This window comes from Gottfriedia acidiceleris, assembly GCF_050457485.1.
GTDB lineage: Bacteria > Bacillota > Bacilli > Bacillales > Bacillaceae_G > Gottfriedia > Gottfriedia acidiceleris_D.
Window position 1 is genome coordinate 403,700 of the sequence record NZ_JBCMJM010000001.1, and the last position, 113,742, is coordinate 517,441.

110 protein-coding genes, 3 pseudogenes and 2 riboswitches (1 of these 115 running past the window's edge) are annotated in these 113,742 nt (G+C 33.8%); of the genes and pseudogenes, 83 read left to right on the plus strand and 30 right to left on the minus strand.

Translation table 11 applies throughout. The annotated features are described in order from the left end of the window. The 7 genes and pseudogenes from ABEY15_RS01875 to ABEY15_RS01905 form a co-directional block, all read left to right on the plus strand. On the plus strand, nt 1-215 hold the 3' portion of the coding sequence (locus ABEY15_RS01875; protein ID WP_056470089.1) for a MerR family transcriptional regulator. It extends 187 nt beyond the left edge of the window; 215 of the gene's 402 nt are visible here — the last part of the coding sequence; the start codon falls outside the window, past its left edge; the stop codon is at nt 213-215. A 57-nt stretch (nt 216-272) separates the two neighbouring features. Further along, nucleotides 273-1,574 carry a glutamine synthetase family protein gene (locus ABEY15_RS01880; RefSeq protein ID WP_429888068.1) on the plus strand — a complete coding sequence of 434 codons (1,302 nt, stop codon included), beginning with the start codon at nt 273-275 and terminating at the stop codon, nt 1,572-1,574. A gap of 114 nt (nt 1,575-1,688) precedes the next feature. Further along, on the plus strand, nt 1,689-3,023 hold the full coding sequence (gene glnA, locus ABEY15_RS01885) for a type I glutamate--ammonia ligase (protein ID WP_429888070.1): 1,335 nt from the start codon (nt 1,689-1,691) through the stop codon (nt 3,021-3,023). A 162-nt stretch (nt 3,024-3,185) separates the two neighbouring features. After that, a pseudogene (locus ABEY15_RS01890) lies at nt 3,186-3,875 on the plus strand (SpoVR family protein); the annotation flags it as partial. A 258-nt stretch (nt 3,876-4,133) separates the two neighbouring features. Next, nucleotides 4,134-4,556: a universal stress protein gene (locus tag ABEY15_RS01895; RefSeq protein WP_429888071.1), complete on the plus strand. Its 423-nt coding sequence runs from the start codon at nt 4,134-4,136 to the stop codon at nt 4,554-4,556. Nucleotides 4,557-4,883: 327 nt separating this feature from the next. Beyond that, complete coding sequence (locus ABEY15_RS01900; protein WP_429888073.1) at nt 4,884-5,321, plus strand: universal stress protein; 438 nt, start codon at nt 4,884-4,886, stop codon at nt 5,319-5,321. A 305-nt stretch (nt 5,322-5,626) separates the two neighbouring features. After that, nucleotides 5,627-6,220 (plus strand): DoxX family membrane protein, encoded by a 594-nt coding sequence (locus ABEY15_RS01905; RefSeq protein ID WP_429888075.1) that lies wholly within the window; start codon nt 5,627-5,629, stop codon nt 6,218-6,220. A gap of 928 nt (nt 6,221-7,148) precedes the next feature. Here the strand turns inward: ABEY15_RS01905 and ABEY15_RS01910 are convergent. Together ABEY15_RS01910 and ABEY15_RS01915 are read right to left on the minus strand one after the other, a co-directional pair. Next, the gene (locus tag ABEY15_RS01910; protein ID WP_429888076.1) at nt 7,149-7,532 is read right to left on the minus strand and encodes a VOC family protein; all 384 of its coding nucleotides are present in this window, start codon (nt 7,530-7,532) and stop codon (nt 7,149-7,151) included. 412 nt (nt 7,533-7,944) lie between these two features. Continuing rightward, on the minus strand, nt 7,945-9,219 hold the full coding sequence (locus ABEY15_RS01915; protein ID WP_429888078.1) for an MFS transporter: 1,275 nt from the start codon (nt 9,217-9,219) through the stop codon (nt 7,945-7,947). A gap of 254 nt (nt 9,220-9,473) precedes the next feature. Here ABEY15_RS01915 and ABEY15_RS01920 point away from each other — a divergent pair, with 254 nt between their 5' ends. Then, on the plus strand, nt 9,474-10,640 hold the full coding sequence (locus ABEY15_RS01920) for a sulfite reductase subunit alpha (protein ID WP_429888079.1): 1,167 nt from the start codon (nt 9,474-9,476) through the stop codon (nt 10,638-10,640). 179 nt (nt 10,641-10,819) lie between these two features. Here the strand turns inward: ABEY15_RS01920 and iadA are convergent, their stop codons facing one another. Next, nucleotides 10,820-11,992 carry a beta-aspartyl-peptidase gene (iadA, locus tag ABEY15_RS01925; protein WP_429888080.1) on the minus strand — a complete coding sequence of 391 codons (1,173 nt, stop codon included), beginning with the start codon at nt 11,990-11,992 and terminating at the stop codon, nt 10,820-10,822. A gap of 32 nt (nt 11,993-12,024) precedes the next feature. Continuing rightward, on the minus strand, nt 12,025-13,446 hold the full coding sequence (locus tag ABEY15_RS01930; RefSeq protein ID WP_429888081.1) for a YfcC family protein: 1,422 nt from the start codon (nt 13,444-13,446) through the stop codon (nt 12,025-12,027). A gap of 260 nt (nt 13,447-13,706) precedes the next feature. Between ABEY15_RS01930 and ABEY15_RS01935 the strand changes: the two genes are divergently transcribed. After that, nucleotides 13,707-15,773, plus strand: a complete 2,067-nt coding sequence (locus ABEY15_RS01935) for a sigma-54 interaction domain-containing protein (protein ID WP_429888083.1) — start codon at nt 13,707-13,709, stop codon at nt 15,771-15,773. Between the two features lie 513 nt (nt 15,774-16,286). Here the strand turns inward: ABEY15_RS01935 and ABEY15_RS01940 are convergent. Next, nucleotides 16,287-16,649 (minus strand): YciI family protein, encoded by a 363-nt coding sequence (locus tag ABEY15_RS01940; RefSeq protein ID WP_429888085.1) that lies wholly within the window; start codon nt 16,647-16,649, stop codon nt 16,287-16,289. Between the two features lie 220 nt (nt 16,650-16,869). Beyond that, nucleotides 16,870-17,337: an NUDIX hydrolase gene (locus ABEY15_RS01945; protein ID WP_429888086.1), complete on the minus strand. Its 468-nt coding sequence runs from the start codon at nt 17,335-17,337 to the stop codon at nt 16,870-16,872. A 371-nt stretch (nt 17,338-17,708) separates the two neighbouring features. Here ABEY15_RS01945 and ABEY15_RS01950 point away from each other — a divergent pair, with 371 nt between their 5' ends. The 4 genes from ABEY15_RS01950 (at nt 17,709) to ABEY15_RS01965 (ending at nt 22,107) form a co-directional block, all read left to right on the plus strand. After that, the gene (locus tag ABEY15_RS01950; RefSeq protein WP_429888088.1) at nt 17,709-18,374 is read left to right on the plus strand and encodes a DUF2642 domain-containing protein; all 666 of its coding nucleotides are present in this window, start codon (nt 17,709-17,711) and stop codon (nt 18,372-18,374) included. A 415-nt stretch (nt 18,375-18,789) separates the two neighbouring features. After that, nucleotides 18,790-20,145 carry an arsenic transporter gene (locus ABEY15_RS01955; RefSeq protein WP_056476513.1) on the plus strand — a complete coding sequence of 452 codons (1,356 nt, stop codon included), beginning with the start codon at nt 18,790-18,792 and terminating at the stop codon, nt 20,143-20,145. 36 nt (nt 20,146-20,181) lie between these two features. Further along, entirely contained in the window at nt 20,182-20,844 is a 663-nt protein-coding gene (locus ABEY15_RS01960) for a DUF2642 domain-containing protein (protein WP_429888090.1), read from the plus strand. A 324-nt stretch (nt 20,845-21,168) separates the two neighbouring features. Continuing rightward, on the plus strand, nt 21,169-22,107 hold the full coding sequence (locus ABEY15_RS01965; protein ID WP_429888091.1) for a hypothetical protein: 939 nt from the start codon (nt 21,169-21,171) through the stop codon (nt 22,105-22,107). A 436-nt stretch (nt 22,108-22,543) separates the two neighbouring features. Here ABEY15_RS01965 and ABEY15_RS01970 read toward each other — a convergent pair whose 3' ends face one another. The 4 genes from ABEY15_RS01970 to ABEY15_RS01985 all read right to left on the minus strand — a co-directional run bounded on the left by ABEY15_RS01970 (nt 22,544) and on the right by ABEY15_RS01985 (nt 25,861). Next, on the minus strand, nt 22,544-23,407 hold the full coding sequence (locus ABEY15_RS01970) for an N-acetylmuramoyl-L-alanine amidase (RefSeq protein ID WP_429888093.1): 864 nt from the start codon (nt 23,405-23,407) through the stop codon (nt 22,544-22,546). Continuing rightward, nucleotides 23,404-24,450, minus strand: coding sequence for a YARHG domain-containing protein (locus ABEY15_RS01975; protein ID WP_429888094.1), 1,047 nt, complete (start codon nt 24,448-24,450; stop codon nt 23,404-23,406). Before ABEY15_RS01975 ends, ABEY15_RS01970 begins: the two co-directional genes overlap by 4 nt. Before the next feature lie 441 nt (nt 24,451-24,891). Further along, nucleotides 24,892-25,455 (minus strand): VanZ family protein, encoded by a 564-nt coding sequence (locus ABEY15_RS01980; RefSeq protein ID WP_429888096.1) that lies wholly within the window; start codon nt 25,453-25,455, stop codon nt 24,892-24,894. Between the two features lie 211 nt (nt 25,456-25,666). After that, the gene (locus ABEY15_RS01985) at nt 25,667-25,861 is read right to left on the minus strand and encodes a hypothetical protein (protein ID WP_429888098.1); all 195 of its coding nucleotides are present in this window, start codon (nt 25,859-25,861) and stop codon (nt 25,667-25,669) included. A gap of 504 nt (nt 25,862-26,365) precedes the next feature. Between ABEY15_RS01985 and ABEY15_RS01990 the strand changes: the two genes are divergently transcribed. From ABEY15_RS01990 to ABEY15_RS02000, 3 genes are all read left to right on the plus strand, one after another. Beyond that, nucleotides 26,366-27,622, plus strand: coding sequence for an alkaline phosphatase (locus ABEY15_RS01990; protein ID WP_429888100.1), 1,257 nt, complete (start codon nt 26,366-26,368; stop codon nt 27,620-27,622). Nucleotides 27,623-27,856: 234 nt separating this feature from the next. Next, complete coding sequence (locus tag ABEY15_RS01995; protein ID WP_429888101.1) at nt 27,857-28,735, plus strand: alkaline phosphatase family protein; 879 nt, start codon at nt 27,857-27,859, stop codon at nt 28,733-28,735. Between the two features lie 280 nt (nt 28,736-29,015). Next, nucleotides 29,016-29,699: a DUF975 family protein gene (locus ABEY15_RS02000; protein ID WP_429888102.1), complete on the plus strand. Its 684-nt coding sequence runs from the start codon at nt 29,016-29,018 to the stop codon at nt 29,697-29,699. 59 nt (nt 29,700-29,758) lie between these two features. Here the strand turns inward: ABEY15_RS02000 and ABEY15_RS02005 are convergent, their stop codons facing one another. Then, nucleotides 29,759-30,109, minus strand: a complete 351-nt coding sequence (locus ABEY15_RS02005; RefSeq protein ID WP_429888104.1) for a hypothetical protein — start codon at nt 30,107-30,109, stop codon at nt 29,759-29,761. A gap of 124 nt (nt 30,110-30,233) precedes the next feature. Between ABEY15_RS02005 and ABEY15_RS02010 the strand changes: the two genes are divergently transcribed. From ABEY15_RS02010 to ABEY15_RS02030, 5 genes are all read left to right on the plus strand, one after another. Beyond that, the gene (locus ABEY15_RS02010) at nt 30,234-30,920 is read left to right on the plus strand and encodes a hypothetical protein (protein ID WP_429888105.1); all 687 of its coding nucleotides are present in this window, start codon (nt 30,234-30,236) and stop codon (nt 30,918-30,920) included. 102 nt (nt 30,921-31,022) lie between these two features. Beyond that, entirely contained in the window at nt 31,023-31,886 is an 864-nt protein-coding gene (locus ABEY15_RS02015) for a M48 family metallopeptidase (RefSeq protein WP_429888107.1), read from the plus strand. A gap of 11 nt (nt 31,887-31,897) precedes the next feature. After that, a complete protein-coding gene (locus tag ABEY15_RS02020; RefSeq protein ID WP_429888108.1) occupies nt 31,898-32,197 on the plus strand; it encodes a hypothetical protein in 300 nt (99 codons plus the stop codon). A 66-nt stretch (nt 32,198-32,263) separates the two neighbouring features. Beyond that, nucleotides 32,264-32,719: a GNAT family N-acetyltransferase gene (locus ABEY15_RS02025; RefSeq protein WP_429888110.1), complete on the plus strand. Its 456-nt coding sequence runs from the start codon at nt 32,264-32,266 to the stop codon at nt 32,717-32,719. Nucleotides 32,720-33,094: 375 nt separating this feature from the next. Beyond that, a complete protein-coding gene (locus ABEY15_RS02030; RefSeq protein ID WP_429888112.1) occupies nt 33,095-33,814 on the plus strand; it encodes a metallophosphoesterase family protein in 720 nt (239 codons plus the stop codon). 49 nt (nt 33,815-33,863) lie between these two features. Here ABEY15_RS02030 and ABEY15_RS02035 read toward each other — a convergent pair whose 3' ends face one another. Then, on the minus strand, nt 33,864-34,760 hold the full coding sequence (locus ABEY15_RS02035) for a DMT family transporter (RefSeq protein ID WP_429888113.1): 897 nt from the start codon (nt 34,758-34,760) through the stop codon (nt 33,864-33,866). A gap of 272 nt (nt 34,761-35,032) precedes the next feature. Here ABEY15_RS02035 and ABEY15_RS02040 point away from each other — a divergent pair, with 272 nt between their 5' ends. Then, nucleotides 35,033-35,560 carry a dihydrofolate reductase family protein gene (locus tag ABEY15_RS02040; RefSeq protein ID WP_429888115.1) on the plus strand — a complete coding sequence of 176 codons (528 nt, stop codon included), beginning with the start codon at nt 35,033-35,035 and terminating at the stop codon, nt 35,558-35,560. A gap of 142 nt (nt 35,561-35,702) precedes the next feature. Here ABEY15_RS02040 and ABEY15_RS02045 read toward each other — a convergent pair whose 3' ends face one another. Next, nucleotides 35,703-35,930 carry a hypothetical protein gene (locus ABEY15_RS02045; protein ID WP_429888117.1) on the minus strand — a complete coding sequence of 76 codons (228 nt, stop codon included), beginning with the start codon at nt 35,928-35,930 and terminating at the stop codon, nt 35,703-35,705. Nucleotides 35,931-36,042: 112 nt separating this feature from the next. On the opposite strand from ABEY15_RS02045, the gene ABEY15_RS02050 reads away from it, so the two are divergent. From ABEY15_RS02050 to ABEY15_RS02075, 6 genes are all read left to right on the plus strand, one after another. Beyond that, nucleotides 36,043-36,729, plus strand: a complete 687-nt coding sequence (locus ABEY15_RS02050; protein ID WP_429888119.1) for a diphthine--ammonia ligase — start codon at nt 36,043-36,045, stop codon at nt 36,727-36,729. An 88-nt stretch (nt 36,730-36,817) separates the two neighbouring features. Next, nucleotides 36,818-37,231, plus strand: a complete 414-nt coding sequence (locus tag ABEY15_RS02055) for a hypothetical protein (RefSeq protein WP_429888121.1) — start codon at nt 36,818-36,820, stop codon at nt 37,229-37,231. Nucleotides 37,232-37,384: 153 nt separating this feature from the next. Next, nucleotides 37,385-37,621, plus strand: a complete 237-nt coding sequence (locus ABEY15_RS02060; RefSeq protein WP_429888122.1) for a hypothetical protein — start codon at nt 37,385-37,387, stop codon at nt 37,619-37,621. 415 nt (nt 37,622-38,036) lie between these two features. Further along, complete coding sequence (locus ABEY15_RS02065; RefSeq protein WP_254664535.1) at nt 38,037-38,312, plus strand: DUF4190 domain-containing protein; 276 nt, start codon at nt 38,037-38,039, stop codon at nt 38,310-38,312. A 160-nt stretch (nt 38,313-38,472) separates the two neighbouring features. Beyond that, nucleotides 38,473-38,844, plus strand: a complete 372-nt coding sequence (locus tag ABEY15_RS02070) for an iron chaperone (protein ID WP_429888124.1) — start codon at nt 38,473-38,475, stop codon at nt 38,842-38,844. Between the two features lie 184 nt (nt 38,845-39,028). Then, complete coding sequence (locus ABEY15_RS02075; protein WP_429888126.1) at nt 39,029-39,580, plus strand: AAA family ATPase; 552 nt, start codon at nt 39,029-39,031, stop codon at nt 39,578-39,580. Between the two features lie 29 nt (nt 39,581-39,609). Here ABEY15_RS02075 and ABEY15_RS02080 read toward each other — a convergent pair whose 3' ends face one another. Beyond that, nucleotides 39,610-40,377: a divergent polysaccharide deacetylase family protein gene (locus ABEY15_RS02080; RefSeq protein ID WP_429888128.1), complete on the minus strand. Its 768-nt coding sequence runs from the start codon at nt 40,375-40,377 to the stop codon at nt 39,610-39,612. A gap of 294 nt (nt 40,378-40,671) precedes the next feature. On the opposite strand from ABEY15_RS02080, the gene ABEY15_RS02085 reads away from it, so the two are divergent. The 4 genes from ABEY15_RS02085 (at nt 40,672) to ABEY15_RS02100 (ending at nt 42,215) form a co-directional block, all read left to right on the plus strand. Continuing rightward, nucleotides 40,672-40,851 carry a hypothetical protein gene (locus ABEY15_RS02085; RefSeq protein WP_429888130.1) on the plus strand — a complete coding sequence of 60 codons (180 nt, stop codon included), beginning with the start codon at nt 40,672-40,674 and terminating at the stop codon, nt 40,849-40,851. 27 nt (nt 40,852-40,878) lie between these two features. Beyond that, the gene (locus ABEY15_RS02090; protein ID WP_429888132.1) at nt 40,879-41,160 is read left to right on the plus strand and encodes a PspC domain-containing protein; all 282 of its coding nucleotides are present in this window, start codon (nt 40,879-40,881) and stop codon (nt 41,158-41,160) included. 91 nt (nt 41,161-41,251) lie between these two features. After that, nucleotides 41,252-41,782, plus strand: a complete 531-nt coding sequence (locus ABEY15_RS02095) for a nucleotidyltransferase domain-containing protein (RefSeq protein WP_429888134.1) — start codon at nt 41,252-41,254, stop codon at nt 41,780-41,782. Between the two features lie 49 nt (nt 41,783-41,831). Beyond that, complete coding sequence (locus ABEY15_RS02100) at nt 41,832-42,215, plus strand: glyoxalase superfamily protein (protein WP_429888135.1); 384 nt, start codon at nt 41,832-41,834, stop codon at nt 42,213-42,215. Between the two features lie 109 nt (nt 42,216-42,324). On the opposite strand, the gene ABEY15_RS02105 is transcribed toward ABEY15_RS02100, so the two are convergent. Then, a complete protein-coding gene (locus ABEY15_RS02105; protein WP_429888137.1) occupies nt 42,325-42,816 on the minus strand; it encodes an FUSC family protein in 492 nt (163 codons plus the stop codon). 151 nt (nt 42,817-42,967) lie between these two features. Between ABEY15_RS02105 and ABEY15_RS02110 the strand changes: the two genes are divergently transcribed. After that, nucleotides 42,968-43,279: a hypothetical protein gene (locus ABEY15_RS02110; protein ID WP_429888138.1), complete on the plus strand. Its 312-nt coding sequence runs from the start codon at nt 42,968-42,970 to the stop codon at nt 43,277-43,279. A gap of 107 nt (nt 43,280-43,386) precedes the next feature. Here ABEY15_RS02110 and ABEY15_RS02115 read toward each other — a convergent pair whose 3' ends face one another. After that, complete coding sequence (locus ABEY15_RS02115; RefSeq protein WP_429888139.1) at nt 43,387-44,205, minus strand: metallophosphoesterase; 819 nt, start codon at nt 44,203-44,205, stop codon at nt 43,387-43,389. Nucleotides 44,206-44,431: 226 nt separating this feature from the next. Between ABEY15_RS02115 and ABEY15_RS02120 the strand changes: the two genes are divergently transcribed. Both ABEY15_RS02120 and ABEY15_RS02125 read left to right on the plus strand, forming a co-directional pair. Next, nucleotides 44,432-45,076 (plus strand): response regulator transcription factor, encoded by a 645-nt coding sequence (locus tag ABEY15_RS02120; protein ID WP_429888251.1) that lies wholly within the window; start codon nt 44,432-44,434, stop codon nt 45,074-45,076. Next, nucleotides 45,073-46,458, plus strand: a complete 1,386-nt coding sequence (locus ABEY15_RS02125) for a sensor histidine kinase (protein WP_429888141.1) — start codon at nt 45,073-45,075, stop codon at nt 46,456-46,458. Before ABEY15_RS02120 ends, ABEY15_RS02125 begins: the two co-directional genes overlap by 4 nt. A gap of 127 nt (nt 46,459-46,585) precedes the next feature. On the opposite strand, the gene ABEY15_RS02130 is transcribed toward ABEY15_RS02125, so the two are convergent. Then, nucleotides 46,586-46,921 (minus strand): L,D-transpeptidase, encoded by a 336-nt coding sequence (locus ABEY15_RS02130; protein WP_429888142.1) that lies wholly within the window; start codon nt 46,919-46,921, stop codon nt 46,586-46,588. A gap of 195 nt (nt 46,922-47,116) precedes the next feature. Between ABEY15_RS02130 and ABEY15_RS02135 the strand changes: the two genes are divergently transcribed. From ABEY15_RS02135 to ABEY15_RS02145, 3 genes are all read left to right on the plus strand, one after another. Continuing rightward, nucleotides 47,117-47,758: a glucosaminidase domain-containing protein gene (locus tag ABEY15_RS02135; protein WP_429888143.1), complete on the plus strand. Its 642-nt coding sequence runs from the start codon at nt 47,117-47,119 to the stop codon at nt 47,756-47,758. A 134-nt stretch (nt 47,759-47,892) separates the two neighbouring features. Beyond that, entirely contained in the window at nt 47,893-48,309 is a 417-nt protein-coding gene (locus tag ABEY15_RS02140; protein ID WP_429888144.1) for an N-acetyltransferase family protein, read from the plus strand. Between the two features lie 357 nt (nt 48,310-48,666). After that, nucleotides 48,667-49,107: a hypothetical protein gene (locus ABEY15_RS02145; RefSeq protein WP_429888146.1), complete on the plus strand. Its 441-nt coding sequence runs from the start codon at nt 48,667-48,669 to the stop codon at nt 49,105-49,107. 84 nt (nt 49,108-49,191) lie between these two features. On the opposite strand, the gene ABEY15_RS02150 is transcribed toward ABEY15_RS02145, so the two are convergent. Together ABEY15_RS02150 and lexA are read right to left on the minus strand one after the other, a co-directional pair. Further along, on the minus strand, nt 49,192-49,818 hold the full coding sequence (locus tag ABEY15_RS02150; RefSeq protein ID WP_429888147.1) for a GyrI-like domain-containing protein: 627 nt from the start codon (nt 49,816-49,818) through the stop codon (nt 49,192-49,194). Between the two features lie 105 nt (nt 49,819-49,923). Beyond that, a complete protein-coding gene (gene lexA / locus ABEY15_RS02155) occupies nt 49,924-50,571 on the minus strand; it encodes a transcriptional repressor LexA (RefSeq protein WP_429888148.1) in 648 nt (215 codons plus the stop codon). A gap of 748 nt (nt 50,572-51,319) precedes the next feature. Here lexA and ABEY15_RS02160 point away from each other — a divergent pair. The 33 genes and pseudogenes from ABEY15_RS02160 (at nt 51,320) to ABEY15_RS02320 (ending at nt 94,552) form a co-directional block, all read left to right on the plus strand. Next, nucleotides 51,320-51,979, plus strand: coding sequence for a YneB family resolvase-like protein (locus ABEY15_RS02160; protein WP_429888149.1), 660 nt, complete (start codon nt 51,320-51,322; stop codon nt 51,977-51,979). A 1,125-nt stretch (nt 51,980-53,104) separates the two neighbouring features. After that, nucleotides 53,105-57,538, plus strand: coding sequence for a discoidin domain-containing protein (locus tag ABEY15_RS02165; protein ID WP_429888150.1), 4,434 nt, complete (start codon nt 53,105-53,107; stop codon nt 57,536-57,538). A 779-nt stretch (nt 57,539-58,317) separates the two neighbouring features. Next, nucleotides 58,318-59,049 carry a GntR family transcriptional regulator gene (locus ABEY15_RS02170; RefSeq protein WP_088011497.1) on the plus strand — a complete coding sequence of 244 codons (732 nt, stop codon included), beginning with the start codon at nt 58,318-58,320 and terminating at the stop codon, nt 59,047-59,049. A 564-nt stretch (nt 59,050-59,613) separates the two neighbouring features. Next, nucleotides 59,614-59,800, plus strand: a riboswitch (cobalamin riboswitch). A gap of 177 nt (nt 59,801-59,977) precedes the next feature. Further along, nucleotides 59,978-60,161, plus strand: a riboswitch (cobalamin riboswitch). A 127-nt stretch (nt 60,162-60,288) separates the two neighbouring features. Further along, nucleotides 60,289-60,672, plus strand: coding sequence for a (2Fe-2S) ferredoxin domain-containing protein (locus ABEY15_RS02175; RefSeq protein WP_429888151.1), 384 nt, complete (start codon nt 60,289-60,291; stop codon nt 60,670-60,672). A 53-nt stretch (nt 60,673-60,725) separates the two neighbouring features. Beyond that, nucleotides 60,726-62,351 carry a precorrin-3B C(17)-methyltransferase gene (gene cobJ, locus ABEY15_RS02180; protein ID WP_429888152.1) on the plus strand — a complete coding sequence of 542 codons (1,626 nt, stop codon included), beginning with the start codon at nt 60,726-60,728 and terminating at the stop codon, nt 62,349-62,351. Nucleotides 62,352-62,413: 62 nt separating this feature from the next. Further along, complete coding sequence (locus ABEY15_RS02185) at nt 62,414-63,337, plus strand: sirohydrochlorin chelatase (RefSeq protein WP_429888153.1); 924 nt, start codon at nt 62,414-62,416, stop codon at nt 63,335-63,337. Continuing rightward, the gene (gene cobK, locus ABEY15_RS02190; RefSeq protein ID WP_429888154.1) at nt 63,334-64,128 is read left to right on the plus strand and encodes a precorrin-6A reductase; all 795 of its coding nucleotides are present in this window, start codon (nt 63,334-63,336) and stop codon (nt 64,126-64,128) included. Before ABEY15_RS02185 ends, cobK begins: the two co-directional genes overlap by 4 nt. A gap of 17 nt (nt 64,129-64,145) precedes the next feature. Next, nucleotides 64,146-64,793, plus strand: a complete 648-nt coding sequence (locus ABEY15_RS02195; protein WP_429888155.1) for a precorrin-8X methylmutase — start codon at nt 64,146-64,148, stop codon at nt 64,791-64,793. Nucleotides 64,794-64,796: 3 nt separating this feature from the next. Then, entirely contained in the window at nt 64,797-65,900 is a 1,104-nt protein-coding gene (locus ABEY15_RS02200; protein ID WP_429888156.1) for a cobalt-precorrin-5B (C(1))-methyltransferase, read from the plus strand. Between the two features lies 1 nt (nt 65,901). Further along, on the plus strand, nt 65,902-67,092 hold the full coding sequence (gene cbiE / locus ABEY15_RS02205; RefSeq protein WP_429888253.1) for a precorrin-6y C5,15-methyltransferase (decarboxylating) subunit CbiE: 1,191 nt from the start codon (nt 65,902-65,904) through the stop codon (nt 67,090-67,092). Nucleotides 67,093-67,094: 2 nt separating this feature from the next. After that, nucleotides 67,095-67,796 (plus strand): precorrin-2 C(20)-methyltransferase, encoded by a 702-nt coding sequence (cobI, locus tag ABEY15_RS02210; protein WP_429888157.1) that lies wholly within the window; start codon nt 67,095-67,097, stop codon nt 67,794-67,796. Next, nucleotides 67,793-68,566 carry a precorrin-4 C(11)-methyltransferase gene (gene cobM, locus ABEY15_RS02215; RefSeq protein WP_429888158.1) on the plus strand — a complete coding sequence of 258 codons (774 nt, stop codon included), beginning with the start codon at nt 67,793-67,795 and terminating at the stop codon, nt 68,564-68,566. Before cobI ends, cobM begins: the two co-directional genes overlap by 4 nt. After that, nucleotides 68,566-69,687: a cobalt-precorrin 5A hydrolase gene (locus tag ABEY15_RS02220; protein WP_429888159.1), complete on the plus strand. Its 1,122-nt coding sequence runs from the start codon at nt 68,566-68,568 to the stop codon at nt 69,685-69,687. Before cobM ends, ABEY15_RS02220 begins: the two co-directional genes overlap by 1 nt. Before the next feature lie 17 nt (nt 69,688-69,704). Beyond that, the gene (locus ABEY15_RS02225; protein ID WP_429888160.1) at nt 69,705-71,075 is read left to right on the plus strand and encodes a cobyrinate a,c-diamide synthase; all 1,371 of its coding nucleotides are present in this window, start codon (nt 69,705-69,707) and stop codon (nt 71,073-71,075) included. After that, nucleotides 71,068-72,588 carry a cobyric acid synthase gene (locus ABEY15_RS02230; RefSeq protein WP_429888161.1) on the plus strand — a complete coding sequence of 507 codons (1,521 nt, stop codon included), beginning with the start codon at nt 71,068-71,070 and terminating at the stop codon, nt 72,586-72,588. The genes ABEY15_RS02225 and ABEY15_RS02230 overlap by 8 nt, the downstream gene beginning before the upstream one ends. Further along, nucleotides 72,581-73,621, plus strand: a complete 1,041-nt coding sequence (gene cobT / locus ABEY15_RS02235; protein ID WP_429888162.1) for a nicotinate-nucleotide--dimethylbenzimidazole phosphoribosyltransferase — start codon at nt 72,581-72,583, stop codon at nt 73,619-73,621. The genes ABEY15_RS02230 and cobT overlap by 8 nt, the downstream gene beginning before the upstream one ends. 19 nt (nt 73,622-73,640) lie before the next feature. Beyond that, nucleotides 73,641-74,426 (plus strand): uroporphyrinogen-III C-methyltransferase, encoded by a 786-nt coding sequence (gene cobA, locus ABEY15_RS02240; RefSeq protein WP_429888163.1) that lies wholly within the window; start codon nt 73,641-73,643, stop codon nt 74,424-74,426. A 1-nt stretch (nt 74,427) separates the two neighbouring features. Beyond that, entirely contained in the window at nt 74,428-74,997 is a 570-nt protein-coding gene (locus ABEY15_RS02245; protein ID WP_429888165.1) for a nitroreductase family protein, read from the plus strand. 15 nt (nt 74,998-75,012) lie between these two features. Then, nucleotides 75,013-75,570: a cob(I)yrinic acid a,c-diamide adenosyltransferase gene (gene cobO, locus ABEY15_RS02250; protein ID WP_429888166.1), complete on the plus strand. Its 558-nt coding sequence runs from the start codon at nt 75,013-75,015 to the stop codon at nt 75,568-75,570. Then, nucleotides 75,570-76,679, plus strand: coding sequence for a threonine-phosphate decarboxylase CobD (gene cobD, locus ABEY15_RS02255; protein WP_429888168.1), 1,110 nt, complete (start codon nt 75,570-75,572; stop codon nt 76,677-76,679). The genes cobO and cobD overlap by 1 nt, the downstream gene beginning before the upstream one ends. Further along, a complete protein-coding gene (cobU, locus tag ABEY15_RS02260) occupies nt 76,670-77,206 on the plus strand; it encodes a bifunctional adenosylcobinamide kinase/adenosylcobinamide-phosphate guanylyltransferase (RefSeq protein ID WP_429888170.1) in 537 nt (178 codons plus the stop codon). The genes cobD and cobU overlap by 10 nt, the downstream gene beginning before the upstream one ends. Nucleotides 77,207-77,387: 181 nt before the next feature. Then, nucleotides 77,388-78,356, plus strand: a complete 969-nt coding sequence (gene cbiB, locus ABEY15_RS02265; protein WP_429888171.1) for an adenosylcobinamide-phosphate synthase CbiB — start codon at nt 77,388-77,390, stop codon at nt 78,354-78,356. 19 nt (nt 78,357-78,375) lie between these two features. Further along, entirely contained in the window at nt 78,376-79,239 is an 864-nt protein-coding gene (locus ABEY15_RS02270; RefSeq protein ID WP_429888173.1) for a kinase, read from the plus strand. A 212-nt stretch (nt 79,240-79,451) separates the two neighbouring features. Continuing rightward, nucleotides 79,452-80,252, plus strand: a complete 801-nt coding sequence (locus ABEY15_RS02275) for a sodium:proton antiporter (RefSeq protein ID WP_429888174.1) — start codon at nt 79,452-79,454, stop codon at nt 80,250-80,252. A gap of 447 nt (nt 80,253-80,699) precedes the next feature. Further along, nucleotides 80,700-80,957 (plus strand): annotated as a pseudogene (locus ABEY15_RS02280) (YneB family resolvase-like protein); the annotation flags it as partial. Between the two features lie 225 nt (nt 80,958-81,182). Continuing rightward, on the plus strand, nt 81,183-81,422 hold the full coding sequence (locus tag ABEY15_RS02285) for a DUF896 domain-containing protein (RefSeq protein WP_429888175.1): 240 nt from the start codon (nt 81,183-81,185) through the stop codon (nt 81,420-81,422). Between the two features lie 186 nt (nt 81,423-81,608). Then, nucleotides 81,609-83,612, plus strand: coding sequence for a transketolase (gene tkt / locus ABEY15_RS02290; RefSeq protein ID WP_429888176.1), 2,004 nt, complete (start codon nt 81,609-81,611; stop codon nt 83,610-83,612). 192 nt (nt 83,613-83,804) lie between these two features. Further along, nucleotides 83,805-84,242 (plus strand): sporulation inhibitor of replication protein SirA, encoded by a 438-nt coding sequence (gene sirA, locus ABEY15_RS02295; protein ID WP_056476717.1) that lies wholly within the window; start codon nt 83,805-83,807, stop codon nt 84,240-84,242. A gap of 85 nt (nt 84,243-84,327) precedes the next feature. Further along, complete coding sequence (locus ABEY15_RS02300) at nt 84,328-84,540, plus strand: YneF family protein (protein WP_056476721.1); 213 nt, start codon at nt 84,328-84,330, stop codon at nt 84,538-84,540. Between the two features lie 925 nt (nt 84,541-85,465). Continuing rightward, nucleotides 85,466-87,757 carry an FIMAH domain-containing protein gene (locus ABEY15_RS02305; protein ID WP_429888178.1) on the plus strand — a complete coding sequence of 764 codons (2,292 nt, stop codon included), beginning with the start codon at nt 85,466-85,468 and terminating at the stop codon, nt 87,755-87,757. Between the two features lie 662 nt (nt 87,758-88,419). Continuing rightward, nucleotides 88,420-90,171 carry an ABC transporter transmembrane domain-containing protein gene (locus ABEY15_RS02310; protein WP_429888179.1) on the plus strand — a complete coding sequence of 584 codons (1,752 nt, stop codon included), beginning with the start codon at nt 88,420-88,422 and terminating at the stop codon, nt 90,169-90,171. Nucleotide 90,172: 1 nt separating this feature from the next. After that, nucleotides 90,173-91,957, plus strand: coding sequence for an ABC transporter ATP-binding protein (locus tag ABEY15_RS02315; protein WP_429888181.1), 1,785 nt, complete (start codon nt 90,173-90,175; stop codon nt 91,955-91,957). Nucleotides 91,958-92,662: 705 nt separating this feature from the next. Continuing rightward, the gene (locus ABEY15_RS02320) at nt 92,663-94,552 is read left to right on the plus strand and encodes a S53 family peptidase (protein ID WP_429888182.1); all 1,890 of its coding nucleotides are present in this window, start codon (nt 92,663-92,665) and stop codon (nt 94,550-94,552) included. A 563-nt stretch (nt 94,553-95,115) separates the two neighbouring features. Here ABEY15_RS02320 and ABEY15_RS02325 read toward each other — a convergent pair. Then, nucleotides 95,116-95,421, minus strand: coding sequence for an AzlD domain-containing protein (locus tag ABEY15_RS02325; RefSeq protein WP_331220227.1), 306 nt, complete (start codon nt 95,419-95,421; stop codon nt 95,116-95,118). Next, entirely contained in the window at nt 95,418-96,158 is a 741-nt protein-coding gene (locus ABEY15_RS02330) for an AzlC family ABC transporter permease (protein ID WP_429888183.1), read from the minus strand. Before ABEY15_RS02330 ends, ABEY15_RS02325 begins: the two co-directional genes overlap by 4 nt. Before the next feature lie 622 nt (nt 96,159-96,780). Between ABEY15_RS02330 and ABEY15_RS02335 the strand changes: the two genes are divergently transcribed. Both ABEY15_RS02335 and ABEY15_RS02340 read left to right on the plus strand, forming a co-directional pair. Further along, a complete protein-coding gene (locus ABEY15_RS02335; RefSeq protein ID WP_429888185.1) occupies nt 96,781-97,488 on the plus strand; it encodes a cytochrome c biogenesis CcdA family protein in 708 nt (235 codons plus the stop codon). 215 nt (nt 97,489-97,703) lie between these two features. Then, entirely contained in the window at nt 97,704-98,183 is a 480-nt protein-coding gene (locus ABEY15_RS02340; RefSeq protein ID WP_429888255.1) for a CcdC family protein, read from the plus strand. Nucleotides 98,184-98,212: 29 nt separating this feature from the next. Here ABEY15_RS02340 and ABEY15_RS02345 read toward each other — a convergent pair whose 3' ends face one another. Continuing rightward, complete coding sequence (locus ABEY15_RS02345) at nt 98,213-98,644, minus strand: DUF2621 family protein (RefSeq protein WP_429888186.1); 432 nt, start codon at nt 98,642-98,644, stop codon at nt 98,213-98,215. Between the two features lie 186 nt (nt 98,645-98,830). On the opposite strand from ABEY15_RS02345, the gene ABEY15_RS02350 reads away from it, so the two are divergent. After that, a complete protein-coding gene (locus tag ABEY15_RS02350; RefSeq protein WP_429888188.1) occupies nt 98,831-99,301 on the plus strand; it encodes a hypothetical protein in 471 nt (156 codons plus the stop codon). A 413-nt stretch (nt 99,302-99,714) separates the two neighbouring features. Continuing rightward, nucleotides 99,715-99,864: a hypothetical protein gene (locus ABEY15_RS02355; RefSeq protein ID WP_429888189.1), complete on the plus strand. Its 150-nt coding sequence runs from the start codon at nt 99,715-99,717 to the stop codon at nt 99,862-99,864. Nucleotides 99,865-100,078: 214 nt separating this feature from the next. Here ABEY15_RS02355 and ABEY15_RS02360 read toward each other — a convergent pair whose 3' ends face one another. Continuing rightward, on the minus strand, nt 100,079-100,594 hold the full coding sequence (locus tag ABEY15_RS02360) for a hypothetical protein (protein WP_429888190.1): 516 nt from the start codon (nt 100,592-100,594) through the stop codon (nt 100,079-100,081). A gap of 409 nt (nt 100,595-101,003) precedes the next feature. On the opposite strand from ABEY15_RS02360, the gene ABEY15_RS02365 reads away from it, so the two are divergent. Then, nucleotides 101,004-101,708: a DsbA family protein gene (locus ABEY15_RS02365; RefSeq protein WP_098427415.1), complete on the plus strand. Its 705-nt coding sequence runs from the start codon at nt 101,004-101,006 to the stop codon at nt 101,706-101,708. 55 nt (nt 101,709-101,763) lie between these two features. On the opposite strand, the gene ABEY15_RS02370 is transcribed toward ABEY15_RS02365, so the two are convergent. The 3 genes from ABEY15_RS02370 to sspO all read right to left on the minus strand — a co-directional run bounded on the left by ABEY15_RS02370 (nt 101,764) and on the right by sspO (nt 102,907). Further along, entirely contained in the window at nt 101,764-101,919 is a 156-nt protein-coding gene (locus ABEY15_RS02370; protein WP_429888192.1) for a YfhD family protein, read from the minus strand. Between the two features lie 38 nt (nt 101,920-101,957). Further along, entirely contained in the window at nt 101,958-102,092 is a 135-nt protein-coding gene (locus tag ABEY15_RS02375) for a small acid-soluble spore protein P (RefSeq protein WP_082459649.1), read from the minus strand. Between the two features lie 668 nt (nt 102,093-102,760). Next, on the minus strand, nt 102,761-102,907 hold the full coding sequence (gene sspO / locus ABEY15_RS02380; protein ID WP_069032362.1) for a small acid-soluble spore protein O: 147 nt from the start codon (nt 102,905-102,907) through the stop codon (nt 102,761-102,763). Nucleotides 102,908-103,443: 536 nt separating this feature from the next. On the opposite strand from sspO, the gene ABEY15_RS02385 reads away from it, so the two are divergent. Then, entirely contained in the window at nt 103,444-104,484 is a 1,041-nt protein-coding gene (locus ABEY15_RS02385) for an acyltransferase family protein (protein WP_429888193.1), read from the plus strand. A 31-nt stretch (nt 104,485-104,515) separates the two neighbouring features. Here the strand turns inward: ABEY15_RS02385 and ABEY15_RS02390 are convergent, their stop codons facing one another. From ABEY15_RS02390 to ABEY15_RS02400, 3 genes and pseudogenes are all read right to left on the minus strand, one after another. Further along, on the minus strand, nt 104,516-104,764 hold the full coding sequence (locus tag ABEY15_RS02390; RefSeq protein WP_429888195.1) for a hypothetical protein: 249 nt from the start codon (nt 104,762-104,764) through the stop codon (nt 104,516-104,518). Then, nucleotides 104,760-104,866 (minus strand): annotated as a pseudogene (locus ABEY15_RS02395) (Arm DNA-binding domain-containing protein); the annotation flags it as partial. The gene ABEY15_RS02390 and the pseudogene ABEY15_RS02395, both read right to left, overlap by 5 nt. A gap of 93 nt (nt 104,867-104,959) precedes the next feature. Continuing rightward, nucleotides 104,960-105,130, minus strand: a complete 171-nt coding sequence (locus ABEY15_RS02400) for a hypothetical protein (protein WP_429888197.1) — start codon at nt 105,128-105,130, stop codon at nt 104,960-104,962. Nucleotides 105,131-105,516: 386 nt separating this feature from the next. On the opposite strand from ABEY15_RS02400, the gene ABEY15_RS02405 reads away from it, so the two are divergent. From ABEY15_RS02405 to tlp, 6 genes are all read left to right on the plus strand, one after another. Further along, nucleotides 105,517-106,620, plus strand: a complete 1,104-nt coding sequence (locus ABEY15_RS02405) for a GerAB/ArcD/ProY family transporter (RefSeq protein ID WP_429888199.1) — start codon at nt 105,517-105,519, stop codon at nt 106,618-106,620. 1,152 nt (nt 106,621-107,772) lie between these two features. Continuing rightward, complete coding sequence (acnA, locus tag ABEY15_RS02410; RefSeq protein WP_429888201.1) at nt 107,773-110,499, plus strand: aconitate hydratase AcnA; 2,727 nt, start codon at nt 107,773-107,775, stop codon at nt 110,497-110,499. 413 nt (nt 110,500-110,912) lie between these two features. Beyond that, a complete protein-coding gene (locus ABEY15_RS02415; protein ID WP_429888203.1) occupies nt 110,913-111,464 on the plus strand; it encodes a TlpA family protein disulfide reductase in 552 nt (183 codons plus the stop codon). Nucleotides 111,465-111,536: 72 nt separating this feature from the next. Further along, nucleotides 111,537-111,674: an FbpB family small basic protein gene (locus ABEY15_RS02420; protein ID WP_082459651.1), complete on the plus strand. Its 138-nt coding sequence runs from the start codon at nt 111,537-111,539 to the stop codon at nt 111,672-111,674. Between the two features lie 144 nt (nt 111,675-111,818). Next, nucleotides 111,819-111,959, plus strand: a complete 141-nt coding sequence (locus ABEY15_RS02425) for an acid-soluble spore protein N (protein ID WP_069032371.1) — start codon at nt 111,819-111,821, stop codon at nt 111,957-111,959. Between the two features lie 44 nt (nt 111,960-112,003). Further along, nucleotides 112,004-112,237, plus strand: a complete 234-nt coding sequence (gene tlp / locus ABEY15_RS02430) for a small acid-soluble spore protein Tlp (RefSeq protein ID WP_429888205.1) — start codon at nt 112,004-112,006, stop codon at nt 112,235-112,237. A gap of 55 nt (nt 112,238-112,292) precedes the next feature. Here tlp and ABEY15_RS02435 read toward each other — a convergent pair whose 3' ends face one another. Beyond that, on the minus strand, nt 112,293-113,579 hold the full coding sequence (locus ABEY15_RS02435; protein ID WP_429888207.1) for a glycosyl hydrolase family 18 protein: 1,287 nt from the start codon (nt 113,577-113,579) through the stop codon (nt 112,293-112,295). Between the last annotated feature and the right edge of the window lie 163 nt (nt 113,580-113,742).

Consider the following 113,742-nt stretch of genomic DNA (forward strand, 5'->3'; position numbering starts at 1 on the left):
TTATAGAACAAGGCTTAAATTTAGCAGGAATTAAAGAAGTACTCAATTTAAAATCGTCAGAAAAATCCAAAGAAACAGTGGTTCAACAAGTCATTGTTGAAAAATCAATATCAGATGAACAACTTCGAAAAATGCTTCGTCAAGAGTTATATCAAAATGGTAAATTAGGTAGAACTTCTTTACGACAAGGAGATATGTCTCGATTCTTTCATTAAGTTATTGATTAAGTCCGGATTATTCTAGCTTTTATATTTATATGGGGGGAAATATAAATGAAAAAGGAAACGATTTTAAATAGTGTTGAAGAATACAGTCTTGAATTTGTACAGTTATTTTTTACAGATGTAGAAGGAGTATTCAAACATTTAGAACTACCAATCACGCAAATTGAAAAAATACTTAATAACGAAACTATGTTTGATGGCTCTAGTATTAACGGATTCACAAAAATTGAAGCAAGTGATATGATGCTTTTCCCAGATTTGAATACTTGGAAAGTCGACACTAACGAAAAAGTTGGACTCTTCATTTGCGATGTTTATTACCCGAATGGTACACCTTTTGAAGGTGATCCAAGAAATGTGCTTAAACGAGCAATTGAAAAAGCGACCGAAAAGGGATTTACTTCTTTTAATGTAGGACCTGAACCTGAATTCTTCCTATTTACTAAGGAAGGAAATCAATTAGTTCCAAATGACAATGGTGGATATTTTGATGTAGCCCCCCTAGATAAAACAGTTAAAATACGACGTGAAATTACGAAAGCACTTCAGGCTTTAGGGTTAGAAGTTGAGGCTTTACATCACGAAGTTGCAATCGGTCAACATGAGATCGATTGGAAATACGCACCAGGATTACAAACAGCTGATAATATTCAATTATTTAAATATACAGTTAAAACAATTGCTGAAAAAAATGGTTTAGTTGCTACATTCATGCCAAAACCAATTTTTGGAGAAAATGGCTCAGGTATGCATTGTCATATGAGTCTAGGAAATGATAATGGTAATGCCTTTTATGATCAGCATGATTCAATTGGATTATCTGAAACGGCACGACAATTTATTGCAGGTGTATTAACACATGCTCGTGCAAATGCTTCAGTTACAAATCCAACAGTTAATTCATATAAACGTTTAGTTCCAGGTTATGAAGCACCAGTTTACGTAGCTTGGTCACAAAGTAATCGTACATGTACAATTCGTATACCGGCTGCAAGAGGTGCGGGTACTAGAATCGAAGTACGAAATCCAGACCCATCTGCAAATCCTTATTTAGCTTTAGCTGTTTTATTATCTGCAGGCTTGGATGGTATTGAAAGAAATTTAACACCTCCAGTCGAACGAAGTGAAAACCTGTATATGATGGATGACGTAACTAGAAAAGCAGAAGGTATTGAAACATTGCCTGGAAGTTTACTTGAAGCAGTTACAGAACTTGAAAACAGTGAATTCCTACAGCAAGTTTTAGGGAAACATGTATATTATTCATTCCTTCAAAACAAGAAAGAAGAATGGGATGCATATCGATTACGTGTATCAGAATGGGAAAAAGAAACATATTTAAACTGCTAATCACTAAACTTAAAATAAAAAAATAGAAAAGTGGAAGTAGCATATCTCTACTTTTCTATTTTAAAGTGTGTTAGACTAATTTTGTTTGTTGCATACGAAAGGGGAACTTTTATAATGGCTAAGTTTACAAAAGAAGATATTTTCCGTATTTCAAAAGAACAAAACGTAAAGTACATACGTCTACAATTTACGGATTTACTAGGGATTATCAAAAACGTTGAAATTCCAGTAAGTCAGCTTGAAAAAGCTTTAGACAATAAAATGATGTTTGACGGTTCTTCAATTGAAGGATTCGTTCGTATCGAAGAATCAGATATGTATTTATTCCCTGATTTAGACACTTGGGTAGTATTCCCATGGACTGCTGAAAAAGGTAAAGTAGCTCGTTTAATCTGTGATATTTACAATGCAGATGGCACTCCATTTGAAGGAGATCCTCGTAATAACTTAAAACGTATGTTAAAAGAAATGGAAGCTCTAGGCTTCACAGATTTCAACTTAGGACCTGAGCCAGAATTCTTCTTATTTAAATTAGATGAAAAAGGCGAACCAACTCTTGAGTTAAATGATAAAGGTGGTTACTTCGACTTAGCACCAACAGATTTAGGTGAAAACTGCCGTCGTGATATCGTTCTTGAACTTGAAGAAATGGGCTTTGAAATCGAAGCATCTCACCACGAAGTAGCTCCAGGACAACATGAAATTGATTTCAAATATGCTGGTGCAATCAAAGCTTGTGATGACATTCAAACATTTAAATTAGTTGTAAAAACAATTGCTCGTAAACACGGTTTACACGCTACATTCATGCCAAAACCACTATTTGGTGTAAATGGTTCAGGTATGCACTGTAACTTATCATTATTTACAAATGGTAAAAACGCATTCTACGATGAGACTGGTGAATTAGGTTTAAGTGAAACTGCACGTTACTTCATCGCAGGGATCTTAAAGCATGCTCCAAACTTTACAGCTGTTACAAACCCAACTGTAAACTCATACAAACGTTTAGTACCTGGCTATGAAGCTCCATGTTACGTTGCTTGGTCTGCAAGAAACCGTAGTCCACTAATTCGTATTCCTGCATCTCGTGGCTTAAGCACACGTGTAGAAGTACGTTCAGTTGACCCAGCTGCAAACCCATACTTAGCATTATCAGTATTATTAGCAGCAGGTTTAGACGGAATCAAAAATAAATTAGAAGCTCCAGCTCCAGTAGACCGTAACATCTACGTTATGTCTAAAGAAGAGCGCGAAGAAGTTGGAATCATCGATTTACCAGCAACTTTAGCAGCTGCACTAGATCTATTAAAAACTGACGAAGTAATCGTTGGTGCTCTAGGATCACACTTATTCGAACACTTTGTAGAAGCAAAAGAAATCGAATGGGATATCTTCCGTACTCAAGTTCACCCTTGGGAAAGAGATCAATACATGTCAGTATATTAATCAAATCAACCCTTGGCACAGTATGTGTCGAGGGTTTTTTATATTTTGGTCAAGAAGAAAAAGAGATACGGGAAAAAATGACAAAATAAGTTTAAAATGTTTGAAGATATTCTTTACATTGTTTATTGGTATCCATATGAATTTTTTAGTTATAAAAATTTCATGTTACGAGAAGAAATGGTCTGTTTTTGGTGGCAACTTGAAACGAAGATTATGAATGAAGGCTGGGCAAGTTATTGGCATATAAGAATTATGCGTGAACTAAATCTTGATTCAAATGAAGCGATTGAGTACGCAAAGCTTAATGCAGGAATAGTTCAACCATCAAAAACAAGCATTAACCCGTATTATTTAGGACTAAGAATGTTTGAAGATATTGAATATCGATATAATAATCCAACAAAAGAAATGAAAGAATTAGGCGTTAAATCAGGTAGCGGCCGAGAAAAAATGTTTGAAGTTCGTGAATTAGAGTCTGATAGTTCGTTTATCAGAAATTACTTAACGAAAGAACTAGTCATGCGTGAAGATATGTATTTATTCCAAAGACAAGGTAAGGAATATAAAGTTACCGATAAGGCATGGGAAAATGTTCGAGATCAGTTAGTTGTCAGCAGGGTAAATGGAGGATTTCCATATATCGTTGTTCAAGAAGGAGACTACTTAAAAAATGGGGAGCTTTATTTGAAGCATTCCTATGAACATATGGAACTGGATGTGAAGTATGTTGAGAAGGTAATGCCTTATATTCATCAATTGTGGGGTAGAGGGGTTCATTTAGAGACGAATATTGAGAATAAGTCTGTTTTGTTTAGTTATGATGGGAAGAATATTCATCGGAAGTATATTTGATTCTTGACTAAAGAAAAGGAAATAAAAGTGCGCTAAAAGAATAAAAATCTTTAAGTTTCACTAATAAGATTAATCCAAAAACATCATTCGATTAGAATGGTGTTTTTCATTTTTTACTTTCTCATTAAATTAAAATCTAAGGACAATCTAATGTAAATTTTCACTTAATAAAATTATGAAATTCCATTTGTATTAATAATTACAAAGTGATATTAAATTAAAAGCGAGAATAAGATTTATTGGAAGGAGGTGAACTATATGTTATCTGTATGCTCGAAAATGATAGTTGCATATGATCATTCTGAATTAGGCAAAAAGGCATTAGAAATGGCAATGAATATAGCAAAACAGGATAAAGGGATAGAATTGGTTGTTATTATGGTTATTAATATACCATATACCGTTTCTTACTATCGTATGATGCGTAACGCAGAACTCTTAGCAGCCAAGGAAATACTTAATGAAATTGAGAAAAAGTTAGATTCACTGCCAAACAATTCAAAAACATATGTATTGGAAGGAAACCCTACTGAAACGATTGTGGATTTTGTTAAGCAAGAAGACGGTGATCTTGTTGTGATGGGAAGTCGTGGTTTGAGTGGATTAAAGGAAATTTTCCTAGGCAGTGTCAGTCATTATGTATTGCAAAAAGCTACTTGCCCAGTATTAATTGTTAGATAATTGAGTGTTATTTATTTACTCATGTATTTTCAAAGATTTTGAAATTACTAGAAAGATCATTCTAATTGAAGATGATGATTTTCACATTACATATTAGGATTTTTAAACAGTTTTGCTACTAACTTTTCCCTAAAAAAATTATTTCTATTTAGGTCAATTTAATACCTATTAAAACTGTTCTTTAGAATTTAAGTATATTAAGAATCGAACTACTTTTATAAATTTAATGTAGTTCAATGAATACATCTAAATTATATGATCCTATTAGGACTATATCGAGGTGTTTAAATAAAAAATAATCGAAATTAGTATAGGAGGAAGAAAAGGATGTTAAATGTATGTTCAAGAATAGTAGTTCCATATGATAATTCTGAATTAAGCAAAAAAGCATTGGACAGGGCTATCACATTAGCAAAACAAAATAAAAGTATCGAATTGAATGTAATCACAGTATTTCATGTACCTGTTGATGTTACTTATTTCGATACGTTGAATATAGACGAGATACGCCAAACAGAATATGAGATAGCGAAAATAGCACTTAATGAAGTAAATAAAAAGTTGGAAGAACTTCCTAATCATACAGAAACATTCGTTTTGGAAGGTATTCCTTCGTGTACTATTGTGGATTTTATTAATAGTATTAATGCCGACCTCGTTGTGATGGGTAGTCGTGGTCTAAGTAATTTAAAAGAGTTGTTTTTAGGTAGTGTCAGTCATTATGTAGTACAAAAGGTGACTTGCCCAGTATTTATCATTAAATAATAATCTTTTTAAATTTTGTCGAACTTGATGTGCATTTTTTCTATGCCTAAATTATACAGATTTTGTAAATGACATTGTACCTATTTCTTATATTAGATTCAGTAGAGATTGTGATCAGTGAAGATGGTCAAATAGAAAATTTAAATAATTAGAAGAGCAAATAAAATCGAGAATTCATTTAAGCAATGTTTGAAGATAAAATAGAAATGAAAAAATTATAAATTAAAGAATAATATTTCACAAAGTACATATTTTTAACTGTTAATAAATTTATAATAAGAAAACGCTCAGGAGGGCGAGAATCAATGGGAAATAAAAATGTTGGAAGCTATGAAGTTGTTGTTTCGGATAATCCTGTTTCTAATTTTTTATTTAACAGTAGCAAATCTGCTTGGATTTGGTTAGTTATACGTATTTACTTAGGGTACGAATGGTTTTCAGCTGGATGGGATAAAATAAATTCAGACCTTTGGACTGGATCAAAGGCTGGAGTTGTGGTAAAAGGCTTTACTCAAGGTGCTTTAGCTAAAGCTAATTCTAATGTTCCTCATCCAGATGTAATGGATTGGTATGCAAGTTTTTTAAAGCACACGGTATTACCAAATGCTAAATTCTTTTCATATTTAGTAGCTTATGGTGAGGTTCTTGTAGGTCTAGGTCTAATTTTAGGTTTACTAACAGGAATTGCTGCTTTTTTTGGTAGTTTAATGAGTGTAAGCTATTTATTTGCAGGAACGCTTAGTACTAATCCCCTTTTATTTATTCTAGCTACTTTGTTAGTATTAGGATGGAAAGTTGCGGGGTGGTATGGATTAGATAGATGGGCACTACCGTTTTTAGGAACGCCTTGGGAAAAAATGTATATAAAAGAAACAAAACAAGTTACTAATAAAGTGTAATTAATTAGATAAAAGAAAAGCACTATACTTTGTATATTTAAAACCACCTGTAAAGGTGGTTTTTTAAATTGGGACTCTAAGGTTGATTATTTTTTTTATAAGTGCTACTTGAAAATGTAAGTATAAAAAAGGTCGTTTTTTTCATTTACTATTTGTAGTAATCAGATTATTTCTTTATAGGAGGAATAGGAGGCAAAAAGTAAGAATAGGTCTGGGGAAAAATAGTTTATCTAGCTTATTGATAGAGAAAGCTCATAATGAATTACATCACTTAAAAGTGATTTTTACTCTTTCCAGGCTGCTCTTCAATCTAGTAGAATTAATTAAAATTCAAAAAGATTAAGTAACTTAAATCTTAGAATATTTATTACTAATACATTTTGTTAAACGATGCAATCGTCTTTGTTATGGCGGTAATGACAGAAGCTGAAAAATCTATAAATAAATTTAATAAATAATTTAGACATATAAAACCTCTTTGTAATAGAAAGTAAAACAATAATTTTACTCATTATTATGAAAGAGTTTTTTTATTGACTTTTATTCCGTTAATAGATCAGTAAAGCCTCTCTGTTAATTGTACCCTTATATTTGTACTCAGCTTATCTAGTAATGTCTATATTTATAGTGAAAATTTTAGCTCTTTAGAAGACGGAAGGCTGGGCAAGTTATTGGCATATAGTTAGAAAGAGCCACGTTATGTGACTCAAATTATTCAACTACTTCGGAAGTGCGATTTAATGATAAAATTTTTCAAATCCGATTATTCATTCTACCAATCTAGTTTGAGTGGTTATCAATTCATAAATCAACTCATTGACTTTTAAATTTGTTTCTTTGTAAGGTCCTTTTACAATGAGATAACCTCTAATGTAAAACACCTAAAAGTTATACATTTAGGAAATCTTCCTGACACCAATTTACATTATTAAGACTGAAATAATTCAATCCACTCTCCGTCTGGTCCATAAAAGAAGATATATTTTGATCCATTTGGCAATGTTGTGACTGACTCGTCTACAAATGTTACATGATGGTCTTTAACACGTGTGATCTCGGTTTCAATGTCATCTACTGCAAATGCGAGGTGATGAACTTTCCCCTCTGCTGGTAAATCTGGGTTATAACCAGAAATTAATTCTACAATCGGTTCCTTTGAATCCTCAAATCCCAAGAACGCTAATTTAATTTTTGGATCGATATGGTCCTGTTTTTCCAAAAACACTAACCCCACGACTCTAGTATAAAATTCAATCGATGTATCTATATCTCTTACTTGTATCCCTATATGTTCGAGTTTTTTTACAGCCATAATGTCTACCTCCTATAAAAATTGATTCTTCGAAATATTATAACATATATAATAAAAAACGGAGTCAAGGACCAGAAACATTAGAAGGGTACCCTTTTGATATGTATCCTTTGTAAAGGACATTGAAAAGGGTTATGCAGTTTTAAGAAGTTGTTTTCTGGCAGTGGTCGAGAAAAAATGATTGAAGTTTTTGTTTACTCTTTTACCTTCAAAATATGACAACATTTATTGTTTGCTTTTAGTAAACAATAGTAGGTGCAATTGTTTTAAGGAACGATTGACTATATTCCCTGGAAACTTCAAAGAATTCTCTTTATCTATTTTTAAATGATCGGCATAAAAATTTAAACAGCCAAAAAATAAAGAGGGTACCCTTAAAAGTTAAACTTTTAGGACACCCACCTATCACTTTTTAGTAATTTGTAGTTTTCGCTACTTCTTTATTATTAGGTTCAGAAACACGGGTTAAAAAGAAAATACCAATAACAAATAGAATAATTAGACTAAATACACCCATATTAGAATGACCTGTAAGTTGAGCTGTTAAGCCGACTATTAATGGTCCCATGATTGATGCAAATTTACCGAAAATATTATAGAAGCCAAAAAACTCATTTGATTTTTCTTTAGGGACAAGTTTTGCGTAATATGAACGACTTAAAGCTTGAATTCCACCTTGAGATGTGGCGACAAGCATAGCCAAAATCCAAAAGTCTAAAGTAGAATTTAAAAAGTAAGCATATATACAAACAATCATATAAATAATGATTCCAACATAAAGCATAAATTTACCTGAAAACTTATCTGCAAGTTTTCCGTAAATAATTGCAAATGGAGCAGCGACAACCTGTGTGACAAACAAAATAATTAATAGATTTGTTGAACTGATTCCAAGGTCAGTTCCATAAGCTGTTGACATTGTAATGATCGTTCCAACGCCATCGATATAAAAGAAATATGCAAGTAGAAATATAAATAAAGCACGATATTGTCGGATATTTTTAAAGGTTTTTCCTAGCCTCTTAAAGCTACTTAATACAGGATTTTGTTCAGGTTCAATAAAATAATTTTGACGAACGTTTCGTAACAAAGGAATTGTAAAAATGCCCCACCAAACGGCAGTAATGAGAAAAGCGATTTGACTTGCGAGAGTTGTTGAAATTGAAAGTATTTCTTTCTGAGCTAATACGATTATAGCAATACTAATGATAAATGGAATTGTACTACCTATATATCCAAAACCAAAGCCTCGAGCGGATACCTTATTCATACGTTCTTCTGAAGTTACATCTATTAAAAAAGCGTCATAAAATACATTCGCACCAGCAAAGCCAATAGCTGTAATCGTATAACAAATCAAAAGTAAAAGCCAGTTATCATTAGGGATAAATGTAAGTAGTGCTGTAAAAGAAACACCGAGAGTAAAAAAGAAAGAAAAGAGCTTCTTTTTAAATCCTCTATAGTCGGCAATTGTTCCAAGAATTGGACCTAACATTGCTAAAATGAATGTAGAAATTGCGATCGTATAACCTAAATAAGCAGTAGAATCAGAAGCACTTATTCCGGCTTTTGAAGCAGAAGCTTTATAAAAAAGAGGGAATACGGCAGTGCTAATAATAATAGAATAAGCTGAATTGGCCCAATCGTAGAAAATCCAACTATTTTCTTGCTTCGTAAAACTCTTCATGAGTTTTTTCCTCCCAATGATTAATAACTGCTATAGATTAGATACTACTAATATTTTATTTATCCTCTACAGTTTTCAGTATATTATCTAAAAATTCCCTATATAAGCAGTGGACATGAGGAGAATCCTTAACATTTTTGGACACGTGGCTAAAGAAAAACACGAAAAAGGTAAAAAAGTAGCAGATGTTAATACATAATTTCCCACTTCTATGTTATCTTAGTTATATACACAATTCTTGGAGGTTACGAGTAATGAAATCTACTTTAAACGATACTACAAATGACAAACTACCATATTCAAGGACCAATCCATTTCAAGCGAAGGTTCTCAAAAATATTAATTTAAATGGAACAGACTCAAACAAGGAAACAAGGCATATTGAATTGTCATTGAAAGGGTCAGAACTTACTTATGTCCCGGGTGCTGCACTTGGAGTGATTCCTTCGAATGATCCAGAGCTAGTTACTGCTCTTATAAATGAAATGAAATGGGATGAAGAAGCAGTTGTTACTGTTGGTAAGCAGGGTGAAACACTAACTTTAAAAGAAGCGCTTACATCCTACTGTGAAATTACACTGTTGACGAAGAAGATATTACAACAGGCAGCTGTATTTACAGAAAACGAAGATTTGAAAAACCTTGTGTTGGTTGAAAATGCAACTCAACTAAAGGAATATTGCTATGGGCGAGATTTACTTGATATGTTACGTGATTTTGGTCCATGGAGTGCATCTGCTCAAGAGATCGTTTCATTATTAAGAAAAATGACTCCGCGACTTTATTCAATCGCAAGCAGTATTGCTGCAAATCCAGATGAAGTTCATCTAACAATCGGTGCTGTACGCTACACTACACACGGACGCGAGCGAAAAGGTGTTTGTTCTGTTTTATGTTCAGAACGTATTAAAGAAGGAGATACTCTTCCAGTCTTTGTTCAAGTAAATAAACACTTCTATTTGCCAGAGTCTGGGGACAAAGATATTATTATGGTTGGACCTGGGACGGGTATTGCACCATTCCGTTCGTTTATCCAGGAAAGAGCAGTCAATAAAGTTACTGGCCGTTCATGGTTGTTTTTTGGAGACCAACATGAAGCGTCAGATTTCCTTTATAAAAGCGAATTAGAAAAATATCAACAAGATGGAGTATTGACGAAAATTGATACTGCATTCTCCCGTGATACAGATCAAAAAGTTTATGTGCAGCATAAAATGCTTGAAAATAGCAAAGAAATGTATGAATGGATCGAAAAAGGAGCTTATTTCTACGTTTGTGGAGATAAGGAATATATGGCGAAAGACGTCAACGAAGCGCTTATTACGATTCTTGAAAAAGAAGGTGCGATGGAACGTGATGCAGCTGAAGCACATCTTAAAGATATGCAGAAGCAAGGGCGTTATCAACGTGATGTGTATTAAGATTTAAAGGTATTAACAATATAGGTATTTTATAACAAAAAGTAACCCTTCGTTCCAGTTGGTACAAAGGGTTACTTTTTTTATTGTTTTTAAAGTCAATTTTTTGCTCTAAAGCCTAATTTAATGCGACTTTTCTTTATTTGAAATATACCTTTTCTAAAGAGACATTAGTTAAATTCTTATTCAAAAGTGCCTTTTACAATTGGAGTACCATTTTCAACCATCTTTCTTCCAAGTGCAAATACTGTTTCAATTTCTAAAGTTTCTTGATTTAATAAAACAATATCTGCGTCGTTACCGGATGTTATGTTACCTTTATGTGATAGTTTTAGCACTTTTGCAGGATTTGAAGTAATTACTTGTATTGCTATTTCTAAAGGGATCCCTTCATTAATTACTGCATCTCTTACTTCTTGATATAAAGATGAAATTTTGCCAATTTGAAGTCCTAAATAGTCTCCATTTGTATCAAAAAAGGGAAGACTTGCCTGAGCATCTGAAGAAAAAGTTATGTTCTCGATCTGAACCCCTTCTTCAAGCATTACTCTTAGTCCTTTACTACACTTTACCTCGCCATCTTCTAAAAACTGAGGTATTGTACTTGTAGTAAAATCTACATATCCACCTTTAAGTGCAAAATCAATACCGGCTTTAAACAATTCTTCATTCCGATTAATATGAGTTGGGTGAAACTGACGAATTGGAATATTTGTATGATCCACTAGTTGATGAAGAAGGGAAAGTTTTTCTTTTCCATCACCTACATGAATTTCTAATATGCCAGCCTTTCCAGATAAAATACCTCCATTACGCGCAGCAGATGCGATCTTTGAAAGTTCTTCAATCGTTGGTTCCGAGGAGCGGTGATCTGCTATAGCGATTTCACCAACACCAATAATCTTATCAATCAGAATAATATCTCTCTGGATCGATTCTGTTAGTGTCTTTACAGGGATTTGATAGGAACCAGTATGAATATAACAAGTAATGCCTTCTTCTTCTAATCCACGTGCTTTTGCAAGTAAATTCTCCGTAGTTCTTGTTGTACCGTCTGTACCTAGTACACCGACTACTGTAGTAACGCCAGCGATTGTAACATTCGTAAGCATTAGTTCAGGAGTGCGTGTTTTAAATCCACCTTCTCCACCACCTCCAATGATATGTACATGTGAATCAATAAAACCTGGTACAACTAATGAGTTGGAGGCATCTATGACATCGTATGAAAGAAAGTCTGGTGGAATGGTGATATGATCTGCAATCATTTCAATTTTTCCTCCTGCTAAAAGTAAATCTTTTCTGCCAATAGAGTGTGGTGTGTATACTTGACCGTTTTTTATTAAGGTTAACAACTTTTTTTCCTCCTAATACCTTTGTTAATTGTTTAAAAAGGACCGTAATTTATTAAGTGTGCGATTACAACAGCAATTAAACCGATTAAATATTGAATGACTACTAATGGGAAAATCCATCGAGCCCATTTTGTCCAAGGTATTCCTGCAATTGCTAATCCTGCCATTAAAGTTCCAGCTGTTGGGAAAATAATGTTCCCAATTCCATCAGCAAAAGAAAATGATAGGACAGCAGTTTGTCGAGTAATTCCTAGTAGGTCGGCAAGTGGAGCCATTATTGGCATTGTTAACATTGCATGACCGCTACCAGAAGCTAAAATAAAGTGTATAGCTGCTTGGAAATTATATATTCCAATTACACTTAAAGACGCAGGAATATGTTTAATGACTTCAGTTACTCCATGAAGCATTGGATCAACAATATGTCCTTGATTTAAAACGACTAGAATTGCACGGGAAACACCTATAATAAGGGCGCCACTAATTAAAGTAGCAGATCCTTGAGTAAATGATTTAACAACTTCATCGATTGATAATCTTCCAATTATTCCAATAGCAATCGTTAAGATAATAAACAAAGAAGCAATTTCGCTAATATACCATTGATATTTAATAACACCATAAGCTAAAACAATATAGTTAATAAGAAAAGCAAAGAATATCCATTTATGTCTAGAAGTTAATTGAGCTTTAGAAGATAATAGATCATTAGATTGCTCAACTGAATATTTACCGTAAAATCCCATTTGTGGATTTTTTTTAACTTTCATGGCATATCGATAAATAAAAATAACTGATATTAAATAAACAATTACAAACAATACAAGTCGAAATCCCATTCCAGAAAAAGTAGGTAGTTCTGCAATTCCCTGAGCAATACCAACTGTAAACGGATTCATTATTGCCGTTGTAAAACCTGCTGATGCGCCAACTAATACGATTGCAGTACCGGTCATTGTGTCGAAACCTAAAGCAAGGGCTAATGGAATCAGCAGTGGGATATAAGCTAAAGATTCTTCAGCCATTCCCATTAAAGAACCTGCAATTGCAAAGAAAAGCATCATAATTGGAATTAATAACTTTTCTCTATTAGCTAGTTTTTTAGCCAAAGTAGAGATTAATGCTTCAATTGTGCCAGTTGCACTTAAAACACCGAAAAAACCTCCGATTATTAGAACAAAGAATATAATATTTGCTGCATCTACCATGCCCAAATGAATGGCTTTTATCATTTCAAAGAATCCAACTGGTGTTGCTACGATTGATTTAAATGAATTCGGATCAACTGTTGAATGTCCATTGATGTCTATACGTGCATATTCACCTGTTGGTAAAACATAGGTAAGAATTGTTGCAATAAGTAAAATTACTAATAAGAGTGCAAAGATATTAATTTTACGTTCTTTCATAACATTTCTTTGTTGTGCTATTTTATTAGCCTGAATTTGTGACATCAATTCATCTCCTTTTAAATTAGGGTGCTAGAATGATTTAATATTCTAGAATTAGTAGTAAAAAATTATAAAACGCTATCCTAAATTCCCTCCTATCTTTTTGAATCTTAATAACTATTAAAATGACTACAATCTACTATAAGCAAATAGCGTGCCAAGTTTTAAAGTCTATTTTTAAAGGAAATTTATGTGTTTTCTGGATTTGTTGGTTCTTTTGGGTGATATAATAGAACCAAAAAGAACTGTTTGGAGGGAATTAGATGAAGAAAAACTCACTTACTTTGATTACAGGGAGTAAAAAAACAAGACAAGCTCTGTCTAATCAGTTAATTCAATTACTAGAAGATTATATAAATATTAAATCCTATGCAATTGAGGACTGTGAGTTATTAGAGTTTAAAGACGATATTATTCTTTTTTCTTCTGAAGAAGCAAAAAATGAAACTGAAAAAATAGCAACAGTGAGTGGTAAACATGTCATGGTAGGAAAGAGAACACTTAATCATGAGAATGTTGAAAAACTATTAAGGATTGAGGAGGGGACAAATGTATTAGTTGTTAATGATGATTTTCATTCTACGGTTGAATTAATACAGTCCCTTTACCAATTAGGAATCGACCATGTAGAATATTTCCCATTTAAAAATGATCAATTATATTATCCAAATATAAGCATTGCAGTATCTCCTGGTGAAATTCACTTAAGTCCTTCATATATTAAAGAAGTAATTGATATTGGAGTTCGTCTTTTTGATATCTCCGCTATCCTTCAAATTGTTGAAATCTGTAATCTTAATAAAAACATTTCATCATTAATTTCGGAAAAATATATTAAAAATATTATAGAATTGCAAAGAGAAATTTTACTTGCAGAGCAAAATGAGAAAAAAGTAAATAGGCATTTACAAAATGTTGTAGATACGGTTGATGATGGTATTTTAGCGTTAGATCGTAATGGAAACATAACGGTATTTAATGAAAAACTTTCTTTGCTTTTTCAAGTACCTATTGAGAATGCGTTAGGGAAACACTTAGACAATGTTATGGAACTGCAAAATGTTAAGGAGTTTATTTTAAATGGATTTGAAGAATTTAAATTTTTTTCCATCAATGACATTGATTTAGTCATCTATCGATTCTATATAAAAGATGATGAAAGAGTTGTGGCTACCTTTAAAAGTGTAAACCGAGCTTCTGAAATTGAAAAAACTGCTCAAAGAGAGCTTAGAAATCAAGGTTTTTTTGCTAGATACGATTTTAAAGATATTATTGGTGAGCATCAATCCATTACAGAGTGTAAAAATATTGCCAAAAAACTTGCGATCACAGAGCACCCGATATTAATCCAAGGTGAGACGGGTACAGGTAAAGAACTCTTTGCTCATGCTATGCATCAACAATCCGATCGGAAAAATGGCCCTTTTTTAGCAGTTAATTGTAGTGCTTTTACGGAGAGTTTATTAGAGAGTGAACTATTTGGTTATGACGAAGGTACCTTTACAGGAGCTAAAAAAGGTGGGAAAAAAGGGTTGTTTGAAATTGCAAGTGGAGGGACATTATTCTTAGATGAAATTGGTGATATTAGCCTAAACGTACAGTCACATTTATTGCGTGTACTTCAGGAACAAGAGATTCGCAGAATTGGAGGTAGGAAAATTATTCCAATTAATGTACGGATAATTGCTGCAACTAATAAAGATCTTCAACTTAAAATTGCTGAAGGTTCATTCCGATCAGATTTATTTTACAGATTAAACGTTTTAAATCTATTAATTCCACCGTTACGATCTCGGAAATTGGATATACTTTTGTTAGTAAAACATTTTGTTACAAAAAGTGGTAAAAAAGTGATGATCGATAAAGACGTTTTAGAAAAATTATATCATCATGAATGGAACGGAAATATTAGGGAACTAAAAGGGGTACTTGATTACATGCTCACTGTCTGTGAAGGCGGGATTATTACTCTAAATGATTTACCTAATCATATTCAAACAAAAACTAATCGATTAAAGACTATCGAAAAAACTGACTATGAATTACCAACTAGTGTCCTTGAGGTACAAGAATCCATCACAATACTAGAATCAATTAAAAATTTTAATGACATAGGAAAGATAGCAAGTAGAGAGGCCATTTCAGCTAGAAGTGAGGAGATTGGTAGATACTTAACCTCACAACAAATTAGACTTCGATTAAATACAATGGAACTAAAAGGATTTGTTATTAAAGGTAAAGGAAGAGCAGGCACAAAAATTACTTCCTTAGGTACTGATTATTTATATTTCTTAAAGGATAAATCAAAATTATTATCGAGTGAACATTGATAGTATTCTGGTTTATTAACCATCTTCCTATATTTTATTACTAACTTGGAGCTGCATTGATTCTTTGGCCATATTTAATTTGAGGTTAAATTGCTAACCAAAGTTGATGTGTAAATTTAGCTATATATAGCGTTTAACTGCTCGATAACTGCATGTTTAGAACCCAATCTCACCATTGGGAAAGAGAACAATACATGTCAGTATATTACCCAATACAATCCTTGGCGCTATTGGCGTTGAGGTTTTTTCTATTTATGGACAATTTTCTTTTTAGTAATAGTTTCAAAAGTTGCCTGATAAACGCAAGAAAATTATATAAAAAAATGGATTTGCTAAAATAAAATGTTGATTTTTGAACTTAAAAAGAGGTTGTCTAATTAGACAACCTTTAGGACCTCTAATGCAACTAACACACGTCGTTAGTTGAACAATAAGTGAACAGAAATAAATGATTTGGAATGATTAGAATCACTTCTTTTGAAACATTGTTAATCCAATGTTTAGCCTACTAGTCTATTCGAATACTTGACGTAGCTCAATCTGTCCTTCTCCTAGACCATGTGGATCTGGCGCGCGCATCGCCCACTCGATTGCTTCCTCGCGAGATTTCACATCTATGAACCAATAACCTGCAATCAACTCATTGACTTCAGCGAAAGGCCCCTCTGTAATGGTCGGTGGTTCTCCGGGAACAGGGTAAGTAATTCGAATACCATTGGAGCTTGGATGCAGTCCACCGACTGACACCAGAACTCCAGCTTTCTTCAGTTCTTCATTATATTTCTTCATCGCAGCAAACATAAGATCCATCTGCTCTTTTGGCATAGTCCCTGCTTCAGAATCCTTAGAAGCCTTTACAACCATCATAAATTTCATTAGTAACTCCTCCTCTGGGTTATGGCTTTCTAATGTTAAACCCTAATACATTGGGAACATTCTTACTGAAATTCACATCATCTTCAACATAATCATAAAGTTCTTCATGTTAATTATATTGCCAGTAGAAGCTTTGTCCTTTTTAAATTATTTGACATCTGAGTTGAAAAAGCAATTCTTGTTATTCAACTAAAGCATGCTTTAGTTGAATAAGAGATTATCACTTTATAATAGGAATTTGTTCTTTATTCAACCAATCTTCAATAAATGGAGCTTGATGAGAGTTTAAGTTTTTAGGTATTTCTTTTTTATTTAGAAAACATAATTCAATACTTTCATTATTAGCTTCTAAAGTTCCTACATAATCAGTTACATGAAAAATAATCTGAACACTAAATACTTTATCTCCATTCGCATATTGAGCAAATCCATTTTCTCCCGAATAAATACCAAATAATTTTACATTACTAATAGTTAGATTAGTTTCTTCAAATACTTCTCTTTTAACTGTATCTTCAAAGGTTTCTCCTAATTCTAATAGACCCCCAGGAATCCCCCAAACATCATAATCGGTTCTACGTTGTAGAAGAATTCGTCCAGAACTATCTTCTATAATTGCACCACAGCCAACCGTTAATATAGTCTCATTTCCAACCATTTTTCTTATTGTTTTAATGTAATCATTCATAAGAATAACCTCGAATATTTTTTATTTATTATTTCGACAAAAAATTTAAAACGTCCTGCTTTTTAATTAGATCATCAGCCAATTAATAATTTTTCTTATTAAACTGCCAATTAGTTGAATAAGACAATCAACAATTTACATTAACTCAGCAAAAAAATTAAAGTAAGATTGAGCGATCCCATTCCAAGTAAAAATTAAATGTTTTCCACATATTTAATCAACTAATTACATTTTTAAAATGCATATCTTTATTAATAAAAGAATAAAAGTAAAACTGTAGAAATAAATAAATGTACGATTTAGGTAGAACATTATTTACTTTTTATAAGAAGACAATATTTTTATTTTAAAATATGAAGGGGGGAGTAAAGTTGAGTTATATAGACTCATTACTAGATCAACAAGTATTTGTGCTTCTATCTGGAGATATAGGTTTTGAAGGTATTTTAACTGATGCAGGACAAGACATACTTGTATTATATAATGGTCAAAAATATTATTACATCCCTTGGATTCATGTGCATCGAGTACATTTATGTCAGCATATTAAAGATAAGATAAATACTCCTAACGAGCCTTCAATTGCAAATGAAATCGAATCAATTTCTTACAGAAAAGTATTAACAAATGCGAGAGGAATCTTCTCGGAAATATATGTTACGGGTAATTTGACGTTTCATGGCTATATAACAAGTGTTCTAAGTGACTACATCGTTTTTTATTCACCCGTTTTTAAAATGATGTATATCTCTTTATCCCATCTAAAGTGGCTCTCACCTTATCATCAAAATGTAACACCTTATTCAATTGATAATGCAAACTTTCCAATTAATCCATCGAATATCTCCCCAGTGCGCTCGTTTGAATCTCAATTAAAAAAAGAAGAAGGAAAACTAGTTATTTTTGATGGTGGGAATGATCCGATGAAAATTGGGTTGCTGAATACGATTGAAAATAGTGTAATTGAATTATCGGTCGCAAGTGGAGAAGTAGTTTATTTAAGGCTTAATCATATTAAGTCTGTTCATTTGCCTTAAATGAATTTATGTTTTTTATAAAATAGTCCGACAGATTTTGTTAATTGGGAAGCTCTTATTCTAGAGCTTCCCTTTTTTATCGGTTTCTTATAGTGGAAAATATTTTAATTTAATTAATCTTAATGAAAAATATTTTCTAGTCTATATAATTAGAAAAAATATAAATCTGAATAGATCATTTCAAATGAAAGTTGAATACCAACTAAATCTGCTATTCATTGTGATTTTTCAAAAGGAACTTTTAGTCAATTGTAAATATAGTTATGTATCTTTAGGGGACATTTGCATTAGATAGGTAAAACAACCATCTTCTATAAAATAATGAATTCATCTAAAACATCATTGTTATATTTGAATAATAATATAACAAATGGACAAGTTTCATTGGAAAATATTTTATAAGAAGGTGAGTTTTATGAATTTCGAAATTCTAATGAGTGCTTCAGTTTTTCTATTAACGATGGCGGTCATTTTTTGGAGACCAAAAGGTATAAATGAAGCATGGCCTGCTGCATTTGGTGCAGTAATCATTTTAGTGACCGGGATCGTAACAAAAAGTAATTTAATCGATATTGTACACAAAATAGGTGAGGCTTCTATTACAATTATCGCAACGATTGTAATGGCGATTATTTTAGAAAGTTTTGGATTTTTCCATTGGTCTGCTGCTAGACTTGCAAGTTTAGCAAAAGGTTCAGGGCGCAGATTATATTGGTATATCCAGCTTTTATGCTTTTTAATGACATTACTCTTTAATAATGATGGCAGTATTTTAATTACAACTCCGATTTTAATTCTCCTATTAAAAAATTTACGTTTAAAACCACATCAACAAATTCCATATCTTCTTAGCGGAGCATTAATTGCCACAGCTTCAAGTGCACCAATCGGTGTAAGTAATATCGTAAACTTAATCGCATTAAAAATTGTTCATATGACACTTTATATGCACACAGCTATGATGTTTGTCCCTGCTAGTACAGGATTGCTATTTATGTCATGGCTAATGTATATGGTATTAAGAAATAAATTACCAAAACAATTGCCGGTGTCAACCGATGACATAGAAGAGTCATTTTTTATGAAAAATTTTCATCCTTTAAAAGGGAAAATGTCAGTAGAAACAAAACAAAAGAGAACAAAATTTATGTTAAAGGTATTGGGATTTGTTTTCTTAATGCGCTGCTTATTATTCGTCGCTTCATTTCTTGGGATACCGATTCAATATGTAGCAGTTTTAGGTTCACTAGTCTTATTAACTTGGAGATGGTATCACTTACGGACAAGCCCTGTTGATATCTTAAAAAAGACACCTTGGCATATTCTAGTCTTTGCATTTTCGATGTATGTGATTATTTATGGTCTCCATAATGCTGGTTTAACTGCAGCTTTAGTTAAATTCTGTGAGCCAATCGTAAATCAAGGCTTATTTCAAGCAAGCTTTATCATGGGTGGATTAGTTTCAATCCTATCTAATCTGTTTAATAATCATCCAGCTTTAATGGTTGGAACTATTACACTGACAGAAATGGGGCTGGATCCAATTACATTAAAGACGATTTATCTAGCTAATATTATCGGTAGTGACATTGGATCGTTATTACTTCCAGTAGGTACATTAGCATCCCTAATTTGGATGCACATCTTAAAACAAAATAAAATTAAGGTGAAATGGAAGGATTATCTAAATGTATCATTAATTGTCATTCCGTTAACAACAATCGTAACGTTGTTTCTACTATATTATTGGGTGCAATTAGTTTTCGCATAATAAACAATTTGAATCTACTAGAAAGAGGAGATGCAAGTGAGTGATGTACAATCATTAGTTGGAGAAAAAATTTATGTGCAATTATCAGGTGGTAGTTATTTTGAAGGAATACTAACAGATTATGGTAGAGACGTCCTTGTATTATACAACGGACAAAAATACTATTATATTCCATGGCTTCACGTTCATAGGGTTAGTCTTAGTAACAACTATAAAGACAAAATAGATAAACCTACAGGACCTTCAATTGCAGAAGATATTGGAACGATCTCTTATCGTAAAATATTATCAAATGCAAAAGGGATCTTTACAGAGATTTATGTTACAGGTAATATCACATTTCATGGAAATATTATAAACGTATTAAGTGACTATATCGTGTTTTATTCACCAGTATTTAAAATATTATATATCCCTTTATCACATTTAAAATGGCTAACACCATACAATTATAATGCCAACCCCTATAACTCAGAATTCAATTTATTACCTGTAAATGCAAATATGTCATTTTCACGCTTGTTTGATACACAATTAAAAAAAGAAGAAGGAAAATTTGTCGTATTTGATGGGGGAATTGACCCAATGAAAATTGGAATACTCAAGAGCGTGGAGGAAGGTGTCATTGAATTGATTGTAGCAAGTGGTGAGGTCACTTTATTGAGGCTTAATCATATTAAATCGTATCACTTACCATAGCTAATAATGTTCTAAAAATAGGTTCACCATTGGGAGCGTGTGCAATCCATGTGAGCATATAAATTAAATCGACCCTTAACGTTGTATGCGTTGAGGGTTTATTTATTTATTTATTTATTTATTCCAAAGACAAAGTAAAGAGTATAAGGTTACTAATAAAATCCTTAATATCTAAAATCCTCATTTACAGTTTATTTGTAATTTTATTATTTATTTTCAGAATTTTTACCCAATATTAAAATATAAATTTAAAAGTATCTTAAATTCGTCTAATAAATTAATAAGGTATCTAATCTTTAGTTGAATTAAAAAGGAGGAAAAGTTATGTTTTGTAAAATATGTGGAAATTCATTAGTAGAAAATGACCGTTTTTGTGGAAATTGCGGAACAAAAGTTATTTCTTTGAAAAATGAAGCGGTAATCTCAACAATTCAAGATGAAATTAATGAAGATATGACCTTAGGTGAATCGATTTCAAAAGTAGCTACATCGAGGACTGAGCGATCGAAACAAGAATCTGCTAGAAACTTACATAACGGGCTCTTTTCACAAACAGTAACTGAACCTGGTGCTAATAGCCAAGTTATGAATCAAATTAATTCAGACCAACTTAATCAATTTAAATCATCAATGTTAGATTTTTGGAGCTTCTTTAAATTAGCTATTAAAAACCCTTATGGTGTTGCACAAGGAGTTAATGAAAAATATTTTTTAAAAGGAATTATTATTTTAATTTTATATTCGCTATTAATTCCAGCAACTTTCTATAATGTATTAAAAATTGGTATTAAATCAACAGAAAGTGTTCTAGGAGATTATACTAACTTCAGTAGCCAATTAAGCTTTAGTGCTTTGGTTATTAGCCCATTTGTGATGATTTTAATTGTTCATTTGGTAACTGTTATTACATCTTACATTTTTTTAAAAGGTAAAAAAACAAATCTTCAATTAAAAGAAGTTATTGCGAGATATGGAACTTTATATTCTGTTAGTTTAGCTTTAGTTTTATGTGCATTTATTTTAAGTTATGTCTCAATAACACTTTGTTTAATATTTATCTTAGTATCGATATTTATGAGTATAAGCGTTGTGCCATTAGTAATATGTTCGTTTCAAAATACTAAAACAAAAGGAATCGATAGTTTATATATCATTTCAGTAGTTTACGTTGTAATGGTAATTACACAAATGATTTTGTTACGATCCATGATAATAAATACGATTGATAGATTTAGTGACTTACTGTTAGGAAAATTATTTTAATTAATAAATATCCAATAAAGTTTAATAAAACCTGCAAGTATTATTAGCCAAAACTCAATAGGTAAACAAAAACTAAGATACTATACCTAAGCTTTATAATATTATCCCATTTAAGTAGAAAGTGAAAACATAAAACATTCAATTTTTGGATGTTACTCTTTTACTTGGAGGGGACCTTTTTCTGGATATAATTGGACAAGCATTCCAATCTCTGTTCAGAGAGGAATATGAATAAAAGACAATTTATGCTTTAAAAATGGGGTGCGGAGTTGAAATACTCTTTCTAAAAGATTATCAATTCATATTTAACTCTATAAAAATCTAACGTTATAAGTTTCAGATATCTATAAAAAAACGTGCAAGGTATGTAGGGATACCTATACACGTTAGAAATATAAAAAAATAGAGAAGTTCAGGTTAATAGAATTTAAATATGTTATTTACCTACATGTACATTAGACCCATCACCAATAACATCGGAACTATATCGATCAATTCCGTCTGCAATCTTCATCAACAAATTTGTTAAATATTGTTGATCTGATAGCTTTCGATCTTCTTCGGGATTTGTCATAAATCCTAGCTCAATTAAAGTAACAGGAACCTTTGACCAATTAAATCCAGAGAGATCATCTCGATAGGATATTCCTTTTACTTTTGTAGATTGCTCTTTTTTTACTTCCTCAACAATATTCTGTGAAATTAGTAAACTATCCTTATAAAGTGAAGGAATAAATGGATTTTCTTTAGATGGAGTTAATACAGAAAATCCTTTTGTAGAATGATCAATCGACCCGTCGGCATGGATTCTTATAAATAAATCAGCATTGTTTTTGTTCGCTATATCCGCTCTTTCTTTATTGCTTAAATTTACATTATTTGTTGTACGAGTAAAAATGACATTGTAACCCCTCTTTTTAAGGATATCACCTAATTTTAGTGATGCCTCTAAACTTAAAATATACTCGGGCTTCCTTGTCACTACTCCAGTTGTACCACCAGCAACTTTTATTTTCATTACACTAGAGCCAGGTCCTAATGGTTCAAGCGCTGTATTTGCTTTACTTTGATGACCCGGATCAATACATATCACAAGTGGTTTAATGATGTTCTTCTTTTCATTTGTTTGAATGACTTTATTAGGTTTTTCTTTTACGTTATCTATATTAAGCTGCTGACTGTGTGATGATTTGTTCGGTTTAATATCAGATTTATCTTTTTGATAATATAAAAAACTTAAAATACAGATTGTAATGATAATAAAAAAAATAAGGATCTTTATATTAACTACCAACTTCAATTAATGTACTCCTCCCTAGCTTTGATTAGGTTTACATTATAAGTTTCAATCTCACTTAATTTACCATCATATGTCACATCTGGACTATACCATGATTTAGATAAAAAATAGTTGCGAAGATCATCTGACTTAAAAATGTATCCATGACGTGCATATATTTCGTTCCTAGCAATGCGCAATTCATCTTTGGCCAAATAATCTATTTCAACTTGAGTTAGTTTTCTTACGCTACTCGTTGGCAATAAAAATTCATTTGTAGTAGATACCTCATCATATACCAATGTATGGATCACTATGGCTAAATCATCTTTCGAATTTCCTTCCAATACAGGTATTGATAAACCGCAAGAGCCTGAATAATACATTAAATCTTCATTAGATAATGTGTGCGGATATTGTGCAACACACTCATTACCTACTAGAATATACCAAGATGTATTTTTAGCCATTGCTACTTCATCTGCAATATTTGCTACTTTAATTGCCCAGTCCCTTATTGGAGAAATATCTCCACTATCATATAAATTAAATATTAATTGAAGATTTTGTGGAGAAATATTATTAGCTGTTAAATTAATGACACCATCACTTTGTGTTATGTCCCAACTACCAACAGATAGACTTCTACTCCCATCGTAAATTTTTAATTGTTCTAATCGATTTATATAAGAAGGGATCGTTTGAGTATTAGTTGGATTTTTTTTAGATACTTTTACATTCTTTCCAGGAACTTTTATATTCTCTTGCATTTTATTTTTTTTATCTACATCATTCGATACATGTTGTGAGTGTTGATTTTTATTTGTTATTTTTGGATAAATTAAATAAATTGCTACAGCCAATATGATTAATACGGCAATTGAAATCAATATACCTTTGATTCTATTATACTTATTTTTATAATTACTTTCCTGCAAATTCCTATTTTCCGAACGAGTTTCGACTTGATTAGTCACTTCGGAATTATTAGATCTTTCTCCGCAATTTGTACAAAATTTTGACCCTTGCTCTAAGTTTCCACCACATTTAGTACAGTAAGCCAAATCTTCTCACTCCCTTTTTAATATTTAAAATTATTCTAATGTTGCCTTTAAGAAAAAATGCAATTTATTTTTTGTAGGAAAGAATGAGATAGGGTGGCTGAGTTGCAATGTAGGAAAGTTCGTTGGATTGCCTAGAGTTATTAAAAAAACGACTAAGAGGATTCTCTTTAGTCGCTTTGTAATTATTTGCTTAGTTTCAATAAAAGTATTGTGAAGATTAATGAAATTTACACAATAATATATATGATTAATCTCTATTTCAAAGCACAAAAATTTGATTTCCTTCCTATAATACATACAGGAAATCTATAAAAATATCCTAAAAAAAGGTGAATTCCCCCAATTATAAAATTCAACTAATTAAATATAATTATTAGAGTGATTTTTCTATTTATAAAAATTAAGTGGGGGGGGGAAGTTGGTTTTAAACTGAGGTTTTTTCTATTTAGTGTTAATTACTTGTTTTAAATACCAAAACGAGTATACTCTCGAAGTAATCCAACCTATAAATATACCACTAACGTTTAAGATTACATCATCGATATCCATCACTTTATTAGGATATCCTGTTACATAATTGATTCCAAGCTGAATTATCTCAATTGATAAAGACAGCAAAAAACCAATTAAAAAAATGTTATGAAACCTCAAATTTTTTCTTTTTAATACTACATAGAGAACTGGTATTGGAAGCAACAAAAAAATGTTACCAATTACTTGTATCCATAGATCATGTTCAATTGATTTAAGAATTGTGTTGAATGGTGAAAATTGATAATAGAGCTTACTAGTTATTTCAGGATTTTTTTTATAGAAATACGTAATTGGAAAGAAAACAACTTTTACTAAAGATAAGAAGTAAAAAAACCATATTGTAAAATGATAGAATCTTTGTTTTGTCAGTGTTTTACTAATCCATTTTATTTTCACAAAATATGCAATTAAACCTAGCAAAAATACAAATAAAAATTCAATAGGATCTAATGTTACTGAAAAGCCGATCATTAGTATTTCCAAGATATAGATGTATTACCTTCCATTTGAAGGCCTGTGTAGTTTCGGTAATAAATGTAATAACTCCCCTTTGTATTATTTGTAAGTTTTTTGATTCCACCAGTTACTGAAGGTACAGTAGTTAAGTCTTTAATAGGGTCTAGTCCAAAAACATCCATTTTTAACTGTAGTTCAATATTTGCCTGTTTTGTTTTTTTAGCATCTATCCAAATACCTTTTTTGGATTAACAGTAACAGTAAAGGTAGGATTACTACCTACATCAAGTCTTTTACTTTCCACTCCACCTGTCATGCTATATGAAGTAGAGTATTTACCACTTGCTGCAAAAGCAGTTCCACACATTAGTAAAGTTGAAGATATTGAACTCATAGCTAAAATTTTTTTAATTCGATTCATTGTAGATCCTCCTTGATTTTATAATGGGAAGTCCTTCAACAATTAAATCGGAAGAATATAAAAGAAATTTAGTATCATATGTGAACAAATATGGAAAATCGAAATAAAGGTAAAAAGTAGTACTGTAGCGAAACATTTAAAAACACTACTACCTGAAAGGCTGGTCTAAGATGCTAAATTTCGTTTTTCCAGGTTTAGTCTTAATTATTCTAGTTGCAGTTTTTGTACTATTTAATAGAATCGTTAAGAAATCTAAAAGATCATAGTTTGATAGAGAAAAGAATCTACAATTTGATTCTTTTTTTATTTGGCTCTGTTAAAAAATGATATTTAATTCAATTCAAATATTAAACAAAGATCAATTTTAAAAATCGAAAGAACCACTTTAACAAAGATTACAAAATGTTCATACAAATTTATACCTTATTTACAGTAACTATACAGTTCCTAAATACTCTTCCGTTATATTGAAAGTAAGAAAAAATACAATAGGGAGTGTTATTCATGGGGAACAAGAAAACGATTATTAGTGCTGCTTTAACAATTGCAACTGCAACAACATTAGGATTTAATCATTTCGTAGATGCAAAAGAATCCGATAATAGTCACAAACAAGGAAAAGCTAAAAATGTGATTGTTTTTGTTGGAGACGGAATGGGGGCTGCACACCGTGAGGCGATCCGACTGGCTACTGTTGGACAAACTGGTAAACTAGCAATGGATGATATGCCTTATGCTGGATTAGTACATACTAGCTCAACTACTGCTATTACAGATTCGGCTGCTGCGGCTACTGCTATGGCGTCAGGCGTAAAAACGTATAATGGGGCAATTGGTGTTGATGCAAACAAGAAGTCAGTAAAAACAGTCTTGGAAATGGCAAAAGAAGCTGGGAAATCGACTGGTTTAGTTACAACAAGCCAGATTACAGATGCAACTCCAGCAGCATTCGGTGCTCATGTGACTGATCGTTCAAAACAAAGTGATATTGCAAAACAGTATCTTGAAAACAGTAAAGTCGATGTATTACTAGGTGGAGGAGAGGACTTTTGGTATCCTGCTGGAAATGCTGGAAGCTACGAAGACCATCCAGCAAAGGACACTTCTGAACAAAGTAAAGGAACACAAGGAAATCTTGTTGAAGAAGCGAAAAAGCTTGGCTACAATTATGTAACGAATGCAAATGAGCTACAAAAAGCGAAAAATGGTAAGTTGTTAGGTCTTTTTGCAAATGAAGAAATGTTCGAACAAAGAGAAGAGGGAAAAGGTGATCTTTATGATCCAGTAGTATCTCTTCCTGACATGACAAAAAAAGCGATCGATACTTTATCGGATAATAAAAAAGGTTTCTTCTTAATGGTAGAGGAAGAAGGCACAGACGAAATGTCTCATGAGAACAATGCTGAAAAAATGATCAAAGCTGGTCAAGAACTAGATAAATCAGTATCTGTAGCTAAGGAATACGCAAAGAACCACCCTGACACTCTTGTTCTAGTAGTAGCAGACCATGAATGTGGTGGCTTATCAATTGAAGATGTGGACAGCAAAGATGAGTCAGGCGATGGAATTTCTAAAGAAGACGGACCATTTAATGTGGCAAACAGTAGTAATCAATTCATGATTGACTGGACAACAAGTAGTCACGGTGGCGTATCTGTTCCTTTAACAGCAATTGGTGCTGGAGCAGAGCTATTATCAGGAACATATGAAAACACTTATATCTATGAGGCTATTAAACAAGCAATGGGTTTGAAAAAATAATTTTTGTTGAAAAACATTCCATTTATCTAATGGGATGTTTTTTATTTAGTGCCCGGCAAACTTAGCAACAAAAAGAAGATCATCATTATTTACTAAATGAAAGAGATAAATCCAAGAAGGGAAATTACATATACAGAGAGAATTAATGTTTTAAGGAAAAACGGAAGAAATATTTATGCTAAAGATACTTTAATTACATTGAAACAATAAAATAATGAAGAAAAAGGTAGTGTTATGTTGAGAAAATGGGTTATAGTACTTTTTTTAATCTGTTTTTTATTAATTGCTTTTATACAGATTAATACAAAAAAACAAAATACGTTTAAATTATTTAATTTCAATTCGCTAACAAAATCGGAAATTCCAAAAATCGATCACATTGTAATAGTAATTGAGGAGAATCATGCGAAACAGCAGATTATGGGGAATCATTCTGCACCTTATATTAATTCACTAATGAACCAAGGTGCCAACTTAATTAACTATCATGCAATTGAACATCCTAGTCAGCCGAATTATTTGGACTTGTTCTCTGGTTCAAATCAAGGTGTCACTGACGATTCCTTACCAAAAACAAAATTCTCAACAGATAATTTAGCAAGTGAGCTTAATGAAAAAAAACTAACATTTGCCGGTTATTCTGAAGATTTGCCTTCAATTGGTTTTAATGGAGAATCCAACAAAAATTATGCACGGAAACACAATCCCTGGGCTAATTTTACAAATATCTCAAAAAAAGCAAATCAACCATTAGAAAAATTCCCAACAAATTTTAGTAAACTGCCAACTGTTTCGTTTATAATCCCTAATCTTCAAAATGACATGCACGATGGAACAATTAAACAAGGAGATCAGTGGTTAAAAAAACAAATTGATGCTTATGTCAAATGGGCAAAAACGAATAATAGTTTGTTAATTGTAACGTGGGACGAAGATGACTTTTCACATAATAATAAAATTCCCACCTTTTTTGTCGGACCCATGGTAAAACAAGGACAATTTAACGATAATTTAAACCATTTTAATCTTTTACATACTATAGAGGATATTTACGGATTAAAACATGCAGGGACAAATAAATCTGTTAAAACTATTAAAAATATATGGAAATAATTAGTGGCTTTTTAATAGTTGAGGTAGACAACAAAGATGATTCTAGCGATGTGATTTCTAAGGAAGACAGCCTATTTAATGTGAAACAGTAGTAATCAATTTAGGATTGACTGGACAACAAGTGGTGATTTTAAGAAACATTCCATTTTTTATGGTATGTTTTTTTGCGCTAAAGATTGAGTTGATCAATTAATTGTAAAAAAGTTGACAAAATTATAAAAAAGGGATTTGTAGAAAAATGTAGAATTTTATATTCATAAATCAGAAAGGAGGTGTTTTCATGTACTTAGAAGAAATACGCTCAAGAGCAAGGGATACCTTGAGAGGGAATTGGAAAAAATTTATTGGATATACGATCGTAGTGCATCTATTAACTACATTAGTTGAAAATAGACTTTCATTTTACTTCCCAAATCCCATTAAAAATGAATTGACGAAATACATATCTTTTGTAATTAACTGGGATGACTACCTAACGTTTATTTATAGTTTATTTATTACGGCAATTATTACGATTGGGAGTACACGGTTATTTACTTTTGCCACAAAGGAAGATGAGCAACCGTATTCCTTACAAACAATATTTTATTATTTTACAAACTTAAACCTATATTTAAATGCATTTTTACTAAATTTCTTAACTTATTTATATTCTACGCTTTGGACATTGCTCTTGATTGTTCCTGGCATTATAAAATCATATTCATATCGAATGGCTCCATACATATTTATTGAAGAACCACATTTGACTCCTAATGATGCCATTACAAAGAGTAGAAGAATGATGGATGGATATAAGTGGAAATTGTTTTGTTTAGATATTTCTTTTATTGGTTGGATTATTTTATGCATTTTAACGGTTGGTATTGGATTTTTATGGTTGTTTCCATATATGAATGCAAGTGAGGCACATTTTTATCATGAATTAAAAAATAAAGAAAATGATTCTAATATTAGAGTATAAGGTGATTTATATACAAAATACGGCTGACCTATTTGAAACGATTTAGGACAGCCGTTTTTTTACTTATTAACAATCTGATTTGAAGTACGAACCGTTAAAACAAAATAACCGAGATAAATAACAACATAGGCAAAGATCGAAGTGAAAATCGGAATAATGATCTTGTTATCTGTAGAACTAGATAAAGTACCTATTGCTCGTAAAATGACGAGACTATGACAAATTCCTACTATTAGTGGTAATCCAAATATAAACAAAGTTAGCGGTTTTAAGTGTTTTGAAAGTTGATCAAAAATCTGGTCACATACAATCACATAAAATTCAGGATAGTTCCAACGTAAAATTCTACCTTCTTTCATAGCTACAAATTTAAGGTTCATTTTACCTTTAGGTAGATTCAAATTAATCATTTGACGGAATTACCCCAAATTACAAAATACGATATGAACTATATAATTAAGAGATAACGATATGGAAACATTGATCAAAGATGCTTACCTTTTATTTTGGGTAGAGAGAATAGGAGGAGTAATTATGAAAGTATGGAAAATATGGTTAACTTTCGTTTTGATTATTGTTACGTTTATCGGTTCGATTTTTTGTTTTTTTTATTTTATTATTACTGGAACACCACCATGGGGTAAGGTTTATCAAAAAATATCGATGCGTTCTTATTTAGAAAAAAAGTACAATACTGAGTTTACAATTCATGAGGTAGGTTTTAACCCTCTTAATGAGGTAGGGTATTACGCGACGGCATCACCAAAAGCAAATCCAGACATTTTGTTTGATTTGTCTGTTTCAGTAGATGAATTATCAGGTTATGCTGACCTTTACCCTGTTGAATTTTGGCAAACGAAAGATGCCGAACCTATAAAAGACTATATTTCAAACTTATTTCCTCAAAACGAGCTTATGAGTTTCGGAATTTATCGAAAAGTAGACGAAGAAGTAAGTCCAAATATTCCCACTTTAAACACTCTTCATTATGATATGGGCTATTCTGGTGTATTATCGATTAATTTAAAAGGTGACTGGTTTAAAAAAACAGATGAAGAACGAAAAATACAGCTTGATAAAATAAACCAATTATCTTCATACATACAAAAGAAAAATTTACCCGTACTTGTATGGATTTATTATGCCACTGATGACTACTATGATCGAAAAGTTATTTACATCACACAGGAAGGGAAAGTTGTTGATTATCCGAATAACTAATAAAACAGAAAAATTTTCACAGCTAAATAAATCTAGTTTTTATAAGTAATGTATTTAAAGGTAGATAGTATTTATGAACTTTTCAAAAAAGGAAGTGATCTGTTGTCAGAAAATAGTATGGAATGTGAACCAAATGTATCAAAAAAGAAAATCTTTGCATCTCTTTTATTTGTTCCAGGTTTTTATCTGATGGTTTTATTTACAACCGGATTAATCGTATTTGTAGGTAGCGGATTAATCTTTATCATTCATTATTTTATAGGTAAGTTTTTAGGTGAATTAGGATTTTTATATTTTGGATTAATTTTACTCGATGCTTTACCTTTTTTTGGAATGATATTTGGAGTAGTGAGTTGTTTTATTGCAATTATTTCTATGTTTTTTAAAAATAAACAATTTGAGCCGGCTATATTAATTAATCCTCATGATCATCCAAAACTTCGTGAATTAATTTCTGAACTTTCTGGAAAAATGGATGCACAAATGCCAAACTCGATCATTTTGCATGTAAAATCAGAATTTTTTGTGTCTGAAGGTAAAATTAATGTCTTTAATGGAATTGCAAAAGGTAGAATAATATCGATCAGTTATCCCTTACTTCACGTATTATCGGTTAATGAACTACGTGCCATTCTTGCCCATGAACTTTCTCATTTTACGGGTAGAGATTTAGTTTTTAATAGGTTCGTTTCCCCTGTCTATAAAGGTGCAAATAAGTATTTAGACTATATTACATCCTTATTTAATCACAATGGTCGTTGTCGTCCAATATTTATAGCGATTCCAATGATTTTACCAAAAGTGCTTATGGAGAATTATCTTAGAATTTTTCACAAATATAATATGAAAATTTCTAGAGAAATGGAGTACAGAGCCGATTATATCGCATCAAAAATGTGTGGAAACGAAAATTATAAAGAGGCTTTGTCCAAGTTAATAAGTCATGGTAATGTTTTTATCGATTAATAGATGAACAAATGACCGAGAAACTTGTTCATGGCTTTCAATTTGAAAATTACTTTAGCTATTACCGTGAAAATGTTGAAAGTTACAAGAAGCAAATTGAAGAGTCATTAGGTAAAGCTTTAAGTGATCATGAAGCAGAATACGCTTCACATCCTACATTGAAAAATAGAATAGTAAATTTACCGAATGTTGATACAAAATATGATGACAATGAAAAAGCATTAGAGTTAATAAATTCGTTTGATTATTTAGAAGTGAGTATGACAAAGCATTATAATTATTTTTTAAATAACAATGCTATTCATTTCTAATGATTTATAGGTTTATATTTTAGATTTTAAGAATTTAATAAGTATAATTTAAAGGGGGGCTTACGTATGTATCAATATTTCCAAGGATTAGTTATTAGGGAAGGTACTGAGGGAATTCATGTCGATGATATTGAGGCCCTTTTTAAAGATGCTGGTTGGATTAGAAATACGCCGACCTGGCAGAAGGAAAAGTTTTCGTTAATTTTTAAAAACTCTACTTGGGCATATACCGTTTGGGATAACAACAAAATAATAGCTATGGTGAGAGTTATTTCAGATAAAATAATGTATGCTAACATATTAGATTTGATCGTAATGTCAGAATATCGTGGTAAAGGAATCGGAAAAAAACTAGTTGAACTATGTGTTCAAAAACTCCCTCACGGCGATTGGTTTGCGCATACATCTTCTAACAATTTCGATTTCTACAGAAAAAGTGGCTTTGAGGTCAAAGACTTATCTACAAATGGTACATGTGTGTATTATGGTTATACACAGGCCAGATTAGATGGACATCGGTAGACATTTGTAATTAAAAATTGCTTACATGAACCATTTAATAGATTTGTTTGTATGTGATGATTCCGAGTCGAATTTGAAAAAAATTATTATGATTTTATTAAATGAATAAAGTTTAGTAGTATTTGATATAATTGATATATTTAAATTAAACAAAAAAAATAGACAAGGAGCTAAAAATCAGCTCCTTTTTTCTTTTATGGTAACATAATAAGGAAGGATTAATATTCTTTTAAATTGAATATTTTAATGACTAACAAATATGAGAAGTTCCCTTTAACAATTTCAATACAAATAAATGTTTGCTAGTTTATAAGGCATTGTTAGATTCGGTCTTTCATGTAAAAATGCAAATGTTTGAGAACAGGAGGAAGCATCATGACAAAAATAGCAATTATTTCAGATATCCACGGAAATAAAACTGCATTAGAAGCAGTTTTAAAAGACATTCGCTCTAGAGAAATAGAGAGGATTTTTTGCTTAGGTGATTTAATTGGTAAGGGGCCTCAAGGCTCAGCGTGTATAGAGCTCGTTCAAAAAAATTGTGAAAAAGTAGTCCGTGGGAATTGGGATGTATTTATTCAGTCACCTGCTGAAAATGATTTTATTCAATGGTTTAGAGAGCGATTAAAAGAAGAAGACTATCAATTTCTAGCTTCTTTACCTTTTCATATTGACCTTGAATTAAATGGACAATTAATCAGGTTCTTTCACGCTTCACCAAGGAGTGAATTTGAGAGGATTTTACCTTTCCATCCAATTGAAAAACGGTTAAGTATGTTTGAAAATAGTGAGATAACAAATTCAAATAAAAACGATAAGACTCCTGATATCATCTTTTATGGAGATATACATACTACCTTTTTGGAAACTTTCAAAAACGGAATTTTATGCAATGTAGGAAGTATTGGAAATTCCCTTGATTTAACTTCGGCGTCTTATGCGATTCTTGATGGTTCTTATTCAACTAATTCAATCCAATTTGTAAGGGTGGAATATGATAGAGAAGCTGAACTTAAAATTGCCGAAGAGTTAAAATTGCCGGATCTAGATAAATATCATGACGAAATAATGTTTGCTAAGTACAGAAATTCATAATCTAAAATTAAAAACAGTGGGAAACTGTACCTTCCCACTGTTTATTTTATTATTTAGCAGTTTTTTTCAAAAATGGTTTTGACAGTTTCAATGAATGATTTTCACTTACAAATGTGGAACTTAATAGCAAAGCCCCACCAATCATTTGAACAATTGTCATTTTCTCTTGTAAGAAAACAGTTGAAATTAATAAAGAGGTGATTGGATCAACATAACTTAATGCTGCAATGCTTTGCCCGTTTAATTTCTGCATCCCTGAAAAGAATAATAAGAATCCAATGCCCGTGTGTACCACTCCTAAGATTATTATAAATGGAATTGAAGAAACTGACATTTCCAAAATCCCGAATCCTTCAGTAATGAATACATATGGTATGAGAAGTAATGATGCTGTTCCAAGCTGGATAAGTGTAATTTCTAAGCCAGCCATGTTTTTAATAAATTTATTGAGTAGCATTAGAGAAGCATAAAACACAGCTGCTAATAGTCCATAACCAATCCCAATAAAATCTTCTAATCTAGCCGTGCCGAGCCCACCACTAGCAACAACTAATAACATACCGAATATGGCTATGACAATGCAAATTAATTTCTTAGATGATAATTTTTCTTTCAGTACAAATGGAGATAAAATCAGGACAAAGACTGGTGCAAAATAATAACTTAGTGCCGCGTTTGATACAGTCGTATATTTGTAAGCTTGAAAAAGAAATATCCAATTTCCACCCAATGTAATGCTAGAAAGTAACAAAATATAAGCATTATTTTTTACTGATGTCCATGATATTTTTTTCTTACCGATAAGCATGTATGTTATTAAAAATAAACTACCAATTAAACCACGCAATAAAGCTATTTCACTCGAAGCTAAATCAATGTATCTTATAAATATGCCAATCGTACCAAAGATCACCATTGATAGTAGGAATTGAATTTTAGATTTCATCGTCTACTCCTTCGAATCTACGAAACAGCTTATATTTCGCAGATTCTTAATCTATTTTTAATATAAGCTCATATAGTGTTGTTTGAACAGCAGGAGTAAACGGTGGTGGCGGTGAAGTTGAAAATGGTTTCCAAATATATAAATTAATAGTAGATAAAGGCATTTCGATTCCCCCTATTTCAAAAGCATATTATTGTTACATTCAATTATACTAGATTAATGAATAGGTAATGAACAAAACAAACTTCAAAAATAAAGATAGGAGATTTAATATGGAAAAACAACGTAAAATTATTTTATACATTGGTACTTCTATTGATGGATATATAGCAAATAATGATGGAACGTTAGAATGGTTAGAAACAACAGAAGTAGAAGGAGACTCTGGCTATCATACACTTTTAGAAAGAATTGACACTGTTGTAATGGGAAAAGCAACATATGATGTCGTCCGTGGATTTGATATGGAGTATCCTTATAGTACATATAAAAACTATGTGTTTTCAAAATCTGCAAATGGAACAGATGAATATGCTACTTTTATAGATGAAGATATTAAAACTTTTATACAAGATTTAAAACAACAACCTGGTAAGGATATTTGGTTAGTTGGTGGAGGAAATCTAGCTCGAGAATTTTTTAAAGAAAATTTGATTGATGAATTCCAACTAGCGATCGCTCCGATCGTTTTGGGAAAAGGAATTTCTCTTTACACTGGTGATGACATTACCCAAAAATACACTTTAACGAAAGTAGAAAAATTAGGTCAACTTGCTATGCTTCATTATGTAAAGAAATAATATAAAGATATCAGTAAAACAATTAAATTAAAGTTAAATATCAGCACAATTAGCAGTAAATTCACACACTAAATTGTACAGAAAAGAGCATTGAAATAAATCAATGCTCTTTTTACTATTCCTTTAATCTGATAATAGGGTATTAGTCGTGAAACTCGATGCATACTGCAATTGAACTTTCATCAGATAGTGCTTTATAGGCTTTTGCATATGATATTACAGTACTTGCTACTAAGTAAATAGTCGAACTGATTGCTAGATCATTATGATCAAATCCATCTAATTCATAAATTTCCCCGTAATCTTCTAAGCTTGGACCTTCAAATTCTTCGGACCAATCACTAGCCCAATCATCATCTACTATTAACATACGGTTTTCCAACAATGAAAGTAGTATTGCAAGAACATTAGAAAAATTTTAATATTAAATTGTTCTTATAATTTTAGGGGAAAAGTCTTTAGTATAAAGGAGTAAGTTGTGAATGGTAGAAACAATAAACTGGAAAAATAATGCGATTGGACGTAAATTTATAACTTCTTTTAGCGGAGGGAAAGATAGTGTACTAGCTTTATATAAAGCTATGAAAGTAGGGGAAGCGGTTGGATTAATCGTTATGTTAGAGGAAGAAGGGAAACGTTCTAGATCCCACGGAATGCCTCCTGAAATAATACACGCTCAAGCTGAATCAATAGGTTTACCTGTTTTTACTGGGGTGGCAAGTTGGCAGGAATATGAAAAAGTATTTACGCTGCTATTAGAAAATGCAAAAAATCAAGGAGCGGATGTATTAGTAACGGGTGACATAGATATGCCTACTCAAGATTGTTGGCATGATAAGGTTACAAAAAATGTTGGATTAAAGCTTGATATGCCATTATGGGAAATGAATCACCGTGAAGCTGTCGATGAGTTTATAAATAGAGGATTTCAAACGATTGTTGTAACAGTCAACTTAACGTTAGGAATGCGGGAAGAAGATTTAGGACGAACGTTAACTCACGAATATGTAAAGGAGCTTGAAACTCGAGGCATTGATCCATGTGGAGAAAGTGGTGAGTTCCATACTACTGTGATAGATGGACCAATTTTTAATAATCCGATTTTAGTTAAAAAGTGTGAGATTATTAGGGACGGAGAATATGTTTATTTGCCTTTAGAGCTTGCATAATAGAATTAGAAATTAAGAATGTATATAAAATACTGAATTAATTATGGTAAAATTCAGATTACAAAAAAACATCCTGGGAGAACTTCCTATGCATTCTTTATTTCAAAAAGGAAAACAAAGATATATGAAAATTGGAATAAAACCTATAGTTTTCATTGCAATAATATCTACCGTTTTAATCGTAAGTGGATTTGATATGAATATTAAAGAGGTGTTGATTTATCTTGTACTTTATCAAATCGGTAAGAGCATTATCTATTACTTTGAATCAAAAAAAGTAAATTGGAAGGAAAGTATTAAAGGAATTATTATTTGTCTATTATTTGTATGTGTTTATCACATTTTATTTCAACTCTTGATCTCAGTTGGTTTTAAGTCAATAAAGATTATAAAAGTTATAATCGGCTTACTAGTTGCTACTTTGGGAATATTATCATTTTTGGATATTACTTTTATTATTCCTTTTAAGATTCTTAAGCAAAAAAGAAATAGAAAAAAATAGTACTTAGGTTTTTATAAATCAAATTAAAGCTATATTAATTATTATTTCAGTTTCAGGAATATAGTAATTTCATTGGGATAGTTTGTAATTTGTCTATCTAAATACTAGAAAATAAAAAAATTGGCAGAAAAAAACTAGGGAAGGTGAAATCCTATGAAATTGTTATTATCAATCGTTTTAGCAACCATTTTAGCTATATTTCTTTTGATGTTAGGAGAAGTTGGTATAATTATAGGTTTCGGAATTTTAGCAGGTACTTTGTTTAGAGGAGTATATCTTTTAAACGATTTAAGCAAAAGACTTTCAAAAGTAGCTCCAATTGTACCGAAATCTGATAAGGTAAAAGAAGCTTATGAAAATTATTTAAAAGAAAAAGAAATAAGCAGTTGAGGATGGAAATTATTCCGATCCTTTTGTTGTTGTATACTCTTTAAATGGCTCTTGACTTGAGTTACATCTTTGAAGAAATCTTCGTCATTATTTTCCGGTTTTCCCAGAGTATGGACTCAATCCAAATATTTCCTTCTTGATTTTATTAAAAATAATTTCACTTTTTAAATTGATTCCAATCCGTCATGATCCCTTATAAAACAATACCTCATTGTTTGTATCTTAAATTTTTATTAAAATTTATTAATACTTTTTATAAAGAAACGTCCGAATTAACCCAAATTACAAAAAGAAGTTGTTAGTGTAATATTATAATAAAATTATAAATAATAGGATAGTAATTTTATATTATTTTAGAATTAAAATTTTATTATTTAATTTAAATTTTATTTTTAAATTCATGGGGGAAATAGTAGTGGTAACAACAAATAGTAAATCTATATCTTCATTAACTTTAGGCGTTTTATCGATCATCATTCCTTATATTGGCTTTATACTTGGTATAATAGGTCTATTTATTTCTAGAAAAAGTATTGCCGAAATTAATCGCACGAATGAAAAAGGGAAAGGTTTAGCAATTTCCGGAAGGGTTTGCAGTATTGTTGGAATATGCATACAGTCAATTTTGATTATCATTTTAGTTTTAGGAATTATTACTTTTTTTTCAATGAATGATAATATGACTTTTTAATGAAAACATAATAGAACAAAGGTTTTCGAATAAAAAGTAGAGAAATAGCTTTTATTAATGATAAAACTTTGAAACGACTTTGACTGTTTGGATTTAAATGTATATAGTTTATATTAAAGTCTTACGTATCTACATAATTTTTGATTGAGGAGGGACGGACATGGAAGTTTTTGCAGAATATTTAGCAGGTATTGATCATCCAGACTACCGTGAGCGAACTGCTGAAATTTTGGATTGGATTTCGAATAAATTTCCTAGCCTAGAGCCACAAATTAAGTGGAATACGCCGATGTTTTCCAATCATGGCACATTCATCATTGGCATATCGACTGCGAAGCAACATATGAGCGTATCACCTGAAGAAAAAGGTATTGTTCAATTTGCCGATGAAATTGCAAATGCTGGCTATAGTGCTACAAAAGGATTATTTCGTATTCCTTGGAAAGTCTCAGTCAATTATGAATTACTTGAGAAAATGATTGAGTTCAATATTCAAGATAAAGCAGAATATACGTCTTTTTGGCGTAAATAATGTTACATATTTTATAAAATAGTTGGTAAAGATTAAATTTAATAGCAGAACGTTTAAATAAAAATAGGAGCTGACTAAAACAGCTCCTATTTTTTATTCAGAAAGATTTAAAAAGTAACCAGGTCATTTTAAGGACTTAATCGAATAATATAGAATCAATGTTTAAAGATAAGTGGTGATTTAAGTGAAAAATAGCCTACCAAAAAAAATACATATCATTGGTTCAGTTGGAAGTGGTAAGACGACTTTAGCAAGGCAGATGTCCAATAAGCTAAATATACCTTTTTATGAGTTAGATAATGTTGTATGGAAAAGGCAAAAGGGCAATAAAGATATCAGGCGTTCCGAACAAGAAAGAGAATGCTATTTAGATACACTCATTCGTTCAGATACATGGATTATTGAAGGCGTTCATAATGAAGAATGGGTAGGTAAAAGTTTTCGAAATGCAGAGTTGATTATTTTTTTAGATACTAGCTATTCAGTTAGAACTTACAGAATTATTAAAAGATTTTTCTTACAAAAACTTAAATTAGAGAAGTCAAATTATAAACCGACACTTCAAATATTCTTCAAAATGTTTAAATGGAATAAGTATTTTGAAGAAGTGGGGAAACCAACATTTTTTAAAAAGTATAAAGATTACAATGATAAAATATTGGTTGCTAATAATATAAATGAGGTTGAAGATTATTTTACCGTAAATAGATCAAAAAATATAGGAATCGCAAAATAGCGGTTCCTAATTTTTTTATTGCAGCCATCTTAATGTAATGGGATTGGAAGGTTTTCTACTAATTCTGATAAAAATACAAATTTAGCTTCTTCTTTTATTTTAGGTATATATTCCTTTATTACATTTGAGGTAATTTCACCTGGTTCTCCTACATGTCCAATCGCAATCATAGTTGGTTCGACTCTTACTTTTTCTAATAGTAATCGAGTTTGCTTTTCTATATGTTTATAGGTGTATAAATCATCGAAAAATAATTTGTTTTCAATGACCGGGACGCCTATCTCATCCGCAATTTTAGTAACTACGCTCCGATAATTCGTCTTACTATCGAAAAAAAATAGGCCCCTTTCTTTACAAGCAGTTAAAACAATGCGCATTACTCTCTCATCGGAAGTTGCTTTTGAACCCATATGATTATTTATTCCTATTGCGTATGGGACGTCATAAATAGCGGCTAGAACTCTTCTTCGAATTTCGTCATCACTTAAGTTGGTCTTAATCGCATTTGGACCTAACCAACTTGCTTTCCCTTTCCTCGGTTCCATTGGTAAATGAACAATTACTTCATATCCTTTAGAATGAGCAACAGTTGCATCCTTTTTAGTAGAAGGTAAAAAAGGCATCACTGCAATTGTTAATGGGATCGGTAGCGAAAGCATTTGGTCCGTTCCTTTCATGTTATTACCAAAATCATCAATCACTATAGCAAGCTTATGATTAGGCTCAGCAAATACTGAAGAGCAGGTAGTAGATAGAGCTACAAATATAGAGAAAATAGAAGTAATCCAAAGCTTCATCGGTAAATCTCCTTTTCCATTAATTACTATGCTCTACTATTTTCTGTGATTATAAAGAAAATAACCGTAAAAATTGAAAAGAAACTAAAATGTTTAAATACAACAGCAAATGTGATTTAATGCTCAATTTAATAAATAAAAATTCAATTAAAATTAAAAGTTGAAAGTAGTATGAGTAGTCTATTGCTGCTCACTTTTTTATTTTAATTCCAATTTTACTTTATAAAAAAGGAACTTTAATTCTGTTGGAGAATGTAATTAAGTTAAAGTTTTGTTTTCATCTTAGGAGGATATATGAAAGATTTCCATTGCTGTGCAACGTGCCAGCATTTTAAAGCAGAGAAACAAGTAAAAGGTATGAAATATTATTGTAGTAGGTTGGGATTTGAAACAATGACGAACTATAAGTTTAATTGCTGGAGTCCAAATGAGAATGTGAAGAAGTTGATAAATAAGTGGAACATGGGCCGATAGACTTATAAACAAAAAGAGGAAGATAAAATGAATAGAAATAGATTATATAAATCGAATACAGATTATGTATTTTTAGGTGTATGTGGAGGAATTGCAGAAGCTTTATCAATCTCATCAATTCTTGTAAGATTGGTATTCGTATTTTTGCCAGTATCACTTCTAGTCTATCTAGTTTTGGGAGCACTGATGGGAAATGATGATTTTTATTACGTTGAAAATGTAAGAAAGAAGAGTAGGTTTAAAACGATGATACTTGCTTTTGTATTTGCTGTAATCGTAATAGTAATTTTATCAAACTTGGGTCTTTAGTAGCGACTTCAATTAATTAGATAACAGAAAAGTTGTAGAAGGTCCAAAATCGTTTGAGATAGAAACTTATCATAATAAGTGAAAAGGTGTGGTGAAATTGGACAACAACGAAGCCGTTTTAGTAGAGAATCAATTAAAGATCATCAATGAAATAAATACAATTTGTTTAAATCTAACAATTCAACTCTGGCTTCGAGGAGGGTGGGCAATTGATTTTCTTCTTGGTAAAGTGACCCGTGAACACTCGGATATTGATTTAGTCACTTTCATTCAATATCGGGAAGAGTTAGAAGAGGCAATGGTTATTGCTGGTTTTAAGAAAATACCGGTCAGTATGCTTCAAACAGATTTCATAAAAGATGAAGTCGATGTGAGTTTTGTATTTGTTAGAATATCAGAAGAAGGTAAAATCATAGCGAATGGTTTTCCAGATTGGGAATGGAGAAAAGATGCTTTGCCAATTCAACAATATAATTTAAAAGGTATATCAATTAATGTCCTAAACCCATACCAGTTACTTGAAGAAAAAAAGGTTTATGAAAAAGGTACGGGACGCAAGCTTCGTCCAAAGGATATTGAGAGTATGAGAGTAATTCAAGGAATGATTGATTCAATAAGCTAATTGAACTTGTTAATAGGCAGTAGGTTTAAAAGAAAAGGAGAGAAAAGAAATGAGTACATCTAAAATTTCTATGAAAAGTCCAACACCTATACTACGTATGTTTGATGAAGATAAGGCAAAAGAATTTTACATAACATTTTTAGAATTCGAGATTGATTGGGAGCACCGATTTGAAGTTGAATTTCCTTTATATATGCAAATTTCTTATAACAATTGTGTAATTCATCTTTCTGAACATCATGGTGATTGTAGTCCAGGTGCGGCTATTCGAATTGAGGTAAAAAATTTAGAGTTACTTCATTCAAAGTTGCTGTCAAAGAAATATAAGTATGCTCGTCCTGGCATTGAAGAAACTCCTTGGAAAACACGAGAGGTCCGGGTTGGAGATCCATTTGGTAATAGAATTGTCTTTTATGAAAACATGAAAGACTAAAAGAATTATTGCCAATAATGTGAAGAACAACTAGAGGATTTACTTTGGGAGCATTCTAATTAATCCTCTTAAAAATTGAAAAAATGATTAAAACGGGCTATGTTTTGTACTATTTCAATACTTTTTTTCTTGATATAAATGAAGACCAAACGAACTGTATTAAACCAGCAATCAAGATGCCTACAAGCGTATCCCTCATTCGATCCATCGCATAATCCTTTGATTGATGCTCAAATGCAAAGACAAATAGAATTGTGAGAGCGACCTGGTGAAGTACTTTTTTGTCTAATTTTAAATATTTAGCAATATATGTACCAATTAAAATTAAAAGTCCTAAGGTCCATCCATTGACTTTTAGATAACTCGCAATTATTACTGTAACTACAATTCCTATCATTGTTCCAATTACTCGCTTGATCGATAAACTAATGGTTTTGTCCATTGTCGATTGAATTGTGAGTATAAGAGAAACTGGACCTAGGTAGGGATGTGAGGAACCAAAAAGTTTTGAGATTTCCCATGCTAATGTAGAACCAATTGATAATTTCCAAATCAGACTAGTTATATTTTCAGTTGAGCTCAGTGATTGTGTTTCTTCCATAAGCACCTCTTGTAGAACTTTTCCATTTTTTTTATTATCAACTCAAATTAAATCCATTATGTATGATTTGTTATTAAGAATAAATAAGAAATTGAATACTTATAATAGTGTTTAACTATTAGACAACTAATAATTGAAAAGAGTTGAAACAATGATCACCGTCTTATTTGAATATAAGTTTGAAAAGAAGTTTTTAGAGGATTTTAAATCGAGGTTAAAAAAGTCAGCACATCCAAAATTTCATTCAGAGCCCTCAAATATTGGAATGAATTTTATGCAAAGGGAAGATGAGCAATATTATTACATTAATTTATTTATTAAATATAGAAGTAAAGAAGAATATGAAGAAAGAACGAGGTTTGAAAGAAGTCAGGTTGAATGGAATGAAACTTGGTTTAGTAAAGACATTACCCATGAACTATTATCAGTAACAATCTGGAAGGATTTTAGTCCAATGTCCTAACAACTTCATTGGAACGTGATTCTTATACTTTACGAAAATTTTGTGAACTTGGTTATATAGGATAATTTTTATGTACCCGCAAGGAATTCATATCCTTGCGGGTTTAATCATTTATTCGTTAAAGTAAAAACTGAAATTTCTGGAACACTAAAAAATCGAAACGGAAGCCGTGTTGTTCCTATCCCCCGATTAACATATAAGTTCAAAGGTTTTATATGATGATTTATTTTATATAACCCTTCAGTATAAATAGTTGCTAATGGCGGAGTATAAATCGCTTCGTGAAATGGAAGTTTTACTTGTCCACCATGACTATGGCCAGAGAGTTGTAAGTCAATGGGATACCCTTTAAGTCGTTCTGCCACATCGGGTTCATGGACTAGTAAGAGATTAAAGGCGCTTTTTTGTATATTTTTAAATGCTTCTGCCGGATTTGGTCTTCCTAAAAGATAGTCATCCAAACCAATAATATTTAGTTTACTGTGATCTTTTAAGACGATTTCTTTCTGTTCATTTTCTAAAACTGTAAAACCAGATTTTATGAAAACAGATGATGAGATTTTCTTCCCTGCACCACCAACGTCATGATTTCCATAAATAGCATATTTACCATATTTTGCTTTTAATTGATTAAGTACAGCAGGGATTTGATCTAATTTATTGTATAAAGCACTATTATCAATTAAATCACCAGTAAAGACAATTAAATCAGGGTTTTGTTTATTAATTTGATCGACAACATTATTTAATTGCTTTAATGTATAGTGAGCACTTAGATGACTATCACTAAATTGAACAATTTTCATTCCTTCCATCTGCTTTGAAACGGAATTTGATGAGATTGTTATTTGATTTACATCTAACATTTTTGGTTCAATACTTTTTGAATAACTATATAAACTAATAGGGAAAATTAATAATATCAACGTAAAAACTATTAATCTTCTAAGGAACCTCCGAAATATGGTATATTTCATATCTATAACCTGCCTTTTATGAATGAATTGATACAATTAAGATTGTAAATAAAATAAATAGAGCACTGACTAAAATTTCAATTATCCTCATATGATCACTCCCCCTAGAAAACAGTTTAAGCTCCTTTTGTTACATGAACGTGACAAAATAACAGAATGAACGGAGGAATTAAAAATCAATATTCTAATCGCTGATGATGAAAAAGATATGTTAAAAATCTTAGAGGCATATTTCAAAAAGGAAGGATACAATGTTTTCTTAGCAGAAGACGGAGAACAAGCTATCGAAATCTTTTATAGTGAAAAAATTGATTTAGCTATTTTAGATTGGATGATGCCTTTTAATAGTGGAATTAATGTGTGTAAAGAAATAAAGAAAAATGGTGAAACAAAAGTATTAATGCTAACAGCTAAAAGTGAAGATGAGGACGAATTACTAGCTCTTAAACAAGGAGCTGACGATTATGTACGAAAGCCATTCCATCCAGGTGTCTTGATTACTAGAGCTAAAAAATTACTAAAAGAAGAGCATCATATTGTAATTGGTAATATAAAAGTAGATTTTAAAGGTAAAATAGCATTTAAAAACGAGGGGAATTTAAGTTTAACGAAAAAGGAAATTGATTTATTAAGCTGTTTTGTTCGTAATCGTGGAAATATCTTATCACGTGAGGATTTATTAGTGAATGTATGGGGGATTGATTACGAAGGAGATGATCGAACAGTGGATACCCATATAAGAAGATTAAGAGAAAAAATAGGAGAAGATCTTATTCAAACACATCGAGGTTTAGGATACAGTCTTATAAAAGAAAAATGAATCGATTAGGAAGAAAAATATCGATCACAATTACCGTATGTATTCTTTTTGTTTTTATTTTTTATTTAATTATCAATTCGTATTTATTACCTAAATATTACTTATTTCAGATGAAAAATAGAGTACATGACCTTTCAACAGCAATAAACAAGATGCCAATGGCTGAGTTTAAACAGTCAATTAATCATTTGGAACAAAAAAATAATGTAACAATCGTTTATGAACCAATTCAAACAAATTTAGACCAGTTTAATGGATTATTAAGAGATAATCTATATAAAAAAAGAGTAACCTTAAATAAATTTTGGGTTACAGAACAAACATTAAGCCAAGTTAAAAGTGGTAAAAGAATTAGTAAAATCTACGACCAAGGTAAGTTGAAATCTAGTTTTTTAGTCGATTTTATTCAAAAGGATAATGTATTCATTGTAGTCGGTGTCTCGATTGTTTATTTAAGTGATGCGGTTCAAATCGTTAATAAATTTACTATTTATATAATGATTTTTTTGATTTTAATATTGATTTTAATGGTTTGGGTTTGGTCAAAAAAAATAACAGATCCATTAAAAGAGTTAAAAGATATTTCTAAAGAAATCGCTCAATTAGATTTTAAAAAGGCAAAAATTTCAACAAATGATGAAATCGAAGAACTTGCTAAAAGTATTAACGAAATGAGTGACAATTTGAGGATTGCCCATGATGATTTAAATCAACGGAATGCAAATTTAAAAACGTTCATTTCAGATATTTCTCATGAACTTAAAACACCATTGGCTTTAATCAAAGCTTATTCTTCAGGCATTAAAGACGGAATAGATGATGGAACTTATATTGATACAATCATTAAACAAACAGATCAAATAAACCGATTAATCGATAAATTATTAGAGTTATCAAGAATTGAACGAGAAATATTACATATCGAACAATTTGACTTAATTAAGTTTTTTGAATCTAGTTTGGAAAACTTTGAAATCGAATTGAATCAAAATAATATCACTTTAACAAAAGAATATAGTAGTACGAACCAACTAAATATTGAAGTAGATCGTGACCAAATTGAGAAAGTATTTAATAATTTAATTAGTAATGCAATTAAATATACAAAAAATCCGGGAATTAATATTAAGATTTACGAGGAAAATGGGGAAATTGTATTCATGATTAAAAATGAAACAAATCTTAAAAATTCTACTCAAATTAAGCAAATCTGGGAACCATTTTATGTTATGGAGGCTTCACGTAATAAACATTTAACTGGGACAGGCTTAGGTCTAGCGATCGTAAAATCGATTTTAATCCGTCATCAGTTAAAACATGTTGTGAAAATAATAGATGGAAACATACAATTTTCAATTTATTTTCCAAAACCCTTACAGTAAAGTAAGGGTTTTTAAATTTTCTTCTTAGTTCTACTATTCAAGCCATAAAGCAGCATTATATGAAAGTAAATTTATTTACATAGAAGTACCTATTATTCTATGTAAATCCATCTCTTAGGTTTTACATTTATTGATGAATAACCACACCTGTACCAATTGAAACCATTGAGGATAACTCAAGTACATCCTTATTGTACATTCGAATACAACCATGTGAAACAAAGTGACCAATAGTCGCAGGATTATCAGTTCCATGAATTCCGTAATGTGGAGCTGATAGTCCCATCCATAGTACTCCAAAAGGTCCACCTGGATTTGGATCTTTATTAATAATTGTATAGGTTCCTGTAGGAGTAGGAGTAAGCATTTTTCCAACACCGATTGGGTAAGTTTTAAGCAGATTGTTGCCATCGAAAAGTTTTAGTTGGCGGTTTGATGTAGAAATGTAGATCCAATTAGTCATTTTATCAGCTCCAGTTTTTAACCATAGTATGAAGAAAGTTAAATAGTTGTTAAATACAAGAGGAGTAATAGAAATATGAAATATAAATAGAAAAAATAGTATGTTCCATTACTTTTCTACTATTTCCTTAGTACCATGATTGGAGCAAATGAATACTCTATAGGACAAGCACTTTAAGGAGAGGATTAGTCTATAGTGTCTAATACTATTAAATATTTTCAATCTGCCCAAGAGGTTTCAAAAAAGATTGGCTGGTTAACAGAAGTAATTTATACTCAATGGCAAGTAGAAACAGCACATTTTACGTCTAAAAATTTTAAGAAAAATAACAATATCGCAGGTCAAACTTGGTATCCAGGTTTACCACTTAGTAGTAGAGGAACAGCTAGACCTAAAAATGAAGGTGGTTATTATATAAAATATAATGATCCAGTTCAGGGCTTTGTTGATTTTATTTTAAATAATCCGAGGTACAGTAAAGTTAGAACATACAAAACTGCTGATGAACAATTTAAAGCGATTGCTGAGGCAGGTTGGGCAGTAGCTCCAAATTATGCAGATGTGCTCATCTCGGTTAATAATGCAAATATTAAAAATGGATTATATAAAAGGATTATTCAAATTGAATTACATCCTTATAAGGGAATCTTAAAAAAAGGATCAAGGGGAGTACAAGTAAAGAAAATTCAAGAAAAAATAGGCGTTAAAGTGGATGGGATTTTCGGGATTTTAACCGAAAAAGCAGTGAAAGAATTTCAAAGAAAAAATGATTTAGTAATTGATGGAATTGTTGGGGTAAAAACATGGGGGAAACTTTTCAATCCAACAAATCTATAAGTTATTTAATCATTTATAAAATGACCTGTATGATAATAAATGCAGGTTTTTTAATTTAAACCTACTACATAAGAGGGTTTGAAAGAATTTTATAGAAAAGTTAACAATAATCATTTAAGAAAAGGAGAACGAAAGTGGAAATTAGAAATGCGGAAATGAATGATTGTGAATCAATTGTAACTTTAGATTCTCAAATTATTGAAAGTCGAATTAGGGAAAATCAAATTAAACGATCAATTGAAGTAAATCGATGCATTGTTTGTGAAATGAATAAGAGGATAGTAGGTTATATGATTTATCATAAATTTTTCTTTGGCCATTTATTTATTGATTTAATAATTGTTTCACCAAAAACGAGGAGGCTTGGTATAGCACAAAATCTCATGAAATATGTTGAAGTTTTTTCAGAAAAGAAATTATTTTCATCTACTAACAAATCTAATATCCCAATGCAAAAAGTATTTCAATCTCTAGGATATATTGAAAGTGGATTTATCGATAATTTGGATGAAGGAGATCCTGAAATTATTTTTGTAAAATTAATAGATTAATCGATATTTTTGGTTATTTATTTTTTGAAGAAGAATAAAAATATTTTTATTACCCCAATTATCATTAGCCACTTCCAAATACCCATCTTCAATACTATATTAATTTATTCTCAACGGGTTCTCTAACTTAGTTCGAAATAATCCTTGTTCATAGTTGATTTGAAAACGTTTACTTTTATTAACAATAAATAAGAAAAAGTGTGTAAAAAGTCCTGATGGATTGATTGATTTGTTACTTTAGGCTAATCAGTATAAAAAATTTTTAAATACATTCTTCCTGTTATTCTATTTTTCATTACATGATGAATAGTAATAATATATAAATGCTCCAATTATATCACTACAAGGAGTGGAAATATGGATTTTAAAAGGGAATTCATCTTAAAAACAAAAGCAATATATAAAGAAACTGTTACAGAAAATATGGCATATAGTAAGATGTGTGAGAAGTTCGAATCATATTTTGTTGATTTAAAGGAGTCTTTAAAAAAGGAAATTGAAGTTTCGAATGGTGAGTTTGATATTATGATTGATAAAGATGGTGTTATTGAGGTCTTATTAAATCAAAGAGAGCTATTAATTACGATTGATGACGCTGGGGTAGTAGTTAGTATTAAATATTTTGATGAGGTGCAAAATGAACAGGTTGAAAATAAGATTGATATAATTGAATATGAGGGTGGGGCATATAAGAGTCAAGTATTTCAATCACCTATTACTAGAAATATAATCGATAATTATTTAGCAATTGCGTTTAGAGATGATTTAGAGAAGAATTTTGAGAGTTATAGTGAATGATAAAGTGATTAATTTAAAAGTGATCTGTTCCAGTTAACTAATAGTAAGTCTAGAGCTTGGAACTTCCAAGCTCTTTTAATTTGTCTATAGTTCCTCCACTTGAAATCTTAAAACAGTTTTCAATTTTTCAGCTTGAGTTTTTCTTGCATCAGAAATATAAATCTCTTTATGTGTTTTTTGAACTCTTTGTAGATTATTCTCCTTACAGAACTCTTCCATTAATTTAAAAGTTCTTGGCTCGTCATCATAGCTTCCGATGTGCATGGTTTGAACACATAAGCCTTCAGTAATCGATTCGAGTTTTACGTTTGCTAGCAGTGGATTTTTCTTTTTTTGTTTAAGTTGATCTAAAATGGTGTAAGTTAAATCTTCTGTAACAAAGTCGGGTTGTCTAATCATTAATTTATATAAAAGATGTTCTTTATTTAAGTAGTCTAGTTTTCGACCTTCTTCATCTAAATCCCAAACACCTTCAAGAGGGAAGACAGTGTAATCAAAGTATCCTTCTGGAACAATGCCTTTTTTGGGTAACATTTTAACAGCATATGCTAAAGAATAAAGCGCTTCGACATTTTTTTTAAATAATTCATTATTTGGATTGCCTTTATCTTCAATCGTTATATATTTAAAGGTTGGTATTTTAATTTTACTAGGGTTACTTTTTGGTAAATAAATTTCTTTTAAACTTTTTCTCCACTCAAGTTTACTCACTAAAAAACCTCCCTTTATGATCAGTCAGTTTGGTTTATTTTGATATGTCTATGCTTGTTAAAAACAAAAAGCAATCACATAAATATGTCATTGCTTGTAAAAGGTTTAATGATATGTACGATAAACTCCTATTACTTTCCCTAAAATTGATACTTGTTTTAATAAAATAGGAAACAGGGCATCATTTTCAGGTTGAAGTCTAAAATGGTCGCTTTCTTTATAAAAGCGCTTTACAGTAGCTTCACTATCTTCAGTCATGGCAACAACAATTTCGCCATTTTCAGCAGTAAATTGTTTTTTAACGATTACAAGATCGCCATTCAAAATACCAGCATTGATCATACTATCTCCTTCAACTCGTAACATAAAAACTTGTTCGTTAGAAGGAGCGACAGATGTCGGTAAAGGGAAATATTCTTCTACGTTTTCGACTGCAGTAATTGGAATACCTGCAGTTACTTTACCGATTACCGGAATGTTAATAATATCGTTATAGATTTCACTGTATGATGCTTGTACTTCATTCACAGCCGTTGCTGTATCTCCAAGAATCTCGATTGCACGCGGTTTCGTAGGGTCTCTTCGAATATAGCCTTTTTGTTCTAGTCTCTCTAAATGACCATGTACTGTAGAGCTTGAAGCTAAACCAACAGCCTCAGCAATCTCTCGAACTGAAGGTGGATAACCTTTAATTTTTACTTCATCTTTAATATAAGCTAAAATTTCTGCTTGCCTTTTCGATAGTTTGTTCATTCTAATTTCCCCCTTGCCTATAAAGTAGATAATACGTTCCTCTTTATTTTTTTCATTATATCATGATAGGATATGATATACAAACGTTAGTTCTATTTTTTAATAAAGTAGTTTTCGTGTTCGTATGGAGGGAACAGTTAATGAATGCAATAATTTACGCGAGAGTAAGTACAGCAAAGGATTAACAAGAAACATCATTACATAGAAAAATGAATGTACTAACCGAATTAGGTGAGCGGATGGGAATGTGTATTCTAGAAACAATAGGCGAACAGGCCAGTGGATATGAAGTAGAAAGAGAAAGACAATTTCAGTAATAATAGATCACCAAGTTGACGCTTTGCTAATACAAGATGAAACGTGATTAGGAAGAGGTCATGCAAGAAGCGCTTTATTACATTTTTTTAAAGAAAGAAGTGATTAGATTATTTACATCTTCTAAAAATAGTCAGTTTCAATTAAGTGAAAAGTGATCAAATGGTTTTAGATATTTTAAGTATTGTCGAGGAATATTAACGGAGATTCATAGGATTAGGAGAATCGCGCGGATAAAAAACTTAAATATCTGTAGAAAATCTTTTAAATACAATAAGAATAACTTTGATTTAGTGGTGTTTTTTATAATTTTTATACAATTAATATTTTAATGTTTTAAAACAAGCCATATTTTTTTGTAAACCTATAGACTTATTAAATTACTATCTCAAATTGATTAAGTCAGATTCGTGAATTAAGAGGAGGAGAAAAAATGAAAGCAGTTATTTATTGCCGAGTTAGTACAGAAAAAAATACACAAGATACTTCATTAAAAAGACAAAGGGAAGAACTAGAAAAATTAGCAAATATTAATAAACTTGATGTGATTAAGATAATTGAAGAAAGACATAGTGGCTTTGATATAGAACGTGAAGGAATTATTGAAGCTTTAGCAATATTTAAGGATAAGCAGGCTGAGATCTTACTTATACAAGACGATACCCGATTAGGAAGGGGACATTCGAAAATTGCACTTATCCATGAATTACGCAAAATGGCAATAAAAGTTTATACAATTCAAGATCATGGGGAGATATCTTTATCGGATGCGGATTTAATGGTCTTGGAAATATTAAGTACAGTAGAAGAGTTTCAACGGAGAATTGCTAATTATAAAATAAGCAGGGGGATGCGTAGAGCTGTCGAGAATGGTTTTCAACCTCACAAGAATATATCAAATAATCATTTAGGAGGTAGGGAAAAAAAAGAATTGCCTGTGGAAGAAATAATAAATCTTAGAAACAAGAAACTTACTTTTCATGAAATAGCAGCTACATTACGAGGTTTAGGTTATGAAGTAAGTAGGGCAACTGTTCATAGAAGGTATAAAGAATATTTCGATGAACTAAATCAGGATTCTATTAAGAATTAAAGAAAATTAGAGATTGTAATTTAATAGTATATCAGTTAGCTTTTTCTAATAATCAAAAAGAAATACATAATATAATTTAAATAGATTTTTTCCTAATGAAGGATTTAGAATATCTTAACCTAGTATTAATGTAATGGCTGAAATGCTTATAAAATACTGACATCAAGTTTTGTTACTGACATGATGAGCCACCTTTTACATTTTGTATATTTGTGCTTGATCGGATCAGTATACTAAACCATACAATAACAAGTGTGATCATATACGCTCCTAAAATAAACGTGATTCCTACTACCCATTTGTCTCTGACAAACTATTTACTAATCATAAGGGGGGGGATGAGCAAATTAAACTCTATCACTTGAGAATAGATAAGGTAAGAAAGTCGTAATGAAAAAATAATTTTATGGTTACCATATTGACTTTTAATTTTACATTAAAGTCGGAAAAACCTAACGTTTTAAAATAAGATACTTTAATTACCCTATTTATACTACATTTTTTGCCTTTATGGTGTAAATTCGAATAATCCTGACGTTATCTCCATCAGGATATTTATATTATTGGGTTGACCCATCAACCCAATCTATCTTATAATTAAATTGTAAGAAAATTCCATCTATTGAAGTTAGAAGAGAGGATTGGATACATCTTATATTAGATATAAAACAAAAATGCATCTCAGTAGGCAACAAGGGCATTATAAATAAAAAAATACAACGAAGAGCTAAATTGATTAATCAAGATAGCACATCCATCTAACATTCATCGGCATATATATCAATCTTAAATTCCCCTTATCAATCTAGATTTTACATAATCTTTTATTATATCAAATTCCATTTCTCATAATACGAAAACCACAAATTAATGCTCTATGAAGGACTTACTTAATTACGCTTATATATTTAGTTATAAAAATATATAAAAAAATATAGATGGGTGGTGTAGATAAAAAAAGTTATCCGTTAATAGGACTAATTGCAAGTTTTTGAGTTTTATGGAGCCGTCTTTCTATTCTTCCAATTGGATCTACTAGGAATTGGATAAGCCAATGATCCATCAGAAGAATTAAAGACAATCGGAATTTCATTTTCAGAAGACCACTAAAATCGGAGGTAGAATATGCTAAGACGTCAATTTAGGTTGAAAAATCTGGTAAGCTTGTGTTTATCAGTGGGTATGTTGCTTTCTATGCTTCCAACAGCATCTGCTGTTGTAACTGAAAAGGAGAGCGAAATTAATAATGTTTCTAACAATCAAAACTATAAGACTATAGGAAAAGTAACAAAGATTACGAAAGAAAGAAATAATGTGTACTTGGATTTAGAAACAGGAGAAAAAATAAAAATTAACTTCCTAAAAAATAATGTTTTTCGACTGCATTTGGACCCAAAGGGCATTTTTGAAGAATATCCAACTCCTAATGAGCCTGAGCATGTAACAAAAATTATTGACAAAAATGTTGGCAGTTACAATAGACAATATGGTGAAATTGACATTAAGGTTGATGATCGTGATAAAAATGTCTATAAAATATCCACTGATGCTTTAGAGATAAGAGTAGATAAAACGACTTCAAAGATGAGCCTTTACGATAAAAAAAGATCAAAGATTCTTTGGAGTGAAAGTGAACCGCTAAAACATTCCAACGGAAGTACAGTTCAAACCCTTGATACAAAAGAAAACGAATATTTTTATGGCGGAGGTCAACAGAATGGATTTTATGCACATAAGAATAATTCCATAAACATTTCAATCGGGGGAGGTTGGGATGCAGGAGCTGCATCAAGCCCTGTCCCTTTCTATATAAGCACCGAAGGCTACGGAGTCATGCGAAATACTTTTAAGCCAGGCGTTTATGATTTTACAAAAACTGCTACTTTAACTCACAGTGAAGACAGATTTGACGCTTATTATTTTGTAGATGATTCCATTCCAAAAATCATTAATGATTATTCAGAATTAACTGGGAAACCGGCACTTATGCCAAAATACGGTTTCTATTTAGGTCATGCAGATTGTTTTAATGGAACTCATAATGGTCATAAGGACCAACGAACACTCCTGACTAATGGATTAAATACAATAGATCAATATGCAGATCAGGATATGCCGTTAGGATGGTTTTTACCAAATGATGGCTATGGATGCGGTTATGGCGGACTTGGTAATTTGAAGCAGTTCGTTGATAAAGCAAATAATCAAAAAGTAGAGGTGGGCTTATGGACACAAAGCAATCTCTACCCAGATCCCAATCTACCTGTTGATAGTCCTTTACGAAGAGACCTTGACGGGGAAGTTAAAGCAGGTGTAAGAGCAATAAAGACGGATGTTGCATGGGTTGGACAAGGATATTCCATGGCCTTAAATGCCACACGCTTAGCAGCAGAAGGAATTCAAAAAGAAGATAATTCAGGTGGTGCACGTCCATTTGTTATTTCGCTAGATGGGTGGGCTGGTACTCAACGTTACGCTGGATTATGGTCAGGCGACCAATATGGCGGTAATTGGGAGTACATAAGAATGCATATCCCTACTTACATTGGAGCAGGCTTATCAGGAAATCCAAACGTCGGCTCAGATATGGATGGTATATTTGGTGGAGATGCAAAAGTACAGACCCGTGATTTCCAATGGAAAGCATTCACTCCTATCCAAATCGACATGGATGGCTGGGCATCTGGAGGCAATGATTACAGTAAATCTAAAAATCCATGGAATTATGGTGAACCATATGCGTCTATCAATCGGATGTATTTAAATCTAAAATCACAGATGCTGCCATATATCTACACGATTGCTGAGGAAGCTACATCAAAATCCATGCCAATGATTAGAGGAATGATGTTAGAATATCCAAATGATCCTTACACTTACGGTACGCAAACACAATATCAATATATGTGGGGGCCGAATCTATTAGTTGCACCAATATATGATGGAAACTCTAATGCAGCTGAAGTAAGGAACGATATTTATCTTCCAGATAAAAATCAAATTTGGATCGATTATTTTACAGGTGAGCAATACAAGGGAGGTTCAGTTCTTCATAACATTAGTGCTCCATTATGGAAGACCCCTGTATTTGTTAAAGATGGGGCAATTATTCCAATGGCACCAGAAAATAATTCTATTAATGAATTAAATGGTTCTGAAAATAGAATATTTGAAGTATATCCATCGGGAAAATCAGAGTTTACTCTATACGAAGACGATGGGAAAACTGTTGATTATAAGGAAAAGAAAAATACAAGAACGAAGGTTACTTCAAAGGTGATTAAGGAAAGAGCTGTTATAACCGTTGATACCGCAAAAGGAAAGGGCTATAAAGGGATGGTTACAAACAGGGGCACAGAAGTGATTGTCAACACACGTGTAATCCCGAGAGATATAACGGTTAAGGTTGGAAATAAAGATATTAAATTAAGGAAAGTTACGAATGAAGCGGAATATAAAAACTCAGAAAACGTGTACTTCTATAATGAAAAGCCAAACTTGAACAAATATTCTACAAAAGGCTCACCATTTGAAAAGACTGATATTATTACATCACCAAAGCTTTATATTAAGGTAGGGAAAACAGACATCACGAAAAATAAAATAACTTTTACAGTAGATGGCTTCAATAATACTCAAAAGAAGGATGTAGTAGATAAAGAAGTACCAACGATTCCATCGGGGCTTCATGCTGATGACACCAGCATTACAGATCGAGAAATTAAATTAAATTGGGAAAAGGTTGATGGTTCGAATACAACTTTTGATTTAATGATCGATGGTATTATTCATACAAATGTGTTTAAGACAAGTGATAGTCAGCAAACACCATTCTATCTCCATACAGGTTTAACATCTGATTCAGAATATTCTTATCGAATAAGAGCAACGAATACAAAAGGCTCATCTGGCTGGAGTGATGAAATCAAAATAAGAACGAAGCTTGACCGATACAGAAATGTCCCTAAGAATATGACGGCAAAAGCAGATAGTGAACAGCCGGGACAAGAAGCATCTTTAGCAGTCGATGGCAAGGATGATTCATTGTGGCATACTCAATGGGGAGATGCTGGCAATAAACTGCCACATACCTTTGAGATTGATATGAAGCTAGCATATGAACTAGATAAGCTCGAGTATGTTCCAAGACCTGATGCAGGGAATGGGACAATATTAAAATACAATTTAGACGTAAGTCTAGATGGCAAAACTTATAAAAATATCATTACTGATGGAACATTTGAAAGGAATAATGAAACAAAAGTCATCGATTTTAAGGGAAATATTACTGCAAGGTATATTAAGTTAACCATTTTAAACTCTGTAGGCGGCTTTGGAAGTGCACAGGAATTCAGGCCATACAAAAAGGATAAAACAGGAGGAACCGTTGTAGGTGAGAATATACCGAATGGAGTCATTGATGAAGATGACCTACTCTTCTTTGCAAGCTATATGGGTGTTGACCAAACGGATACAGCTTGGGGACAGGTATCAAGGGTTGATCTTAATTTTAATGGTGTAATTGATGCCTACGATTTAATGTATGTAGCATCTAAATTAGGTGGAAAACCTCTTCAAGCAACAGGAAGGCCGGTTGCCGGACTATTGGACATTAGACCAAGTAAGCAGCAGTTACAAAAAGGAGAGGAATTTTCAGTAGAAATAATAGGAGCAGGATTAAAGGATATCAATGCGTTTAACCTGGAACTAGGGCTGGATCCGAACAAATATGAATTAGTAAAAGAATGTAAACCTGACGGGACTTGCGGTGAAAATATTGTTACGCCTTCAAATGACATAGCCAATATGTTAAATTACTCTGCTCTTGCGGGTATTGGAAATTCTGAACAACGAATTATGGCTGCGTTTTCTAACAAGGGAACACAAAATACATTAGATGGTACGAAGACATTAGTCACGCTTAAGTTAAAGGCTAAGAAAGATCTTCAATTCGATATTCCAATTACCAGATCCTTACTAATTAATACAGCCTTTGACACTATTGATAAAATAGGAGAGGTTTTAACTCCAGGACAGGAACCAGGAGGAGTTGAACAACCACAAGAGCCTAAGGAATTGCAATTATCGGATAAAGATATGACAGTTACTGGTGATGGGGAAAAGATGCAGGGCGGTGCAGCAGCTTTTGCCAATCTGATTGACGGTGAGATAAGTGAAAATTCATTGGCGGAATTGAAATGGAGTCTCACCGGAAATGAAGGAATTTCACTACCGTTGCCCGTTGATTTTAATTTTATTAAACCACAAGAGTTGACTAAATTTATTGTTTACAATCGCCCACAATATACGAATGGCAAAATTAAAACACTAAGTGCCAAAATATATTCCGATTCTGGAAAAGAGTATGATTTAGGTGCAAAAAGTGTTCAATTTGACGACAAATCAGTAACTTTCGATTTAGCAGTGGCTGATATACCGATTGGAACCAAATTTACAAAGTTATCGATTATCTTTAAGGAATCGCATAGTGGGCCACTTATGTTATCTGTTGCAGAGGTAAAAGTTTTTACAAAGAACCCTGCTTATGTAGAGAAATAATAGTAAATATTTAGATATGTTATAGGAAATGCAACAGGACAACATTGCCAACTATGTATGTATCATCGAGGTTGATGGGGAAATCAATTATGATGTGAACATCTTTAGTTTCGACAAGGAGTCTTAATCTGTACCAGTTGCTTATCTGGCCTTACTTATTGTCATGGTTGGCACGAAGGTTTCATTGCGGGTTAATAAAGGTTGGCGCAATACACCTGACTCACCGTCGCCAATAGGAACAGTGACCCTGTTGTTAAAGGCGTATAATAGAATTACTTGAAACAACTAACTATTATTCTCATAATTTAGTTTCTATGAGTTATTCTTTTGTATTAATTTGTACAACAACCCGTTTTTATAATTGGTTATTTGGAAGAAAAACTCTTCTTCCTTATTACATCCATTCTTTAATACAGATGAGCGGTACACAAGTATAAATAGAGATGGAGGTATTGATCAATTTGTGTATCCAGACAGGTTTTTGGTTACAAGAAATTTGTAAAAAAATATTCAAGAACTAAATATTGTCTTGAAAGAGACAGCATGCCCGTGGTTTGTAAAAATCTGGGGGAATGAAGATAAGGAAGTGTAGAGAAGAATCTCGAGCTTCCTTATTTTTTGATTTATTTTTAAGTCGTTTAGATAAAACATCATTATAATAGTTTGGAAGAAGCTATAACGTTATAGAACCTGGTTGTTAGGTTGACTCTACATGTGTCGGTGATATAATTTATGATATTAATAGAAACTAAGTATGGTTTGGAGGCATGTTTAATAAAATGAAACCATTGCAGCATGAAAGTTTAATCCCACTTTATCACCAATTAATGGAAAGGCTAAAGGATTCGATTGAAAATGGAAATTGGACCCCTGGTGATAAAATCCCATCGGAAAATCAATTGATGGTTCAATTCAGTGTGAGCCGGAATACCGCTAAAAAGGCAATTGAGGAGCTAGTTCAAGAAGGGATCCTTTACCGAATTCAAGGTAAGGGTACATATGTGGCAAAACCAAAATTACAGCAGTCATTGATGGGATTCTATAGCTTTAGCAAAGTATTGAAAGAAAAGGGACTGAATCCAAAGGATATCATTCTGAAAATAGAAGAAGTCAAACCGACTGTCAAAATCAAAGAAGCGCTGCAGTTGAGTGAAAATATGAATGTCATTGAAATGAAACGACTTCGCTGTGCTGAAGATGAGCCGTTTATTTTGGAATCATCTTTTATTCCGAAACATGTTGTTACAGATATAGAGCAGTTAAAAAAGGTAGGCGAAATTTCTTTATATGATTTATTTTCACAACAGTTCAATACCATTGTAACAAGAGCAAAAGAGGCTTTTGAACCAGTTCTCATCCGTGCCGACGAAAGTGAATATTTGCAATCGGAAGAAGGTCGTCCCGCACTGCTCCTTGAACGAACTGCCTACAATGCCAATGGTGAGCCTGTTGAATTTTGTATCTCCATTGTACGTGGCGATCGATGTCGCTTTTACACAGAACTACGTTAATCATAACTCATAGCATATTGTCTATGGGTTTTATATAAAGTTGACCTATACCAACAACCTAATAAATTTTAATCTTGTACCAACAATCCGTTGGAATTTTTTTGATTATTGTAAATTTATTGTAATGGGATGTTCACATGTCATTCATATTACCTTTCTAAGATCCATTTGTAGAAGAATTGAAGAGATAGTTTATAGTATTATTTGGAAAAATAATATTATTTTAAGAATGTTATTTTATTTTTTTATACATACCAATGCAATTATTGCAGTATTTATTAAATTGATAGTCTGGTCATCACACAAAAGCGAGCTTGATCAATTTGAGACAAGGGGTAGCCCGTTTAGTAAATGCAATAAGTTCTTGAGGAAGCGTAACAATTTTTTGTTGCCATGGCCACAAAAAATAGAAATGTCATATTTAATTTCTGCTATTTCTATATTACATTAAATTACTTATGAAGTTAATGAAGGGTAGCGTTTTCATATAAGTAGTTTAATAAACTCTTGAAATATTAAATCTGATAGACTAGTATATTAATATCTAATAAATTAAATAATAATTTGTTAACAATTAGTTAAGATGCCTTAGGGCTTAATAGGGAATCTGGAGCAATACCAGAACTGTCCCCGCAACTGTAAGTGTGGACGAAATAGACAAACCACTGAAACGTTTATATGGACGTTACGGGAAGGGTCTAAAGTAGGAAGATACACAAGTCAGGAGACCTGTCTTAGCTTTTAAAGTTTCGATTTCTTCGGGGGTTGAGAAGATGAAACGTTTGGACAAAAAGGATTATTTATTAACTTTCTTTGTGCTGACGTTTTATCCGTTCAACTTATGTTGAACGGATTTTTTCGTTTAAATGATTTTAAATCATTTTTAATTCTTATAGTATGCCTCTAGAAGAAACAAGTCTTTTTAAAAATTGAATAGATTAGGATTGGTGCACTTTGAAAATTAGTGCTTAATAGGGAAGTACGGTTTAAATCCGTCACGGTACCCGCCACTGTAAGGGGGAGTTCTATGCAGATGTCACTGAAGGAATTCGGGAAGACGCAATAGAATGATGAACCTAAGTCAGGAGACCTGCCTATACCTAATAGCTTTAATCAACCTACGGGAACATAGGTAGAAGTGCTGAACTTACATTGCTATTTTTTTATGTGTATTTTATTCTGCACCCCTATGTCCATAGGGGTGCTTTTTTTTGAAAAAAACTAAAAGGAGTGTGTGACATGACTACTTGGAATTTACAAGGGACGAAACACCATGTTTTGATTTGTAACGGTAGCAGCTGTATGAGAAAGGGTGGGGAGGAAGCGACACAAGCGATCCGAAATGAAATCACCAATTTAAGCTTAGATTCAATCATACATACAACAAGAACGAGATGTAATGGGAGATGCAAGGATGCTCCAGTTGCCATCGTCTATCCGTCAGGGACTTGGTATAAAAACGTAACCCCTGAAGTGGGAACTAAGATTGTTAAGCGTCATCTGGCGGAAGGTCAATGCCTTCAAGAGCATTCGATCTATCAATATTCCAAAGCTGGGTTCATACATCCAGAAGGGTCGGAATGCATCGAAGGAGTACAAAAAGCGGTTAAAGAGAAGATTTAACGGCGGATAGTAACTGGATTCTAGTTTGAAATTGTGGAAGGTGGCGTAATAGTGTGAAAGGTAAATTATTGGTTATTGGTTTTGGCCCTGGTGATGAAAAACATATTACCGGACGGGCAAAGGAAGCCATCCAAGAAAGTGATATCATCATCGGCTACAAAACCTACGTTGATTTAATCAAGGGATTAATAGCTGGAAAGCAAATCATCAGCACAGGAATGACAGAAGAAGTGAGCCGTGCCCAGGAGGCTGTAAAACAAGCTGAGCTCGGTTATACGGTAGCTGTCATTTCGAGCGGTGATGCCGGTGTATATGGAATGGCAGGACTTGTTTACGAAGTGCTAATTGAAAAAGGCTGGAAAAAAGACTCGGGGGTAAAAGTGGAGGTGGTCCCTGGCATTTCTGCCATCAACTCCTGTGCTGCTTTATTAGGTGCGCCGGTCATGCATGATGCCTGTACGATAAGTTTAAGTGACCATTTAACACCTTGGAGCTTGATCGAGAAACGTATCGAAGCAGCCGCTCAAGCTGATTTTGTGATTGCCCTATACAATCCAAAAAGCGGGAGAAGAACACGGCAGATCGTGGAAGCACAAAAAATTCTATTGAAATATCGCTCGCCAGACACCCCTGTAGGATTGGTAAAGAGTGCATACCGTGATAGTCAAAAGATCGTCTTAACCAATTTACAAGAGATGCTAGAACATGAAATTGGCATGTTAACCACGGTTTTAATTGGGAACTCTTCAACATTTTTCTACGATAGTTTGATGATCACTCCGCGCGGTTATCAGCGGAAGTATACATTAAATCAGGCAATTCAGCCGTTGAAACCGCATCAGCGTCTGCAAAAGGAAGCCGAACCATGGGCACTTGAGCAAATGGGAGATGTAACGCCGGTAAACAAGAAACTAGTCACCCCAACCTCAGTGAAAGAGTCGCCAAGAGAGTTGGCTGAGGAAGCCTTGCAAATGATCCTTGGTGAGACCTATGGACGAACCCAAGATTTAATTGTGAAGCAAGACTTTCAATCTATTTTTGAGGTAGCGGTCAGCCCTGGTGTCGCCAATAAAAAATTTACTGCGGTTCAGATGGCCATTCTTTCCGAAATTGTCGGAGAAGAAGGAGTCATGGAATACACACAAGACCATTTTATGAAGCTGCAAATTTTAACCTCTAAGCCTGATGAGATTATTGAAAAACTAACGGCAGTCAACTTTTTGATTGCTCCTGTTGGCGACGTATTAACCGTAAAAGCTTGTGATTTTTGTGACGGAGAAAAGAAGGATTCCATCCCTTATGCCGATGAGCTTCAAGAAAGGCTTGGCGGCATGGAACTCCCAAAAGAATTGAAACTTGGTGTGAATGGCTGCGGCATGGCCTGTTATGGAGCCGTAAAAGACGATATTGGAATTGTCTATCGTAAGGGAGCGTTTGATTTATTTTTAGGAGCCAAGACAGCTGGAAGAAGCGCTCATCCTGGACAAATCGTAGCTGAAGGTATCGCACCGGACAAAATTGTCGGGGTCTTAGAGGGGATTGTTCAAGAGTACCAACAAAAGGCATATCCAAATGAACGTTTCTATAAATTTTTTAAACGGGTCAAAGAGGTTCAAGGTTTTGTGTACCAGGATATCACTCCAAACCTTAAAATCGAAGCGGCTGTTTGCGGGGAATAAAGAAGAGAAGACTAGCGGTAATTGGAAGGTAAGGAAATTACAAACAAAGGGGAGGAAATATTTTGAGAGCAATTTTATTTGTGGGGCATGGAAGTAAAGATCAAGAGGGAAATCAGCAGGTTCGTGAGTTCATCCGTGAGATGAGAAAGACTTGGGAAGGTTCTTTTCTAGTCGAGACGTGTTTTTTAGAATTTGAACGACCAACAGTGAATCAAGGCATCGATCTATGTGTGGAGAAAGGGGCCGACCATATTGTGGTGATTCCGATCATGCTCTTACAGGCAGGACACTCCAAAATTCATATTCCAGCAGCTATTGATGAGGCAAAGAATAAATATCCACTTGTTCAATTTACTTATGGCCGACCAATCGGTGTTCATGAGGAAACATTTGAAATTCTAAAAACTAGATTAATGGAAATTGGCGAGAATGTAGAATCCATCGAAGACGATACTGCTGTCCTTTTGTTAGGACGGGGCGGAAGTGATCCCGATGCGAATAGTGATTTATATAAAATTGCTAGATTACTATGGGAAAAAACAAACTATAAAATCGTCGAACCTGCTTTTATGGGGGTGACCAATCCCTTAGTGAACGAAGGGATTGAGCGCTGTATTAAGCTTGGAGCAAAAAAGGTAGTAATACTGCCTTACTTTTTATTCACCGGCATCCTGATTAAACGGTTAGAAGATATGATGGTTCCTATTCAAAATCAATATGCAGCGGTTGAAATTCAGTTGGCTGACTATTTTGGTTATCATCCAAAATTACAGACGATTTTAATCGATCGAGTGGAAGAAGCCTTACGTGATGAGGTGAAGATGAACTGCGATACTTGCCAATACCGTATTAATGTGATGGAACATATCGATCATCACCACCACCATGATCACGATCATCATCACGGCCATGACCATCACCATCATGACGATGACCATCACCATGATCACGAACATGCGGTGCAAAAAGCTGGAGTTAGAGGATGATTTTCGTGTTAGCCGGAACAAGTGATGCAAGAGCCCTTGCTTTAGAAATAAAAAAGGAAGGGTTCGATCTCCTGGCCTCAGTTGTCACAGAAAATGCAGCAGTTGAATTAAGGGAGTCAGGTATTTGTGTTCAAGTAGGAAGATTAACGGATGCAGACATGGTGGAGTTGATTGACACAAAAGGGATTCTAGCGGTTGTCGATGCCAGTCATCCGTTTGCGGAAGAAGCTTCCAAAAACGCAATTAAAGCGGCCGAAACGGTGGGAATCCCCTATGTTCGGTATGAACGGGAGTCACAAAAATTTCAATATGACAAAATGAAAGTCGTCGAAAGCTACGAGGAAGCTGCGGAGCTTGCATTGACCAATAAAGGCGTGGTGATGCTGACGACAGGCAGCAAGACGCTTCAAATTTTCACAGAAAAACTATTAGGTAACCCGGACATTCGCTTGATCGCCAGAATGCTGCCTCGTGTGGATAATATGGAAAAATGTGAGCAGCTAGGGCTGCCACAGAAAAATATTATTGCAATCCAGGGCCCATTTTCAAAAGAGTTTGACAAAGCTCTTTATAATCAATATGGCGTGTCCTTAATGGTGACTAAAGAGAGCGGGAAAGTCGGATCTGTCGATGAAAAGGTGGAAGCCGCCAAAGAACTGGGGATTGAGGTTATTCTAATTGGCCGCCCGAAACTGAATTATGGCACCGTCTATGCTAATTTTATCAACGTCATCGCAGAATTACATAAAAAGATTGGTTCCACACCAATCGTCACCAGAACAATCATTTAAATACAGGAGTGAGAGAAATGGATTTTCGTACAGAATTTAAACCGTTAACCGTCCAACCGGAACAGATTGAAGGTAGAAGTTTTGAAATGATTAATGAAGAAATTGGGGAGCACCCTTTTACTGAGGAGCAGTATCCAGTTGTCCAGCGTATCATCCATGCATCCGCTGATTTTGAACTTGGGCAAAGCGTCCTCTTCCATCCTGACGCTATTCAGTCCGGTATTCAAGCGATTCGGAGCGGGAAAATGGTAGTTGCAGATGTTCAAATGATTCAAAGCGGGGCAAATAAAGCACGAATTCAAAAATTTGGAGGAGAAATTAAAGTCTATATTTCCGATCCGGATGTCATCCAGGAAGCCAAACGCCTGAATACAACAAGAGCGATCATTTCGATGCGGAAGGCAATCAAAGAAGCAGATGGCGGTATTTTTGCCATTGGGAATGCTCCAACCGCCTTACTCGAACTTATCCGCCTGATTAAAGAAGGAGAAGTAAAACCTGGTCTTGTCATTGGATTGCCTGTTGGGTTTGTTTCTGCGGCTGAGTCAAAAGAAGAACTAGCTAAGCTCGATATCCCATTCATCACCAATATTGGCAGGAAAGGTGGCAGTACCGTGACAGTTGCTGCATTAAATGCCATTTCCATTATGGCTGAACGGGGATAACCCATGCAGGAAGTACCAAAAGGAAAGCTGCGCGAAGGATATACGACTGGGGCCTGCGCAACAGCAACCACCAAAGCAGCGCTGACGGCTTTAATTACGAGTGAACCACAAACAGAATCAACGATTTACTTGCCCGTCAAGCGGTTTGCAACCTTCCAGATAGAAAGCTGTGATGTAACGGACCAATCGGCTACCGCTAGTACGATTAAAGACGCGGGGGATGACCCAGATGCCACCCACGGGGCTTTGATTGTTTCCACTGTGTCATGGCTCGATGAACCAGGTATCGTGCTTGATGGGGGAATTGGGGTTGGCCGGGTCACAAAGGATGGTTTGCCCGTTCCTGTCGGAGAGGCCGCGATTAACCCCGTTCCCCGCAAGATGATTCGAGAGACGGCCGAAGGGGTATTAAAAGAATTCGGGATTACAAGAGGCATTAAAATCGTCATTTCCGTACCAACCGGTGAAGAAATCGCCAAAAAAACACTCAATGGACGCTTAGGAATCATTGGTGGGATTTCTATTCTCGGAACGCGCGGGATTGTCGTTCCTTTTTCCACAGCTGCTTATAAGGCCAGTATCATCCAGGCTATTAGTGTTGCTCGGGCCAGTAGCTGCGAGCACGTTGTCATTACAACAGGTGGTCGGAGCGAGAAAAATGCCATGAAGCAATTCCCCGAGCTGTCAGAGGAAGCTTTTATTGAAATGGGTGACTTTGTCGGGTTCACCCTTAAACAATGCAAGAGGCAAGGGGTAAAGAGAGTTTCGATGGTCGGCATGATGGGGAAATTCTCAAAAGTGGCAATGGGGATCATGATGGTCCACTCGAAAAGTGCCCCGATAAATTTTGATTTTTTAGCTGAGGTGGCAAGTCGTACCGGTGCTGATGCTACCCTGGTCGAGGAAATTCGAACTGCCAATACGGCATCACAGGTTGGTGATTTGATGACAGCACAGGGCCATCTATCCTTTTTCGAAATGCTTAGCGACCTTTGCTGCCTCGCTGCGTTAAAGGAAGTCAATGGCGGGATCGACATAGATACGACCCTATATACCATGAAGGGGCAATTGTTAGGAAAGGCGGTGCGAAAGAGTGACATCAATTAAAATGATCGGCATTGGGGACGAAGGGAAAGTAGGCCTGCTCCCGATGTACGAAAAGTGGATTAATGAATGTGAACTATTAATAGGAGGAAAGAGACAGCTTTCTTTTTTTCCTGAATTCGCCGGCGAAAAAATGGCGATTGAAGGCGGGCTTAATTCTCTAGTGGAACGGTTGCAATCGGAAACGAGAAACGTAGTGATTCTAGCTTCCGGAGACCCGTTGTTTTATGGAATTGGAAGCTATTTATCTTCTAAAATCGATTTGGATATTTATCCATATTTAAGTTCAATCCAGCTTGCTTTTGCCAGAATGAAAGAAAGATGGCAGGATGCTTATTTTACTAGTGTTCATGGTAGGAGTATAAAAGGGCTGGCACAGCGAGTCGATGGGAAAAAAACAGTCGCAATCTTAACCGACACAGAAAATTCGCCAAATAAAATCGCTCAGTATTTGCTTTCCTTTGGCATGACTGAATATGAGGCATTTGTGGGCGAGAACCTTGGCAGTGACCAGGAACGATGCCACTGGTTTACCCTTACTGAAATGAAGGATGAAGAGTTTTCACCGCTCAATGTAGTAATTCTTAAGAAAAAGGGTGAAAGCCCACATTGGCCGATCGGCATTGACGATTCGGAATTTTTACAGCGTAAACCAGATAAGGGCTTAATTACAAAAAAGGAAATTCGCACACTAAGCGTTAGTGCCCTAAGGTTAAAAGAAGATAGCACAGTTTGGGATATTGGGACATGCACAGGTTCTGTTGCGATTGAGGCAGCGAAAAGCGCCAGGGAAGGACAAGTGTTTGCTATCGAAAAGAACGAGGGCGACCTAGAAAACTGTAAGCAAAATTTAGCAAAGTTCCGTGTAGATGCAACACTCGTCCATGGAAAAGCACCAGAGGGATTAGAAACCTTCCCGGATCCGGATGCGGTTTTTATTGGCGGGACGGCAGGCGGGATGGAAGACATTTTGGATATTTGCTGTAGCCGCTTGAAAGCGTGTGGGCGCATTGTCTTAAATGCTGTCACGATTGAAAATCTTTCAGAAGCGATGCTTTTGTTTAAAGGGCGGGGCTATGAGACGAACATTACTCTTGCTCAAATATCCAGAAGTAAGCCCATTTTGAATCTGACAAGATTTGATGCATTAAATCCGATTTACATAATAGAAGCATGGCGCAAGGAAGGGGAGTAAACATGTTAGGTACATTATACGGCCTTGGGGTTGGCCCAGGGGATCCAGAACTTATTACCGTTAAGGCGTTTCGTAAATTAAAGGAATCACCAGTGATTGCCTATCCAAAAAAACAAAAGGGCAGCAAAAGTTATGCCCATCGAATCATTGATGTCTATTTTCAGCCGAATGAAAAAGAAATGCTGGGACTTGTCTTTCCGATGACAAAGGATCCAGTCACATTGGAAAGAAAATGGACGGAAACCGTGGAAAATGTATGGGCTAAGCTGCAGGAGGGAAAGGATGTCGCTTTTGTAACTGAAGGGGACCCTCTTTTATACAGTACGTTTATTCATATGATGCGTTTGATGCAGGAGAAGTATCCGCAAGTTCCGATTGAAGTTGTTCCGGGGATATCGTCCATTAATGGGGCGGCATCTAGGCTTGGAATTCCATTGGCAGATGGGGATGAACATGTGGCGATTGTTCCAGCACGGGATGACTACGAAACTATGAAAAAAGTCATTCAAGACAATGATTGTGTCATTTTTATAAAAGTAGCAAAAGTGATTGATTTAATGCTAGAAGTATTACGTGATTTAGATTTGCTTGACAAGGCTTCTGTCGTCACAAAGGTAACATCTAATGAAGAAATTATTTGGAGGGCAGATGAGCTTGAAGGAGCAGAACTTGAATATTTAACACTAATGGTGGTGAGAAAATGAAGCTTTATATCATTGGCGCCGGACCGGGCGATCCTGATTTAATTACGGTAAAAGGTCTTCAGCATCTTCAGGAGGCAGATGTCATTCTATACGCGGATTCTCTTGTGAACGAAGACTTAATTGCTAAAGCAAAACCTTCCGCCGAAATAATGAAAACCGCCGGGATGCACTTAGAAGAGATGGTTGACGTCATGGCCGACCGAATCCTGCAAGGGAAAAAGGTCGTTCGTGTCCACACGGGCGATCCGGCTGTCTATGGGGCGATTATGGAACAAATCGTCTTGTTAAAGAAGAGAGGAATCGAAATAGAGATTGTTCCAGGTGTGAGCTCTGTGTTTGCGGCCGCCGCGGCCGCTCAAGCTGAGCTGACGATTCCAGATTTAACCCAAACCGTGATCCTGACAAGAGCCGAGGGTAGGACACCTGTGCCAGAATTTGAAAAGCTGGCGGATTTAGCAAAACATCATTGCACGATTTCGCTTTTCTTAAGTGCGACTTTAACGAAGAAACTTGTCAAGGAATTGACCGGGGCTGGCTGGAGCAAGGATACTCCTGTTGCGGTTGTTTATAAAGCGTCGTGGCCGGATCAAAAAATTGTCCGGACCACACTGGAACACTTGGACGAGGATATGCGGGTAAACGGGATTCGTAAACAGGCAATGATTTTAGCCGGATGGGCACTAGATGAAAACATCCACGAACAAGATTATCGTTCCAAGCTGTATGACAAAACGTTTACACACGGATTCCGCAGGGGGGTGGAATCGTAATGATCGAGCTCCAAGAAGCGCAAAGTGCGGTCATCCAGCAGAAGGGGGACTATGCGGTTGTCGCCATTACAAAGCATGGGGTCAAACTGGCCCGCAAGCTGGGACATTCGTTTCAAAATGCCGATGTGTACTATATGGCGAAGTTTGAAAGAGGAGATGAGAAGAACAAGGACATCCAGTTATTTACCGGAAGCGTTCGCCTTCTTCTACCCACTCTTTTCGAGGCCTATAAGGGGCTGATCATCATCATTTCCCTTGGAGCCGTGGTACGAATGATTGCACCTATTTTAAAGGATAAGAAAACAGATCCTGCGGTTGTCGTTATCGACGATAAGGGCGAACATGTGATCAGCGTGCTGTCAGGCCATATCGGCGGTGCCAATGAACTAACGAAAGAAGTGGCGGCCACTCTACAGGCCCGTCCCATTATTACCACAGCTTCAGATGTACAGGAAACGATTGCAGTTGATTTGTTCGGAAAACGATTTGGCTGGATCTGGGACTCGGCTGATAAGCTGACGCCCGTTAGCGCTTCAGTTGTGAACGAAGAAAAAATCGCCGTGGTTCAGGAGTCAGGCGAAAAAGACTGGTGGCCATATGACCGGCCGCTACCAGGAAATATTCAGGCGTATTCATCGATCCAAGAAGCGCTGGCCGCAAAGCCAGATGCTGCCTTAGTAGTAACCCATCGGAATTTATACGAAGACGAAACGGACATTTTACATAATGGTGTTTTATTTCGACCAAAGGTGATCGTCCTTGGATTGGGCTGCAACCGTGGGACCACTGCAGCGGAAATCGAAGCAGTAATCGACGAAACGCTTGAGGAATTAGGGTTTTCAAAAAAAAGTGTCAAAGCGGTTTGCACGATTGATCTAAAAAAGGATGAAGCGGGACTGCTTGAAGTGGCGAAAAAAAACCGCTGGGAGTTTATTTATTACACCCCTGCTGAATTGAATTCGATTAAACTTCAGAACCCTTCTGAAACAGTCTTTAAATTTACCGGTGCATACGGCGTCAGTGAGCCGGCTGCTTTATTGTACAGCGCAGCGGAACATCTAACGTTGATAAAGAAGAAATCAGGTAATGTCACCATATCAGTAGCGGTGATTCCCTATTGAGAGAGGAGGGAAATAGAATGTCTACTCGTAGACTTGTGATTGCAGGGACAGGCAGCGGTGTCGGAAAAACGACGCTGACAATTGGGCTAATGTCTGCTTTAAAGAAAAAGGGCTATACCGTCCAGGGCTATAAATGCGGTCCAGATTATATAGACCCGACCTATCATACGGCCGTCACGGGGAGAACGTCAAGAAACATTGACAGCTGGATGCTCAACCACGAGATGGTTAAGGAAATTGTCACCCGTTCAAGTAATGAGGCGGATATTTCCGTCATCGAAGGAGTAATGGGATTCTTTGATGGGAAAAATCCTCTAAATAATACAGGATCAACCGCCGAAATCAGTCTCGTCACCGAAAGTCCGGTCATTTTGGTCGTGAATTGTGCCAGCATGGCCCGTAGTGCGGCGGCCATTGTGAAGGGATTTCAAACGTTTCTGAAGGAAGCCAATATTGTCGGGGTGATCGCCAATCGGGTGGGTAGCGAACGGCATTTTAAAATCGTTCAATCCGCGATTGAACAAGAATGCGGTATTCCCGTCCTTGGCTATTTGAAAAGAAACGAGGAACTCTCGATTCCGGAACGGCATTTAGGATTGATACCATCCGTTGAACGGGGTGAATTGAATCCATTTTTTGATCAACTAGGTGATTTAGTCCTTGAAACCGTTGATGTAGATTCTATATATGACTTGGCACAAGCCCCCCTTTTAAAGATAAAAGAATCCCAGTTTAAAAGAGCTGAGCAGGCAACTGTAAAAATTGCAGTCGCACGAGATGCCGCTTTTAATTTTTACTATCAGGAAAACCTCGACATGTTAGCAGCTGCCGGAGCCGAGCTAATCGAGTTCTCTCCAATAAAAGGTGAATGCCTGCCGGAACAAGTCGATGGATTGTATATCGGTGGCGGTTTCCCAGAGGAATTTGCGGAGGAGCTGACAAAACAGACAGAGGTAAACAACTCGATTCGAACGGCCATTGAAAAAGGACTGCCAACCTTGGCGGAATGCGGTGGGTTTATGTACTTAACTGAATCGTTGGAAACAACCGATGAAAGGAGTTACAAAATGGTCGGTATCATTCCTGGAAAGGTGAAAATGCAGACAAAACTAGCTGCTTTGGGATACCGGGAAATCACTGCAGAAGAAGAAAATTTCTTGTTAGCGGGAAACCTGATTGCAAGAGGCCATGAATTTCACTACTCCACCTTTCATCCGAGAACGGTTTTTGAACCGGCCTACCAAACGAAAGGAATGCGTGGATTTAAGCAGGAGGGCTATCGGAAAGGTAATTTAATTGCAGGTTATACCCACTTTCATTTTGGTTCATGCCCTGAGCTGGTGGAAAATTGGGTGAAGAAATGTAAGGAGTTTAAACAAAATGACTAAAGCTCTTCCAATTATGTTTCAAGGTACCAATTCGGATGTCGGCAAAAGTGTTGTAGTGACCGCCTTTTGCCGGATTTTCGCCCAGGACGGATATAAAACGGTTCCGTTTAAATCACAAAATATGGCGTTAAATTCCTATATCACAGTGGATGGAAAAGAAATCGGCAGAGCACAAGGTGTTCAGGCCGAGGCAGCATGTATTCAGGCAACCACTGATATGAACCCGATTCTACTAAAGCCGAACCGGGATAATCAATCCCAAATTGTCGTCCATGGTAAACCATATAAAAATATGGAAGCAGGAAGTTACCGCCGGGAATTCTTTCAAACGGGAATGGAACTTATTCAACAATCACTGTCTAGCCTGTCCCAAAATTATGAACGAATTGTCATTGAAGGGGCTGGTAGTCCGGCTGAGATTAATCTGAATGACCGGGAAATGGTTAATATGCGGGTCGCCAAAATGGCGGATGCCCCTGTGATTTTAATTGGGGATATCGAGAAAGGCGGAGTGTTTGCTAGTTTAGTAGGAACTCTTCAGCTGATGGAACCAGAGGACCGCGATCGTGTAATTGGTGTAATTATCAATAAATTCCGCGGAGATCTCCGCCTGCTAGAATCTGGATTAACGTGGTTTGAGGAGTATACAGGAAAACCCATTCTCGGCGTGATTCCATACTTGGAGAATCTAAATATTGATGCCGAAGATTCCGTGATTTTAAATCAATATACATATACTCAAAATACTGAAAAAGAATTGGATATCGCGGTCATTCAGTATCCGAAAATCTCCAATTTCACAGATGTCGACCCGTTTTTTGCTGAGCCGGATTGTCATGTCCGTTTTATAACGAGAGCGGATCAATTACACAATCCAGATTTAGTCATTCTTCCGGGCAGCAAGAATACAATTGAAGATTTGCTGTTTTTACGAAAGAGCGGCATCGCTCAAAAAATAGCAGAATTACTCAAAAAGAAACACTCCGTTCTTTTTGGGATCTGCGGCGGCTATCAAATGCTCGGTGATAACATCGAGGATCCGTTGGCGATCGAGTCTCTCCATAAAGAAATCGAAGGTCTTCAGTTACTGCCAATTGGAACTACCATTACGAAAGAAAAGACGACGATCCTATCAAATGGGAATTTGCATCTTTTCGGAAAAAACTTTCATGTGACAGGTTACGAGATTCATATGGGTGAAACCGTGGCGACAGGAGCGTCCCAAGGTCTTATTTTTACAAATGAAAAATGGGATGGTTGTCATTCCCCAGACGAAACCATCATTGGCACTTATTTTCATGGGATATTCCATAATGATGAATTTCGAGAGGAATTACTCAATCAGCTCCGCCATAAAAAGGGACTGGAGCCCATCCACATGCGCCCATCTTTTAACCAATTACGGGAAGAAGCATTTGACAGTCTGGCAGAACATGTAAGGGGACACGTTAAACTGGATGCAATTGAACAATTAATGAAGGATTATCAAAAAAGGAGATCACCCAATGAATAGCGTAATAACAGGAATCCAGCCTCTTGACAGAGAAATGGGAAGGCAAGTTCGTGAGTATATCGATACGTTAACCAAACCTCCGGGCAGTTTGGGGAGATTAGAGGAATTAGCCATTCATCTGTCGGAAATAACATCTGAAGCATTCCCGGTCGTGTCACCACCCGGTGTAATAGTTTTTGCCGCTGATCATGGTGTAGTCGAAGAAGGGGTGTCCGCTTTCCCGCAGGAAGTTACCGTGCAAATGGTCAAAAATTTTTTAAAAAGCGGTGCGGCCATCAATGTTTTTAGCCGGCAAATCGGAGCCATGTTTGAAGTCGTCGATATCGGTGTGGCAGCAGATATTGAAGCCGACGGGTTTGTGAATCGAAAAATTCGTTATGGAACCAACAATTTTTGCCAACAGGATGCATTAACAAGAGAAGAGGCCGAACAAGCCATCGCCGTTGGCTATGAACGAGCGGAACAGATGATTCAACAGGGAATCAAATGCCTAATTGTTGGTGAAATGGGGATCGGTAATACGACGTCAAGCAGTGCGATTGCAGCGGTTTTAAGTGGGCAGGAAATCGATGTACTCGTCGGCCGAGGTACAGGGATTGCACAAGAAAAAATTCGCCATAAACAAGAGGTCATCACAAGGGCGCTAAAGGAAAGAAACCCTGACCGGAAGGATCCCATCGATATCTTAGCAAAAATTGGCGGTTTGGAAATAGCCGGAATGACAGGTGCAATGCTCTCCGCTGCTCAAAACCGGATTCCGATATTGGTAGATGGGTTTATTTGCACGATTGCAGCTCTATTGGCAAGGGAAATCTGTGAGACAGTAGCGGAGTATATGATTGTCGGCCATCGTTCCGTCGAGCCTGGACATGAAGTTGCGCTGCAGTTATTAGGCAAGAAGCCACTACTTGATTTAGATTTGAGGCTAGGAGAAGGAAGTGGGGCAACAGTGGCCTTTCCAATCTTACAATCAGCGGCCCTAATGCTGAAAGAAATGGCCACCTTTGCATCGGCTGGAATTTCAAATGAGTAATTTAGGAAGGAGCGAGAAGATGACAAATGGAAAAGTGTATCTTGTTGGTGCTGGACCAGGAGACCCTAAGCTGATTACGGTTTACGGGATGGAGTGTATCCAACAGGCGGATGTGATTTTATATGACCGTTTAGTAAATGAGGAACTGTTGAAGTATGCAAAGGCGGAAGCAGAGTTGATATTTTGCGGAAAACAGCCGGGGAAACATCAGATCATTCAAGATCAAATTCACCAGCTGTTAATTGAAAAAGCCAGTCAGGGCAAGACTGTCACAAGATTAAAAGGAGGCGATCCTTGCATTTTCGGCCGTGTCGGTGAAGAAGCAGAAATTCTTGTAGAACATGGGATTCACTATGAAATAATACCGGGGATTACAGCTGGTATTGCTGCGCCTGCTTATGCCGGAATTCCGGTGACCCACCGCGATTATGCTTCCACCTTCGCGATTGTCACTGGCCACAGTCGTGCGGAAAAGGATGGGGATCAATTAAATTGGTCAGCTCTCGCTCAAGGAATTGATACGATTGCCTTTTATATGGGAATTGGGAATTTACCTTATATTGTTTCGCGATTAATAGAGAACGGAAAAAGTCCCGATACAAAAGCCGCCATTATCCAATGGGGGACCACAGCCAAGCAGAAAACGGTGACCGGAAGTTTAAAGGACATCGAAGTCCGGGTCCTAGAAGCCGGAATTACTCATCCAGCGATTGTTCTCGTGGGTGATGTGGTCGGTCTTCGCGAGAAAATACGCTGGTTTCAAGAAGCAGAAGAAAAACAATTAGTTGGAATAGGGAGGGTCTAAGATGTCAATTTTAGCGGAAATCAAAAACCGAAGAGCGATCCGTGATTATGCGGCTCGAGAGGTCGAGGACGAAAAGATTCACATCTTATTAGAAGCAGCGACATGGGCACCGAATGACCGCATGCGTGAACCATGGAGCTTTTATGTGATTAAAGGCGAAGCAAAAAAACGCTATGAAGCGTTGGCCTATGAATATCTATTGGAACGCTTTCCAACCAAACCAAATTTAATCGAAAGCTCGTTAAAGGTACTAAAAACAACACCGATCCATATTGTCGTTACTGCTGACATCGTTCCAGACGACGAAGAGGCATCTGCCGATAATGAATATGCCGTATGCTGTGCGATCCATTCGATGTGGCTTACTGCAAAAGAATTGGGATTAGGTCTGGTCTGGCGGACAAGGGGAGTCGGACTTGTTCGTGACCAACGAATGTATGAGTTTATTGGCTCACCCGAAAACAAGAAAATCATCGGGAATTTGTTTATCGGTTATCCCGATTCAGAAGTATTAAAAAAGGCGATGGTGCCGGATCGGACATCCTTTGAAGAAAAGACAGTCTGGCTGTAAGGAGGAGTGAAGCGGATGGAAGAGGTAACTGAGAACAAAGCAAAGCGCGGTCTTACATTAGTATACACTGGTGATGGAAAAGGAAAAACGACGGCAGCTCTTGGGCTCGCGGTTCGTGCCTCAGGCCGGGGAAAACGGGTGCTTATGATTCAATTTATTAAATCGCCTGATCGAACGTACGGGGAAAAAATTACGTTCGAAAAATTAGGGATTGAAATCGTGCAGACAGGAATCGGCTTTACGTGGACGAAAACACCAGAGGAACATCGGGTAGCACTAAAAACCGCGTGGTCTTTTACAAAAGAAAAGGTCCAGTTTGGCAGCTATGATGTTGTCATTTTAGATGAACTAAATAATGCGCTCGCAATTGATAAATTCCCGATTGACGATGTCCTTCCGTTAACAGAAGTTATTGAGTTGATTCAGCAGCGCCCTAAGGGGATGCATTTGGTGATTACCGGACGGTCAGCCAAAGAGGAAATCATCGCTTGTGCGGATTTAGTAACCGAAATGAAGCCCGTTAAGCATTATTATAACGAAGGAATTCCTGCCGTGAAGGGAATTGAGTTTTAATGGACTATATTGAAAAATTTGGACATGGTGGCGATTTACTGACTGCCCAACAATTGTTTGGTAAAGATTCATCGCAGCTGTTAGATTTCAGTGCGAATATTAATCCACTCGGTCCACCTGCTAGTGTAATTGAGTTGATAAAGGAGCAACTGGAGTCGATCGTCCATTATCCCGATCCCGCCCATCGTGTTCTTAAACAAAAGCTGGCGGAAAAACACTCCGTTTCACCAGAACAGATTTTGATAGGAAATGGAGCAGCAGAGTGTATCGCCCTTGCGATTTTAGGATTGCAGCCTGAAACAGTGGGGGTTGTATATCCTTGCTTCTCGGAATACGAACAGCTTGCTAGAGCTAATGGTGCTACCATCAATCCATTGGTTGGCAGGGAAGAAAATGATTTTAAGCCTGATCAATCAGAATTCCTTCAATTAATAGCGAAAACCGATCTTGTATTTGTTGGACATCCCAACAATCCCACTGGTGTCACATATTCGAAGGAAGAACTTGTCGAGATGGCAGAACAGGCAAAGAAGACAAATACATATTTGATAATAGACGAGGCATTTATTGATTTTCTTCCAATCAAAACACGAATCACGTTGCTTGAGGATTTGCAACGTTGGAAACAGATAATCCTGGTTCGCTCGATGACAAAGTTCTATGCGATCCCTGGTCTCCGTCTGGGGTATTTAGTGGCCGATCCAACCTTGATATTAAAGCTACAGGCGAAACAAGTAACTTGGAGTGTCAACCAAATGGCCCTATTGGCAGGAGAAGCGGTCCTAAACGAAAAGGTATACGAGGAAGCAACGATTACCCTAATTCAAGAGCAAAGAAGCTATGTCAAACTAGCCATTGAAGAGAAGCTTGGGTGGAAGGTTTTTCCAGGACAAGCGAATTTTCTATTTGTTAGGATAACATCTGGCATCACGGCAACTGAATTACAGTGGCGCATGGGTCATAAAGGAATCTTAGTACGTTCCTGTAACATGTATCCGGGGCTAACGGATCAAGATTTTCGGATTGCGATTCGAACCGGAGAAGAAAATCAATGCTTGATTCAAGCCTTAATTGAAGTAAGCAAAGAGGTGAATCCAACATGCCCCTAATCTATGTCACTGGAGGAATTCGCTCCGGAAAGAGTGAATTTGCAGAACAATTGGCATTCAGCCATGAAGGACGAGTCCTTTATGTTGCGTTTGGAGTTCAAACCGATCAAGAAATGGAAAAAAGAATAGATATTCATAAGAAGCGGCGTCCAACTGAATGGGGCGTATTAGAAGAGCCGAACGAACTCACTTCCGTTCAAACGGTCTATCAAGACTACGATGTTATTTTAGTTGATTGTATTTCTTCGTGGCTGTCCAATCATTGCATGTGGTTAACAGATCAAGAACTGAAGGAAGAAAACAAGAAAACCAGTTTAATAGAGGAAGTTGAACTTTGGATTAAGGTGAAACAAGAAAATCATCAGCATGTGATTGTCGTTTCTAATGAGGTAGGTCTAGGTGGTGTCGCCTTATCGCCGTTGGGGCGTTTTTTTCAGGATGTTCTAGGGAAAATCAATCAATTATTGGCAGCCGAAGCAGATGAAGCTTACATCGTCTTTTCCGGTCTGCCACTAAGGCTGAAATAATGAATGCGTTCCTAGCAGCCCTGATGTTACTCACTAGTATTCCCGTTCCGAAGATAGAGGTTTCAAAAATCGATTGGAAAAAAGGTCCTGTTAATTTTTCCATTAATCGGATTGTTAGTTGGCTGCCTTGTTATGAGGCCACATGTGAAGTAGTAAGAAATTAGGAGGGCTTTAGAATTCGATGTTGGTTCATGCCATTTATATTATTATTGCTTATCTTATTGATCGAATCATTGGTGACCCCAAAAAGCTACTACATCCGGTGGTCATCATTGGAAAGTCTATTAGTCGTTTGGAAAAAGCGATTCGTTTTTTCACTATAAAGGAAAGGTATTTAAAACTGGCAGGAATCTTATTTCCTATTTTGATTGCTGGTGGCACCTATTTAATCGTTGCTTTGCTACTTTACGGCATCAATCAGTTGAATCATGTTTTTGCCATCATTGCGGAAATCTGGTTAATTTCTACAACCATTGCGACAAAAGGATTGGCTGATGCAGGTTTGGAAGTATTCCGACACTTGAAAAATCAGGATATAAGGGCTGCAAGAAAAAGTCTGGGAATGATTGTCGGACGAGATACAGAAAACCTTGAGGAAAGTGAAATTTCTAGGGGGGCAGTGGAAACCGTAGCCGAAAACATTGTCGATGCCATTATATCACCGTTATGCTTTGCCCTTATCGGGGGTGCCCCGCTTGCAATGTTGTACCGAGCGGTTAATACGTTAGATTCGATGGTAGGATATAAGAATGAAAAATATAAAAACCTAGGCTGGGCCTCGGCCCGACTAGATGATCTATTAAACTATGTGCCTGCCCGGTTAACGTTTGGAATGATGCTGCTTGCTTGTTCGATTAAACGTCTCGATGTACTAGGCGCTTGGAAAATGATGAAACGTGATGCTAAACTTCATCCGAGTCCAAATAGCGGTTACCCAGAGGCAACGATCGCAGGAGCGCTTCAGATTCAACTTGGAGGAACGAATTATTATTTCGGAAAAGTCTCTGAACGGGCAAAGATGGGGGAACCATTACGGAAGATCAAAGCAGATGATATTTTACTTACAGTAACAGTTATGAAAACTACCTCCATTATTTGTGTCGTGTTATTTATGGTACTTTCGATATTAGTGGAGCTAAGCATGAAGTAGGGGGATAGGAGCCTGAACAATGAAACTAGGAAGAGGAAGCTGCAATGGCACATTTGGAGAATTGGTCCAAGGTGTCATGGAAGAGCGTCCGTTTTTAATCACATTGCCCATCCGGAGTTTACGAAGTGAGGCTAGATTTGTTCCAGACACAGCCGTTTCCCAGATAAGGGTCGTAAATTCCAAAATGAAAGCGAAGAAAGCGGGGGAAACGTTACTCCAACTTTTTGGAATAAGTGGAGGCGGGTATCTCGAAATAAATTCCAATATCCCTTCAGGCAAGGGGATGGCTAGCAGTTCGGCGGATATTGTTGCTTCATTAAGAGCAATTGCTGACAGCTATAGTATTACTCTCACAAATGAAATGATCTCGATGATTGCCACAAAAGTGGAACCTACCGATGGTGTAATGTATGAGGAAGTCGTGGTCTATGAATATATTCACGGTCAGCTGATTGCAAGCTTTGGGACCTTACCCCCATTCATCCTCGTTGGTATCGATCTTGGGGGTATGATCAACACAATAGAATTTAATGAAGTTCCGAAAGTGTACAGCCAAGGCGATCAACAGCAATTTATTAAAGCTTTTGATCTGGCTACAAAAGGGTTTAAGGAAAAAAATATAACTTATATTGGGGAGGCAGCAACCCTCAGTGCACGGGTGAATCAAAAAATATTGCCAAAACCTGTTTTTCCTCTATTAGATCAATTGGCAGATCGCTATCATGGCGGAATCGTTGTCGCCCACAGTGGAACGGTCGCGGGTATTTTACTAGATGGAAATCTTCCAAACAGGGAATTGGTGGTTTCACTCTTAATTAGGGAAATGTCACTCGCTTACAAGGGTGTATCTATAAATTTATTTCATTATGAAAGCCAGGAATAGATAATAATTTGAATAATTCACAAAGTTTGATTACAAAAGTGGGGGAACGTGTATAGTCAAGAGGTTTGTATTAAAGGATCATCTTTATACTTGGGGTGGTAATTACAGACACCCTAGTTTGTCGACTATTGCACGTCCTCAAAAATCCTCAATCTGTCAGTTAGGATTGATTTTTTATGTTGCAACTGTTTAAAATAGGGAGGAATTTTTTAATGGAAACTGTATCATTGTTTTTACTTGTTTTTGTATTAGGGCTTAGGCATGGGTTGGATGCTGATCATCTTGCCTTTATTGATGGACAAACCCGTTACAATTGGAGAATGGGCAGTTCGTTTGCTCGTTGGGTGGGGACATTATTTTCATTGGGACACGGAGGAATGGTAGCATTAACAGCAGGTATTTTAGGAATGGTAATAGATAATTTTTCATTCCCAGCTTATTTTGATAATATTGCATCATGGGTTTCGATTTCTTCTTTATTCCTTATTGGAACGTTAAATACATATAATCTTTTACGGACTAGAAACAATCAAGAAGAGTTTCAACTTAGCGGACTAAAAGGCAAATTTATTCCAAAAATTGCGAAGGGGACTACAAATCCTTTTCTTATTATTTTAGTAGGGGCTTTGTTTGCCTTGGCTGCCGAGACAGTAAGTCAAACCGCCGTCTGGTCTTTGGCGGCAGGAAATGTAAGTGAATATACCCCTTTATTTTTAGGGCTAGTTTTTATGTTTGGGATGATGATTACAGATACAATTGATTCGATGATTGTCTATAAAATGGTGAACCAGTCCAGCAAAATTGGTCAAGCTGCGTCAAGACTAATGGGTTGGGTGATTGTCGTCTTGGCATACGGGGTTTCCTTCTATCTGGCATTTACATTTTTTAACCCTTGGGCAGAACTAGATTTCGAAATCGTGGGAGTCATTCTTTTCATTTTCTTAGTTGCATCATTTATCTTTATAACCGTTTATTCCAATAAACAGAAACACGAATTAAATACTACGAATTAATTAGATAAGCTCTGACTATTTTATAGTGTCAGAGCTCTTTTGTAAGGCCGACAAAAAGATCGAATGGTATGAGTATAGTTTTAACGAATATGAGGGTTATTTTGCGAGCTAAGTTTAGTTGTTGTGTTCATTCTTATATTTTTATTTAATATTAAGTCTTTTAAAATCCTTTAAGGTCCTCGAACGATCGGTCTGTGGTGTTCTATCCTTACAAGGAGGTTTTGTCCCCTTATAAAGAATGTACATTCTTCCTTACAATCTTTACTCATTATATTTAAGTTTGTCTATAAAAATAAAGTGGTCTTATTTATTAACAATTAAATATATTTTTAAATAGTGACTTTATTAAATAAATCAAATGAGAAATTGAAATTAATAAATAGATTGTTCCTAACAATATATTAAGGGTTTTGTTTATTAACAATACTTTTAATAAGTAGCTAAACTGTGAAAATAAAAAGAGGTATGAAAAAGGCAGTTGAAAACGGGTTTAAGCCTCAAAAAAACTTAGAAGGTAGTTTAAACGCAGGTGGTAGAGATAAGTTGGAATTACCAATTTCCGAAATTGTAAGATTACGTCAAAACGATCTAACATTTGAAGAAATTGCAGCTACCTTAAAAGGATTTGGATATAACGTTTCAAAGGCAACTGTCAATAGAAGGTATAATGAACAGATGAATGAAATCTCCAATATTGAAAGCTAATGCAATTTATTGTAAGATGAGATACATTGAATAGAATATCAGACTCTGACTAACGATCGCTTTTTTGTTGCATAGACTGCTAAGCGCGGTGCTCATTACGCTTATGGTAAAATAGCTCGAAGTCAGACTTTCTCGCAAAGAAAGAACATATAATTAATCGTCTGATTATCAAAGTGATGGAACTAACAATGAATAGATAAGATACAAATAAAGGAGAGGTTACTAATGGTTACTAAAAAAACTTTAGATAGAATAAATGAATTATCAAAAAAGTCAAAAGAAGTAGGTTTAAGTCCTGAAGAGAAAGTTGAACAAGATCAATTAAGAAAAGAATATTTAGCAGATTTTCGTTCTCGTATGGTCGATGAGTTAACTTCACTTAAAATTGTTGATGAAAAAGGGAATGATATTACACCTGCAAAGTTAAAATATGAAAAAGCAAAGCGTAAAAAAAACTTACATTAAAAAAATTATTACAATATAAAATTTCATATTTAGTTAAAAATAATAGAACAAGCAGAAGAATATTCTGCTTTTTTCTATTTCTTGGAAAGAATTTGTTAAAATTGTCAAAACTTAGTGTTAGTTATTGTAATAAATCATGGTAAATTATATGATAATATCTATGAATAAGCTAAAGGAGCGAAATTTATGTCTAATAATATTGAACAATTAGCAATTAATACGATTCGTACATTATCAATTGATGCAATCGAAAAATCTAATTCTGGTCACCCAGGAATGCCAATGGGTGCTGCACCAATGGCATACGCATTGTTTGCAAAATTTATGAATCATAACCCCAAAAATTCAAAATGGTTTAACAGAGACCGATTTGTGTTATCAGCAGGCCATGGTTCAATGTTACTATATAGCATGTTACATTTATCAGGCTACGAAGTATCAATTGAAGATATTAAAAACTTCCGTCAATGGGGAAGCAACACTCCAGGACATCCTGAATTTGGACATACACATGGTGTTGAAGCTACAACTGGTCCATTAGGACAAGGTATTGCGATGGCTGTTGGGATGGCTTTAGCTGAGCGTCATTTAGCAGGTACATATAATAAAGAAGATTTAAATGTAGTTGACCACTTTACATACTCAATTTGTGGTGATGGAGATTTAATGGAAGGTGTTTCTGCAGAGGCAGCTTCATTAGCGGGACATTTACAATTAGGGCGCTTAGTAGTTCTTTATGATTCAAATGATATTTCATTAGACGGAGAATTAAATCGTTCATTTTCTGAAAGTGTAGAAGACCGCTTTAAAGCTTATGGATGGCAAGTTATCCGAGTTGAAGATGGTAATAACTTAGATGAAATTACTGCAGCGATTCAAAAAGCTCAAGAAGAATTATCAAAACCAACTTTAATCGAAGTGAAAACAACAATCGGCTACGGTTCTCCGAATAAATCTGGTAAATCAAAATCTCACGGTGAGCCATTAGGAAAAGAAGAAACGATTTTAACGAAACAAGCGTATGCTTGGGGTTATGAAAATGCATTCCACGTTCCAGAGGAAGTGTATGCACATTTTAATAAAGTAATCGTTGAAGCTGGTGCAAAGAAAGAAGCAGAATGGGATGCTACATTTGCAAAATACGAAGAAAAATATCCTGAATTAGCAACTCAATTAAAGAATGCGATTGAAGGTAATATTACTGTAGATTTAGAAACAGCGTTACCTAAATATGAAATAGGTAAAAAAATTGCGACTCGTTCATCTTCAGGTGAAGCAATTAATGCTATTGCAAACGTATTACCTAGTTTCTTTGGTGGATCTGCTGACTTAGCTGGTTCTAACAAAACGTATATGAATGGTAAAGGTGACTTTACAAGAGAAAGTTTCGATGGACGTAATATTTGGTTCGGTGTACGTGAATTTGCAATGGGTGCAGCATTAAATGGTATGGCTCTACATGGAGGAGTTCATGCGTTTGGCGCGACATTCTTTGTATTCTCTGATTACTTAAAACCAGCAATTCGCTTAGCAGCATTAATGAATTTACCAGTTACTTATGTATTTACACATGATAGTATCGCAGTTGGTGAAGACGGACCTACGCATGAACCAGTTGAGCAACTAGCAGCATTCAGATCAATGCCTAATCTGAATGTAATTCGCCCAGCAGACGGAAATGAAAGCTCAGCAGCATGGAAAGTAGCAGTAGAAGCTAAAGACGCACCTACAATGTTAGTATTGTCTCGTCAAGATTTACCAACTTTAGAGGGGACTACTACTGATATTTATAATAAAGTTTCTAAAGGTGCTTACGTTTTATCTCCTGCAAAACAAGATAAAATTGATATTGTATTAATCGCAGCAGGTAGTGAAGTACAATTAGCAGTTGGAGCACAAGAAAAATTAGCGGCAGAAGGAATTTCTGCATCAGTTGTTTCGATGCCTTCAATGGACTTATTTGAAAAGCAATCTGATGAATATAAACAATCAGTATTACCAAAAGAAGTTACGAAACGAGTAGCAGTAGAAATGGGTTCTTCATTCGGCTGGCATAAATATGTAGGATTCGATGGAGAAGTTATCTCAATCGATACATTTGGTGCATCTGCTCCAGGTAACTTATTAATGGAGAAATTCGGATTTACTGTTGATCATGTTGTTTCAGCAGCAAAAAAAGTATTACAATAAAAGGTAAAGATGGGAAAAGTAGGGAAAGAATTTTAAATTCTTTTCCTATTTCCTAAACCTTTTTTCAATATAATGCTTTATTAAAGATTTTTCGACAAAACTAGTTGATTTTCACTCCTTAAAAATGACAAATATTTTGAATGGAATTTTATATAATCTTCCTTACAGATAGTTGTTGGGAGTGGACAAGATATGAGGGAATATAAAATTTTTTTAATTCGAGAACCACTGTCTATAGAATTTTATGGGAAAGAGCATAAAATATATCAACTAGTATATGAGTATTATTACTCATCTATTGAACTAAGGAAAATAATCGAAAAACAATTGGAATATATAACAGAACCAATACCATTATTCGAGCTACATACATTTATTCGCAAATTTGATTCTCAACAGATTTACTTTTATGAGGAAACTGGTGAGTATCTTCTCGAACTTGTTGATGGTGCAAAAGCTCAGCTAAAACTTTATCCTCACGAACTAATTTTATATGCAGAAGGATCATTAGAGGCAGAAACAATATTCTTTGAGCTATTAAGAAAATTTCGTTCAACATTCATTGCAATTGATGTGAAGGATCAGCGATTTGGCTGGCTACGACCTATCGCCTATCAAAAGTATATTTAAACGATTAAATTGCAGTTTGCTCTTGTATAAACTGGTTAGTTTTAGTAAAATTGTTTCTAGATGATTTTAAGGAGGAAGCAATAAAATGTGGGTATACTTTCTAGTCGGCATCTTAGCATTAATTGCAGGTGTAGCGATTGGATTTTTCATAGCTCGTCAATATACAATGAACTACCTAAAGAAAAATCCACCAATTAATGAACAAATGTTAAAAGTAATGATGGCTCAAATGGGACAAAAACCTTCACAAAAGAAAATTAACCAAATGATGAAGGCTATGAACAACCAAACAAAATAATAAATCCTTTTAAAATATAAGGCTTTATAGATTGTTTAGAAATAAATATTGAACATATTCTTTCAGGAAACAGCTCTTTTTTAGTGAATCCTACATCAAGAATTTGTAATTATTTAAATCATGAATCATTTTACTAATTTAAACCACTTATCCTGTTGGAATTAACCAATAGGAGAGTGGTTTTTATGTTTTTAGAGGGAAATTTTTATGCCTACTAAAAGAAGTTAGCCTTAAATTAGAGAGGTAAATTAAAACACCGACTTTCGTGAAAAAGTTGGTGTTTTTTATCTTTTACTTAATATTGAATGTAGAAGAATTCGGATTGTCTTATAATTTTTAATATAACACTCCATTACAGTACTTAGTTAAGAAATGTGATTACTTTAATCAATTAGTACATCGCCAAATTATTTTAGAACAAATATTTTTATACAGAACATGTCGAAATCCACAAATAGTTGACAAATATATTGAAAATTAATCGCTTTATTCGTCGGTTTCTAACTAATTAACAAGTTACATAGAGAAGAAAGTCGATAAGAAATCTTGTGAAAGTTCCAATATTTGTCAAAATACTCATTATTAAAAGATTAGAATTATTAATAAACTATTAAATAATTTATTCTACTTCATCATATTTTTGCATCTAGAAAACTATCAATGAAGTTTATTAATTAGTAGATTGTAAGGCTTATCTAAAAGTTAGATTTCATGTAGGAGGAGGTAATTTGGCAGGTTGTTTTATGATTTATGATTATATGTTTATAGCTTTAAAGGGGAGATACAAATAAGCTCTTAGCTTAATCAGGAGGTGACGATAAAGAGGCGGAAAAGAAAAGATGCCATAACATAATCGACATGGCAAATTCGAAAAAAGAAAGCTACATAAATTATAGGTTATTTTACAAGTGAGAGGAGAATCTATTTGAAGCGTAGATTTAAGATTGCTGTATTATCGACCACTTTTTTGATTTCGATGTATTCAACAGCGGCATTCGCTGCTGAACCTGGGCTAGATAAAATGCCCGGACCAGTGGATCCCCAGTCATGGGTGAATCCAGAGGATATGACGTGGAATGATTATAAACCAGTCCCGGGTATTAACTGGAGTACCGATAAGAGTATTCAACCGGAAACAAATCTTAAAGGGGCATTGATTTTGGTTGACTTTCCAGGTCAGGATTTTATCATGACTTTGCCTAAAGGTAAAGATCTCATCGGTAATCCACAAGTCAATGCTGTTCCCCGCGAAAAGCTTGGGGAGTTTTGGACGAATTACTTAAATGTACCGAGTGAGTTAAATCATTATCAGACAATCGATGGCTTTTGGAAAGAGAATTCATATGGAAAATGGGGCGTAACACTTGATTCTTACGGCCCTTACCGCTTGGATAAATACGAATTTCAGTATGGGCTAGATAGTTTTAATTCTGGTTTTCTGCCAGGGAATTATAAAACCGGAAACCTCTTTCAAGACGGCATAAATGCTGCAACAGCTGATATTATAGCATCTGGAAAAAACTATGACTTTGCGTTTATTGTACATGCAGGCTATGATGAATCAACTGTTTGGCAAGAACTTGGTGAAATGAAGTTTATGAATCAGAACTCGGTACCTGCTGAATTTGGTCCTCCAAATTTAACAGGATTTGAGAGCATGCCAACTTGGGCAAAAACTCGTTATGTACCTTGGACCTCTTGGTTTGCAGCTAAATCTATTTGGTCTGCTGCATCGAGTGCAACATTAAACGGCAAATCGATTCGTGTTTCTATACAAGGAGAAAGTGATGGGATGTCCACATTTGCTCACGAATTTGGCCACCTTAAAGGACTAGGCGATAACTATAATAATGCAGCTTTAGATCCTCGAACCTATGCTGGTTATTGGGAAACGATGAGTCGTGGGTCTTTTAATGGTCCAGGTGGAACGCACACTCGCTGGATGATTCCAGCTACCCTTGGTTCTTCTTTGCCGGCACCACATACGCTTCGAAATAAGATGAAACAAGGATTTCTATCTAATGATGAAGTCCTTCAACTCAATCGTGATGAATTAAAAGATTCTGGTCCAGCGTTTGCGGATATTATCGCGCGCGAAGTACCAATTGGAAGTAAATTCGGTAGAAACGGACTCCATGGGATCAACATCAGTATGTCTGATTTAACTCCAAGCAATTACTTAAGCGGAGACTGGCGTAACGATATGATAGGTAACGTAAATAACGCTAAGTACAATAACTATACCCTTGAAGTGGTAGATAGAGTTGGAGCGGATTCCTTTGCTGCCGATTCTGGTGTATTGATTTCCAAAACGAAAAATGCGGAGACTGCACCGTTTATCTGGCCAGTTGATTCACATCCTGAAGATATCGCATTGAAGGACTTTACAAAGCCTGACGGTACAACAGTTTCGGTTACAAAAGGTGACCCAAGGCAAACCTTGGATTCTTTATTCCATGCAGGGAATGGAGCTAGTTTGGTCAGCGGGAAATTCGATGGTTCTATTAGCAAAGACAATGTTGTTAGTGAGTACATCGATCCTTACAATCATCTTCAGTTCTACATTTTAGGCAAATACAAAGGAAATGACGGTGTACTTCATTATCAGGTTGCAGTTCGTAACACTGAAGGATCAGGTGCCTATAAACGCGGCGTAAATGTAAGTGCAGGCACAATACAACCGGCCGTTGCAGGCAAGGTAGCAGTTTACCATTTTAATGTAACAAATACCGGCGAAGCAAAGGATCTTATTCGAGTTAACGCATCTGCAGGTGAAGATTGGACGGTTCAACTTGATAACAATATTGTTGCAGTGGAACCGGGGAAAAGCGTTGATGTACCGGTGTATGTGAAAATTCCTAAAGGTATGACAGCTCCAGCAAACATTAATTTTACGGCAACTTCAGAAACAGACTCAAACCAAAGGGCTACTGATAGCAATCTTTTGCTGAGCGATCTGAATGCAGCTGGTGTAAGTTCTATAATCGACAGCTTCGACAATGCAGGAGCTTTCAAAGCAGGTTCAGCGCAAGCCTTGAAGGCACATTTGAAATCTGTAGAACAATTTGAAAAGAAAGGTTCTGCGGATAAAGTTGTCAAACATATTAATGATTTTAAAGGATTTCTAGATAATGAAAATGCTTCGAAAAAGGTTTCCGCAAAAGCATATAATAGTTTAAAAGTGTACGCTGATGCAATGATTGAGGTTTGGAAATAGTATAGATTGACTGTTCAGGAAAGATTACATGTGCTGGGGCTAAGGGCGGTTATGATGTTTTAGAAATGGAAGAACTCTAAAGTGTGATTGCTTCATAAAGAATGTGAAAATATGAAGTTCATACAATAATTAGTAAAAATGAAACCACTTTCTATTGGATAATGAAACAATGGAAAGTGGTTTTTTTGTGATAAATTAATATAATTAAAAGGCCCCGATTAATTATCGGGGCCTTTACTAATTATGAACTATTTAGATCCCAAGAGAGAACAACATTAATTGTTTTTTTTAAATTTATTAATTTCATCCTTTATTTTTCGATTCAAGTTTAGTAATAAACTATTTTCTTTAGTACGTTTTGGTAAGTACCTGTGGGCTTGTTCATAAAATAGGTTTCTTTTACCTTTTTATTTTCCATAATTCACCTCCGTATTAAAATTTTACTATATAAAGAAGTAATTTTTTGGCCATATTATTTCTATTTTTTGTCAATATAACAAATCTTTATCGAGACGCAAATCTTTAGCATTACCGAGAATTAACAACCATGTTAAATAAGCAAATTATTAAAAAACATTTAATTTTATGTTATAATGAACACTGTGTTTTGAGTTTTCTAAATATTGTAAAATTAAGTTTAATAGCATTGCGGGGGTGAAGGAATGTCAGTTTTTAAAGATTTGTTTTGGTTTTTTAAACAAGAAAAAAGAAGCTATGTATGGGGAATATCTCTTTTAGTAATCGTTGCAATTTTAGAGCTACTACCTCCGAAGGTTATTGGTTATGTAATTGATGAAATGGTAAAAAACTCGCTTAATAGTAAAAACTTACTTTTTTGGGTAGGGTTAATTTTTATTAATGGGTTACTTCTTTATGCATTTCGATATTGGTGGAGGAGATTAATATTTGGTTCTTCTTTAAAGTTAGCCAGACAGCTTAGAGATGATTTATATAATCATTTTTCAAAAATGTCTCCATCATTTTATCAAAAAAATAGAATAGGAGATTTAATGGCTCACGCAACAAACGATGTTCAAGCAGTACGCGAGACAGCTGGGGCTGGGATCTTAACTTTTGTTGATTCTATTATTTTAGGTGGATCAGTACTAATAATGATGGCAGTTTCAATAAGTTGGAAGTTAACACTTATTAGTCTATTGCCATTACCAGTTATGGCCATTTTGACTCAATACTATGGTAAATTATTACATCAACGTTTTCATTTAGCGCAAGAATCATTTTCAGAATTAAATAATAAAGTTCAAGAAAGTATGAGTGGTTTAAAGGTTATTAGAAGTTTAGGGCAAACAAAAGAAGATGTAACCGCTTTTAAAAACCAAGCGGATTTAGTAGTGAAATACAATATGAGAGTTGCTAGAATTGATGCGCTATTTGATCCAACAATCATGTTAGTTGTTTCGATTTGCTATATTATTGCGGTTGTTTATGGCTCAAGATTAGTTATTGCAGATGATATTACTGTAGGGCAATTAATTACATTTGTTACTTATTTAGGAATATTAATTTGGCCAATGCTTGCAATTGGATGGTTATTCAATATTGTCGAAAGAGGCCGCGCTTCTTATGATCGAATCCGTTCTTTATTAAGTGTTGAACCTGAAATTAAAAATAAGAAAAATGCATTAGAAAAACTTCCGATGGGTGAAATTACTTATTCAATTGATTCATTTAAGTTTAATGTAGAATCAAATTTTGAATTAAAGGATATTTATTTTAACGTACAAGAAGGTCAAACAATTGGAATAGTTGGTAAAACTGGTCAAGGAAAAACAACGCTTTTAAAACTTTTATTGAGAGAATATGAAGTAGTTAACGGTAGTATTTCAGTTGGCGATTTAGATATTAAAGATACAACTTTATTATCTCTTAGATCACATATCGGTTATGTACCTCAAGAACATTTCTTATTTTCATCATCAGTTAAGGAAAATATAGCGTTTAGCCAAATTGATTCTTCAATCGAAACTGTACATAAAGCTGCCGAGATTTCTAATATTCATGCGGATATTTTAGAATTCCCGTTAGGCTATGACACGATTGTAGGAGAAAGAGGGGTATCATTATCTGGAGGACAGAAACAAAGAATTTCAATTGCTAGATCTTTAATTAAAAATCCTAATATTTTAATATTAGACGACTGTTTATCCGCGGTGGATGCAAAAACAGAGGAAAAAATATTACACTCTTTAAAGGATGAGAGAAGTGGGAAAACAACATTTATTACTTCTCATCGTATGAGTGCTGTCATGCATAGTGATTTAATCATTGTTTTAGACGAAGGAAGAATTATACAAAGAGGTAAGCATGAGGATTTAGTACAAATTGATGGTTGGTACAAAGAAATGTTTGAAAGACAACAACTAGAAGAGCTAGTAGAGCAAGGAGGGAGATAAAATGAATCAAGAGATTGAAATCGATGCTAAAAGGCAGAAAAAAGATTTAATACGTCTTCTTTCATTTTTAAAAAAATATAAAGTTTTACTGACTTTTGCATTTATTTTCTTATTCCTTGCAACAGCATGTGAAATGTATGGTCCAATTTTAGTTAAAAGATTTCTAGATGATCATTTAATGAAAAGGTATTTTCCAAAAGATACAATCATAACGTTATTTTCTATATATGTCGCAATAACAATCGGAAAAATCGTTTTATCATATTTACAGCTTTTAATGTTTCAGCAAATTGCTTTTAAAGTTGTTCAAGATATAAGAATGAAAGTTTATGAGCATGTACATTCATTAGCTTTTTCATTTTTTGATAAAACGCCGATTGGAAGTATTGTATCAAGAATTACGAATGATACAGAAGCTATTAAAGATTTTTACGTTAGTGTACTGGCAACCTTTATCCAGCAAATTGTCTTTTTAGTGGGAATCATTATTGCGATGTACTCATTAGACGTTAAATTAGCAACGATTTGTGTAGGGTTAGTTGTAATTGTTTATTTTATTATACTTACCTATCGTAAAAAGAGTTTTCCATTTTTTATGGAAACTAGAGGGCAGTTAAGTAATTTAAATGCTAAATTAAACGAACACTTACAAGGTATGTCAATCATACAAGCATTTAACCAACAAAAAAGATTACAAAATGAATTTGAGGGAGTTAATCAGTCTCACTATAATGCAGGTGTAAAAACCATACGATTAGATTCTCTGTTTTTAAGACCGGCAACAGATTTAATTTATACAATCGGAATCATGTTTGTTCTTAGCTTCTTTGGCATTACTTCTTTTAGTAATCCAGTTGAGATTGGTACAGTTTATGCATTTGTAAGTTATTTAGAGAGATTTTTTGAACCGATTACGCAAATGATGATGAAATTATCTTTATTACAGCAAGCTGTCGTATCATCATCCAGAGTATTTGACTTAATGGATGAAGAACAAAAAGCTCCTACTAAAGTTGGAACTGACTTACCAAAAGTTAAAGAAGGAAGTATTGCTTTTAAAAATGTATCATTCGCATATGACGGAGTACACAATGTCATTCATGATATTTCATTCTCAGTTAAACCTGGTCAATCAGTTGCCTTTGTTGGCCATACAGGAAGTGGTAAGTCAACAATTATGAATCTACTATTACGTTTTTACGATGTGAAAGACGGGGAAATTCAGATTGATGATCAAAAACTTTCAACATTTGAAGAAAGTGAAATACGTTCTAATATCGGATTAGTTTTACAAGATCCATACTTATTTGTTGGAGATATAAAAGGAAATATCTCTATGTATAATAACAAAATAACTGAAAGAGAAATTAAAGAAGCATCCGAATTAGTTAGAGCGAATGAATTTATTGAAAAATTACCAAATGGGTATGATGAGGCAGTTGTTGAAAGAGGTTCAACTTTATCAAGTGGACAGCGCCAATTAATCACGTTTGCGAGAACAATCGCAGCTAAACCTACTATTCTTATTTTAGATGAAGCAACTGCAAATATTGATAGTGAAACAGAAGAAGCAATTCAAGAAGCTTTAACAGAGATGAGAAAAGGTAGAACTACTGTTATCATTGCTCATCGTTTATCAACAATTCAAGATGTTGATTGCATATATGTATTGCACAAAGGGAAAATCGTAGAAGAAGGGAACCATCAACAGCTTCTTGCAAAACAAGGATTGTACTATAATATGTATCTATTACAAAATAAAGGGTCTTTATTATTGGCCGAGTAGTGAAAAAGTAGCTAGATTTTCTAGCTGCTTTTTTTATATAGAACTCTATTCAGGATGATATTAGTAAAAATTAATTCATTATTAATATATTCATAAAGTGTAGCTAAATAAATCGAATCTGAAGTTAACAGTTTTATGTGTTAAATTATCCTAGTAAATTCAACATTACATAAGTTATTTAGTTGATTATAAAACTAGTTAATTAACAAATAGTAGAAAGGTACCGAAACGAATAGGGAAAGATCCCAATTATAGTTCAAATATAGGATGTCTTGAAGATTAGAAAGGTAGACCGACATAAGATTGTTTTAGTGTTAAAGAACCAATTTTTACTAAAAATCGCTTAATATATTCGTTATTTATTATTTTATAATAATTAAATTTTAGTTAAATTGAATAATAATAAGTGAAAAATTAATTAATTTTTTCTAATTAAGGTCGTTTATGCATTGATTAAAAAAGGAAAATATTACTAAGATTTTTACGAAATTTGTTGTAATTGTTCGAAAATTGAGGTTTTTTAGCTTTTTATATCGAATAATATTTCTTTTTTAAGACTATTTCGAGAATTATAATCGATATCAGAGAATAAATTTAGTATTTTTGAAATTAAATATGAAAATAAAGGGGTATTAAATTTATTATTCTACTATATTAGTTTTTTAAATTTAGGAGTTTTACGTACTCAACAAGGAGGAATATGCTTTGAAAAACTGGAAAAAACCATTAATGACAGTAGCAGCGGCAAGTTCTTTATTATTAGTTAATGCACCAACATTTAAAGTAGCCGCACAAGTAAATAAGGAAGTAGCCCAAGGTACAGGGGCTGCAGTACTAGATGGAACAAATTATTTTGGAGACATGGATCCTACAACTACTTTATCAATCGATTTTGTTTTGAAACTTCAAAACAAAGATGATTTAGAAAAATATATTAAGGAAACAGTTACACCATACTCTCCTCATTATCGAAAATATTTAAGTGTGGATGAATTCAAAGCTAAATATGCACCAAATCCAGCTTATATCCATTCAGTTACGTCTTACCTGCAATCATATGGTATTAAAACTGATGTTCATGCAAATAATTTAACGATTACAGCAACAGGAACAGTTGCTCAATTAAATAAAGCCTTAAGTGTCGATTTAAAATATGCTAGTTTTAAAGGTAAAAGCATTCATGCTACTAAAAAGAACCCGGCTTTACCAAAAGTAATTTCAGATAATATTTTATGTATTTTAGGTTTAAATAATTATTCAAATTTAGAATCAAGAGCTGTTAAACAACCAGCAATTATAGATAAGAAAGATGTACCAACTGGTCCACTTAGTTTAACACCACAAGATTTACAAAGTCACTACAATGTTAATCCACTTTATAAAAAGGGAGCAACAGGTGCTGGCCAAACAATCGGTATTGTTACATTAGCAGAATTTAATACAGACGATGCTTATAAATTTTGGGATAATGTAGGAATTCAAACAAAGCCTAATCGTATTAAAGTAAATGAGGTTGATGGCGGTTCTGGATGGGATGGCTATGAAGAAACTACTTTAGATGTTCAACAAGCGGGTGCAATTGCTCCTGATGCAAATATTAATGTGTATGTAGGTCCGAACTCGGATACTGGATTTGTAGATGCATTTTCAAATGCAATTAATGATAATGTAGCTAAACAAATTTCTGTAAGTTGGGGATCAAGTGAATTAAGTATTGATTCATACGTACAGCAGCAAATGGAAGCACCAGAGTATGAAGATACATTTAATCAATTATTCATGCAGGCAGCAGCACAAGGAATTTCGATGTTTGCCGCAGCTGGTGATGCAGGTGCTTATGACGAAACTAGAGGTTCAGATAAAGTATTTAAACTTACAGCTGATTTCCCAGCAGCAAGTCCGTACATTACTGTAGCGGGCGGAACGACATTACCTTTCCAATTCCACTCTAATTCAACAGGCGTCGATGTCAAAGTAGGAGAAGAACGTGCTTGGGGTTGGGATTATCTAAATGAATATTACAAAGCTAGAAAACTACCAGATGCTAATTTAATTAATGGTGGTGGTGGAGGTTTCAGTACTCATTTTGAAACGCCAGATTACCAAAAAGGTGTTAGTGGTGTTAACCAGTTTTCTGCAGTAGATGAGTTTACTATTTCACCTGATTTATCAAATGTAACATACAAACAACCAACTGTTATTTCAGGACAAGGTACAGGACGTAACCTTCCAGATTTATCAATGGCTGCAGATCCATACACTGGATATTACGTTTATTTAAGTGAACCAGGTAAACCAGGTACAAATTCTGGGTATGCTGTATTTGGCGGAACTAGTTTCGTTTCACCACAATTGAATGGTTTATCAGCGTTAATTAATAGTGCAGATCATACTCAAGTAGGTTTCTGGAATCCACAAATTTACCGTTTTGCACAAAAAAGTTCTTCGCCTTTCACACCATTAAATAAAACAGGCGCGCAAAACGATAATCTATTCTATTCTGGTACACCAGGTACGCTTTATAACCAAGCTACAGGACTTGGAATACCTGATGTAGCAAAATTAGCTGATAATTTCAGTACTCCAGAAAAATAAGTTTTAATAAGAAAAAGTCGCATAATATTGCGACTTTTTTTCAGAGAGTTGAAATATAAAATGGTCAATAGGGAAAACAGACATTAAATGAACATTTATTAATGATAAATTATTATTTTTTGGATGTTCTATTAATGGTATTAAATGTTAATATGTTTGAGCAATTTTATGATTCTAATAACACTAGTTATGTTTTATTAGAAGTTAAAAATATTATAGCTAAATTTTTAGAAAAACATATTCAATTGCTAAGTTTAATTAATGTTAGAAATTAATTGAGCTACAAACGGATTATTAAACAACTGTTGATTATTTTAAGTAAAGGCTATTTGATTAGGATTTATTGCAGACTTCTTTAGATTGAATAAGTTGATTGGAACGAAAGGGGTGCTCGACTCCTATGGGATAAGCGGGAAGGCTAAAGACCCCGCAGGCTTGCCGAGGAGNNTTTGGTAATTTAATTGACAAGATTGTTTTTCAACAGCGTGAAAAAAAAGTCGCATAATATTGCGACTTTTTTTATATTTGATTGATGAAACTAACCTATGAATATAGAAAAATAACTAAATAAAATAAAGCTTCATCACTAAAACAGTTCCAATTGCACCAAAAACAACGAAAATAATATGTAATCTAAGTAATGATAGGATAATGGCAACTAATCCACCAATCAGTCCAACACTCATATTTCCTTTTTGAACACTTAATATTCCTGGGAAAATTAATGCACCCAGTGCAGCATATGGAACACCTTTTAACCAAGAGGATACCCAATTTGGAAATTGAATCCGATCAACAATAAATACAGGGATTATTCGGGGAATCATTGTCACTAGGCACATACCAAAAACAAGTAAAAAGACAATCATTCTTTGTGATCTCCTTTCATTAATCCAATTGCAAGTAAACTAGCAAAAATGGAAGACAAAATTAATGACCAGCCTTGACTTAAAAATGATGAAAGGATGAAATTTAATAGCATACTCACTAATACGATTAAACATGCTCTCCAATTTGTACGAATGGCTGGGGTTAATAACCCGATAAACATAGCGTATAAAGATATTCCCATGCTTTCGCTAATAATCTTTGGAATAAGTTTGGAAAAAACTACTCCTAAAATAGTACCGCTTATCCAAGTACAATAAGCAATTGTATGTAATGTAATTAGATAAGTAGACGAATAACTTACTGAACTGCTTTTTTTACCTAAAGTAGTTACAGCAAAATTTTCATCAGTTAGTGTGATCGATAAGTAGACTCTATGCCAAAATGGAAGAGTTTTAAATTGATGATTAAATGATAGACTCATAACAAAGTTTCTAAAATTTAAAATAAATGTAGCGATATAGATTTGGAAAAAACTCACACCTGCCAAATACATTGATAAACCCATAAACTGACTAGCACCTGCATAAACTAGCGCACTAAATGAGAGAGTATTTAGCACATCAATGTCAGCTTGCTTTGCAATTAATCCGAATGTAAAAGCAACAGGCAAATAGCCAATAATTAAAGGAACAGACGCTAAAAATCCTTCCTTCATTTCCTTACTACGATTCGCTTTAGGTTGTGTAGTTTTTGATTGTTGCAAAACAGTAGACATATTAAGTTATAAACTCCCTTCAATTAAAGTAACCTTTAGTAAGATTAGAACAATCATTTGTTCTAAAATTGAGATGGCAGTTATATAAAATGTTTTTAGACACTTTATATTTTCGTATTCATATTTGTTTAGAGTTTGGAAAAAGATTGGCCATCAAAGATTGTCATATGATTATACTATATAATTAAGAGAATTTTCGTAATACTAAAAATTTAATTTATTTTCTATTTGGGATCATGATTGAAATTTAAGCATTTGAAGTTAAAAGAGGAGTTCTTGGAAATACCATAAAAATTCTTGACTTATTCATGAAATTTATAAATTATAGGTAATATTTTCCAGTAGTAAATGATAAGGATTAATAATAATAAAATACTTGGCCATATTTTTTTAAACATGTTTCCACCTTAATAATAAATTAGTTTATTAAGAAGTGTGCCGAAATTTTAGTGAAAATATTCCAGTTTAATCACTATTCTTCAATTTTTTGGAAATGAATGAGTGATTAGAGATTCTTAAAATATGTGTATGATGCGGTCTATTAACTACTTTTAATACTAAATAAAAAGCAATTCTGTTATAATATTATCTAGAATGTAAAGATGGGAAGGGATGTAAGTTAATGGGGGATTTAAATATTGGTATTGCATTTGGAGCGGGATTTCTCTCCTTTATTTCTCCATGTTGTCTACCGATTTATCCAGCGTTTTTATCGTATATTACAGGGGTATCTTTAAGTGATTTACAAAATGAAAAAAGAATACATAAAAGTAAAATTTTATTACATACTTTGTTCTTTTTACTAGGTTTTACAATCATTTTTATTGTTTTAGGTTTTAGCACTTCCGTAATTGGTTCCTTTTTTATGCGTTATCAAGATTTTATTCGTCAAGTTGGTGCGATTTTAATTGTATTTTTAGGATTAGTCGTAACGGGTATTTTTCAACCGAAGTTTTTAATGAATGATCGTAGGTTTCAATTTTCAAAACGTCCTTCAGGATTTTTAGGTTCTACTTTAATTGGATTAGCATTTGCAGCAGGGTGGACACCTTGTACTGGACCAATTTTAACTTCAGTATTTGCACTTGCAGTAAGTAACCCAGGTTCAAGTCTATTTTATATGTTAGCATATACTCTTGGATTTTCTATTCCATTTTTTGTATTGTCGTTTTATTTAGGATCACTAAGTTGGATTAAAAAATATTCACATAAAATCGTCGTTTTTGGTGGATATATCATGATCATTATGGGAATCATGTTATATTTTGATTGGTTGACTAAAATAACAATTTATTTTACAAGATTTTTTGGTGGATTTACTGGATTTTAAACATTATTTTTCCAGTGTAAAAAATTGCAGGATTTGAAGTTATTGGATTTGCATCGATGTGGTAGAAGCAGTATTATATAATCAGTTTCTATGAAAAAAAGAGTGTTTAGTATTCACAAAAACTGTAGTAATCAGTTTTTAAAATAGTCAACGCATATAAGTATTGTTATTCTTTAAGATTGAGAAAAAAGGTAGTGAAAAAAATGAGTAAAGATATGAGTATAATTTTTAGCACAGTATTTGCAACTTGTATGGCTTTAGGTGTAATTGTCGTTAGACTAAAGGCTGCTAAAAAGCCGACAAACCTTAAAAAAATAATTTTACCTCCATTTTTTATGAGCAGTGGAGCTTTAATGTACTTAGTACCAGAGTTTAGATTGACGGGTTCTGAAGTATTAGAAGCTGTTTGTATGGGAGTATTTTTTTCGTTATTTTTAATTAAAACATCTAAATTTGAAATTGTGGATAATGAAATTTATTTAAAAAGATCTAAAGCATTTGTCTTTATCTTACTTGGTTTATTAGTAGTTCGAATCGTGATGAAGTTATATTTAAGTTCATCAATCGATGTAGGCCAATTGAGTGGTATGTTCTTCTTATTAGCATTTTCAATGATTGTTCCTTGGAGATTAGCAATGTACAAATCATATCAAAAATTGAGAAGACAGCTTCCTTCGAATACAATTATCACATGAAAAAACGTGTACCTTTTTGGGTACACGTTTTATTTTGCAAGTAAATGCTTAAAATCGGTAAAATCGATTTCTTTTTTCTTTAATGTTTTTACTAAAAATGCATGATCTCGTTTTGGAGTCGCTTTAATATACCCTTCAATAATTAAACCTTGTGTAATTTGTGAAGCGTTATTTAGTAACGCCAATTCACCAATTTTTCCAGCTATTTTATCTCGAGCTATATCTCTAAATAAAGATGGAACAGGTTTTACTAATTCTTCAAGTAATTCTTTCTGTTCAGTCGACCACAAATGTCTTGTTTTTTGTAAATATTCTTCCTGCCAATCTAAAATTGATTTCCCATCCTCTTTAGGTAATCTTTTCAAAAACTTTCTGAACATAAAGTATCCGCCGATTGACATCATTCCTAACAAGAAAATTGTCCATAAGACAATCATAATTTGAGAAAAGAACGAAAACATATGTATCCTCCTTGTATTAGGTAAACATACCACTATTATAGTAAGAAAATATGACAAGTATCAAGCAAGTACATATGTTTTTTGTCAAAAAATGACCATTTATTTTTAAGTACTAGTTTCATTTTAAGTATTTGCATCATATAGTAGAAAAAATAAAGAAAAAAGTCGTAGAGGAGGCGAAAGAATGTGAAACAAACTAAATTCTCTTCTCACTTTACTTTTCTAAGTATTTTATTTTATATGGCTGCCAGTTCAATATTCCTTGTCATTCTGTACAAGTTAATATCAATGCTTGTAGGAAACGGAAATGATTTAAAGACCTATCTGCAAATCGCTGTAGTCGTAATTGTTTTAAGTATTACAACTTTCCGCCTAATAAGAAGTGATATTGTATTAATCCAGGATGAAATTATTATTCATAAAGGCATTCTAACTGTTAAACTTAAAGTCAATGATATTACAGAAATAAAGCAACTAGTCGAAGTTTATGGAAAAAATAAAGAAATAATAACTTTATTAATTCATATTAACGAGTCAGTACAACCAATTATTTTAACCCTCGAAAATCCAAAAGCTTTTATAAGAGAACTGTTAATTTTAAATTCTGACATTATATTTGATGAAGAATTGATTATTTTAGTCAATAAAAATAACTAATAAATGAAAGCCAAGTTTATTTAATTGTAGACTTGGCTTTTTACTTTTAGAATATTGATCTCTTTATTAAATAATAATGACTGGTACGAACCATATGAACTAGAACTTGAGAATGATAGGCTATCTTTAGGTTACTTCAATCACAAAAATATTTAAGTAACTGACTTTTTTATTCCTATAACGCAATGATCGAATTGAATTAATAAGGTCTTTGCAGAGTGTCAGGCATTTTATTCTAATTATAGAAATGAAATAAATACCATTTAGTGATGAATTAGTGTTTTACTAAGTTTTTAATGTTTTTAGTGATATATGCAAGGTTAAGCATTATAATAAGGTATTCTTCAGTAAATTAATGTATATTATATTTGTTGAATAGATTCTCTTTTAAGTTAGAAAAGTAGGTGAGTAAAGTGGGAAAATATCAATTGGATACAAAAGGTCAGATGGCTGTGTCAAAGTTTCATGAAAAACAGACGCCTGCCAAATTTGATAAAAAGCAGCAACTGGAAAAAATGCGTGCGGAGTATTTGAAAAATAAGCAAAAACAAACAGAAAAATAAAATGAATGAAAGCATAGGAAGACTAAAATCTTCCTATGCTTTTCTTATTCGAAGTACTTTTTTCAATTATGATAGAGTTTATAATTCCCATAAATTTTAGATTCGGTGACAAGAAACTCGTCATCAGATAGCCATTTCCCCAGTAAAGTTTCAATGAAGAATCAATAGACTAGTTGTTTGGGTACTTCAGTAAACTCCAACAGAAACATTTCTTTTAATGGGCTGTTCCTTTTTTTGTTGTCGCTGCCTTTCCTGCTTTGTACATAAAGGTAAGAAACAGAAGGGTCATAACGCGTTCAATCCAAGTCAAAGAAAAGTTCACAAACAAAAAGGCAATGATTTCAACGATAAATGAAACGAAAGTAAATGAGATCGCGCCAACGAAAAATAATTTGTACCACTGGCGGTACGTTAAATGAATGTCCTTTTTTCGTGCAGCATACTTATACACAAGTGAAAACAAAACTGGCATCATCACTGGAATGATTAATACAATGAGCGGGATGACAATCAGTAGAAACAGCTCAGCATTGTCTCCGAATCCATTTTCTAAAACCGTCCATAACGATGTCGTATCCGATGCTATATCGAAATTCATCAAGAGCTCAAATAGCCCCGCACTTAACATGAAACTTGCCAGTAAATAGTAACCGATGATACTTCGTTTTTTCGAATGAAGCACTTCGTTGTACTTACTCGGCTGAAAGCTTGATAGCATGATTTTAAACATAATTTTCCTCCAAATTTCCAAATCATTTTCCATTATACAGGTGAACGAGCTTTCACATGACTAGAAATTTTTAACATATTCTCAAGAAAAAAGCCTCGAAATAAATCTTACGGTGTTTGTGTTAGATAGATGGATTAACCTTTTTATGAAAAAAGGCCAATATAGGTGGTAAAACGTCTTTTCGATGTACTCTATAAAGTACCTTCTTAAAAATGTTGTGTGTCTAGAAAAATAATTATTATCTCTATAAAAACTTAGCTGCTACTTGTGACTCAAATAAAATTTTAAGATTTTAGATGATTTTTATATTAAGAATAATTTTCAATTACGAGGGTTATGAATAGTTAGGTTACTTTAGTTTATGTTACAATAATGTACAGTACATAATTGTAGGGGGAATATAGCACTAATGAGTAAAAAGAAAAAATCTAATAGTAATCAAACGTTTGCTATTTCTGTATTTGTTGGAATAGTTGTTTTAGTTGGAGCATTATTTTTAGTATCTAAATTGCAAGATAAAAAGACTGAAGAAGTATATCCAACAATTGCTGGAGTAAATCAAGTGAAAGTTGATGGGTTTGACACAAAGGATCAACCAACATTTAGCAATAAAGATGCAAAAGTGGAAGTAGTTGAATTTGGTGATTATAAATGTCCAATTTGTGCTCAATGGAATAAAGTAGTTTTTCCACAACTTAAAGCCGATTATATTGATAATGGTTTAATCAATTTTTCATTTATTAACTATCCGTTTATTTCGAAGGATTCAAATTTAGCTGCACTGGCATCAGAAGTAGTCTATAAAACTCATAAAGATTCATTTTGGAAGTTTCAAGAGCAAATCTATTTAAAACAAGAAGATGAAACAACTACTTGGGCTACACCTGATAAATTAGCAAGCATTGCGAAATCTGTAATTCCGAATCTAGACGAAAAACAATTTAAAAAAGATTTATACAAAAAAGATGCAATGAAACAAGTTGCTAACGATGTTGCAATTGCTAACCATTATGGTGTAAACGGAACACCTACAATATTTGTAAATGGTAAAGCAGTGGACAACCCTAGCTTAGAATCAATCAAAGCAGCTATTGACGCTGAAATAAACAAATAAATTAATTAAAGGTATGCGAAAAAATCGCATACCTTTTTTGTTTAGAGAAAACGAATTACATTTTTTTCTTTACACGTGCATCTGCTTGAGCTGAACGTTCTTGTGCCTCCATATCATCTTGATCTGCTAATTCCGCTGAATACTCAACATCAAGTCCATCAGGCTTTACATTCTTATTAAAATTAGAATTGAAAGTACTTTTCTTTTTCAAATTAAAACCCTCCATTATATGATGCTAACTAAATTAAATTACATATCGTGGCTACTATGTTTTTTCTGTCTTGTATGATTTTGGTTCTTCACTTTATGAGAACCGCTTAATGGTTTTGGTTGTCCACTTTCATGGTCAATTGGGCTATTTCTTTTTGACGATTTGTTTGTCATTCTTGTCACCTTCCTTTATAAATAGCTTTAGTTGTAATCGAAAAAATATGCCAAAATGAAATATTTACTAATTTATAAATGAAAGCGTTTTAATCATTTTTTTCTAATAATTTTCGATAACCATTTTCCATATATATAAATAAATTAATGAAAGGGAGGTATTTCTTATGATCTAATTCATCTTATATTAGTTATAAAAATTGAATGTTGAGAAAATTATTTTTCATAATAAAAAACGACAAACAACAATTAAATCTAAGAAATTAATAGAGTAAAAGTTAATTTTTTTAGTTTGTCTGACTCTTTTGATGTATGAAACAAGTAATTTGACCAATACTAGTAATAGTCAAAATGAAAGAGGAGACTGATACTGATTATGCAAATACTAACAGTTTGTCTTATATATTCGGGTGTGATCGTACTCTATCTCTTGTTCAAGAAAGTTCAATATAATAAGAGACAAAAAAATGTGATTAATTTTTTCCTATACTATAATCGAAGAAAAAGTAATGTTAATAGAGATACGAAAAGAACAGGAGATATTATTTATTTAATGCCTCAATCGACGCTAAACAAAGGTATTTTAAGAAAGCGAAAAGATGATTTTGAGTAATGATCAAAAAATATAAAAAATAGCAAGCAATTCCTAAAAATTGCTTGCTATTTTTTTATTGTCTTTTTTTTGTCTTTTTATTGTTTAATTTATAATCAGCTGAAAGTGGCTCTTGTGCTGTTTCTTCATTAAAACCAGCAGCTTTCCCTTGCTCGATTGAAGCTGACATTCCGCTACCAGAATTATTTTTACGTCTAGACATGATTATTCCTCCTTATATAAGGCCATTTTCACCAACACTTTTAATGAATTGGTTTGAAAACTGCCTTTTATAATCGATATTTTTTCCTATATTTTTTTAAATACCCTAAAAATTCAATGGTAAATAATGTGAGCGTCATTATTATATTGTTTATTGTTCATCTTACAATTGGTGTTTTTTTATGTTTGTATTTCTCGAATTGACCGGGATTTGCCCAAAAACTTGGGCAAAATTATTTGACTAAGAAAAGATAAAATCTCATTACTAAATTTAGTAAAGTAACATTCAAAATTTCAAAGTGTAAAAATAAAACTTGTTCAAACCCTGTATCAGTGTTGTACAGGGTTTGTTTTAATAATACGGCTAACCAAATAATATTGGCATTACTTTACATATAGCTGATACATTACGAAAAAGTGAGTCTTTAACGAATGGAGCTGAAAAAAATAAGATTGTAAAAATTCACATCCTCCAATAATATGATTAATGGACAAAAAACTTATTATTTGTGCTTGAAGCATTTCAGGAGGATACGGATGAAACGATTTATCGAAATAGACATCGCAAGGGGGGTAACTATATTTTTGGTAGTAATGGGACATACGGCTATTCCAATCTGGTTAAATAACATATTAAGAGACTTTAGAATGCCGTTGTTTTTTTTTGTATCAGGTTATCTTTTTAGTAGTCAGAGGTACTTAAATGATACGCGGATATTATGGATCAACAAATTTTATGCTTTACTAGTACCGTACTTTACAGCAGGGATCTTATCTTATTTTTACTGGTTAATTTTAAACGCAGTAAACCCTTTAAAATTTGAATTTTTATGGTATAAACCTCTTGTTGGCATTTTTTATGGAAATGGAGTTAATGGATGGTTAGGATATAATGCACCTATATGGTTTTTAGTTTGTTTATTTTGCGTTCAATTACTCTATTGTTACTCTCAAAAAATCATTGGCGGATTTAGAATATACATACAAATAGGTATTTACTTAATTTTAGGGTATGTTGGCTATGCGATAAGTCGTTTTGTATTTTTACCGTGGGGATTAGATATCGCTTTGGTCGCTCTTTTATTCATGCACTTTGGGAATAAATTTAAGTATTATCAATTATTAAATAAACTAAAACCATTTGGTATTGTATCAATTTTATCTCTCATAATATTCGGAATTGCTACGTATTTTAACAATGCCGATATGAACTACAGGATTTATGATAACCTTTTTGTATTTTATACAGCTGGCATTTCCGGAAGCGTAGCAACACTTTCGATTGCTAAATTATTGTCTAAAATGAAATTTCCGACAAAGTTTTTTACCTTTCTAGGTAGAGAATCATTAATCATTTTAATTTTCCATGGTGGATTTGCAATTGCTACCTTGAAATTTATCGATATTCTTTTTGTTAAAGGAACTATACATTGGACATTATACTTTGCATTTGGATTAATAATTTCAATCTCACTATCGGTTTTCATTAATAAAATCCCAATTTTAAACAGATTACTAAACGGGAAGGGAAAACTAGTCATTACAGAAAATACCATTAGTCAACTAAAGGCATCATAATAAAACCCTAAAGAAAAAATAAGTACGAACTTTAAACAACAATTTCAATAAAAAAGCCCTGTTCAGTATGGAAGTGGGGGTTTTTGGAGAAATTATAATTAACCCTCTTCCATTTTGTGAAATTGTTGATTTCGTAACTGAAATTGGTTTCTTCCGTAAATTCTTGTTTTTCTAGGAAATTTAAAAAAGTAATACATTGATCGATAGACCAAGAATCAGGTATTTTCTTTTCTTTCTTTTGTACTTTCGCTTTTGCTAAAGGGGAACTTGATTTACTCATTACATGCAACTTGTGCTTCTTTTTTAGTTTTAAACCCACTATAGTTTTTTGTCTTCGTTTTCCTGTTATAGGATCTCTACCTAAATCAACGGAAAATCTCCAAAATCGCTACGTTTTTTCATTACCTCATAAACATTATAGTTATCTAATCAAAGTTATCCGAAACTCAAAATATGGTAACGATTGGCTAATTGATTAAAACGCTTCTGCGCATAAAATGTAAAACATTGTACATCCCATTCCTAATTTTAGTGCTGTTACTGCTACTTCAGTAACGGATACTGCAACTGCAGCTAACCACACATTATCACTTTTCATTGATGGGATATTCTCACAAGAATTAACAAGTGGATCCTTTAGCTTCAATTGCAATGTCTACAATTGGTTCTAAGATGTTAATAATAATAGCAACTAATCAGGCAAGACTCAAAAAGTATATGAGGTTGCTGTCGTTAAAATTGCTTAAGATTAATTAATCGTAAAAGAAAAACTAAAATACAAGTCAGCCTACTGATGTAGATAATTCATTTTTGGTGACATGAACGCAAATATGCCTAATTTATAGATAATAACGCTCCGTATCTTAATAAGGTACATATCATTATTTTTCTTTGTACATTAATATTTCTGTATCCATTATCAATACAGTGTATTTTTGTTATATAAATCATAATTTACATTCTAAATGGATAAAAATAAACATGTTTAAAAAAAGAAAATAGAGGAAGTAAGTATTAAATGAAGGTACTATAATGAATCGTAAATTGAATGTAAGCGGTTTTCAATTATTATGTATGATTTTTATGTTTATTAATGGTACATCGCCACCAATTGAAATATATTCTTTAGCCAAGCAAGATGCATGGATGAGTTTATTATTAGGACTTACTGTGGGGTGTCTAATATTTCTTGTATATATAAAGTTATATTCATTTTTTCCTGATGTACCATTTACCAAATATATACAATATATTTTAGGTAAATATATTGGAAAACTGTTAGCTCTAATCTATATATTATATTTTATTTATATAGGTGCACGAGTTTTGCGTAATTTTGAGGAGTTAATGGTGATTACTCTTTACAATGCTTCATCACGTATTTCAATTGGAATATTAATGATGATTATAGTCATATATGCAAGTTATAAAGGAATTGAAACATTTGCACGTTCGAATGAATTTATTTTTTTATTTATAATGTTTCTTATGTTTATAATTATTGGATTAGAAATTATTTCTGGTTTAATCAAAATTAATAATTTAAGACCTGTAATAGAAAGTGGATGGAAACCTGTGTTAAAGGCAACCCCGATATTAGTTGCAAATCCTTTTGGAGAGATATTTACATTTACTATGATTTTGCCATATTTAAATAAACAAAAGAAAGTAGTACAAGTAGGAGTAACATCATTACTATTTTCTGGGCTTATATTGACTTTGTTTTCAATGTTAAATACTTCCATATTGGGTATTTCTGAAATAGAAAGAACCATATATCCACTTCTTACAGCTGTTAGTTTTATTAGTATTGCTGACTTTATTCAAAGATTGGATACCTTTATTATAGTGATTTCCGTATGTAATTATTTCGTGAAGATTACTATCTATTTCTATTGTGCGGTATCAGGAGCAGCAGATTTATTTGGCATTAAGGAAAGTAAGCAATTAGTTTATCCTATTTCCGTTATAATGTTGGTTTGTTCAATGTGGATGACAACGAATTATGTTGCATTACGTAATCAAGCAAGGGATGTTGTCCCCTTTTTACTACAAATTCCTCTTCAAATTATAATCCCAATTTGTTTAATAATAATAGTGCTAATGAAAAGGAAACTAAAATACCCATCCTTATAAAAGAAAATCCCTGGATTTTGAATTGCATGCCAAATGCTAGACGCCGTTTAACATTTGGAAGCGCATTTATACAACAGTTAAGTTACTCTAAGTAAAGGTTATTTGATTAGGATTTATTGCAGACATTTTTTGTTGGATAAGTTGATTGGAACGAAAGGATGCTCGACTCCTATGGGATAAGCGGGAAGNNTGGAAATCAACATCACTCTACTCCTTTTACGAAAATTTATTGACAGGGGTGTTTTTCATCAGCGTGAGACCACATTTTTGTGGTCTTTTTCTTTTGCTCAAAATCAATATTTGAATTTAACAGAGTCTTATTTTTAGTAGGAAAAATAGTGAACTGGTAGTAATCAATTTGGATAGACCTCGTGTTTTTTCGATTTGGACATAAATCATTAATACAATTAAAAAAGCAATGACTGGAAAAACCTAGTTCAAATTGATGAATACTTGAAAAAAACTTATTAATACAATACCTAAGAACTTCTAGTTAATATAAATTTTAAGATAAAAAACTAATTGCTCCATTCATTCACCAGAGATTTAAAGGTACGAATAATAAAACGAAAATTATAAACAAACCCAACATAAAGAACCCCCTTAATATTCTGAACATTTATGCCAGTTTTTGTGGATTAGGTTATGAAGAGTTAAATAAGTTATATGAGAGCAAAAATAAAAAGAAGAACGTATTCATGTTTTTCACTACTTGCGAATCAAGAAAAAAGAAATTAGAAGAAATAGCTTGGAAAAATGATGTAGTTTGTGATGTGTATGTAGGAGAGGGGGAATAAGATCATTCAATTGTTACCTCGACAAAAAAGACTCCTAGAAAAATTTAGGAGTCTTTTTTGGGGTTCACACACTTTACAGCCTCACACCAACAAAAATCACATTTTGTTCACATTTCGTTCACGAACTTATAAAAATTTAAATTAATTATATTGAAATAAACAATGATATAATTGAGCAAAATATTATTAAATGAACTATTTGATTTATAGGGTCATAAGGAATACTTATTACAAATGATAAGTTACTTGTTATTTACTTATGATATACATTGTAATAATATATTATTGTAAGGTATTGAAAAGTTTGGATATAAAATATATTCAGACATTTTTTGCTTAATAGGGGGAAGAAAACATGGGGAAAAATGACGTTTTCCAATCTCGTTCGACATTTACTGCGAACGATAAAACTTATCATTATTATCGCTTAAAAGCAATTGAGGAAGCTGGAGTAGCTAAAATCGGTAAATTACCTTATTCGATTAAAGTGTTACTAGAATCAGTTCTTCGTCAAGTAGATGGAAGAGTAATTACAAAAGATCATGTTGAAAATTTAGCAAAATGGGGAACAAGCGAGCTACAAGATGTAGATGTTCCGTTTAAACCTTCTCGTGTTATTTTACAAGACTTCACAGGTGTTCCAGCTGTAGTTGACTTAGCTTCATTACGTAAGGCTATGGCTGATATGGGTGGAGACCCTGAAGTAATTAATCCAGAAATTCCAGTAGATCTAGTAATTGACCACTCTGTAATGGTTGATAAAGCTGGTTCAGTGGATGCATTAGATTTCAATATGGATTTAGAATTTTCTCGTAACGAAGAGCGTTACCAATTCTTAAGCTGGGCTCAAAAAGCATTTAATAACTATCGTGCAGTTCCACCAGCAACTGGTATCGTACACCAAGTTAACTTAGAATACTTAGCAAATGTAGTACATGCAATTGCAAATGAAGATGGTGAAGTTGTTGCATTCCCTGATACATTAGTGGGTACTGACTCACATACTACTATGATTAATGGTATTGGTGTATTAGGTTGGGGTGTAGGTGGTATTGAAGCTGAAGCAGGTATGCTTGGTCAACCATCATATTTCCCAGTTCCAGAAGTTATCGGTGTTAAATTAATCGGTGCTTTACCAAGTGGAACAACTGCAACTGATGTTGCGTTAAAAGTTACTGAAGTTTTACGTAAAAAAGGTGTAGTAAATAAATTTGTTGAGTTCTTTGGACCAGGTTTACAAAGCATGCCTTTAGCAGACCGTGCTACAATTGCAAACATGGCTCCTGAATACGGTGCAACATGTGGATTCTTCCCAGTTGATGCTGAAGCACTTAACTACTTACGTTTAACAGGTCGTTCTGAAGAGCAAATTCAATTAGTTGAAGCTTATTGCAAAGCTAATGATTTATTCTATACAGCTGACTTAGAAGATCCTACATTTACTGATTTAGTAGAAATCAATCTTTCAGAAATTGAATCAAATCTTTCTGGTCCAAAACGTCCACAAGATTTAATTCCATTATCTGAAATGAAAAAAGCATTCCAAGCAGCAGTTTCTGCTCCAATGGGTAATGCAGGATTCGGTTTAACTGATGAAGCAATAAATAAAGAAGTAAACGTTAAATTTGAAAACGGTACTGAAACAACTTTTAAAACAGGTGCAGTAGCAATCGCAGCAATCACAAGTTGTACAAATACTTCAAACCCGTACGTTATGTTAGGTGCTGGTTTAGTAGCTAAAAAAGCTGTTGAAAAAGGTTTAACAGTACCTGCTTATGTAAAAACTTCATTAGCTCCAGGATCTAAAGTTGTTAGTGGATATTTACAAGAAGCTGGATTAATTCCTTTCTTAAATCAATTAGGATTTAACATTGTTGGTTATGGATGTACTACATGTATCGGTAACTCTGGTCCATTAGCACCTGAAATGGAAACAGCTATTGCTGAAAATGATATGTTAGTAACTTCTGTACTTTCTGGTAACCGTAACTTCGAAGGACGTATTCACCCTCAAGTTAAAGGTAATTACTTAGCATCACCACCATTAGTAGTTGCTTACGCGTTAGCAGGTAATGTAAATATCGACTTCTCAGTTGAGCCAATCGGTCAAGATAAAGATGGAAACGATGTATTCTTAAAAGATATTTGGCCAACATCTGCAGAAGTTCAAGAAGTAGTTGCATCTACAGTTACTCCTGAATTATTCAAAAAAGAATATGAAAGAGTATTTGAAGATAACAAACGTTGGAACGAAATTCAAACAACTGATGATTCTTTATATAAATGGGATAGCGAATCAACTTATATCGCAAATCCTCCATTCTTTGAAGGATTATCAAAAGAGCCAGGCGTAGTTAAACCATTAGCTGGTTTAAAAATCGTTGGTAAATTCGGTGATTCAGTAACAACTGACCACATCTCACCAGCTGGTTCAATTGGTAAAACAACTCCTGCAGGACTTTACCTACAAAGTAAAGGTGTTAAACCTGTAGACTTTAACTCATACGGTTCTCGTCGTGGTAACCACGATGTAATGATGCGTGGTACATTTGCTAATATCCGTATCCGTAACCAAATCGCTCCAGGTACAGAAGGTGGATACACTACTTACTGGCCAACTGGCGAAGTTATGTCAATTTATGATGCAGCAATGCGTTATAAAGAAGATGGTACTGGATTAATGATCTTAGCTGGAAATGACTACGGTATGGGAAGTTCTCGTGACTGGGCTGCTAAAGGAACAAACCTTTTAGGTATCAAAACTGTTCTTGCTGAAAGCTTCGAACGTATTCACAGAAGTAACTTAGTATTAATGGGTGTTTTACCACTTCAATTTAAAGATGGCGAAAATGCTGAAACATTTGGATTAACAGGTAAAGAAGTATTTGCTGTTAATGTAGATGAAAATGTTAAACCACGTGATCTTGTTAAAGTAAATGTAACAAAAGAAGATGGCACAACTGTAGAGTTTGATGTAGTTGCTCGTTTCGACAGCGAAGTTGAAATCGACTACTACCGTCATGGTGGTATCTTACAAATGGTATTACGTGATAAATTAAATAATTCTAAAGTAACTCATTAATTTGTATAGAAAGCACGGTCTTTATTAGACCGTGTTTTTTTGATTTATTTTGGGGAAATGGTGTTGCGATTAAAACTGTTGAATCGCAAAAATAAATTGAAGGCATCACAAATAAAAAACAGAAATAGGAAATAAAAATCAAAAGTCACAATTAAAATCCGAATATCAGTAATCAATTAGACAGAAACGATCAGCCATACACCAAAATGTACGAAATGGATAAAAAAATTACGAATTAATAGGGCATTCCTGTTAAAAATATAAAAAAGTGGATTTATATTAAGATAATTTGAATGGAAAATAGTATGTAAAAGAAAATCCAAAGAGATATTGTCTAAGAACATATGTGAGCTTGTTCCACTTTTGTATTTATTATGGTTAAATAGAGATAGTTCATTAAAAGGGTGATTTGTATGAAAAAAGTAATTCCTTTGCTGATACTATTAGTAGCGTTAGGATATTCAATTTTTCAATTATATGAGAAAAAAGAAGAAGAGAAAAAAGTCAGTAACAATAATGATGCTTATATTGCTTCAATTCAAAAATTAGGTGTTCAAGTTGGACAGCAGGCACCCGATATCCAATTGATGACTTTGGATGAAAAGAAGGTTAATTTGTCTTCATTCAAAGGTAAGAAAGTAATCTTAAACTTCTGGGCTACTTGGTGCCCTCCTTGTCAAGACGAGATACCAGTATTAGAGAAATTCCATAAAGAGCATAAGGATATTGAAATGATCGGTGTTGCGGATTATATTGGCGAGAAAAAGGATTTAAATTTTATTAAGAACTTTGTTAATAAAAATAGTATGAATTATCGAATTTTAATTGATGAAAACGGTGATGATTTTCGTAAATATGGTGTGATTTCAATACCAACTACATACTTTATTAATCCGAATGGAGAAGTAGTTTTTAAACAAATTGGACCATTAACTGAAAAACAATTAAATGCATTTTTAAAATAAGAAAAAATTTACTAAAATGTAAGAAAACTCTTTTTTTTGGCAATACTAACATAAAAAGAAGAGGTGATTGTTTTGAGAAAGAAAAGACATAAATCGTTTCAAGAATTGATTCTTGAAAATAAAAATTCTCTATTAAATGATGAAGAAGCTTTGAATAAAATATATGATCGACTAGAAGAACGTTTAGAAAGAAAAGCTAAAGCGGAGTAATTTAGTCATTTTGAAAATCGAATTTTGTTTATACAAGAGAAGGAATTATTTCCTTCTTTTTTTGTTGTCAAAATTGGTCATTTTTTAATTTCCTTTTACATATTTACAGCAACATAACTCATACTATCGCTAGGGGGCGATAAAATGGGAAATCCAAAAAAACATCCTAAAGATTTTGTACCAAATCATGTGGGTACTCAAAACAAAGCAGCTGGTGGGAATAAAGGTAAACAAATGCAATATAAAGATCCTACTGGTAAACAACCTATCGTAGATAACGGGTAAATAACCAAAACACAAAAACAAATTTTGAATTGGAGTGATTTTTGATGGAATATACAAATACACCGAAGCCAGATGATCGTAGTGATAATGCAAGAAAAATTCAAGAGAATATAAACAATACGAAGGAAAACATGAAAGAAGCAGAGGCTTCAATGAAATTTGGAAATGAACAAGATCGTCAAAATGCAATAGATAAAAATCAACGTCGCGAGGAAGCTATAACAGCATTAGAAAGTGAACTAAGAGACGAGCAAGCATTTAATAATACAAATGACTGATTAAAAAAATAAGCTAGGTATTTAGAGTTATCCTCGTAAATACCTAGCTTTTCCTTTATGCTCTTTTAACTATATTAAAATTAGCTTCAAGAAGCTCCCAATTTTGAATAAATGGTAATCCTAATTTCCAATACGATATCCCTCGTATATTCTCTTCTTTTATTAAGTTAAACTTGGCTTGAATTGATCTAGCATCTTCGAACCAAACTTCATGTTTTTGACCATTTGATTCTGTATATCGGAAATGAGGTGCTTTAGCTTTGTTATCAAAAAGGATTTCGTTTGTCATTTGAATTGCTAAATTTGTCGCAGCTTCAGCACTTAATGCTTTAGCCATCGTACCTTGTTTAAATGGAACCTTCCAGTCAAATCCATATAGATTTTGACCCATTACAATTTTTGGTACAGGAATGACGGTCTTTGCATAGTTGATTACTTTACGAACTTGATCGATCGGTGAAACGGCCATAGGAGGACCGCCTTGCCAGCCCCAATCATATGTCATGATTACAACAAAGTCGACAACTTTACCTATGTTAGCGTAATCATGAGCTTCGTAAAATCTACCTTTTTGGTTTGAACTTGTTTTTGGGATTAAAGTAGCACTCAATATGAATCCTTGAGGTAGCCTTGATTTTACTTTATTTAAAAAATTAATATAAGCTACACGATCAGTTGAAGCAACATCTTCAAAGTCTATATTTACTTCTCTAAATCCGTATTTATTAGCAGTACTAATAATTGTATTTATCAGTTTATCTTGAACTGCTGGACTTTGTAATATATCGGTTGCTAGTGATGTTGAAAACTGTCCATTTTCAAGATTAGAGACAACCATCATATAAATACAGCGATTATCCTTTGCGATTTGAGGAATGTTTCCAAGTGGCGGTTCTGATAGTGTACCATCTCTTTTTGCATCAAAGCTAAAATGTGCTAAATAGGTTAAAAACTTACTTTCTGTTCGAGCCGATTCTTCAAGAGCTGGTTTTATTGGGTTTGAAGTAGGTTGTAAATAGCCAATTGATTCGATATTTCTTTTTTTCCGTGGTGGAAGATGTAGCTTTTGACCGACATTTAATGAAGCATATGGACTAATTCCACTTAAAGTTGCGATTTGACTTGAAGTTACACCATAGGTTAAAGCTAAATCATATAAATTATCACCGGGTTGAACAAAATATTCGTTTCCAGTAGTCGGTACAACAAGCGATTGACCTTTAATTATTTTATAAGGAGCTACAAGAGCATTAGAATTAATGAGTGCTTGGCGTTCAACTCCATAAAAATCTGCAATACTCATTACTGTTTCTCCACTTTTTACAACATGAATTTGCATCAAGTTTATCTCCTTCCATTAAACGTAGATATTCGTCTCTATTAAATATATGCCAAAGAGTTTGGATTAGAAGAGGATAGGTGGAAAAGCAAATTGAAATTGATTTTGATAATAAAAAACCTAGCCAAAGCTAGGTTTCAGACTGCTGACAAACGCTCGCTTTCTT

Bases quoted from the DNA above. Each gene is read 5' to 3' on its own strand.
- ABEY15_RS02415 (WP_429888203.1), top strand. From the start codon at position 110,913: ATGAAAAAAGTAATTCCTTTGCTGATACTATTAGTAGCGTTAGGATAT.
- ABEY15_RS02160 (WP_429888149.1), top strand. From the start codon at position 51,320: ATGAAAGCAGTTATTTATTGCCGAGTTAGTACAGAAAAAAATACACAA.
- ABEY15_RS01900 (WP_429888073.1), top strand. From the start codon at position 4,884: ATGTTAAATGTATGTTCAAGAATAGTAGTTCCATATGATAATTCTGAA.
- ABEY15_RS02275 (WP_429888174.1), top strand. From the start codon at position 79,452: ATGGAAACTGTATCATTGTTTTTACTTGTTTTTGTATTAGGGCTTAGG.
- ABEY15_RS02130 (WP_429888142.1), bottom strand. From the start codon at position 46,921: ATGACTAATTGGATCTACATTTCTACATCAAACCGCCAACTAAAACTT.
- ABEY15_RS02300 (WP_056476721.1), top strand. From the start codon at position 84,328: ATGTGGGTATACTTTCTAGTCGGCATCTTAGCATTAATTGCAGGTGTA.
- ABEY15_RS02345 (WP_429888186.1), bottom strand. From the start codon at position 98,644: ATGTTTTCGTTCTTTTCTCAAATTATGATTGTCTTATGGACAATTTTC.
- ABEY15_RS02230 (WP_429888161.1), top strand. From the start codon at position 71,068: ATGACTAAAGCTCTTCCAATTATGTTTCAAGGTACCAATTCGGATGTC.
- ABEY15_RS02195 (WP_429888155.1), top strand. From the start codon at position 64,146: ATGGATTTTCGTACAGAATTTAAACCGTTAACCGTCCAACCGGAACAG.
- ABEY15_RS01930 (WP_429888081.1), bottom strand. From the start codon at position 13,446: ATGTCACAAATTCAGGCTAATAAAATAGCACAACAAAGAAATGTTATG.
- ABEY15_RS02385 (WP_429888193.1), top strand. From the start codon at position 103,444: ATGAAACGATTTATCGAAATAGACATCGCAAGGGGGGTAACTATATTT.
- ABEY15_RS02330 (WP_429888183.1), bottom strand. From the start codon at position 96,158: ATGTCTACTGTTTTGCAACAATCAAAAACTACACAACCTAAAGCGAAT.
- ABEY15_RS02020 (WP_429888108.1), top strand. From the start codon at position 31,898: ATGACCGAGAAACTTGTTCATGGCTTTCAATTTGAAAATTACTTTAGC.
- ABEY15_RS02175 (WP_429888151.1), top strand. From the start codon at position 60,289: ATGACTACTTGGAATTTACAAGGGACGAAACACCATGTTTTGATTTGT.
- ABEY15_RS01965 (WP_429888091.1), top strand. From the start codon at position 21,169: ATGTTTTGTAAAATATGTGGAAATTCATTAGTAGAAAATGACCGTTTT.
- ABEY15_RS02030 (WP_429888112.1), top strand. From the start codon at position 33,095: ATGACAAAAATAGCAATTATTTCAGATATCCACGGAAATAAAACTGCA.
- ABEY15_RS02005 (WP_429888104.1), bottom strand. From the start codon at position 30,109: ATGATTAATTTGAATCTACCTAAAGGTAAAATGAACCTTAAATTTGTA.
- tkt (WP_429888176.1), top strand. From the start codon at position 81,609: ATGTCTAATAATATTGAACAATTAGCAATTAATACGATTCGTACATTA.
- ABEY15_RS02310 (WP_429888179.1), top strand. From the start codon at position 88,420: ATGTCAGTTTTTAAAGATTTGTTTTGGTTTTTTAAACAAGAAAAAAGA.
- ABEY15_RS02040 (WP_429888115.1), top strand. From the start codon at position 35,033: ATGGAAAAACAACGTAAAATTATTTTATACATTGGTACTTCTATTGAT.
- cbiE (WP_429888253.1), top strand. From the start codon at position 65,902: ATGATCGGCATTGGGGACGAAGGGAAAGTAGGCCTGCTCCCGATGTAC.
- ABEY15_RS01945 (WP_429888086.1), bottom strand. From the start codon at position 17,337: ATGAATGATTACATTAAAACAATAAGAAAAATGGTTGGAAATGAGACT.
- cobO (WP_429888166.1), top strand. From the start codon at position 75,013: ATGGAAGAGGTAACTGAGAACAAAGCAAAGCGCGGTCTTACATTAGTA.
- ABEY15_RS02100 (WP_429888135.1), top strand. From the start codon at position 41,832: ATGAGTACATCTAAAATTTCTATGAAAAGTCCAACACCTATACTACGT.
- ABEY15_RS02080 (WP_429888128.1), bottom strand. From the start codon at position 40,377: ATGAAGCTTTGGATTACTTCTATTTTCTCTATATTTGTAGCTCTATCT.
- ABEY15_RS02375 (WP_082459649.1), bottom strand. From the start codon at position 102,092: ATGACAAACAAATCGTCAAAAAGAAATAGCCCAATTGACCATGAAAGT.
- ABEY15_RS02200 (WP_429888156.1), top strand. From the start codon at position 64,797: ATGCAGGAAGTACCAAAAGGAAAGCTGCGCGAAGGATATACGACTGGG.
- ABEY15_RS01980 (WP_429888096.1), bottom strand. From the start codon at position 25,455: ATGATCGGCTTTTCAGTAACATTAGATCCTATTGAATTTTTATTTGTA.
- ABEY15_RS02335 (WP_429888185.1), top strand. From the start codon at position 96,781: ATGGGGGATTTAAATATTGGTATTGCATTTGGAGCGGGATTTCTCTCC.
- ABEY15_RS02390 (WP_429888195.1), bottom strand. From the start codon at position 104,764: ATGAGTAAATCAAGTTCCCCTTTAGCAAAAGCGAAAGTACAAAAGAAA.
- ABEY15_RS01995 (WP_429888101.1), top strand. From the start codon at position 27,857: ATGTTGAGAAAATGGGTTATAGTACTTTTTTTAATCTGTTTTTTATTA.
- glnA (WP_429888070.1), top strand. From the start codon at position 1,689: ATGGCTAAGTTTACAAAAGAAGATATTTTCCGTATTTCAAAAGAACAA.
- ABEY15_RS02085 (WP_429888130.1), top strand. From the start codon at position 40,672: ATGAAAGATTTCCATTGCTGTGCAACGTGCCAGCATTTTAAAGCAGAG.
- cbiB (WP_429888171.1), top strand. From the start codon at position 77,388: ATGTTGGTTCATGCCATTTATATTATTATTGCTTATCTTATTGATCGA.
- tlp (WP_429888205.1), top strand. From the start codon at position 112,004: ATGGAATATACAAATACACCGAAGCCAGATGATCGTAGTGATAATGCA.
- ABEY15_RS02365 (WP_098427415.1), top strand. From the start codon at position 101,004: ATGAGTAAAAAGAAAAAATCTAATAGTAATCAAACGTTTGCTATTTCT.
- cobD (WP_429888168.1), top strand. From the start codon at position 75,570: ATGGACTATATTGAAAAATTTGGACATGGTGGCGATTTACTGACTGCC.
- ABEY15_RS02000 (WP_429888102.1), top strand. From the start codon at position 29,016: ATGTACTTAGAAGAAATACGCTCAAGAGCAAGGGATACCTTGAGAGGG.
- ABEY15_RS02325 (WP_331220227.1), bottom strand. From the start codon at position 95,421: ATGATTGTCTTTTTACTTGTTTTTGGTATGTGCCTAGTGACAATGATT.
- ABEY15_RS02220 (WP_429888159.1), top strand. From the start codon at position 68,566: ATGATCGAGCTCCAAGAAGCGCAAAGTGCGGTCATCCAGCAGAAGGGG.
- ABEY15_RS01915 (WP_429888078.1), bottom strand. From the start codon at position 9,219: ATGAAGAGTTTTACGAAGCAAGAAAATAGTTGGATTTTCTACGATTGG.
- ABEY15_RS02110 (WP_429888138.1), top strand. From the start codon at position 42,968: ATGATCACCGTCTTATTTGAATATAAGTTTGAAAAGAAGTTTTTAGAG.
- ABEY15_RS02245 (WP_429888165.1), top strand. From the start codon at position 74,428: ATGTCAATTTTAGCGGAAATCAAAAACCGAAGAGCGATCCGTGATTAT.
- ABEY15_RS02025 (WP_429888110.1), top strand. From the start codon at position 32,264: ATGTATCAATATTTCCAAGGATTAGTTATTAGGGAAGGTACTGAGGGA.
- ABEY15_RS01880 (WP_429888068.1), top strand. From the start codon at position 273: ATGAAAAAGGAAACGATTTTAAATAGTGTTGAAGAATACAGTCTTGAA.
- ABEY15_RS01905 (WP_429888075.1), top strand. From the start codon at position 5,627: ATGGGAAATAAAAATGTTGGAAGCTATGAAGTTGTTGTTTCGGATAAT.
- cobU (WP_429888170.1), top strand. From the start codon at position 76,670: ATGCCCCTAATCTATGTCACTGGAGGAATTCGCTCCGGAAAGAGTGAA.
- ABEY15_RS01990 (WP_429888100.1), top strand. From the start codon at position 26,366: ATGGGGAACAAGAAAACGATTATTAGTGCTGCTTTAACAATTGCAACT.
- ABEY15_RS02035 (WP_429888113.1), bottom strand. From the start codon at position 34,760: ATGAAATCTAAAATTCAATTCCTACTATCAATGGTGATCTTTGGTACG.
- acnA (WP_429888201.1), top strand. From the start codon at position 107,773: ATGGGGAAAAATGACGTTTTCCAATCTCGTTCGACATTTACTGCGAAC.
- ABEY15_RS01985 (WP_429888098.1), bottom strand. From the start codon at position 25,861: ATGAATCGAATTAAAAAAATTTTAGCTATGAGTTCAATATCTTCAACT.
- ABEY15_RS02225 (WP_429888160.1), top strand. From the start codon at position 69,705: ATGTCTACTCGTAGACTTGTGATTGCAGGGACAGGCAGCGGTGTCGGA.
- ABEY15_RS02360 (WP_429888190.1), bottom strand. From the start codon at position 100,594: ATGTTTAAAATCATGCTATCAAGCTTTCAGCCGAGTAAGTACAACGAA.
- lexA (WP_429888148.1), bottom strand. From the start codon at position 50,571: ATGAACAAACTATCGAAAAGGCAAGCAGAAATTTTAGCTTATATTAAA.
- ABEY15_RS02145 (WP_429888146.1), top strand. From the start codon at position 48,667: ATGGATTTTAAAAGGGAATTCATCTTAAAAACAAAAGCAATATATAAA.
- ABEY15_RS02105 (WP_429888137.1), bottom strand. From the start codon at position 42,816: ATGGAAGAAACACAATCACTGAGCTCAACTGAAAATATAACTAGTCTG.
- cobA (WP_429888163.1), top strand. From the start codon at position 73,641: ATGACAAATGGAAAAGTGTATCTTGTTGGTGCTGGACCAGGAGACCCT.
- ABEY15_RS02055 (WP_429888121.1), top strand. From the start codon at position 36,818: ATGCATTCTTTATTTCAAAAAGGAAAACAAAGATATATGAAAATTGGA.
- ABEY15_RS02090 (WP_429888132.1), top strand. From the start codon at position 40,879: ATGAATAGAAATAGATTATATAAATCGAATACAGATTATGTATTTTTA.
- ABEY15_RS01895 (WP_429888071.1), top strand. From the start codon at position 4,134: ATGTTATCTGTATGCTCGAAAATGATAGTTGCATATGATCATTCTGAA.
- ABEY15_RS01955 (WP_056476513.1), top strand. From the start codon at position 18,790: ATGAATTTCGAAATTCTAATGAGTGCTTCAGTTTTTCTATTAACGATG.
- ABEY15_RS02165 (WP_429888150.1), top strand. From the start codon at position 53,105: ATGCTAAGACGTCAATTTAGGTTGAAAAATCTGGTAAGCTTGTGTTTA.
- ABEY15_RS01920 (WP_429888079.1), top strand. From the start codon at position 9,474: ATGAAATCTACTTTAAACGATACTACAAATGACAAACTACCATATTCA.
- cobT (WP_429888162.1), top strand. From the start codon at position 72,581: ATGAATAGCGTAATAACAGGAATCCAGCCTCTTGACAGAGAAATGGGA.
- ABEY15_RS02425 (WP_069032371.1), top strand. From the start codon at position 111,819: ATGGGAAATCCAAAAAAACATCCTAAAGATTTTGTACCAAATCATGTG.
- ABEY15_RS02050 (WP_429888119.1), top strand. From the start codon at position 36,043: ATGGTAGAAACAATAAACTGGAAAAATAATGCGATTGGACGTAAATTT.
- ABEY15_RS02315 (WP_429888181.1), top strand. From the start codon at position 90,173: ATGAATCAAGAGATTGAAATCGATGCTAAAAGGCAGAAAAAAGATTTA.
- sspO (WP_069032362.1), bottom strand. From the start codon at position 102,907: ATGTCTAGACGTAAAAATAATTCTGGTAGCGGAATGTCAGCTTCAATC.
- ABEY15_RS02125 (WP_429888141.1), top strand. From the start codon at position 45,073: ATGAATCGATTAGGAAGAAAAATATCGATCACAATTACCGTATGTATT.
- ABEY15_RS02340 (WP_429888255.1), top strand. From the start codon at position 97,704: ATGAGTATAATTTTTAGCACAGTATTTGCAACTTGTATGGCTTTAGGT.
- ABEY15_RS02270 (WP_429888173.1), top strand. From the start codon at position 78,376: ATGAAACTAGGAAGAGGAAGCTGCAATGGCACATTTGGAGAATTGGTC.
- sirA (WP_056476717.1), top strand. From the start codon at position 83,805: ATGAGGGAATATAAAATTTTTTTAATTCGAGAACCACTGTCTATAGAA.
- ABEY15_RS02060 (WP_429888122.1), top strand. From the start codon at position 37,385: ATGAAATTGTTATTATCAATCGTTTTAGCAACCATTTTAGCTATATTT.
- ABEY15_RS01940 (WP_429888085.1), bottom strand. From the start codon at position 16,649: ATGAAATTTATGATGGTTGTAAAGGCTTCTAAGGATTCTGAAGCAGGG.
- ABEY15_RS02070 (WP_429888124.1), top strand. From the start codon at position 38,473: ATGGAAGTTTTTGCAGAATATTTAGCAGGTATTGATCATCCAGACTAC.
- cobI (WP_429888157.1), top strand. From the start codon at position 67,095: ATGTTAGGTACATTATACGGCCTTGGGGTTGGCCCAGGGGATCCAGAA.
- ABEY15_RS02285 (WP_429888175.1), top strand. From the start codon at position 81,183: ATGGTTACTAAAAAAACTTTAGATAGAATAAATGAATTATCAAAAAAG.
- ABEY15_RS02405 (WP_429888199.1), top strand. From the start codon at position 105,517: ATGAATCGTAAATTGAATGTAAGCGGTTTTCAATTATTATGTATGATT.
- ABEY15_RS02170 (WP_088011497.1), top strand. From the start codon at position 58,318: ATGAAACCATTGCAGCATGAAAGTTTAATCCCACTTTATCACCAATTA.
- cobM (WP_429888158.1), top strand. From the start codon at position 67,793: ATGAAGCTTTATATCATTGGCGCCGGACCGGGCGATCCTGATTTAATT.
- cobK (WP_429888154.1), top strand. From the start codon at position 63,334: ATGATTTTCGTGTTAGCCGGAACAAGTGATGCAAGAGCCCTTGCTTTA.
- ABEY15_RS01935 (WP_429888083.1), top strand. From the start codon at position 13,707: ATGAAGAAAAACTCACTTACTTTGATTACAGGGAGTAAAAAAACAAGA.
- ABEY15_RS02010 (WP_429888105.1), top strand. From the start codon at position 30,234: ATGAAAGTATGGAAAATATGGTTAACTTTCGTTTTGATTATTGTTACG.
- ABEY15_RS01910 (WP_429888076.1), bottom strand. From the start codon at position 7,532: ATGGCTGTAAAAAAACTCGAACATATAGGGATACAAGTAAGAGATATA.
- ABEY15_RS02045 (WP_429888117.1), bottom strand. From the start codon at position 35,930: ATGTTAATAGTAGATGATGATTGGGCTAGTGATTGGTCCGAAGAATTT.